At 37.3% G+C, this 91,548-nt stretch carries 78 protein-coding genes and 1 pseudogene (1 of these 79 running past the window's edge); 32 read left to right on the plus strand and 47 right to left on the minus strand.

The window, feature by feature from the left end; translation table 11 throughout:
* On the plus strand, window positions 1-124 hold the final stretch of the coding sequence (locus tag ND811_RS13800; RefSeq protein WP_265352526.1) for an HpcH/HpaI aldolase/citrate lyase family protein. It extends 869 nt beyond the left edge of the window; the window shows 124 of its 993 coding nt (coding positions 870-993); the start codon falls outside the window, past its left edge; the stop codon is at window positions 122-124.
* A 205-nt stretch (window positions 125-329) separates the two neighbouring features.
* Entirely contained in the window at window positions 330-2,150 is a 1,821-nt protein-coding gene (locus ND811_RS13805) for an alginate export family protein (protein WP_265352525.1), read from the plus strand.
* A gap of 70 nt (window positions 2,151-2,220) precedes the next feature.
* On the opposite strand, the gene ND811_RS13810 is transcribed toward ND811_RS13805, so the two are convergent.
* From ND811_RS13810 to ND811_RS13820, 3 genes are all read right to left on the minus strand, one after another.
* Window positions 2,221-4,293 (minus strand): methyl-accepting chemotaxis protein, encoded by a 2,073-nt coding sequence (locus tag ND811_RS13810; RefSeq protein WP_265352524.1) that lies wholly within the window; start codon window positions 4,291-4,293, stop codon window positions 2,221-2,223.
* Between the two features lie 349 nt (window positions 4,294-4,642).
* Window positions 4,643-5,785 carry a FecR family protein gene (locus ND811_RS13815; RefSeq protein WP_265352523.1) on the minus strand — a complete coding sequence of 381 codons (1,143 nt, stop codon included), beginning with the start codon at window positions 5,783-5,785 and terminating at the stop codon, window positions 4,643-4,645.
* 248 nt (window positions 5,786-6,033) lie between these two features.
* Complete coding sequence (locus ND811_RS13820; RefSeq protein ID WP_265352522.1) at window positions 6,034-7,320, minus strand: chloride channel protein; 1,287 nt, start codon at window positions 7,318-7,320, stop codon at window positions 6,034-6,036.
* Window positions 7,321-7,433: 113 nt separating this feature from the next.
* On the opposite strand from ND811_RS13820, the gene ND811_RS13825 reads away from it, so the two are divergent.
* Together ND811_RS13825 and ND811_RS13830 are read left to right on the plus strand one after the other, a co-directional pair.
* Window positions 7,434-7,775, plus strand: a complete 342-nt coding sequence (locus tag ND811_RS13825) for an ArsR/SmtB family transcription factor (RefSeq protein WP_265352521.1) — start codon at window positions 7,434-7,436, stop codon at window positions 7,773-7,775.
* The gene (locus ND811_RS13830) at window positions 7,768-8,256 is read left to right on the plus strand and encodes an SRPBCC family protein (protein ID WP_265352520.1); all 489 of its coding nucleotides are present in this window, start codon (window positions 7,768-7,770) and stop codon (window positions 8,254-8,256) included. The genes ND811_RS13825 and ND811_RS13830 overlap by 8 nt, the downstream gene beginning before the upstream one ends.
* On the opposite strand, the gene ND811_RS13835 is transcribed toward ND811_RS13830, so the two are convergent.
* The 5 genes from ND811_RS13835 to xerA form a co-directional block, all read right to left on the minus strand.
* Window positions 8,234-9,064 (minus strand): lysophospholipid acyltransferase family protein, encoded by an 831-nt coding sequence (locus tag ND811_RS13835; protein WP_265352519.1) that lies wholly within the window; start codon window positions 9,062-9,064, stop codon window positions 8,234-8,236. The two genes, ND811_RS13830 and ND811_RS13835, sit on opposite strands and share 23 nt — an antisense overlap.
* A gap of 95 nt (window positions 9,065-9,159) precedes the next feature.
* Window positions 9,160-11,316, minus strand: a complete 2,157-nt coding sequence (locus tag ND811_RS13840; RefSeq protein ID WP_265352518.1) for a PAS domain S-box protein — start codon at window positions 11,314-11,316, stop codon at window positions 9,160-9,162.
* 143 nt (window positions 11,317-11,459) lie between these two features.
* On the minus strand, window positions 11,460-12,902 hold the full coding sequence (locus tag ND811_RS13845) for a nitrilase-related carbon-nitrogen hydrolase (RefSeq protein ID WP_265352517.1): 1,443 nt from the start codon (window positions 12,900-12,902) through the stop codon (window positions 11,460-11,462).
* Between the two features lie 63 nt (window positions 12,903-12,965).
* Window positions 12,966-13,625 carry a TetR/AcrR family transcriptional regulator gene (locus ND811_RS13850; protein ID WP_265352516.1) on the minus strand — a complete coding sequence of 220 codons (660 nt, stop codon included), beginning with the start codon at window positions 13,623-13,625 and terminating at the stop codon, window positions 12,966-12,968.
* 248 nt (window positions 13,626-13,873) lie between these two features.
* Window positions 13,874-14,809, minus strand: coding sequence for a site-specific tyrosine recombinase/integron integrase (gene xerA, locus ND811_RS13855; RefSeq protein WP_265352515.1), 936 nt, complete (start codon window positions 14,807-14,809; stop codon window positions 13,874-13,876).
* A gap of 302 nt (window positions 14,810-15,111) precedes the next feature.
* Here xerA and recA point away from each other — a divergent pair, with 302 nt between their 5' ends.
* Window positions 15,112-16,275, plus strand: a complete 1,164-nt coding sequence (recA, locus tag ND811_RS13860) for a recombinase RecA (RefSeq protein ID WP_265352514.1) — start codon at window positions 15,112-15,114, stop codon at window positions 16,273-16,275.
* Window positions 16,276-16,696: 421 nt separating this feature from the next.
* Here the strand turns inward: recA and ND811_RS13865 are convergent, their stop codons facing one another.
* Both ND811_RS13865 and ND811_RS19635 read right to left on the minus strand, forming a co-directional pair.
* Window positions 16,697-17,068 (minus strand): sensor histidine kinase, encoded by a 372-nt coding sequence (locus tag ND811_RS13865; protein WP_265352513.1) that lies wholly within the window; start codon window positions 17,066-17,068, stop codon window positions 16,697-16,699.
* A gap of 30 nt (window positions 17,069-17,098) precedes the next feature.
* The gene (locus tag ND811_RS19635; RefSeq protein WP_409035818.1) at window positions 17,099-17,206 is read right to left on the minus strand and encodes a hypothetical protein; all 108 of its coding nucleotides are present in this window, start codon (window positions 17,204-17,206) and stop codon (window positions 17,099-17,101) included.
* 109 nt (window positions 17,207-17,315) lie between these two features.
* Here ND811_RS19635 and ND811_RS13870 point away from each other — a divergent pair, with 109 nt between their 5' ends.
* Window positions 17,316-18,359 (plus strand): hypothetical protein, encoded by a 1,044-nt coding sequence (locus ND811_RS13870; protein ID WP_265352664.1) that lies wholly within the window; start codon window positions 17,316-17,318, stop codon window positions 18,357-18,359.
* A 35-nt stretch (window positions 18,360-18,394) separates the two neighbouring features.
* Here ND811_RS13870 and ND811_RS13875 read toward each other — a convergent pair whose 3' ends face one another.
* Both ND811_RS13875 and ND811_RS13880 read right to left on the minus strand, forming a co-directional pair.
* Window positions 18,395-19,222 (minus strand): aldo/keto reductase, encoded by an 828-nt coding sequence (locus ND811_RS13875; protein WP_265352512.1) that lies wholly within the window; start codon window positions 19,220-19,222, stop codon window positions 18,395-18,397.
* A gap of 75 nt (window positions 19,223-19,297) precedes the next feature.
* Window positions 19,298-21,685, minus strand: a complete 2,388-nt coding sequence (locus ND811_RS13880; RefSeq protein ID WP_265352511.1) for an ATP-dependent Clp protease ATP-binding subunit — start codon at window positions 21,683-21,685, stop codon at window positions 19,298-19,300.
* A gap of 211 nt (window positions 21,686-21,896) precedes the next feature.
* On the opposite strand from ND811_RS13880, the gene ND811_RS13885 reads away from it, so the two are divergent.
* Window positions 21,897-23,837: a SpoIIE family protein phosphatase gene (locus tag ND811_RS13885; RefSeq protein ID WP_265352510.1), complete on the plus strand. Its 1,941-nt coding sequence runs from the start codon at window positions 21,897-21,899 to the stop codon at window positions 23,835-23,837.
* Here ND811_RS13885 and ND811_RS13890 read toward each other — a convergent pair.
* Genes ND811_RS13890 through ND811_RS13905 form a run of 4 tightly spaced genes read right to left on the minus strand, consistent with a single transcriptional unit; the run spans window position 23,830 to window position 31,394 of the window.
* The gene (locus ND811_RS13890) at window positions 23,830-26,004 is read right to left on the minus strand and encodes a response regulator (RefSeq protein WP_265352509.1); all 2,175 of its coding nucleotides are present in this window, start codon (window positions 26,002-26,004) and stop codon (window positions 23,830-23,832) included. The genes ND811_RS13885 and ND811_RS13890 overlap by 8 nt on opposite strands.
* A 43-nt stretch (window positions 26,005-26,047) precedes the next feature.
* Entirely contained in the window at window positions 26,048-27,973 is a 1,926-nt protein-coding gene (locus tag ND811_RS13895; RefSeq protein WP_265352508.1) for a hybrid sensor histidine kinase/response regulator, read from the minus strand.
* Between the two features lie 6 nt (window positions 27,974-27,979).
* Window positions 27,980-28,846: a patatin-like phospholipase family protein gene (locus ND811_RS13900; RefSeq protein WP_265352507.1), complete on the minus strand. Its 867-nt coding sequence runs from the start codon at window positions 28,844-28,846 to the stop codon at window positions 27,980-27,982.
* A 37-nt stretch (window positions 28,847-28,883) separates the two neighbouring features.
* The gene (locus ND811_RS13905) at window positions 28,884-31,394 is read right to left on the minus strand and encodes a cation-translocating P-type ATPase (RefSeq protein ID WP_265352506.1); all 2,511 of its coding nucleotides are present in this window, start codon (window positions 31,392-31,394) and stop codon (window positions 28,884-28,886) included.
* Between the two features lie 53 nt (window positions 31,395-31,447).
* On the opposite strand from ND811_RS13905, the gene ND811_RS13910 reads away from it, so the two are divergent.
* Window positions 31,448-32,797, plus strand: a complete 1,350-nt coding sequence (locus ND811_RS13910; protein WP_265352505.1) for a C69 family dipeptidase — start codon at window positions 31,448-31,450, stop codon at window positions 32,795-32,797.
* On the opposite strand, the gene ND811_RS13915 is transcribed toward ND811_RS13910, so the two are convergent.
* The 4 genes from ND811_RS13915 to ND811_RS13930 are packed head-to-tail and all read right to left on the minus strand — an operon-like array spanning window position 32,774 to window position 39,456.
* The gene (locus ND811_RS13915; protein WP_265352504.1) at window positions 32,774-33,961 is read right to left on the minus strand and encodes a glycerate kinase type-2 family protein; all 1,188 of its coding nucleotides are present in this window, start codon (window positions 33,959-33,961) and stop codon (window positions 32,774-32,776) included. The two genes, ND811_RS13910 and ND811_RS13915, sit on opposite strands and share 24 nt — an antisense overlap.
* A 4-nt stretch (window positions 33,962-33,965) precedes the next feature.
* Window positions 33,966-36,227: an NAD(P)-binding domain-containing protein gene (locus ND811_RS13920; protein WP_265352503.1), complete on the minus strand. Its 2,262-nt coding sequence runs from the start codon at window positions 36,225-36,227 to the stop codon at window positions 33,966-33,968.
* A 41-nt stretch (window positions 36,228-36,268) separates the two neighbouring features.
* Entirely contained in the window at window positions 36,269-37,573 is a 1,305-nt protein-coding gene (locus tag ND811_RS13925) for a sensor histidine kinase (protein ID WP_265352502.1), read from the minus strand.
* The gene (locus tag ND811_RS13930) at window positions 37,570-39,456 is read right to left on the minus strand and encodes a PP2C family protein-serine/threonine phosphatase (RefSeq protein ID WP_265352501.1); all 1,887 of its coding nucleotides are present in this window, start codon (window positions 39,454-39,456) and stop codon (window positions 37,570-37,572) included. The genes ND811_RS13925 and ND811_RS13930 overlap by 4 nt, the downstream gene beginning before the upstream one ends.
* Window positions 39,457-39,788: 332 nt before the next feature.
* Between ND811_RS13930 and perRA the strand changes: the two genes are divergently transcribed.
* Complete coding sequence (gene perRA / locus ND811_RS13935) at window positions 39,789-40,217, plus strand: peroxide-responsive transcriptional repressor PerRA (RefSeq protein ID WP_265352500.1); 429 nt, start codon at window positions 39,789-39,791, stop codon at window positions 40,215-40,217.
* 14 nt (window positions 40,218-40,231) lie between these two features.
* Window positions 40,232-41,209, plus strand: a complete 978-nt coding sequence (locus ND811_RS13940) for a ketopantoate reductase family protein (protein WP_265352499.1) — start codon at window positions 40,232-40,234, stop codon at window positions 41,207-41,209.
* A 23-nt stretch (window positions 41,210-41,232) separates the two neighbouring features.
* Here the strand turns inward: ND811_RS13940 and ND811_RS13945 are convergent, their stop codons facing one another.
* From ND811_RS13945 to ND811_RS13985, 9 genes are all read right to left on the minus strand, one after another.
* A complete protein-coding gene (locus ND811_RS13945; protein ID WP_265352498.1) occupies window positions 41,233-41,547 on the minus strand; it encodes an ArsR family transcriptional regulator in 315 nt (104 codons plus the stop codon).
* A 137-nt stretch (window positions 41,548-41,684) separates the two neighbouring features.
* Window positions 41,685-42,068, minus strand: a complete 384-nt coding sequence (locus tag ND811_RS13950; protein WP_265352497.1) for a DoxX family protein — start codon at window positions 42,066-42,068, stop codon at window positions 41,685-41,687.
* A 133-nt stretch (window positions 42,069-42,201) separates the two neighbouring features.
* Window positions 42,202-43,410 carry a Crp/Fnr family transcriptional regulator gene (locus ND811_RS13955; RefSeq protein WP_265352496.1) on the minus strand — a complete coding sequence of 403 codons (1,209 nt, stop codon included), beginning with the start codon at window positions 43,408-43,410 and terminating at the stop codon, window positions 42,202-42,204.
* A gap of 41 nt (window positions 43,411-43,451) precedes the next feature.
* Window positions 43,452-44,849 carry an alkaline phosphatase family protein gene (locus tag ND811_RS13960; protein WP_265352495.1) on the minus strand — a complete coding sequence of 466 codons (1,398 nt, stop codon included), beginning with the start codon at window positions 44,847-44,849 and terminating at the stop codon, window positions 43,452-43,454.
* The gene (gene eboE, locus ND811_RS13965) at window positions 44,846-46,069 is read right to left on the minus strand and encodes a metabolite traffic protein EboE (RefSeq protein WP_265352494.1); all 1,224 of its coding nucleotides are present in this window, start codon (window positions 46,067-46,069) and stop codon (window positions 44,846-44,848) included. The genes ND811_RS13960 and eboE overlap by 4 nt, the downstream gene beginning before the upstream one ends.
* A complete protein-coding gene (locus ND811_RS13970) occupies window positions 46,066-47,229 on the minus strand; it encodes a 3-dehydroquinate synthase (protein ID WP_265352493.1) in 1,164 nt (387 codons plus the stop codon). Before ND811_RS13970 ends, eboE begins: the two co-directional genes overlap by 4 nt.
* Before the next feature lie 8 nt (window positions 47,230-47,237).
* Window positions 47,238-48,104, minus strand: a complete 867-nt coding sequence (gene eboC, locus ND811_RS13975) for a UbiA-like protein EboC (RefSeq protein ID WP_265352492.1) — start codon at window positions 48,102-48,104, stop codon at window positions 47,238-47,240.
* Window positions 48,105-49,133: a TatD family hydrolase gene (locus tag ND811_RS13980; protein ID WP_265352491.1), complete on the minus strand. Its 1,029-nt coding sequence runs from the start codon at window positions 49,131-49,133 to the stop codon at window positions 48,105-48,107.
* Window positions 49,117-49,995 carry an EboA domain-containing protein gene (locus tag ND811_RS13985; RefSeq protein WP_265352490.1) on the minus strand — a complete coding sequence of 293 codons (879 nt, stop codon included), beginning with the start codon at window positions 49,993-49,995 and terminating at the stop codon, window positions 49,117-49,119. Before ND811_RS13985 ends, ND811_RS13980 begins: the two co-directional genes overlap by 17 nt.
* Window positions 49,996-50,204: 209 nt before the next feature.
* Here ND811_RS13985 and ND811_RS13990 point away from each other — a divergent pair, with 209 nt between their 5' ends.
* The 3 genes from ND811_RS13990 (at window position 50,205) to ND811_RS14000 (ending at window position 53,480) form a co-directional block, all read left to right on the plus strand.
* A complete protein-coding gene (locus ND811_RS13990; RefSeq protein WP_265352489.1) occupies window positions 50,205-50,762 on the plus strand; it encodes a DUF1415 domain-containing protein in 558 nt (185 codons plus the stop codon).
* A gap of 131 nt (window positions 50,763-50,893) precedes the next feature.
* Complete coding sequence (locus tag ND811_RS13995) at window positions 50,894-52,717, plus strand: alginate export family protein (RefSeq protein ID WP_265352488.1); 1,824 nt, start codon at window positions 50,894-50,896, stop codon at window positions 52,715-52,717.
* Between the two features lie 79 nt (window positions 52,718-52,796).
* Window positions 52,797-53,480, plus strand: a complete 684-nt coding sequence (locus ND811_RS14000) for a hypothetical protein (protein WP_265352487.1) — start codon at window positions 52,797-52,799, stop codon at window positions 53,478-53,480.
* Between the two features lie 18 nt (window positions 53,481-53,498).
* On the opposite strand, the gene ND811_RS14005 is transcribed toward ND811_RS14000, so the two are convergent.
* Window positions 53,499-54,197 carry a TetR/AcrR family transcriptional regulator C-terminal domain-containing protein gene (locus ND811_RS14005; RefSeq protein WP_265352486.1) on the minus strand — a complete coding sequence of 233 codons (699 nt, stop codon included), beginning with the start codon at window positions 54,195-54,197 and terminating at the stop codon, window positions 53,499-53,501.
* Between the two features lie 133 nt (window positions 54,198-54,330).
* Here ND811_RS14005 and ND811_RS14010 point away from each other — a divergent pair, with 133 nt between their 5' ends.
* Window positions 54,331-55,290 (plus strand): NAD(P)-dependent alcohol dehydrogenase, encoded by a 960-nt coding sequence (locus ND811_RS14010; protein WP_265352485.1) that lies wholly within the window; start codon window positions 54,331-54,333, stop codon window positions 55,288-55,290.
* Window positions 55,291-55,391: 101 nt separating this feature from the next.
* On the opposite strand, the gene trhA is transcribed toward ND811_RS14010, so the two are convergent.
* Complete coding sequence (gene trhA, locus ND811_RS14015; protein WP_265352484.1) at window positions 55,392-56,219, minus strand: PAQR family membrane homeostasis protein TrhA; 828 nt, start codon at window positions 56,217-56,219, stop codon at window positions 55,392-55,394.
* A gap of 278 nt (window positions 56,220-56,497) precedes the next feature.
* Here trhA and ND811_RS19640 point away from each other — a divergent pair.
* The 3 genes and pseudogenes from ND811_RS19640 to ND811_RS14025 all read left to right on the plus strand — a co-directional run.
* Window positions 56,498-56,575 (plus strand): annotated as a pseudogene (locus ND811_RS19640) (cation-transporting P-type ATPase); the annotation flags it as partial.
* 18 nt (window positions 56,576-56,593) lie between these two features.
* Window positions 56,594-57,130, plus strand: a complete 537-nt coding sequence (locus tag ND811_RS14020; protein WP_265352483.1) for a P-type ATPase actuator domain-containing protein — start codon at window positions 56,594-56,596, stop codon at window positions 57,128-57,130.
* A 13-nt stretch (window positions 57,131-57,143) separates the two neighbouring features.
* Entirely contained in the window at window positions 57,144-57,689 is a 546-nt protein-coding gene (locus tag ND811_RS14025) for an HAD family hydrolase (protein ID WP_265352482.1), read from the plus strand.
* Window positions 57,690-58,047: 358 nt separating this feature from the next.
* Here ND811_RS14025 and ND811_RS14030 read toward each other — a convergent pair whose 3' ends face one another.
* The 3 genes from ND811_RS14030 to ND811_RS14040 form a co-directional block, all read right to left on the minus strand.
* Complete coding sequence (locus ND811_RS14030) at window positions 58,048-58,386, minus strand: lipoprotein (protein ID WP_265352481.1); 339 nt, start codon at window positions 58,384-58,386, stop codon at window positions 58,048-58,050.
* A 152-nt stretch (window positions 58,387-58,538) separates the two neighbouring features.
* A complete protein-coding gene (locus tag ND811_RS14035) occupies window positions 58,539-60,287 on the minus strand; it encodes an acyl-CoA dehydrogenase family protein (RefSeq protein WP_265352480.1) in 1,749 nt (582 codons plus the stop codon).
* 9 nt (window positions 60,288-60,296) lie between these two features.
* A complete protein-coding gene (locus ND811_RS14040; protein WP_265352479.1) occupies window positions 60,297-62,294 on the minus strand; it encodes an oxidoreductase in 1,998 nt (665 codons plus the stop codon).
* A 129-nt stretch (window positions 62,295-62,423) separates the two neighbouring features.
* On the opposite strand from ND811_RS14040, the gene ND811_RS14045 reads away from it, so the two are divergent.
* On the plus strand, window positions 62,424-63,074 hold the full coding sequence (locus ND811_RS14045) for a TetR/AcrR family transcriptional regulator (RefSeq protein WP_265352478.1): 651 nt from the start codon (window positions 62,424-62,426) through the stop codon (window positions 63,072-63,074).
* A 26-nt stretch (window positions 63,075-63,100) separates the two neighbouring features.
* Here ND811_RS14045 and ND811_RS14050 read toward each other — a convergent pair whose 3' ends face one another.
* On the minus strand, window positions 63,101-63,760 hold the full coding sequence (locus ND811_RS14050; protein ID WP_265352477.1) for a TetR/AcrR family transcriptional regulator: 660 nt from the start codon (window positions 63,758-63,760) through the stop codon (window positions 63,101-63,103).
* Between the two features lie 94 nt (window positions 63,761-63,854).
* Window positions 63,855-66,008: a neutral/alkaline ceramidase gene (locus ND811_RS14055; RefSeq protein WP_265352476.1), complete on the minus strand. Its 2,154-nt coding sequence runs from the start codon at window positions 66,006-66,008 to the stop codon at window positions 63,855-63,857.
* 414 nt (window positions 66,009-66,422) lie between these two features.
* Between ND811_RS14055 and ND811_RS14060 the strand changes: the two genes are divergently transcribed.
* Window positions 66,423-68,534, plus strand: coding sequence for a cellulase family glycosylhydrolase (locus ND811_RS14060; protein WP_407658904.1), 2,112 nt, complete (start codon window positions 66,423-66,425; stop codon window positions 68,532-68,534).
* 2 nt (window positions 68,535-68,536) lie between these two features.
* On the opposite strand, the gene ND811_RS14065 is transcribed toward ND811_RS14060, so the two are convergent.
* Both ND811_RS14065 and ND811_RS14070 read right to left on the minus strand, forming a co-directional pair.
* Window positions 68,537-69,373 (minus strand): SDR family oxidoreductase, encoded by an 837-nt coding sequence (locus ND811_RS14065; RefSeq protein WP_265352475.1) that lies wholly within the window; start codon window positions 69,371-69,373, stop codon window positions 68,537-68,539.
* Between the two features lie 54 nt (window positions 69,374-69,427).
* Window positions 69,428-70,201 carry a helix-turn-helix domain-containing protein gene (locus ND811_RS14070; protein WP_265352474.1) on the minus strand — a complete coding sequence of 258 codons (774 nt, stop codon included), beginning with the start codon at window positions 70,199-70,201 and terminating at the stop codon, window positions 69,428-69,430.
* Window positions 70,202-70,454: 253 nt separating this feature from the next.
* On the opposite strand from ND811_RS14070, the gene ND811_RS14075 reads away from it, so the two are divergent.
* Both ND811_RS14075 and ND811_RS14080 read left to right on the plus strand, forming a co-directional pair.
* The gene (locus ND811_RS14075; RefSeq protein ID WP_265352473.1) at window positions 70,455-71,438 is read left to right on the plus strand and encodes an LLM class flavin-dependent oxidoreductase; all 984 of its coding nucleotides are present in this window, start codon (window positions 70,455-70,457) and stop codon (window positions 71,436-71,438) included.
* 7 nt (window positions 71,439-71,445) lie between these two features.
* Window positions 71,446-72,474 carry an extracellular catalytic domain type 1 short-chain-length polyhydroxyalkanoate depolymerase gene (locus tag ND811_RS14080; protein ID WP_265352472.1) on the plus strand — a complete coding sequence of 343 codons (1,029 nt, stop codon included), beginning with the start codon at window positions 71,446-71,448 and terminating at the stop codon, window positions 72,472-72,474.
* 45 nt (window positions 72,475-72,519) lie between these two features.
* Here ND811_RS14080 and ND811_RS14085 read toward each other — a convergent pair whose 3' ends face one another.
* Window positions 72,520-73,806 carry an alanine racemase gene (locus tag ND811_RS14085; protein ID WP_265352471.1) on the minus strand — a complete coding sequence of 429 codons (1,287 nt, stop codon included), beginning with the start codon at window positions 73,804-73,806 and terminating at the stop codon, window positions 72,520-72,522.
* 293 nt (window positions 73,807-74,099) lie between these two features.
* Between ND811_RS14085 and ND811_RS14090 the strand changes: the two genes are divergently transcribed.
* Together ND811_RS14090 and ND811_RS14095 are read left to right on the plus strand one after the other, a co-directional pair.
* A complete protein-coding gene (locus ND811_RS14090; RefSeq protein ID WP_265352470.1) occupies window positions 74,100-77,327 on the plus strand; it encodes a SpoIIE family protein phosphatase in 3,228 nt (1,075 codons plus the stop codon).
* Between the two features lie 237 nt (window positions 77,328-77,564).
* A complete protein-coding gene (locus ND811_RS14095; RefSeq protein WP_265365531.1) occupies window positions 77,565-78,116 on the plus strand; it encodes a nucleoside 2-deoxyribosyltransferase in 552 nt (183 codons plus the stop codon).
* Window positions 78,117-78,128: 12 nt separating this feature from the next.
* Here ND811_RS14095 and ND811_RS14100 read toward each other — a convergent pair whose 3' ends face one another.
* The gene (locus ND811_RS14100) at window positions 78,129-79,919 is read right to left on the minus strand and encodes a methyl-accepting chemotaxis protein (protein ID WP_265352468.1); all 1,791 of its coding nucleotides are present in this window, start codon (window positions 79,917-79,919) and stop codon (window positions 78,129-78,131) included.
* Between the two features lie 320 nt (window positions 79,920-80,239).
* On the opposite strand from ND811_RS14100, the gene ND811_RS14105 reads away from it, so the two are divergent.
* Window positions 80,240-80,611 (plus strand): hypothetical protein, encoded by a 372-nt coding sequence (locus ND811_RS14105; RefSeq protein WP_265352467.1) that lies wholly within the window; start codon window positions 80,240-80,242, stop codon window positions 80,609-80,611.
* 55 nt (window positions 80,612-80,666) lie between these two features.
* Here ND811_RS14105 and ND811_RS14110 read toward each other — a convergent pair whose 3' ends face one another.
* The 5 genes from ND811_RS14110 to ND811_RS14130 form a co-directional block, all read right to left on the minus strand.
* Complete coding sequence (locus ND811_RS14110; RefSeq protein WP_265352466.1) at window positions 80,667-81,149, minus strand: SRPBCC family protein; 483 nt, start codon at window positions 81,147-81,149, stop codon at window positions 80,667-80,669.
* A 2-nt stretch (window positions 81,150-81,151) separates the two neighbouring features.
* Window positions 81,152-81,499: an ArsR/SmtB family transcription factor gene (locus tag ND811_RS14115; RefSeq protein ID WP_265352465.1), complete on the minus strand. Its 348-nt coding sequence runs from the start codon at window positions 81,497-81,499 to the stop codon at window positions 81,152-81,154.
* Window positions 81,500-81,535: 36 nt separating this feature from the next.
* Window positions 81,536-82,240: a glutathione S-transferase family protein gene (locus tag ND811_RS14120; protein ID WP_265352464.1), complete on the minus strand. Its 705-nt coding sequence runs from the start codon at window positions 82,238-82,240 to the stop codon at window positions 81,536-81,538.
* Between the two features lie 141 nt (window positions 82,241-82,381).
* Window positions 82,382-83,194 (minus strand): ethanolamine ammonia-lyase subunit EutC, encoded by an 813-nt coding sequence (gene eutC / locus ND811_RS14125; protein WP_265352463.1) that lies wholly within the window; start codon window positions 83,192-83,194, stop codon window positions 82,382-82,384.
* Between the two features lie 5 nt (window positions 83,195-83,199).
* Window positions 83,200-84,585, minus strand: a complete 1,386-nt coding sequence (locus ND811_RS14130; RefSeq protein ID WP_265352662.1) for an ethanolamine ammonia-lyase subunit EutB — start codon at window positions 84,583-84,585, stop codon at window positions 83,200-83,202.
* Between the two features lie 297 nt (window positions 84,586-84,882).
* Here ND811_RS14130 and ND811_RS14135 point away from each other — a divergent pair, with 297 nt between their 5' ends.
* The 6 genes from ND811_RS14135 to ND811_RS14160 all read left to right on the plus strand — a co-directional run bounded on the left by ND811_RS14135 (window position 84,883) and on the right by ND811_RS14160 (window position 89,002).
* Entirely contained in the window at window positions 84,883-85,104 is a 222-nt protein-coding gene (locus ND811_RS14135; protein ID WP_265352462.1) for a hypothetical protein, read from the plus strand.
* Window positions 85,105-85,117: 13 nt separating this feature from the next.
* Window positions 85,118-85,348, plus strand: a complete 231-nt coding sequence (locus ND811_RS14140; protein WP_265352461.1) for a hypothetical protein — start codon at window positions 85,118-85,120, stop codon at window positions 85,346-85,348.
* Between the two features lie 22 nt (window positions 85,349-85,370).
* The gene (locus ND811_RS14145) at window positions 85,371-85,577 is read left to right on the plus strand and encodes a hypothetical protein (protein WP_265352460.1); all 207 of its coding nucleotides are present in this window, start codon (window positions 85,371-85,373) and stop codon (window positions 85,575-85,577) included.
* Between the two features lie 18 nt (window positions 85,578-85,595).
* Window positions 85,596-86,039, plus strand: coding sequence for a hypothetical protein (locus ND811_RS14150; protein ID WP_265352459.1), 444 nt, complete (start codon window positions 85,596-85,598; stop codon window positions 86,037-86,039).
* 354 nt (window positions 86,040-86,393) lie between these two features.
* The gene (gene katG / locus ND811_RS14155) at window positions 86,394-88,625 is read left to right on the plus strand and encodes a catalase/peroxidase HPI (protein ID WP_265352458.1); all 2,232 of its coding nucleotides are present in this window, start codon (window positions 86,394-86,396) and stop codon (window positions 88,623-88,625) included.
* Window positions 88,626-88,627: 2 nt separating this feature from the next.
* Window positions 88,628-89,002 (plus strand): high-potential iron-sulfur protein, encoded by a 375-nt coding sequence (locus tag ND811_RS14160; RefSeq protein ID WP_265352457.1) that lies wholly within the window; start codon window positions 88,628-88,630, stop codon window positions 89,000-89,002.
* A 9-nt stretch (window positions 89,003-89,011) separates the two neighbouring features.
* On the opposite strand, the gene ND811_RS14165 is transcribed toward ND811_RS14160, so the two are convergent.
* Entirely contained in the window at window positions 89,012-89,506 is a 495-nt protein-coding gene (locus ND811_RS14165; protein ID WP_265352456.1) for a hypothetical protein, read from the minus strand.
* Window positions 89,507-89,708: 202 nt separating this feature from the next.
* Here ND811_RS14165 and ND811_RS14170 point away from each other — a divergent pair, with 202 nt between their 5' ends.
* Entirely contained in the window at window positions 89,709-90,005 is a 297-nt protein-coding gene (locus tag ND811_RS14170; protein WP_265352455.1) for a hypothetical protein, read from the plus strand.
* Between the two features lie 254 nt (window positions 90,006-90,259).
* On the opposite strand, the gene ND811_RS14175 is transcribed toward ND811_RS14170, so the two are convergent.
* On the minus strand, window positions 90,260-90,835 hold the full coding sequence (locus tag ND811_RS14175) for a TetR/AcrR family transcriptional regulator (RefSeq protein ID WP_265352454.1): 576 nt from the start codon (window positions 90,833-90,835) through the stop codon (window positions 90,260-90,262).
* Window positions 90,836-90,965: 130 nt separating this feature from the next.
* Between ND811_RS14175 and ND811_RS14180 the strand changes: the two genes are divergently transcribed.
* A complete protein-coding gene (locus tag ND811_RS14180) occupies window positions 90,966-91,469 on the plus strand; it encodes a DUF4442 domain-containing protein (protein WP_265352453.1) in 504 nt (167 codons plus the stop codon).
* The last annotated feature ends 79 nt before the right edge of the window (window positions 91,470-91,548 follow it).

The following is a 91,548-nucleotide window of genomic DNA, read 5'->3' on the forward strand; positions in this document are numbered from 1 at the left end:
CCAACATGATGGTGACTTACATGACCGCGCTACATATCGCTATTTCTGGGAACTAGTCCAAAGAGCTAAACTCACAGGACAAAAACTTCCAGACGAAGTAGAAAAACGATTTTTTTCCAAATAGTCGTTTCCTAGTCCCAAACTAGACCGGTAAAAAAGGCTCCTTCTTTAGGAGCCTTTTTTATGCCTCAAGAGGCCAAATAAGTCCAAAAATCAGAAAAAGACACTTTCGGATCTATGTCCACAGTTCTGTTTTTACGGATTTTTTATCCAATATATTAATTTTTTGTTTGTAATACTGGATCGAAGATTAGTTACTGTCCTAACTTATGGACAAGCGAATCTTAAAATTTACATCCTCACTTTTTCTTTTTTTACCTTTGGTTCTGGCCTTACTAGGTGTATGCGAACTCTCCGCGCAAGCGGAACCGAGTGCCACAACCCCGAAACAAGAACCCGCTGTTTCTGAACAGGCAAACCTTCCCCCCAAAGAAGAAAAAAAAGAAGGGTATGTGAGTCCACAAATCGGAAATCTTTCTGGCGAATATTTACGAAGTTTGCAAGTGACAACCAGACAAAGAAAGGCTCTCCAGGAAAACAAATCACTCTGGTTTGCCGATAAGTTTCGTGTCGGTTTTGGGATTCGTCCTAAAGTGGATTCTCTTTATAATACAGATTTTGATAAATCCACAGCAGATAACAGAAACAATGCGCTTAATCAAACACAGTTTTACGTGATCGGGGACCTAAGTGAGAATGTTCTATTCAAAATTACCTTACAAGATGTACGCCTTTGGGGAGGTGAAGTCGTCGCTTCGGGAAATGCAGATCAAAAATATGGAGCCATCCCAAACGCAGGAACAACGGTCGATACAACCAAACAAAAAGACGTTGTTCTAAATAATTTTACAGGCTTTCGTGAAGCATTTTTAGATTTAAAGACAACAAACCAAAATTTCAGGCTTCGGACGGGCAGACAAATTTTAGAATTTGGTGACGGAAGGATACTTGGTTCCAGAAACGATAGTTTGAACGGAAATTCCTTTGATGCCTTAAGGTTTACTGGAAAAATCAGTAATCATACTTTGGATGTATTTGGTTCTGTCATTGGAGCTGAAAATAATTCAAATAGTATCGTTTCCAATAATTCTACTAAGTTAGGTGGTATCGGAGATTCTTATTATGGTGGTGTACATTATAATTGGAAAGTGGCAGACTGGTTTGGACTAGATTTATACAATTACAGTTTATTCAAACAACAAAGAAAAGCAAGTGCCCCACCGATTCTTTCCGATACACGCAATTACCGCGGTGATGACCAATTAAATACCTCGGGATTTCGACTCACCAACAGAACCAAAAACAATTTCCTACCGGAAGCAACAGGAATTGATTGGATGGTAGAGGCCGCTTGGCAAACAGGATTTAACGGAGAGAGAGTGACTCCTGATTGGTTAAACCAAAAGGGAAATTATGTGACCAACCAGAAAACAGGAGAACCTCCTCCTTTCTCAGAAGCCGTCAGATACAAAGCAAATATCGTAGCAGTGCAACTCGGATACACTCCTGTCAAAGAATTTCGAATTGGGGTTCAATATGTGCAAGCATCAGGTGATCCAAATCGTAACGATTCGAGTGTCGCCACCTATAACCCGCTGTTTGCCACAAGAAGAATGGCAGGCGGTGCACTACCTTTTGCTGGAAACGGAAATTCAGGACTTGTTTTTTGGCAAAATATCAAAGACTACTCAATCCATCTGAGGTATGAAACTTCCCACTACGGAACTTTTATTTTTAATCCTCATTGGTATTATAAGGTGAAACTGCAAGACGGTTATTATGATAACAATAACTATGTAGCAGGAAGTAAAGCCACCGGGGAAACCGCCTCCACTGAAGATTTTTTTAATAACCAAGCTTATAATCCAACAAAACCGTCGTTAGGTAAACTAGTCGCAACAGAACTAAACTTTATTTATATGATCACACCTTTTGAGAATGTTTCTTTCTGGTTTGGGGCCACAGTGATCCGTGCGGGTGATGCGATTAGAAATCAAAAAAACAATCCCAACGAACCAGACCCACTCCATAGATACGACTTAAGTCCGACAGCCACTATGGTAACATTTCAAACCGTATTTGCGATCTAAAGTTTTTAATTGAGAGGGAAAAAAACCAAAAGAATGGGAACTAAAAAGAACCCATTCAAAATGAGGACCTCTACTTTAACTTAAATCTCTCTACTTGGGTGGAAAGATAAGATGCCTGAGAGGCAATTTCTCCTGCAACGATCGTTAGTTGGTCAGAGCCGCTGGCCACATCTTGGGTCCCATTTGAGATGCTAATGATCGTTTTAGATATTTCCTCGGTGGCCCTTTTTTGTTCGAATACAGCCTCTTCGATTTGTAGGTTAAGGTTAGTCAGTAGATTCGAATTCAGAGCAATGTCCTTAGCATTGTTTTCTTGCAAAAGCACCGAACTAAGAACCCTAGTTGCCGATGTCTCAAATTCCTTGACCCGGCTATTGAGTAAATTTAAAACTTCCGCCGCTTCCGTTACTTTTTTGTTTCCATTTTCTACAGCAGAGTTTGTTGAAATGACCAATTCCCCAATTTCTTTCACAGAGGCTCCCGTCTGTAGAGCAAGTTTTCCAATCTCTTCTGCAACCACAGCAAATCCGCGACCTGCATCTCCTGCTCTAGCAGCTTCGATGGCAGCATTTAACGCCAATAGATTGGTTTTCTCAGAAATTTCAGTAATGATGTCTAATACTTCGCTGATTCTTTCTGCTTTTTCACCAATGTCTTCCATCGCACGAGTGGATTCATTCATGGCCGTTTCTCCAACAACAGCATGTTCTCTCGATTCCGAAGCAAACTTGGCAAGATATTCCATTTCTTTGTTTATGTTCTGAACTTCTTCCCTTAAAGTTAAAACGGATCTATCAATTTCTTTCATTTTCACAACAGCCTCTTCCATCGACTTACCGACATTATCTGCCGATGCCGACAATTCTTCGACAGCGGCCGAAGATTCTTCAGCAGCAGATGCCTGTGTTTGTGAAGTATCAGATAAGGTTTGAGAGGTGGATGCCATTTTATTCGATTGGCTTCCCAATGATTCCACTGTTTGTTTTATATCACCGATTATGGAAACTAAACTATTTTTCATTTGGTTCATTGAGTGTAACAAACTGCCAATCTCATCTTGGTTGATTTCCGTTGCATTAATGGCTAAGTTTCCATTGGCAATTTCCGAAGAAAATTTCATTGCATCTTGCAATCGAACACTGATTTGTTTTTTAAATACAAAATTAAGAAAGAATAGGACCACCACTAAAATAATGACCGAAATGAATGTAGAACTTAGGATTACTTTTGTAATTTGGTTACTAAAGATCGAATCAGGAATGCTTACTTGGAGTGCCCAAAATTGTGGATCTTTTCCAATATGAAAAGGAGAAAAATAATGAGTATATCCATCACTTTGGATGGTAAACATTTTTCCAAGTTTTAGATTATCTAAGTATATTTTTAAATGATCTGGGTTTTCCATTTTTTTCCCGAGTTTAGTTTTATCCTGACCATACATCACATAAATTCCTTTGTCAGATAAAAACGCAATATGCCCCTGGCCACGAAAGGGACGGCTATCTCCGATTTTTTCCTGCAAAGTACTCACATCTAGGTCGATACCAGCGGCACCCTTAAATTTCCCTTTAGGATAAATGGGAACAACAAGGGAAATCATTTGAATTTTTTTTCCTCCCGCCAAATATTCGTAAGGTCCAAAAACTTTTGCTTTATTGGTTTTTTTTACCTGAAGGTAATAGTCCCCTGCTCCATTCGGATTGTCATAATCCACAAGATGTTCTAAATTTATTTTTCCTTCAGGTGTATGATATAAGTAGGGGATGAATCGACCTGTTTTATCATGACCTGGTTTTCCTATAAAAGAGGAATCTCTTCCTTCATAAGCATTCGGCTCATAACAAAGCCAAATAGCAAAGATATCATCATTACGTTCCAAGATTTCTCGCATACTGCTAATCATTGAATCACGCGGTGGAGAAGTATAAAACAAAGCAAAACGAAAACCTCGAATGACACCCATCATAGCATTCAAGTGTTCCTGGATTTCAAAAGACCATTTTTCTGAAGTGATTTCCGCATTTTCTTTAATTTCTGTTTTTAGGTCTATGACAGTTCTGTATATTTGAAAAGAGGTAAGGATCACAAATCCAATAAATAAAATTCCTGCAATGGATAAAGAGACTCTTTGCCGTATACTCATAAGAATCGATCTTAGGTGGTTTAAATTTTTTGTAAATATATTACCGTTATTTGAGAACTAAATCTGGTCGAAAGCAAAGTATGGATTCTATCTCATCCCTAATTGGCCTCAGTATATCCCCTAATTAATTTTTAAAAAAAGGGAATTATCTCTTAGGATCTTTTGGAAATAGATCCACAAATCAGATAAAAAATGGCAAACCTTGGCGGGCTAAGGAAACAAAACAAAAGCTTTGTTTTACGATCACTGTACGTTTTAATCATAGAAGGCTCAGGTAGTGGAGCCCCACCACCTGAAATCATTAACTTAGAAGGTATTAAAAAATACCAAAGGATCCAATCTTAGTAGGTTATTTTTTAGCCTTTGTTTTTACTTTAAAATTTCTATATTCGACATATTCAATATCATCTACAGACAATTGGAAGACACCTTTTGTAGAATGTATGATAAATATATCACCTAACTGAGCCACGACTGCACCAGAAAGGATATCCCCATTTGTCTTATGAATGGTTTCAAGAATGCTATAGTGGCTATGGATTTCTTCTTCGTTATCTAAACCTGCTTTTTCTGCTTCCTTTGCAATTTGATTTAGAGCCTCCGTACGTTTGGCTTCATGTTCTTTTTCTATAGTTCCGACTCCTGTTGTTTCGGATGGGTTGGAACTTTGTGATTCAATTTGTTTTTGGATGGTTTCAGAAGTGATGGAGACAAGAGTTTCCGCTTCCGCCTTTTCTTGTGGGGTGATCGCACTTGGTGATTTAGATAGTCCGCTATCTATACCAATCAATCCGGAAATTTGTTCATTAGTAAGTGCATTGGCGGGAACCTTTGCATTGATCAAATAGACCAACTCATTTAGATTAGGGTTTACTTCCAACCTTTCTCCCGGTTCCAAAACTACTTCGTTTTCTTCTAAGGTCTTCACCAAACGATTGTAATTTTCCGCAGAAAGTCCCTCATTGATCTCAACTAACTTGGGAGAGGTTTTGAAAGCTACAGAAACGGCACCTTCGTAAACTTTTACTTCAGGAATAGAACCTTTGTCTAATTCAAAAGAAAAAACAGTCCCCCGAACTCCCGCCACCATAGTAGGCGAAGTCACAGAGAGATTTTGTCCTGATTTTAGTTTCACGGATTTAACGAGTAAATTTCCCGCTAACATATGAATGTCTGTATTTGGACGGCTTTCCCCCGCAATGTCACGAAACAAAATATCGGAGTTGTCTTTTATCCGAATGACTTCCCCTCGATAAGTTTGTAAATCTACCCTACCTAATTTGGTTACGATTCGGTCTCCCGGACGAACAACATCTCCAATCTTTACTTTGGACTCCTTACCTTGTGAACTAATTGTGATATTTCCTTGGTAGAAAGTGACAACGGCTCCAGCAGTTTGGTCATTTGTTTGATTCGATCCAAACTGGAATTTATGACATTGTAATGCGAATATTAATATAAAGATGGTAAGAAGTTTTGTTGTTGTTTTCATTTTTTTCCACTTAGTTTCCGTAACAAAAGAAACAATTCAATGTGCCTCTATTTTCAAATTTGTAAAAACAAATTTATTTTTTTACGAAATTATCGAGTATTTTGCTTTTTTAGTGTTAGTGAGTTTTGACTCATCGAACGAATGAGCCAAATACTAGCCCAATTCCTCAGAACAATAAACAAGAGTTTAGTGCCACGGTAAATGAAGAGTCTCCAGAACCGAGACTCAAAACACATCTAAAGTCATTCTCATAATTCTGAAATTTTTTTGCCAGAATCAGAAGATCGACTCAAAGGTTTGGTTTTTGTTATGATTTGTGATTGGTAAATGCTTGTATGCCCGGAAAAAATATAAGCAATTCCCGCACTGATAAGGAAAAAGATTCCGCATCCCCATCCAAACAATTCCATTCCCATAACAGCACATGCCAAAGGCGTGTTTGTAGCACCTGCAAATACAGAAATAAATCCAATACCCACAAACAAAGTGAGATGAGAAGGATCAAAATAACCAAATAGGTTTCCCAAACTGGCACCAATAAAAAACAGAGGAGTGACTTCGCCTCCTTTAAAACCAGAACCAATGGTGATCGCAGTCAAAAGTAACTTAAATAAAAAAGACTCTAATGGTAAGGATACTTCAAAAGCTCTTTGAATCGAAGGAAGACCTAACCCAAAATATTCTGGGCTAAGACCCAATACAAAAAAATTAACGAGTATTATACCGCCAAACAGAGGTCTTAGTGGAGGATAATGTATCCACTGAGAAAACAAACGAGAAATTGAATGCATAAGCCAACTAAAAAGTTTTGCTACCCATCCGGACGACACTCCTAAAGCCACCAAACAAATCAAAATGGTTCCATTATAATCAAAAGAGATTTTCGGATAATGAGAATGGGTAACACCCCAAAACAAACAAACTAAGTGAGATAAGTAAGCAGAAAGAAAAGCAGGAAGGATCAACTTAAAACGATAACTTCCAATGCGAACAACTTCTAAGGAAAAAATAGTCGCAGCAAATGGAGTTCCAAAGACAGAAGCAAACCCGGCGCTCATACCTAGTATAATCAATGTTTGTTTTTCATTGGTCTTCATAGAAAATAAACGAACCAATTGGTGAGCAATAGATCCACCCATTTGGACCGCCGTCCCTTCTCTACCAGCAGACCCACCAAAAAGATGAGTTCCGAGAGTTCCGAGTAAAACCAAAGGTGCCATCCGAAATGGAAGGATAGATGAAGGAGAATGGATTTCCTCCAAAAGCAGGTTATTTCCTTTATTCGCATTTTTTCCGTAATGAAAGTAAAACCAACCTATCCCGAAACCAGCGAAAGGAAGAAAATATATGAGCCATAAATGTGATTCCCTGACCTCTGTCACCGTATCTAATGCCACTAAAAAAAAAGCAGATGTCGAACCTACAGACAGTGCAATGAGGAGGATAAAAAATAGCCATTTGGCGAGATACCGTAGGTTAAATAACTCCAAAAACAAGGATACTAAGTTCTGAATTTGCGAAATTCCTCTCTCCATTTACCTCTCCCATAAAATGGCAAGGGTTTCTTTAGAAAACTAACTTTTCAAAAACATCGAATCCCGATACTTAGGTGTTGACCTAAGTATTAAATTCTATTATATATGTTAATATGGTCAAAAGGTCTTATAACATTGATGTGGTATTACATGCACTTTCTGATCCCACAAGGCGCCAAGTTGTAGAACGACTGAGCCAAGGTCCCGCCAGCGTAAGTGATTTAGCTGCACCCTTTTCAATGGCCATGCCCTCCTTTATGCAACATTTAGATATTTTAGAATCAAGCCAGTTGATCTATACAGAAAAACTTGGAAGGGTGCGAATTTGTTATCTTAATCAAAATCCATTTTCAGTGATGGAGTCTTGGTTGCAGGCTCAAAAATCTTTATGGAATACAAGGTTAAACCAATTGGATACATTCTTATTAAAATCAAAGGGGAAAAAATATGAGTAACGAATCAAAGGAAACATTCAATCCCGAATTGGATTTAGTGTTAGAGAGAATCGTCGAAGTGCCAGTAGAATTAGTTTGGGATGCTTGGACGAAACCTGAGCAATTAATACATTGGTTTACACCAGCACCTTGGAAAACGATTGATTGTAGAATTGATCTGAAACCGGGCGGAGAGTTTTATACAGTGATGGAATCACCAGAAGGGAATCATTTTCCCAATAATGGGTGTTTTTTGGAAGTTGTCCCATTACAAAGGTTAGTATTTACGGATAGTTTACTTCCAGGTTATCGACCTTCAGGAAATAGTTTTATGACCGCTTTCGTTACAATGGAACGAATTGGTAACGCAACCAAATATAAAGCAGTCGCCAAACACAAAGATCCTGAAACAAAAAAACAACACGAAGACATGGGATTTATGGATGGATGGGGTGCCGCCTTAGATCAATTGGTAGCGTTTACCAAAAATTTACCCAAATAACCAAAATCAAAACTAAAAAGAATTCGCCGTTAAACGGTAACGGCGGACATTTCGATAACTTCAATTTCTCTTTTTTATCTTTCATCATCGTTTCGGCAGCCGCTAAATAGGCTTCAAATGTGGAATAATCCTTTGCTCTGATGGATCCACAAAAATGGAAATACACCATTTTAGATTTTTTTAAATGAGCGTATTCGTTAAGATTTGAATAACCCATCATTCCACTGACTACAAAAACATCCAAATCCACGTTGAATTTATAAGCAATTTTCATAACCCCGGTTTGGAATGGTTTTATTTCTTCGGTAAAAGTTCTTTCCCCTTCTGGATATAAAAAAATAGATCTTGTTTTTAAGACTCGTAGTACATCGGTTTTAAAGTTTCTAAAATTTGGTTTCTTTTCCGAATAAATAACAGCTTCGACAATCGTTTTATGCATCATAAGAGGGATGATTTTATATCTTTGAATGATATCCCCTCCTAAATAAGATAATTTTACGTCCTTGGAATTAGCCAAATAAGGTAGAGCAACGATCAAAGGTACTTCCAAGGCATTGGTATGGTTGCAGATCAAAAAACGATTATTTCCATTTGGGTCCCAATTCCCTTGTACAAAATGTAACTTTCTTCCAGTAATTACAAAAAAAGAACGATACCAGAAATAACCTAAGTAGTTATTGATACGATTCGACCATCGATCTAAGCCAGTAATTTTAAATATATAAGAGAAAGATAATCCAATCGGAAAAAGAATCACAAAAAATGGAATTGCATAACATAATACAACAAAGAGTTGGAGTTGGCTCATGAGAAAATAGAAACGAATTCCTAAACGAGGTAAACAAGAATTCGATCGAAAGAACTTAAAAATCTAAATATTTTTAAATGATCACATAGAATCAATCAAAGACTCAGCTCTAATAGGAACTTTGGAATTGGGTTTCTAACAATGCTAATTTTACCTTCAATCTGATCAACAAGCATACCTATCAATTGTAGACCGAATCCGGGTGAATGTTCCATTGAAATGGATTCGGGAATCCCAGCTCCATTGTCAGAATACTCTAAATACAGTTTTTTATCTTCCCTAAAGATTTTTAAACAAATCTGTGCATTCGTAATATCATTAAAGGCATGTTTCATTGAATTAGTGATCATTTCGTTCAGAATGATTCCTAAAGAAGAAAGGAGTTTAGCATTTAGCTCAATCGGTTCTTGGAGAATATCCATCTTCAATTGAACATTTTTTGGAAAAATGCTAACAATTTCTTCAAAGATAGCAGGGAAATAATCTTGTAACGATACGGTATTATCCGTTGCCGAATGGTATAGTTTGTCATATAAAACAATCATACTTTTTACGCGCCCTGCAGCCTCATAAAGAATGGTTTGCGTTGCTGTTTCAGTTTGCGACCGCGCCTGAAGAGTTAACAAAGTAAAGATGGAACTCATATTATTTTTTACACGATGGAGGATCTCTTTGAGTATGTTTTCTTTTTCGTGTAATAATTTTTGGATTTTGGATTCAGCAAGATTACGAACGCTCACATCTCTTAAGATTACGGTAAATAGTTTTTCACCTTTAACAGAAATTTGAGATATAGATGCTTCAATCGGAAACTCTTCACCATTGGAACGTAGACCTCTAATTTGTCCTAGTGCACCCATTGCCCTACGACTGACTCCAGTTTTGGAAAAGGAATCAATATGGCTATCATGTTGGTTACGGAAATCCAAAGGGATGAGACGATCTAAAGATTGACCTATCATATCAAGCGATTCATATCCAAACATCTTTTCGGCAGCGCCATTGAAGAGAATGATTTTTTTGGATTGGTCTATGCTTATGATTGCATCCATCGCCGACTCGATGATTTGGGTGAGTTTTGCTTCGGATTCTCGAATCTGTTTCATTGCATTCAATCTTTCCGATATATCTCGCCCAACAGTAATATAACCAATAGGTAAATCGCTTTCATCATTTAACAAAACTTGGTTTATTTCGATATTACGAATGTTTCCATCTTTGGCAAACTGGATCACTTCACCAATAAAACTACCTTCCATGTTTACCTTTCCAATCACTTGATCGCTTGTTAATTGGAGATAATCTGTTTTTAAAATCTCAAGAACAGATTTACCCATCACCTCTTCCGCTTTCCAAAGATAGATTTTTTCTGCGGCTTTATTCCAATAGTTAATACGATGATTAAAGTCTGTTCCAATAACAGCATCTAAAACATTATTCAACATATTTGCTTGTTTAGCAATATGACTTTGAACGTTGTATTCCGCTGTAATATCTCTAAAAACTAGTACGACACCTCTTGTATCCCCATTTAAATCTTTAATAGGAGATCCTGAATCGGAAATTTGGTATTCCGATCCATCCTTAGAAAGAAGAACTGTGTGGTTGGCTAGACCAACAATAGAATTAGTACGTAGAACGATATCAACTGGATTTTCAACTAAACTACGAGTTTTTACATTCACAATTTGGAAAACTTCACTCACATTATGCCCAACTGCTTCATCATGAGTCCAACCGGTTAGTTTTTCTGCAATGGGATTCATACGAATGACTTTACCATCGCTATCAGTTGCGATAACACCATCACCTATAGAATGTAATACGGTCTCAAGATGTTCTTTTTTACTTTTAGTTAATTCATTTGCTTCAAAAAGTTTGAATGCCATTTTGATCGAAGCATCAAGCACAGTAAAACCGGAATTTTTGACCACATAACCATAAGATGTGATTGTCTCTGTTTTTTTAACAATTTCTCTTTCTGTATGCGATGAAAGAAATACTACAGGTATTTCTTTATAATTTAAAATCTCGGTAGCAGTTTGAGTACCATCAAGTCCTCGTCCCAAATCAATGTCCATAAGGATTAAATCAAAGGGTTTTTCCTCTCGGATGATTAGGTGGATTGCATTTTCACCATTGCTAACATGGGTGACAAGATATCCACCCTGCTCCAATTGGTTTTTTTCAAACATAGCAAGAATTGCTTCGTCTTCAACTAACAATATGGATTTATCAGCGACTACTGTCATCAATCGTCCTTTGAAAATTCCAAACAGGGCTGGAGGAATTCTCGACTACAAATGATGCCAAAAAGAAAATTTAATTCAACCAAATAATTAGAATTTTTCTAATATTAAACTTTTGCATACTTGTGAATTGACGCAAATCCCTGTTAGTTTCTTTTTTTTAGTACATTCACAAGTATGAATGCGCCGCAGAGAAGGAAATAAACTCCTCCCAAAGCTATCATCCAATTCCCTAAAATTTGATATAAGGTAGGAACTGGATTCACAGGAACTGAAGCGACTAAAACTCCGTCATTGTCTTCAAAATAGTCGAGAGTTCCCTTGGGACGACCATAGGCATCGTAAATCCCAGATAAAGCACCTCTTGTAGAACGAACGATAGAGCTTCCGTTTTCGATTCCCCTGAGTGTAGCCATTTCCGTATGAAAAGGATTGATTCCCCTCCAGTCAGACGCAGGAATAAAAGTGACTCCTGTTCCTAATTCAGAATGTTTTTTTGTTAGTTGGAGGCTATCAAAATCATAACAGATGGCAACCGACATTTTGCCCCAATCCGTTTCAATCACCCGAATTTCTGACGGAGTATGAGAAACAGGTTCGCCAGGGGGGATAAATTGTTTGAAATAAATTTGCCTGGTCGATCCGTCTTTTCCGATCCAATGTAATTTGTTATCCATAAAGAATTCTTTTTCCTTAAGGGGGACAATATAGGCGGCAACGATTTCGATATTTTTTTCTTTCGCAAGATCACTTACTCTTTTAAGAAAGAGATCCTCTTCGTTTCGGTGGATAAGAACGGCGCCCTCATTCCATACTATGACTTTAGCTCCCTCATTCGCTGCCTGTTCTGTTCTCTGAAATACAATTTCTGTATTCTTTTGATTTACTATTGGATCTAACCACATCGTTTGGATTTCTATTTTAGAGGTGACAGTCCCTACTTTAATACTCTTTCCATCTATGGGAATCGTTAGGCGAATTGTTCCATAAAACAACAACACAACAATTAACAAAAAGCAGGCGATTAATGAATTTCGAGTATATTTTGAAATCTTAAATTGATTGATAAGTTCGGAATAAGTTTGTTCGATACTTCCATTCACTAAAAAAATAAGAAAACTAATGCCCGTTGCCCCAAATAATGAGGCAGATTGCATTAGCATCAAATGATTCATTTGACTATTAGCAAACATTCCCCAAACACCCAACTCAGAGCCATAACCACCTAACCACTCAAAAATGGTAAATAAAAAGGCAAAACTAAGTATAGGCGAAATTTGATTCGAAAACTTTAGCCTAATTTGATTCCAAATCCAAAGTAAGAGAGTGAAGACAAATCCCCCTTGGATTCCAGAAATAACGGCAATCCCAATATGAAAAGGTTCGGAAACAATCCGCATTGTAGAAGCAGTTTGAATTAGAATCAGAGCGAAAAGAAGAATCCACCATGAATGACCTAGCCGAACATAACGTAAAAATGGAACCAGGGCAAACCAGGCAAAAAATGGAATATTCCAATTCAATCCTGTAAACCCAAGTAAAATCCCACCCACCAATAACAAAACCCACTTTTGATCGAAATAATTCATCAATATTTCCTTATATTCTTATAGTCAACAATCCACATTCATCATCTACTAAACGAATTGATTTCATTCTGTTACTTTTCCACCGGCTCCACACCACAAATAATAAAGCGATTCGAGCCAAAGTTTTTCTATGTTTTGGTTCATTTGAAAAGAAATTACCGGAACACCGAAAAAACAAGATGCTATCGCCATAGATAAAGATTTCCAATCAGTAGTTGTCGGCAGTTCGCCATTATGAGCTGCGAACGTTAAAGCGCTACGTATGATTCCTTCCACTCCATTTGCCTCCAAATCTTCAATTCCATCAATCTTAGGAAATAGTAAAACTCGTTCGGCTTTTGTGAGTTTGGGTTGCTGTAGCTTTTTCCTTACCCTTGCTTGGAAAGAGATAATTTCCAAAAGGACTCTTGGATTTTTTTTGGATTCTTTTGCCGTATAACGAAATAATGCGGAAAGAATCCCAAAACCTGATTCTGCTAATTTTTTTTCTTTCGCAAAAACCGAAACCTGCAAACTCCAAACTTGAATATAATGGAGAAGTAAGTCGCCTTTTTCTGGGAAATAGTTATAGAAAGTTGGTTCAGATACTTCTGCGATTTGACATAGATCCTTGATTTTGATCTCATCAAAGGATTTAAATTCTAATTCAGAAAGGAAGGCAAAAGTTAACCTGGTTCTCGTTTTTGCAAATTTTCTATCTTTCAGTGAAAACTGCTGGAGCACCTTAGGATCGTTTCCAAAATTTCGAAACACTACATAAATATAGCTAACAATATTTTTATAGTCAACTATATTTATCTCAATAACTGAGTCAAAAGATGAACTTATAAATTAAATTTTGAAGGAGTTTAAGATTTTAGTTTCGAAAATGGGGTGGCTGTGATAGAAGGAAACCATTGGGAGGCGGGTTCAGTTCCCCACCCTTAAGTCAGGGCGGGGAGATTATATCCGCGCAGAACTAAATCCAATCCCTATTTTTTGGCATGAGGGTGGGCATTCCGGTAGACCTCTTTCAATCGGTCTCTCGAAACACTTAAATAAACTTGCGTAGAAGATAAAGAAGCATGACCAAGTAACTCCTGTACGGCGCGAATGTCTGCGCCTGCATTCAAAAGATCGGTAGCAAATGTATGTCGGAATTTATGAGGAGTAATGGCTTTTTCCATTCCCATAACAGACCTTCTTTCTGATAAAATATAACGTATCCCGCGCGTGGTAAGTTTACCCCCACGTTGGTTTAAAAAGATTTCCTCCGGGCCGGAAGTTCCTCTTTCCTCTAAATACTCTCGGAGTGCACTTTGTGCTTCTTCCCCAATAAATACAAAACGTTCCTTACGACGTTTTCCCATTACTTTGAGAGAGGTAAATTCATGGTTTAGATCACTTAACTTTGCATTGACTAACTCAAATACACGAAGGCCTGTGCTATAAAGTACTTCGACAATGGCTTTATCACGTTTGCCTAGAACTTCTGCTTTTTCTCCATCTTCATATTCTAAGATGTCTTCTGTTTCAATTGGCGTGAAGTTTTTCGGTAACTTCTTTTTCGTTTTTGGGAAACTTACTTGTAAGATAGGGTTAGCACCGATTTTTTCTTCACGGAACAAAAATTTATAAAAAGTTCGCAAGGAAGAAAGTTTACGGCTTTGAGTCCTTTTGTCTTGTTTTTTCGCAGATTTTAAATCGGCAAAGTAAGCCCTCACATCCAAAACATCGACAGTCAAAATATCAATTTCTTCTTTCAAACAAAACTCAAAGAAAAATTTCAAATCGCGCAAATAAGCAAATAATGTATGTTCCGAATAATTTTTTTCTATCTTCAAATAAGTTCGATAACTACGAAATAGTTCAGCCATTGCTTGGGGAAAATGTTCGGGGATTTGGACTTCAAGAGTTGGCAGGGTCATACAGAAACACTATCGGCAAAGTTTTCTTTCTACAGCGCCAAAAAAATACTATACAAGTACTTACATTTTGTTTAGTGTTGAAAACGACAAAAAAAGACATAATCCAGAAAAAATTTCGCCATCTTCCTAATTTGTCCCAGGTCTCATGCATAATGGAACCAATCGGGAAGAGAAAAAGAGTGGAATTCGGAGGGGATGGGTTCATCCTTGAGAGAGTCGGTCAGATCTGTTTTTTTGAAACCAACTGACCTAGTCCCCTACCTAGTCTTTCGGAACACCGATTTTAGGAGAACGTTTGATTCATGAAAAAAGAGAAAGCTGACAAGGCTCAAGAAAAAGAAACCGACCAAAGAAAGCAGGCGATTGACGCAGCGCTCGGCCAAATCGAAAAACAATTCGGTAAAGGTTCCATCATGCGCCTTGGTGCCGATACACGTATGGCAGAAATGAACGTTGTATCCACTGGTTCTTTAGATTTAGACATCGCCTTGGGGATTGGCGGGTTTCCTTCCGGTCGGATCGTAGAAATCTACGGACCAGAATCTTCCGGTAAAACCACACTCACTCTTTCTGCCATTGCAGAGACCCAAAAGAAAGGTGGAATCGCTGCCTTCATCGATGCAGAACACGCACTTGATCCATCTTATGCTAAAAAATTAGGGGTCAATGTGGACGACCTACTTGTGGCCCAACCGGACAACGGAGAAGAGGCTTTAGAAATTTGTGAGTCACTTGTTCGCTCCAATGCGATCGACCTCATCGTCATTGACTCCGTGGCTGCCCTTGTTCCTAAGGCCGAGATCGAAGGAGATATGGGTGATTCTCATATGGGTCTTCAAGCAAGGCTCATGTCCCAAGCCCTTCGTAAACTCACAGGAACGATTGCAAAATCGAATACTACGGTTATCTTTATCAACCAAATCCGTATGAAGATTGGGGTTATGTTCGGAAGTCCTGAAACCACTACAGGTGGAAACGCATTGAAGTTCTATGCTTCCATTCGACTGGACATTCGTCGTATCGAAACTTTAAAAGAAAAAGAAGAACCTGTAGGTAACCGCGTTCGAGTGAAAGTGGTTAAAAACAAATGCGCTCCTCCTTTCCGACAAGCGGAGTTTGACATTATGTATGCAAACGGAATCAACAGAGAAAGTTCTCTCATTGATCTAGCCGTTCGCCATGACCTCGTTGCGAAAGCAGGTTCTTGGTATTCTTACGGTGGAGAAAAAATCGGACAAGGAAAAGAACAAGTCAGAAACTTCTTTCTCGAAAATCCAGACATCGCATTTAAAATTGAAAACCAAGTTCGGGATCTTAATGGACTTCCTCTTATGGACCAAGCAAAAATTCAAACCAGAGAAGTGAAATCCATAGAAAGGGATCCAAAAGAAACTAAAGAAACAAAATCAAAACAACCAGTTAGTTTCTCTACCGAAGCAGAAGGAGATGTTGCTGTCGGAGAATAAAACCATTCGGCTTTCTTTTTAGGAACCATTGACCGGTTCGGGTTTCCCGGGCCGGTTTTTTTTTGTTCAAACTAAAAACTGTCAATCATTCCACTGAAAATTCGCTCCTAACATTTGGTTCACGGCACCAACGAGGCGCTCAGGCTCCCAAGGTTTCGATAAAATGATACTATTTTTATCGGATTATTAAACTGATAGAATGTTTTCCTTAGTGGCAAAGCCAGTTACAACAATTACAGGATCTTAAATATCAACGAGAGACAATTTTACCTGATCCAACTTGCGAGAAACAAACGTTAATTCTCGTTTCATGGAAGATGAAATTGATTTTATATCGTCGACTAAAACAATTTTATAAACTTTTTCGTCCTTTTTAACATCCGTTACTTGAGATTCTACCTCTTATATTAATTGGTCTATACTATTCGGAACCATACGAATCCTCCAGATTTATTGGTAATAAAATTGAAAACGTTGTGCCTTCACAACGAACACTTTCCAAATCTATTTTTCCTTTATGTTTTCGAATGATATCCATACTAATGGATAAACCAAGGCCAGTCCCTTCACCTGTTTCCTTTGTCGTAAAAAATGGATCAAAGATTCTTGAGAGGATATCCTCTGGAATTCCAATTCCGTTATCTTTAATTTTGATCTCCGCAAACTGTTGGTTGTTTTCAGAACTGATATATCTTGTTTTAATTTCAATTTTTCCGGGTTTTTCGCCTTGTGTGTCAGAATATAAACCGTGATTTTTCTTTTGTGAAAGAAGAATTTCGGATCTGCGAACCATAGAGGTTCGGATCTCTTCTTGAATCTCTTCCTACCAGAATAGAGCAACAAAATCCTTACCCAAAAGATGAAAAAAGGATGTATGGAAAAGTTCAGTCGCAGAAGCATTGCATCTGAGGATCTTTAAATCATTGTCTATTACAAAAGAAGGTAACGGATTTCCATCTCAGGCAGCTTCCCATTCCTTCTTTGCATTTAGTACTTTATCGATAACCTCGCCGATTTCCATACAAACCTACCGACAAAATATGACTAAGAAATTAATTATTTGCTTATTTTTTTTAACTTTCCAATGCCAAGTCCAAGAAAAGAAAACAGAGATCGCATTTGCAGAAACTCACGTTTACGATGAGTGGGCAGGTTTTACTGATGCAGATCCACTACATAAAAATGAAATGGCGCTCAGCTGGAAAAAACTAACGAACACTAGAGAGACAATTTCTCAGTATTTAAAGGGAAAAAACTACCAACCGAATGTAAAAACTGTCATTTATCCTTTCAGTGGTATTGATGTTTTAAATCTATTTTCATTTTACCCAAATGCAGATCGATACATCCTTTTTGGTTTAGAGGATCCTGGTTATCCAAATCTATACAACTCACTTTCAGAAAAAGAAAAACAAATCGTAAAACAGGGAATTCGAAACTTATCTGATCACTTAGCAGGTAGGAATTATTTTACCTATCGCAAAATGAAAGAAGAAACAAAGAAAAAAGAGCTAAACGGCGCCTATCCCGTGTTTGTTGCCTTCCTACGCCGAATGGGGAAAGAAATTCTTGATTCTAAGGAGGAAAGAATTGAAGGTAAAGGAATCACTTACAAAGGATTTACCGTTTCCCTCTATGATACAAAACTAAAAAAACAAGAATCACTTACATATTTCAAAATATTCTTAATTGGAAATGAAGGAACTCCTGGTGATGGATTATACGAATATTTTTCTGACTTAAAGCATGTAGGGATATTTACAAAGTCAGCTGAATATTTATTTCATGGAGAAAAAAGAAAATTAATTCGAGATCTACTTTTAAAGAATGCGGAATTTGTCGTTCAAGATGAGTCTGGATTTCCTCTTCGCTTATTTCCAGAAGAAAATTGGAACCGTCAGGTTTTTGGCAGGTATGAGAAGTCTTGGAATTTATCTGGAGCCATTACCCCAGAAGCCCAACCAGAACTAAAAATTCTAAGCGAAGTCACAAACGATGAACCTCTTCCTTTTCCATTTGGATATGGATACTTAGGAACAAAAGACAACCGTCAATCAGCAGTTCTAGTTTTTGCAAAAAAATAAAACAGAAACTACAGATGCGCTAGGTCTACACTGTATCATTCCACAGTATTAGGATCCCAACAAGTTCTGAAGTTTTCATTCCAGCTGGAAATTTCCTTCATATCCGCTTCGGATAAAGAAAAATCAAATACATCTGCATTTTCTTTGATCCGAACAGGATTTTTAGATTTTGGTATGACTACATGTCCTGCTTGCAAAGACCACCGGATTAATATTTGTGCATTTGATTTTTGGTATCGATTGGCAAGTGTTGTGATCCTCGGATCTTCCAACTTTTGGCCGTGAGCAAGAGGGCTATATGCTTCTAGGATAATTCCCTTTTTCAAACAATAGTCTTTTAATTCTGTATCCTGTAAAAAAGGATGGTATTCTACTTGGTTCATTGCAGGCACAGTACCCGTCTCATTTAAAAGTTCTTCCAAATGAGAGACCATAAAATTGCTGACTCCAATAGATTTTGCTTTTCCATCATTTTTTATTTTCTCCAAAGCCTTCCACGATTCCATTCGTTTTCCAGAAACCGGAAAATGAATTAAATACATATCTACATAGTCTGTTCCCAACTTATTCAAAGAGACATCTATTGCTCGTAAGGCGGAATCATAACCTTGGTCAGCATTCCAAAGTTTTGTGACGAGGAAAATATCATTACGTTTCAATCCACTTTCTTTAATGGCGGCTCCTACATCAGTTTCATTTCCATAAATCGCAGCTGTATCGATATGCCGATATCCAAAAGATAAAGCTGATGTAACAGCTTCAAAACATTCTTTTGGTCGAGACTTCCAAACTCCTAGACCAAGTCTTGGTACAGAAACTGATTGGTTCGAAGGTAAAGTGGATGTGATTTCTAGGTTTAACATAAAGTAGAATTTAGACGAAAAAACCCAACTATAGTTCTCATATAGTTGGGTTTCAAATTTAGAAAACGGTAAAATTTACCGTTTCGATCCTATCGATTCTGGAATGGCCGCAAATAATAATTGTTCTCCATTCCAATCGGCACGGTATTTACCTTCACCGATAGTTCCCGATAAAATCTCTTTTGCCAATGGTCGATTGACTATTCGGTTGAAAACACTTCCGAGAGGCCTTGCTCCAAATTTTGGATCAAAGCCTTGTTCACGTAAAATATGTTCCGTACTTTCCGAAAGTTCAATAAAGATTCCTTTTACCTTCAATCTGTCATTCAGTTGTCTAACCTGTTTTTCGATCAGTTTTTCCATGATGGAAGAATCTAATGAATGATAGGTTAGAATCGCATCCAATCGACCCAAAACTTCCGGTTTAAAGTCCGCTTCAATATTTTTTGAATTGGTCGTCAAAATCACAATGGTATTCTTAAAGTTAATAGTTCTACCTTTGTTATCTGTTAATCGACCTTCATCCAAAATCTGAAGAAGAATATCAGAGAAATCAGGATGTGCTTTCTCCACTTCATCAAAAAGAACCACTGAATATGGTTTTCTTCGGATGGCTTCCGTAAGAATTCCACCTTCATCGTATCCTACATACCCTGCCGGTGCTCCAATCAGTTTTGCAACAGAATGTTTTTCCGAATATTCACTTAAGTCCAGCCGAACCAAATTCGTTTCCTGATCAAATAGGAATTTAGCAATGGCTTTAGCAGTTTCCGTTTTTCCGACACCTGTTGGCCCTTTCAGTAAAAAGGATCCAAGCGGTCTTGTTTCCGAAGAAATACCTGCATAGGAAGTAAGAAGAGTATCGGCAATTTCACGAATAGATTCTTTCTGACCATAAACCACAGTATTCAGATCTTCTTCCAAATGAAGCAGATTGTCTTGTTTGGTTTTTAGAATTTTTTCGACAGGGATTCCGGTTTGCCTAGAAATAACAGCCGCAATATGGTTTCTTTCCAAAATCCAACTGTTCTGAAAAGTGCTTAGTTCTTTTTCCAATTCAGGAAGAACAGCATATTTTAATCGGGAGGCTTCCGTATAATCCGCTCTTTGCTGAGCTGCATCCAAATCAAACTTAACTCGATCAATTTTATTTTTAATCGAAGCAATTTGTTTCAAAGAATTGACTTCTTTTTCCCAAACAAGTTTTCCATCTTGGAATTTTTTTTCTAAGACCTCAATCTCCTTTAGAATCTCTTCATTTTTCTTTTCCATTTGGGCAAAGATTTTTTTAGAACGAATTTCACTTTCTAATTCTACTAGTTCTGTAGGCATTGCTTCCGCAGAAAGTTTTAAAGCAGATGCAGCTTCATCAACCAAATCAATCGCTTTATCTGGTAAAAATTTATCAGTGATGTATTGGTCAGACAAAAGCACTGATGCATAAATCGCTTCATCAGAGATTTTGATTCCATGATGGATTTCATGTTTATCACGAATCCCCATAAGGATTTCAATAGCATCTTCTTTACTTGGTTCATTGACTGGAACTGCACGGAATCTTCTTTCTAATGCTTGGTCACCCAAAATGTATTTTTGAAACTCATCTTGCGTTGTTGCTCCGATACAATGTAATTCACCACGTGCCAATGCCGGTTTCAATAAATTGGCTGCATCCATTGCCCCATCCGTTTTACCTGCACCCACTAATTGGTGAATTTCATCAATGAAAAGGATAGCCTCTCCTGCTTGGCCTTTGATATAACGAAGTAATGCTGTTAGTTTTTCTTCGAATTCGCCACGATACTTTGTTCCCGCCATGAGTTGCCCCATATCCAAAGAATAAATCGTTTTTCCTTTTAATACGTCTGGAACTCTTCCTTTTACAATTTGTTCAGCTAAACCTTCTACAATAGCAGTTTTACCAACTCCAGCACTACCAACTAACACTGGATTGTTTTTTGACCTTCGGCCTAAGATTTCCATTACGGACCGAATTTCCTTACTCCTCCCTATCACAGGATCCAGTTTTCCTTCTCGTGCCAAATCATTCAAATTTACAAGAAAGTTAGGCACTTCTTCGTCCGTTTCCTTTACTTGTAAATCTTCATAATTGATTTTTAATTCAGGAAGAATCTGCGGCAAAAATTTTAAGAAGTCTGCCTCCTTCAATTCTTCCCGTCCATTTTCTGCGGCACGTGATGAAGCCATAGTGAACCACTGAGCCAACTTGGGAGAAGTTCGAAGAGACTCAAAAGGAATCTCACTCGAAGCTCTCGCTTGTTTTTTTAGAAATTCATCTACTGCCGATTTATACTTAATTAATGTTTTCCCCGAAACAGAAGTAGGAAGAGTCATAAACCCCCAAACCAAATGGTAAGGAGTGATTTCTGTATTTTGTCTCCTCATCGCTTCCGTTTGCGCGATGTCCAAGGCTCCTTGGACGTTGGAATCATACTGTTTCATAGCGTTTCCTCTCTATTAGCACTCTGATAGTTAGACTGCTAATATTGCGTTCTTCTAACAAGTTTTTTAAGGAAATTCACTTTATCTGTCTCAATCTCGTCCTATTATAGTACAAATGTTTCGAAATCGACTCTCTTTTTTTGATTTCCTTTTGAGTTTACGCGAAAAGGATTCTTTTGGTTTAGAAACAACCAGAACAAAAAAGAAAACAATGTTCTCACGGAAAAAGCCTTTAGGGCTCCTTCTCCTAGGAGTAAGCTTTCTTCTCCCTCCCCCTCTCCCAGCCTTTCCTCTATCCATCGAAGAATCTAAAAACTATAGAGATATAGGGAAATACTTTGAATATGTTATCGTTCCCGAAAGAGAGTCCAGTTTGGACCGGGTATTGAGAGAGGATACCTTCTGGAGGCCCAATCCAAAGGCAACAATCTCTTTTCCTAGGGTTAAAAACCCCTTATGGCTTCGAATCACACTCATCCATTACGGAAACTTACCCCATACATTTTTTTTACACTTCTCAAGTCCGGTGGTGGATGTTTTTGAACTCCACAGCCAAGTCAAAGGGAAATGGGTCACACAAGTATCGGGAGAACAAGTCCTTCAAAGAAATAAACCAATATATTCTCATATACCTGCATTTCCAATCACACTGTCTCCGGATGAAACAAGAACAATCTACGTAAAAATAAATTCTGCAAATCCTATCTTTAACTTCGTTTCAGTCTATAACTCTCGCAGTTTCATCGCCTTTTCCAAAAAACAGGATATATTTTTTGCTGCCTATTTCGGCGCAGGATTTATGATGTTTTTGTTTAGTTTATTTTTAGCGAATACCTTACGTTACAGGAAATTTTTTTATTACTTCTTTTACTTAGCAACAGTACTTTTAATCAATTCCTTTTCTACCGGCTTCATGCAATATGTTGAAATTGGAAATTCACACACATGGAAAAACTATCTTTTTCCAATCACGATTTATCTAACATCAGTGTTTGGGTTGTTATTCACTATTGAATTTTTAGAAACAGAAAAAAATTTTCCCAAGGCAACTAAATTAACAAGAGGATTTATACTTCTATTTATTTCCCTAATATTCTCAATTTTCTTTTTAGAATTAAGAAACTTCATTCAGTTAGGTGTAACACTAGTAATCATTCCAATTTTATTAGCTTTATCAATTTCTTTGATGGCACTTTTCAAAAGTAAGAAAAAACTAGAAGTAATTCTCTTTTTATTCGCCTTTGGATCTATCCTTATTGGTGCTGCATTAAATTCACTAACAGTTCAGGGTTTAATTCGACCGATACATATATCGTCTTATTCTCTGCCCTTAGGTTCAGCTATAGAAGTTTTTTTCCTATCTATGGCATTAGTTCTAAAAGTTTCTGATTACAGAAAGGCGACAGAAGAAAAACAAGAAATTGATTTACAAATGAAGATCGCTCAAAAACTACAAAACGGCCTTCTACCCCAAAAACGAACTCATGCGAATGGGCATGCTTTAGGATTTAGATTTTCACCTGCTTCGGATATAGGTGGTGACTTTGTACAAATCATTGTTAAAGATAATGAGATTGGTTTATTTTTAAGTGATGTTTCAGGTCACGGAATTCCTGCAGCAATGATTGCCTCAATGGCAAAAGTTTCCCTACAAATCTGGAATGATTCTTTGGATAAACCTGCTTATGCGGCAGAAAGAATTAGGTTGTCTCTACTTAGTTCCCTCTCAGGTCACTTCCTAAGTGCCTTCTTTGTTTATTTAAACCCGAAAGAAAAAATCCTTAAAATTGCAAATGCCGGACACCTTCCGATGATTTATTTAGATCGCATGGGAAACTTAGAACATATCACTAGTTATGGAAGGGCGATCAATGAATACATTGAATCACAAATCATTGAAAAAACACTACCCCTTCCCGACTCAGGAACATTGGTACTATTTACGGATGGTGTCATCGAAGCAAGGAATGCCACCACAGGAGAGTTATTTGGAGAAGAAAGATTTTTTAATCTCCTCCAAAAGTTAAAAGAAAAGGACCCACAAACTATTTGCGATCAAGTAATTAACGAAGTAGAAAAATTTCAAAAATCGAAAAGATCTGATGACGACATTACCATATTGGCAATTTCTTTAGAAAAAAATCCTATTTAGAAATCCAATGAGTTAATTTTTTGTGTAATTCATTTGGATAAAACGGTTTGGATATAAAATCATTCATTCCAACTGCATGGATTTTATCCTGAGTTTCCAATTGTGCCGAAGCTGTTAATGCAATGATCGGAATTTTCGACCAAAGAGAATTGGCTCTAATACGTTTTGTTGTCATATACCCGTCCATATTGGGCATATGTAGATCCATTAAGATCAAATCAAATTTTTCATTTACCAACTTACTTAATACTTCTTCTCCATCTGAGGCTTCCTCACATTCAATTCCCCAGCGCTTCAAAAATCGAATCACGATGGACCTGTTGATTTCAATATCATCTGCAATCAAAACTCTTTTCCCTGACAAGTCAGAAGATACTTTTAAGGAATGATTTTTTCTTAATGAATTTGTTTTTCCAATTTTACATGGAAAAGTAAAAGAAAATTTGGATCCTTTACCTAACTCCGACTCCAATTCGAGATTTCCTTGCATTAGTTCCGCAAGGCCTTTAGAAATGGCTAACCCAAGCCCTGAGCCACCATATTTTCTAGTTGTATCTCCGCTGGCCTGAGTGAATTTTTCAAAAACAAACTTAAGTTTGTCGGGTCCAATCCCAATCCCAGTATCTTCCACTTCAAATCGAATGACCACATGGTTTTCCGTCTGGGAAACTAAAATAACACGAAGAATGATTTTACCTTCCTTCGTAAACTTGATTGCATTCGATAAAAGATTATTGAGGACTTGTAACAAACGAGTAGGATCGAAACAAATATATTCTGGTAGATTCGAATCAACTTCGGTTTGAAATTCCAAGAGCTGTTCTTTGGCTTTTATCTCAAAAGAAGAAGAAACTGAACCGATTAAATCTTTGAGATTAAAATCAATTTCTTCAATAACAATCATCCTTTCTTCGATTTTATTAAAATCCAGTATATCATTGATCAAAGTAAGAAGTGTTTCACTCGAAAATCTTAAGTTCTTTAAGTAATCAACTTGCTCCGGTTTGGGATTATCTTCCATTAACCACAAAGAAAGACCGATCACCGCATTCAAAGGAGTCCGAAGTTCATGACTCATGTTAGAAAGAAACTCCGACTTAGCACGGTTTGCTTCTTCTGCACGAACTCGAGATTCAATCAACTCTCGTTCATATAAAACCATTTGTGAAATATCAAGAGATACTGAACGAGATTGTAACATTTCATTATTTTTTCCATAAATGGCGGTTGCTGATACGTTCAGAAACAATGACCTGCCATCTTTACGAATCACTTCAAATCTTAAATTATCAACTTGCCCAGTTTTTTTAAATATAACAAAATTTTGAAAGAACACCTCCCGACTTTCCTCTGTTAATAGGTCTGGCCATTTAACTTTTCCAAGCAATTCTTCTTCTGAATAACCGAGCCATTCCCTTTGAGTTTTATTGATTTTTACCAAATATCCTTTAGAATCTAAACTGTGAAAACCCACTGGTGAATTCTGATACAAATCGTCGATTTCAAATAAACGATCCTCTATCAATTCCTTTTCAAGAATGATTTGTGCATTTCTTTTTAATACAAAAATCATCCATATGATAAATATAGATAAGATAAAAAACAAACCGCCAGATAAAGAGATTAAACGAATTGTATACTCACGACTCTGTTCCCTTTCAAAATTTTCTTTTTCTGATTTTTTTTTCAAAAGAGATTGAACTTCACTCCGAAATACATCCATCCTTCTTTTGCTTTCCAGAAATTCTTTTATTTGAGGTCGCTTCGTAGGAAAGTTTTCGATAAAATTTTGAATCCATACCAATTTTGATTGTTTAGAGTGTATGATAGATTCTAGGTCTTTTTGATAAGAAGGTTCGCAGTTTTTGCTGAGAAATTTTTCCGCAATCATCATTTGATTTAAGGATTTTCTGTATGGCTCTAAAAAATCAGGATTCCCTTCCGTAAGAAGATAACCGCGTACACCGGTTTCGGCATCTTTCAAATATGACGCATAGTCGCTTAAGATAGAATTCCAAAGAGTTTTCTCTTCAAAGTTGATTCGATCGATTCGACTTTCATATATTTGATAGAAGAAAAAAAAGCTAGAACAGAAAAGTAAACCAAGAAGTCCCCATAGGAATCCTAAATAAAAAGATTCGAAGTGCTTTCTTAGAAAGTATTTCATGCAACCAATTTAATTAATGAAACAAAGTCAATTTGTCAATTGATTAAACCATTGCCTTCCATGCTGGAAAATATAAGTCAAATTCAGTTCCAATTCCTACTTCGGAATTAGCAAGAATGGTTCCTCCCATTTTTACCATGATTCCATAAATAATTGGTAGTCCTAAACCGGTCCCCTTTCCACCTTTTGTGGTAAAAAACGGATCGAAAATTTTTTCAATGATTTCACGAGGGATTCCCGAGCCATTATCAGCAAAACCTAATTTCCAGTATTCGGTATTTTTCATAAATCCAACATGAAGTAATTCTGACTTTTCATACAAAACTTTTAAAAGCGAAATGGTAATCTTTGGATTTGATACATCTTGCAAAGCAAATACTGCATTTTCATATAAATTAGAAAGGATCTGAAAAATTTGAATCGGATCTGCATTAACAAATGCAGGTTCATTTCCCAAATCTGTAAACAAAGTGATTCGATTTGAAGATACACTTCTCACTTCCTGTAAAACCTGTAGTAAATGTTCCCGCAAATCTAATTGTTTCGAAATAGAATTATCAATTTTTGAATACGTTAAAATCTGTTGGATTAAATTTTTTGCTCGATCTAGAGACTTGGATATTCCTTCAATGGCTGGCAAAGATTTTTGAATTGCCTCGTTTGTTTCACCTTTCGACCATTCTGAATTTAAGTAAGATACATAGGCCATCATTGGTGTTAGAAGATTGTTGAAATCATGTGCAATCCCACCAGCAAAAGTACCAAGAGCTTCTAATTTTTGCGATTGGGCATATGCTCGTTCCAAAACAATTTTTTCAGTAATATCTTTTGCTTCGAGTACAATGTATAAAATTTTTCCTGAAGGATCTGTCAGAGAATAAAAATCGCAATCGAAGTATTTTTCTCGACCATCTAACAATATATAACTAACAAATACTTCAAAATTCTGATTTTTTAATGCCAGCTTCATTCCATAGGTTAATTTCTTTTTTGATTCTTCATCTGAATTTGAAAAAATGGAACGAATTAATTCTAAACCCTGCACATCGGTTTCATCTCTTTCAAAGGACAAAACAGCCATACGGTTCATACGAATCACATGACCTTGCAAATCCAATAGGAAAATCGCTTGTGAAGAATTATTAAAAATACCTTTAAATAATTGTTCGTTGAGTTGGATGGAATGTTCTAATTCAGAAAGATCGGATATATCATGTATGGTACCAAAAATACGAAAACGTGAATCCTCAAATCTTTCTGCTTCCAACCAAAGATTAACTTTTTTTTTGCCCGTATTTGTATTCAGTGTAACAATCATTTCTTTCGAGTGATTGTCTCTTAAAAGTTCTTCCCATACTACCGTAATGTGATCTTGTTCTGATTGGTCTAATAAGGACCAAACCTTTTCCATGAGTGGAATTTCACTGAAATCAAATCCCAAAATTCGATATAACTCTAACGACCATAAGGTGTTTTTCTCGGGAAAAATCACTTCAAAATGACCAAGATGGGAAATCTTCTGTGAACGAGTTAACAACTCCTCGCCATGTACCAACATGTCCCAAGCTTTTTTTTGCGATACTTTAAGTCGATAGGCTTCCAGCTCACGATTGACAACAAACGGAAGTTTGATGATGGAAGATTTTGGTAAAAATTCTGCGGCACCCAAATTCAGAAATTCAGAAGCTGCATCCTCTGGAAGAAATTCTGTGACTAAAATTACTGGTAAATCAGGATTAATTTCTTTTACTCTAGTGATGACATAACGCCCATCAAAGTCAGGAAGATAAAAATCGGAAATCACTATGTCCCAAGTTTCGTCCGCAAGTCTTTGTTCAAATTCCGCCTTCCATTCAGCTCTTTCGGGAAAAATGGAAAACCCAAAATTTTGAAGAACCGATACAATCGCTTTGTAAGAAGCAAGAGAATCTTCAACAATCAAAACATTGAGTTTCTTTTGAATATCCATAGAATATTATTGATTGAAAAAACCAAATATTGGTAATTCCAAATCACCTAAAATTTCAGCTTTATGTCTGTAGGCAGTTCCACGACCTTCTGCAAGGGCAAACTTACCTTTAGAAAAATCATTGGGAGATAAATAAGGAGTATTGGTTTCTAATCGAATGAGTTTTTTCCCCTTTTCTTTTGCTAATAAAGATTTTAAATCTTCTGATTCCGATTCTATGATCTGAACAGATGCATCTAACGCGCGCTTCATTGTATTTTTACTCATAGGTCTATGATTGTTAATTTGGTGTATCACAATTCTATCAATACTTGGATCTAAAATTAATTCTTTAATTGGTTCGCCGTCCCCAATGCCACCATCCAAAAACTCTTGCCCCTGAAATTCCTGCACTTCATATAGAAAAGGAAAAGCAATTGAAGCCATCACTGCATCTAGAACATTCCCTTCCGTAATTAATTCTCTTTTGTTTTTAGAAAGGTTCGATACTGCAATTCCCAATTTAATCGATAAATCAGAGAACTTTTTATTTCCTAGATAGGGATATAAAATTTCGCGCGTGGCCTTACCAGTCAGAACTCCGCTATATCCATTGAGTCCCTTTTTGAATAAACGTCCGAGCATAGTCAAAGAATTCCCTTCCCAAAAATCCTTTTTCTTTAATCCCAAAACGAGGGATTCAAAATCTACCATCTCTCGCCCAGTGGCATACAAAGCGCCGATCATTGCTCCAGAGCTAGATCCTGTAACAATGGCAGGTTTAAATCCAATTTCTTGTAACCCGCGCACAAAACCCGTGTGTGCAAAAAAACCAAAAAAGGCAGATTTCAAACAAAGGGCAGAATACTTTTTAGGAAAAAAAAGTTCAATCATATGGTTTTACTAAGTTTAGATTCCTATGATTACTATGTCAGCTACGAAGTGATTTGGAAACCAAAACTTTTGTCATATCGTAAAACAAAACTCCGACAAAAGCAACCAGTATCGCTGTTGAAAACTGCAGGAAATTAAGTGGCACAAATCGAAACATTGAGTTCATTCCCGGCAAATACATAGACAACATAAGCACTCCGATCGTTCCTGAAAAAACATAACGAATGGTTTGATTGGGAATTCTCATTCTACTCCACATGGATTCATGTAAAGATCGATTCGCAAGGATTAAGAACAAATTCGAAAATACTAATGTAACAAAAGTGGCAGTGCTGACTACTTTCGGAGAAGAATTCCCTTTTAGAAATAATTCGGTGATCCAATAGGAAGAAACAACTGAAAATAAAGAAAAGGCACCTTGGATCAAAGAATTAATGAATAATTCTCGATCTAACAATGGCTCCGATGTTTCTCGTGGTTTCCTCTTCATAAGATCAGACTCAGCAGACTCTCTTTCAAAAACGATCGTACATGTAGGATCGATTACCATTTCCATAAATACTATATGGATGGCCGATAAAACAACGATCGGCCAATCGAAGATGATTGGGAAAAATGTTATACCTACAATAGGTATATGAACACCGATGAGGTAACCCAAAGCTTTTTTTAAATTATCAAAAATCTGTCTTCCTATGCGAACAGACTCTAATATGGATGAAAAAGAATCATCTAACAAAACGATATCGGCAGCTTCACGAGCTACATCTGTTCCGCGTTCTCCCATTGCAACACCAATGTTTGCTGTGCGTAATGCCGGAGCATCATTCACTCCGTCTCCAGTCATGGCCACTATCTCGCCATCAGCTTTTAACATTCGAACAATTTTCCATTTATCTTCAGGACTTACACGAGAAAAAATATTACACTTACGAATTACTTTTTGCATTTCTACTTCGCTAAGATTGGAAAATTCTTTTCCTGTATAAACTAGATGGGATTCCTTTAATCCAATTTGGTCTGCTATGTTTTTTGCTGTCTCAGGATAGTCTCCCGTAATCATGATCACTCGAATTCCTGATTCGTATGCAGTTTTTACCGCAAGCGGTACAATCTCTCGAATCGGATCCAAAAATGCGAGAAGACCATAAAAGCGAAACTTAGCTTGTTTTCTTTCTTCGGGAATTTCTAGCGACGGGGATTCTGATTTAGCGACACCAAGCACTCGAAATCCTTGTTTTGCTAGTTCATTTGTTTTCTGTGTCCATAATTCCAAATCTGATCCAGTAAAACTGCATAAATCAAAAACTGCCTCAGGTGACCCTTTTGCATAACTCACATAAAACTCACCGTCTTTTAGAACACGAACCATTGTTAAATGGTCTGGAGACAATGGAAAATCTCTAACTGATAATAACGCTGAGTCCTCTTTTTTTTCTAACAGGTCCCAACAATCCGAGATGGCAATATCCATCGGATCAAAACTGGGATGTTTGGAAGCACAATAAGCTATATGAAGTAATTCTTTTGTTTCATCCGACTGTTTCGTTTTTGGATTTAATTCGCATGTCTCCGATTTTGTTACAACAAACCCGACTTTCATTTTATTCTGAGTGATTGTGCCAGTTTTATCAGAACAAAGAACTGTAGCAGCACCTAAAGTTTCAATAATAGAAGACCGTCTAACTAAAACCTTTTTAGTGCTTAACCTAAAAGCACCTAACGCAAAAAATATGGTCATAACCAAAGGTAATTCTTCTGGCATCAAGCCAATGGCTAAAGTAAGTCCCGAAAGTAAACCCTGTAACCACTGGCTTCTGGCAATCCCAAAATAAAGAGCTAGAATCACACATAAAGATGCGGCAACAATAAATAAATTACGAACTAATCGAGCAACTTCTACTTCGAGTAAAGTTCTACCGACTGTTTCATCAGCAATTTTACGACCTATTTTACCAATCTCAGTTTGGTTACCAACGGCCGTTACTCGACATACTCCTTCCCCACTAACAACTAAAGATCCACAAAATACTGGACTAGATTGAGATTTGGTAACAGGCACAGACTCTCCTGTAAGTAAAGACTCATCACAGGAAAACAATCTGTCTGATATAAGTTCCGCATCTGCAGGAACTCTATCTCCCTCATTGAGAATTAATAAATCATCAAAAACAACATCCTTTCCTTCAATACGAAGAATTTGCCTGTCGCGAATCACATTTGTTCTTGGACTAGCAAGGGAACGTAAAGCAGAGATCGCCGTCTCCGTTTTCTTTTCTTGGATAAAAGTGATGGTTATAATTCCGATTACGGAGCATAATAATAGGAGTGCCTCTCCCCGATCTCCTAGGAGTAAATAAACGATACTTATGGAAATGAGAAGCAGAATCATTGGTTCCATGACCACTCCAAGTAACATCTGGAAGATTCCCTTTTTTTTGGAAGAGCTGATCTCATTGGCACCATACTTTGTACGGTTTTTTCTAACCTGTTCTTGGGTTAATCCCATAAGGATGTATTCAGAGATTTGTTTTGGTATTGAAGGCATATTCTTTTTGATTTGGTCTTGTATTTTAATAGAATTCTGTTTAACATTCTAGAATGTGCGATACATCTCTTGCCACTGAAAAATTTACTAAGACTCAAAAAAGAATCTTTGCCAAAAACTCGGATCGCGAACCAAACGAAGCACAATCCATACTCCACGTCCCTCGTTTTGAACATGAAAAAGGTTCCTTATTACGCACAACTTTTATAGAAATTCCTCAAACTCCTGTTACATACGAAGTATTTTTAAGTAAACCCTTCCATATGTGGGGGGCCGAAATGGGTGTGAATGAGTTTGGAGTATGCATCGGAAATGAAGCAGTTTTTACCAATGTAAAAATTCCCAAAAAGAATAACGGTTTAACGGGGATGGACTTAATTCGATTGGCATTGGAGCGATGTAAGTCTGCTAGAGACGCATTGTTTTTGATTACGGAATTATTAGAAACTTATGGTCAAGATGCTTGTGGTGGATATGAAAATAAGGCCTTCTTTTACCATAACAGCTTCATCATTGCCGATCGAACGGAAGGTTACGTTTTAGAAACCGCAGATAAATTCTGGGTAGCAAAAAAAATAGATTCTTTTTATGCCATTTCAAATGGACTTACCATTGGCTCCGACTTTGAATATTCCTCTCCAAACCTCATTGACAAGTTAAGAAAAAAATCCAATAAAGAATTTTCTTTCAAAGATCATTTCAGTGATCATTTTTACACTTACATGAGCCATTGCCAAGACAGAAGAAATTTACATGAGAAAACGGCAGAGAGTTTAGAAAAAGAAACAGAACGTTATACAATCAAACAAGCAATGGAAACTTTAAGAACACATTCGATTGAGATTGATGAATTCGAACCTTCTTCTTCATCAATGAAATCACTTTGTTTGCATGCAACAGGACCAACCACACCCAATCAAACCAATGGCAGCCTAATCGTAGAATGGGATACATCAGAAACAAACCAAGATCCCCTTCGCGTATTATATACAGGGACTTCCACTCCATGCCTTAGTTTGTTTAAACCATTCTATTTTGGTACAAAAAATTTCATAGGATCTTCAAGTTTAACTTCCCATGCAACATATTCAGAAACCTTATGGTGGTTACACGAATCAATTGCAAGAAAATCAAATTTTGATTACCAAGCGGTGCGGTCAATTTTATTACCATCTTTGATTGGATTACAAGATTCCATAATCAATATCTCAAAAGAATTTCTTTCACAACAGAAAAAAGAAGAGGTTCAATGGCGTTTTTTAAAGGATCATGTCAACATTCTAAAGAAAATTGATGAAGAATTAATTCAGTCTAAAATCGGAAGGAGTCGTTGGCAAAATCCTCTCTTTCAAATTTACTGGTCAGGACAGAATCGGAAACTAAAGATCCCTTTCTCCAAGTAAAAGGATCAATAAATCGTTGACATTGGTTCCTGTGGCTCCTGTGAATAAAAGGGAATTTGTATCTTTTAATACAGGATAGGAATTGGACTCAGCCAGTTCTTTTCTCACATCCCAACCTTTATTTTTCATTTGTGACAAAGTTTTGGGCCCAACGATCCCGCCTGCAGCATCGGTTGGTCCATCCGTTCCGTCCGTTCCACATGATAAGAATAACCAATCTCGATTGATGCAAATAGATTCGGATAAGATTGCCATCCGCAGAGTTGTTTCTTGATTTCTCCCCCCTTTTCCATTCCCACGCACAGGACAAACCAATTCACCACCCAAGAGGATGGCTTGTTTTTGATTATTTTCATTAGCCAAAATTAACTCACCTAACATACGCTTTGCTGTTTCTTCGCTAGAAAGATCCCAAGAATCAGAGATGACTTTTACATTATAACCTAAATTTTTAGCAGTATTTTCCATAGTGGAAAGAGAAGTAAATAAATTTCCCGTAACATAATATATGCTACCTGGATAAGTAGGTCCAGAAGCAATCACTGCTGGGTCGTCACCTAATACATCTGATATGGCAAGTGAATACACTTTTAAATTTGGATTGAGATGTTTAAGAAGTTTACCTGCTTTTACTGCAGAATATTTTTTTCTCTCCGCATTGATTTCATAGATAGACAGTCCCGTCTTTAGTAATTTTTCATTTAATTGAATTAGGTCATCCAAAACAAATCCCTCTTCCGGAATCTCAAAAAGACTTGAGCCACCTCCCGATAACAAAACTACCAATTGATAACTTCCATCCAAACTTAAAAGTTCCTGCAAAACTTCCCTTGAATACAGTTCCGTATTTTTATCGGGGATAGGATGCGATGCTTCTCTGCATTTCCAAACTCCCATTTGACCCTTAGTTTTAAATTCATTAGGGAGGTGTTCGTATTTTGTAAGGATAAATCCACTATCAACAGAAAAGGACTCCTGAAAAGATAAAGCCATAGTAAAGGCAGCTTTTCCCAATGCAAAAACATATGTCTTTTTATTTGAATGATTTAACTCATCCTTTAAATCTGGGTGTAAATTCCAAAATCTCTGAGAAAGATACTTGGGTGTTGCCGCTCTGACTCCCTCCCAAAAAAGAAATTCAATATCCTCCCTTAATGAGTTCACTTGTTTATTTCCGCAATTTTGCCTGAATAGAATCATAACGGATGCCGGACACAGTCAATTGACCAAATTCCAATACATCTGTCGGGCAAAGTGAAACACAAGCGGAACATCGAACACATTGCACGCTATCCATCGGGATTCCTCTACTAGCGTATCCCATAACATCAATCCCTTGATGACAATTTTTTGTACAAATATTACAAGATATACATTTCTTTTTATCAGAGAATATACGAAATTTGCTAAATTTTGCATATATATGCATAAGAGATGCCAATGGACAAAACATCCGGCACCAGATCCTTCCAGAAAAGAGGAAATAGAATCCCACTCCCACAATACCTGCCAAACCTATATCGACTACAATGTCATAAATCCATTTCACAGAATCTGCAACGGACTCACTCAAAGCTAAATTAGTATTGATTCCCTTACCATAGACGCCAACTAACTTTAGCAATGTTAGCAAAAAAGCAATTAAGAGAATGTATTGGCCAGAATGTTCCAATCGGTAGGCCCATTTTCCATGTGGCATTTTTTGCCTATGTTCATCACCTAATGTTTCCGCAAGGCCTCCGCAAGAACAAATCCAACCGCAGTAAGCACCCTTTCCATATCGATAAACTAAAAAAGGAATAAAACCAAAACTAAACAATATACCATAACCTAACCAAAAACCAGTGATGCCCCCATCATACAAAACACCCATACTTAATGGCCAAGCTAATATAAATCCGTAAGCTTTCCAGTAAGCATCATTTGGAAAGACCTCAGTTCGAATATAACCTTCTGGACTTCCTAAATAACCTGAATCCCCGAGAGCTGGCAAAATTAATTCAGGTAATAAAAACAGAAAAAAAATTTGTATAAAAATCAAACTAATCGTTTGATAAAAAACATAATCAGTTTTTCGAATCAAAATTCTTCGAATACCAAAAACCAAAATAGTCAACGAATATAACATGGTATAGTGGAAAGATGGAAATTTTCCCAAAAATATTTGATTCCAATAAGTTGCAGAAAAATAAACAAAAAGAAAATATAAAAAAGCAAAAAGAAGATAACTATTCCTAATAAAAACCCAAGGTTGAAATATACCGGTTCCATGTTTTAATTTTGAAAACAGAAATAAAGTGAACGAAAGAATGGATATAAAACCAAAACTTGTGGCTAATGGAGAGAACCAACCCGGCCCATAAAAAGAAGCCTTTCCAAAATAAGCAAGTGCAGCAAAAGAAAATAAAGAAACAAATCCTAACCAATCAGAAAGCGATTTTTCATTTTGAATTTTGATTCCTAGCCTTTTTAGAAAAGGAATTGGTGGAGTTGTTCCGATTAAAATATAAACTAAATCAGATTTGAATTTTACAGCAGATGATTGCGTTTTTACAAAAATGTTTTTTTCTGAAATTTCTGTAACCTCAGATTCCAACAAAAGTTTAACTTTTCCTTCTTCGATTAAATTCTTTAAACGATTTAAATTTTCCGCTTTAGGTCTTTGAAGATTTTTCCCTCGGTGTATCAGACAAACTTCATTCGCATAACTAGAACAAGCAATGGCAGCTTCAACAGCACTATCACCACCTCCTATGATTGCTACAGACTTTTCCTTGGCATCATAAGGATCAAAGAGGCGATAAAACACAGAGGGAGAGGACTCTCCCGCTACTCCTAAACGTTTTGGGTCTCCCGATTTTCCAATCGCAATCACAACGGAGTTCGTTAGATAAGAATCTCCTGATTCGGTTTTAACAATATAAAGAGAACCGTTCGCTTCAATCGATGTGACTCGTTTCCCGAGCTGCAATTCGATTGGTTCTTTTTTTAATAACAGGTTTAAATATTCCAGTAACTCTTCTTTTGTAGAGTTTTGAATTTTGATTTTAGATAAAGATTCGATTTCCTTGGGTTCTGCAAAAATCGGCTTATTTTTAGGATAACTTTGGATGGTTTGAAAAGGTAAGTTTGCTTCCAAAACAACATATTTTTTTCCTAATTTGTTTGCTTCATAAGCACAAGACAAACCAGCAGGACCTGAGCCGATAATGACAGCATCAAAACAGTCTGCTTTGTTTTCTCGTATGTGTTCCCAAACTTTGACACCGCTTTCCGCAGCTAATTTCAAAAGCGGAACTCCCGTTAGATCTCCTATAATAAATACGTTAGGGAGATTTGTTTCATAAGTATCAGAAATTTCGGGGTAAATTTCTACTGAGCCTGTAGGCACTGATTTGGTTAACCAATGAAAATAAGAAGAAGGCCACATACTATACAATTGGACTTCCATTCATAAAAAAAGAAATGAATTTAATTGATAAGAGGAAGTTTGATCGTAATTTTTGTTCCTTCTTTCGGTTTGCTTGTGACTTGCAGAGAACCTCCTTGTTCTTTTAGTAATTCCATACAGACAAGAAGCCCAAGACCAGTACCTTTCTCACCAACGGTTCCAAATCGCGACGTAAATCTTTTACCTTCCAGTATTTTTCCTAACAAATCTTCGGTCATACCAACGCCATTGTCTTCAAAAGAAATTTCGATAAAGGGAAAAATCGGTTCAACATCTATCACTACCGTTCCATTGGGATGAGAATATTTTATCGCATTAGATAAAATATTACGCAATACAGTAGCGGTCATTCGTTCATCGCAAAATACTAAATACTCATCAGCAATTTTTGTTTCAATGTGAATTCCTTTTTCTGCTGCTTGCATATTTAAAATTTCAACTGCATTTTGGATCATCACAGATAAACTCAATTTGTTTGGATTACATTGTGTTTTTTTAGTTTCATTCCGAACCCAATCAAGTAGGTTTTCTAATACCAAATATGTTTGGTTCGTACTTTTTTTCAGTTCTTTCAAAGCAAAGATCAACTCCTCCCTTTCCGGCAATGAAGTTGTTAAATATCCTAAAAAAGTGCTCATCGTTCCGATTGGTCCTTTTAAGTCATGCGCCAAAATAGAAAAAATCCTATCCTTGTGATCATTTATCCGAATCATTTCCTTTTGAATTCGATTGATATTTCTTAAAAAATAAAACATAAATAAGGCGACAAAAGACAAACAAGAAACAACAGAATTGATACGAAACAAATCCCTTACTTCTTTATGATACAGAAGTGTTCCTTCTGCAAATATACCAGGAGATCCGAAAAACTCGAACCAAAGATAAAATACCGTATTCATAAGGAAAACAAAAAGGATCAACCACTTCTCTTCGTAAGGAAAAATCACAAAAGGTACAATAGCAAACATCAGAAAGTAATAATAAAACCCTCCAGAAGTTCCAAAACTAACTGTGGAAACAAAAAACAACGGAACAGAAATGGTGAATACCAAAATGATTCGTGCAAGAAAATACTTCTCCTTCGTATTCAAATATAAAACAAAGACCAACAAAGAAATGACCATCACATGAATGACATTCATGAATTGGTAATGAGGAGCACCGGCAATCACAAAGAAAATTGAATATTGAATGTTAGAGAATATTCCCAAAACAGAAACCAAGTTGGAGAGTTGAACTCGAACAGAAGAATCTAAACTTAGCTCTTCTGTAACTCCTAAATTGAGTAATCGACGAATTCCTAATTTATCAATTAAGTTACTCATTTGATATCAATCGTAAAATATGTTACATCATCTGACAAACGAAATGCAAATTTCCGTATATCCTTTTTAATTTTTTCATTCAGATCATATATAGAAAGGTTTAAACCACCAATTAATTGTTCTTTTAAACGAGATTCTCCGTATAATTCACGAAGTTTATTCTGGCTTTCCGTAATCCCATCTGTATAAAAAAAGAAACGATCCCCCGACTCAAGTTTCCGAGAAAACGTCTCCACCGAAACATCCTTTTTCCATCCCATAATGGGTCCCCTACCCGTAAGTGGTGCCAAGGAATGGGAAACAACATTCATTATAAAAGGACTTGGATGACCCATTACCGAATATCTCATCATGGATCTCTCTAAATCGAAATGACAGGCAACTGCCGTGATATAGTTTTTCTCAACCACAGGTAACATCTTTAAATTTAGCTCTAACAAAAAAGAACCAGGATCCTTTTCTTTCGGAGCTATCTCCAAAAAATTTACTTTTAACATGCTGGCAATGAGGGCTGCCGCAATGCCATGCCCCAATACATCACATAACAAAAAACTAATGGATGAATCATCGTGAATATAGTAATCAAAATAATCACCGCCAATTTTTTCCATTGGCATAAAAACAGAAGCGACCCGAAGAGTTTTATGATCAAATTCCATAGGAGGAATCAATTTTGATTGTAAACCTGCGGCAATTACCAAATCATCATGTAATAGTTTAAATTGTTTATGTAGCTCTTGGGTACGAAGGGTTACAAGCATCTCCAACGACTCATTTAAATTGCGAAGTTCTTTTCTTGTCCTTGCACTTTGCAAAGCAATGGCAAGAACCCCCGAAAATAAAAAAGTCAAAATTCCATATTGTGTTAAATAATCATTTTTCCCAGTAAGAACATCGGTAATGACATCGGCAATTCCAAAGAAAGTTGCAACAAGAGCTCCAAGAGAAACAACAACCGCTTCTGATGTTTTTTTATAATTTTTTGCTAGCAACTGTATAAGGATAGGAATCTTTACGGCAAGTAAGACATACCAAAGGTAAACTAAATAAAATCGACTATCGGGATCCATCGGAAATAACTGAATGATACCAAGAACCACATCTAAAAAAAAAGTTATCACCGCAAGTTTTGTAAGTCGCCTATCGAAAAGTGTATAAACAAATAACAGGATAAAGACGGGAAATACAAATTGGCAAAAAAACAATAAACGCACCAAAATTTCAGGTGGGACCATCAGAAAATGAATTTTATTTAAAACAGGCAATCGCCAACCTACGAAAAGAACAGCAGTTCCGGCTAAATACAAACCAGATTTTGAAGACCTATTTAAAGCATAACCAATTCCTTGTTGTAAAAAAATTCCGAAGAATAAAGCTGCAATTAAAATTTGGTATACATCTTCGAATACCATTTTGTCTTTAATCTGGTCTTGATTTCCAAAAATGGGAACAGAACGAAACAATCCACACCTAAACTGTGTTTCACGACATTCTACTTCAACTACTAATTCATTTTCTTCTTGTTTTAGAAATGAAATAGGTATTTCGTAATAACGAACCTTATGCCAATATGGATAATAGTCGGGTGTAAAACTACCTGTAGAACCGATAGACTTTCCATTCCAAAATGTTTGGTCAGCAGATTGAATACGATCCATATAAATTGCCTGTGAATGCTCAGGGAGGTTAGAAATAAAAATTTTTAATCGATACTTTCCGCGTATTGGAACCTTATATCCTTGTTCCGTTAATGGAACTCCGACAAATATTGGCTTAACGCTTGTTTCACCTTCCTTTTGGAAAGTCCAACCTGATTCTAAAGATGCTACTTCGGAATATATTGCGTGAGAGGAAAGGAAGATGAAGAACCAAAGGAATTTCATTGTTTTGTCCTGGGAAAACTAAAACTCCACTCTTGAAGAAAAAAGAAATGTAGAGGTTTCATAGATTCTCCCGGGGAACACCGGAAGGATTGAATTAAAATTTAGAAGAACTGCAAGAATTTTTTAAACTGAGACAAACACGATGACTCAGTTTCCTTAAGAAGATTTTCCATTGAGCCTCTATCCAACTACCTCTTTTGGATTTCGGGAACCCATAGAGAGGTTTTGAGAATTTAGACTAAATCAAATTTGAGATCAATTCCAAGCAAATGATATTTTAGATTGAGTCTAATTATTGACAAAAAAGAGCAAACGCAGAAGGTGAAACTGAAATGGATCTAAGTTACCAAAAAACCAAGGAACTCCTCGAATCCCACGGGATTCGACCGACTTCACAAAGATTGGAAATGGCCCACTTACTTTTGGAGCGCCACCAACACCTCTTTGCTGAAGAAGTGTTTCATTTGGTCAATTCCCACTTCCCACACGCATCTAGAGCCACTATTTTTAATAACCTCAAACTCTTTGCAGAAAAGGGAATGCTCGGTACTTTGGAATTAAAAAGTGGGGTCACCCATTTTGACTCAAATATCGGTCCACACCACCATGCTCTGAATGAAGAAACCGGTGAGATTACTGATGTGGAAATGAATGAAGAACTGGAATCTAAAGTGTTAGAAGAACTGACAGAAAGTTATTTCCATAAAACGGGAAAAAAACTAGAATCTGCTAAGCTTGTCATCACCCTCCGAGGGAAATAAAATCCTTCGTTAAAATGCGAACCACTTATCCTTCCATAGCTATTTGTGGGATCGGTTCTGTTACAGTCACTATCATTTATGCTCTTTACCAAAATCAGATTCCTTTTAAGATCCTTTGTCGTAACCAAACTAGATTTCAATCTCTAACGGAAAATCCCATTAGTTTCCAAGGCCCCAATGGAAAAGTCGTTAGGATTGAACTAAACAATCACCTAACAATGACCAAATGTGACCAGGATAAGTTTGATTATATTCTCATTGGTTGTAAAAATCAAAATCTTTCGGAATATTTGGATGAAACAAAATCATTACTGAAATCAAACGGGAAATGGATTTTGATTCAAAACGGAATTCCTGAACTACAATTCCAATCCTACGAAAGTAAAATCATCGGTGGAGTTGTGGGTTGGAATACCCAAACCTTATCCAAACATACTTATTTCCAGTCCAATATAGGTAGTTTGATTCTTGGCGAGGCGCAAGGATCCGAACCTGATTCTTTTTGGAAAAAAATTCTTACTCCTTTCATTCCCGTAATATTGACCGATGAACTTAGCGGATACCGTTGGCATAAACTAGCAATTAATTCCATCATCAATGGACTTGCAGCTGCAAAACAATTAAGTTTAGGTGGACTATTTCTCAATCGACAATCAAGGATAGAAGCCTTAGAAACTCTCACAGAAATTAAACTTGTCATGAACCGGTTGGAAATCAAGGAACGAGTAGTCCCAGGATCTGTTTCCATACAAAAATTAGGTGGTGGTCCAGGTTCCCTACCTCGATGGATTTGTCATTTGATCCTTATCTTGCTTGGCCTAAAATACTTTAAGATTCGAACTTCAATGGTTCAAGATTTGGATGCACATCGGAAAACAGAAATTGATTTTATCAATGGCGAAGTTGTCGATAAAGCGAAAGAGTTGGGAATTTCTGTATCTAGAAACGAATGGATTGTTCGAAAAATTAAAGAATTGGAATTAGCCCAGTAATACTACTGGGTAAGAATTTTAGTTTATTTACCCAAACGTAATAGTTCTGAAATGGAATGATTTGCTTCCAATGGATGGCGCAACTTTTCTTCTGTTTGAATGATGTATTGGTTTCGTCGACCATCTTTACTTTTCTCTAAGATGCAAGCATCAACCAAATCTTTGACAATAGCTTGAACGGCTCTCTCTGTAATACCAACTAACAAAGCCACATCTTTTAATCTCATATCAGGATCTTTGCTTAGACAAATCAAAACATGAGCATGGTTTGATAGAAAGGTCCATTGGCCTCCTTTTTTAATCATTTCTTGTGATGTTCTTTTAGGATCTTTGGTCATTCTTTATAAAAACGAATATGTTATTTTATTCATAATCTAAATTCTTCGATGATGAACTTACATAAGTCTCAAAGTTCACACTACCTAAAGCAAAAAAATTGTAAATGAAGAAACGTTTACTTCCTAACTCACAGGGGTTAGGTTATTTCGTCTGTCCATTTGAAGTTTCTAACCAACCAAGCCCAATAAATGAATAAAAATTGGAAGGGTAACCTGGCATATAAAGCCCAAATGGGAACTCCATAATCTTTACCGTCTAAGGCTGTTAACAACATGTTTATATTCGCAGGATAGATGGCGAGTAAAAGGAGGATGATTCCATAACTTGCCATCTTCCGCATTCTTTCGTAGAGAACCAAGGAACCTAAGGTAATTTCAGCGAGCCCACTCGTCACATTCAAAAGTTCGTGAAATGGCAGATAGTCTGGCATCATTTCTAGATAAAATTCTGGAGAAAAAAAATGGTTGGCTCCAGCGATTATGTAGAAAGCCCCGAGAGAATACACGAGAAATTTTTTCATCACCGAACTTAAGCACAATGTTAAAAAAAATCATTACAAATTTTGATCGGACCGAAAAATGACCTCCTTTTCTTTTGGGCTCCCCCGGGTTTGAGATCCCAGTCAAATTTAGGAAGGTATTTTTACCAGTTGGTCAGGCAACGATTCGCCCTTCTTTTGATTTATAATGTCCGAGCTTCTCTTCCAATCGCTTCCTACTTTTGATCGTAATTCGATTCGGTTCAATGACCAGGTTTGTGTCACTTAGGAATTCCTGGATGGTCTCCTGTTTTACTTTAATGATTCCACACATATTACAAAGTTCTTCCATTTGGATATAAATCGTATGTGGGTTGGCTAAACTTTCATCCAGGTTTCGACCCAAACGAATGTCTTGGTCCCGGATCGAATTATATAAATAAGCATAAAGCCGGATGACCGGAGTCTTCAATCGAAGGATTACCAAACGTTGGTGGGAAAACCAAATCCGTCGTGCAATACTTTCAAATATTTTTTGTAACAAGGAAGGACCCACCGACTCAAATAAACTTTCAGAGGTGACACGAAGGATTTTACTTTTGGTTTCGGTGATGGCCGAGGCCATACGCGGAGCATTGTCAATAAGAGACATCTCTCCGAAAATTTCTCCCGGACCTAAAACATCGATTACATATTCAAAGCCGCGAACGATCCCGAATAGTTTGACATTCCCCTCTAACACAACGTAGATTTCGTTGTTCTTTTCACTTTCTACAAAAAGAATTTCTCCAGCGTCCAAGGAGGCCTGCATACTATCCCAGACAAAAGGTTTGTAATTGGATCCAATGGACCTAAGTAAATCCGTAGCCTCTGCCACATTAGCCGTAGAATTGTTTTCCCTGGACCATTTTAGAAACGCTTGTAAAGAGTAAGCGGCTAAGTTTGGTTTTTGCCAAGTTAGATAAGTTCTTGCGTTTAAGACCAAACGTTCTGGGTGGTATTCGCGGTCTGCGGGTTTGTTGGCCTTAGATAGGTGTTTTTGTAAGGTTCGAAGCTCCCTAGAATAAAGACCTAATATCTTCATTGCAAGTTCCTTTCTCTCTTTTAAATAAGAACCCAAAAGTCGGATGGGAATTTGAACTAACTCCACATCAGTATCGGCAAACAAAGTCACCAAAAATCGATGTTCGGTGAGGGCAGAAACTAGACCGAAACTATCCCCTGCTTCGTAAAAAGAAAGCTCATGGTCAACGACAATATGCTCCGAATCGACCGAAACCCGGCCTGATCTTACAATAAAAAAATTTCCTGTATTGACGGAATTCTGCACAACGATGGCAGCACCTTTCGAATAATTAACAACTTTGATTTCTTCTGCAGACACTGAATCAAAAATATTTGTTTAGAAGGTAACCAGTCAAACACTTAAATCTTTGATGTGATCTGCTCCCAAATCAAATCGTACACTTTATTAGCAGAAATTTCTTTTCCGGGATAAGGTTTGTCCGAGGAAAATAATGCGTAAAATTCCTTTTTCTCATGATTTGCCCCGTGGGAACCTTTTACCAAATTTGCATCCAAAGGAATTACATCCATAAGGTAGCGAAAACCTAGTTTTTTTTGTAATATTTTTAGCCCTACTCGCATTTTAACTGCTGGCTTTTCGGGATCTAAAAACAGCTCACATGGATCATATCCAGGTTTTTTATGAATATCCACCAAACGAGCATAATCTGGCGCATTTTTATCATCTAACCAGTGATAGTAAGTAAACCATGAATCAGAATCTGCTACCAAAACAAGATCCCCAGAACGAACGTGATTTATATTGTATTTCTTTTGCGATTTTTTATCTAAAACGAAGGAAATACCTGGAATGGTTTTTAAAATCCTTTCAACTTGCAATTGGATTTCGGGGTCTTTACAGTAGATATGACAGATTTGGTGATCCGCTACTGCAAAAGCCTTAGATGCACCAGGATCTAAAAGTTCATACCACCGCTCCTTCCGAACCGAAAGAAAACCATTTTCCCTTAGAATTCGATTGATGTGAATGGGGCGATGCACAGGAGTAATTCCATATTCAGAAAGCAAAATGATTTTTGTATTTCGTCTTTCGTAATATTCGATTAATTGTTTAAGGACAGTATCAATTTCCAAAAGTTCTTTTCGAATCTTTGGAAGATCGGGTCCCGATTTTTGCAAACAATAATCCAAATGCGGAAGGTAAACCAATGTGAGTGTAGGATTATATTTTTTATCAACCAATATTGTTGCATCTGCAATCCATTGTGTAGATTTTATATTGGCATTTGGTCCCCAGAAATGAAAAAGAGGAAACTGGCCAAGTTCTTTTTGTAATTCATCTCGTAGTTCAGGAGGATTAGAATAACAATCAGGTGCTTTTACCCCGTCTGCATGATACTGTGGCCTTGGTGTCACCGAATAATCAGCACTTGCGTACATATTGTACCACCAAAACATTTTGGAACAAGTAAAGTTTGGATCTACCTTCTTAGCCCTTTCCCAAATTTTTTCACTCTCTACAAGATGATTGGATTGTTTCCAAAATTTAATTTCAGAGTCTTTATGATCATACCAACCATTACCGACAATTCCATGTTGGTTCGGCCATTTTCCAGTAAGATAAGTGGATTGCACACTGGTAGTCACAGAAGGAATCATAGGTTTAATCAATAAGGTATTTCTTTTTTCCAAAAACTGTTTTAAAAAAGGTGTGAACTCACAAACCAAATAAGAACTAAGTCCTACAACATCTATCACTACTGTTTTTTGAAATGAAATTGTTTTTGTTTTTTTCATTCGACAACCTTCAGATTTGTTTCACTTTCTAAAATTGATTTCACCCATTGTAATTCACGGATAATAGATGTTACTATCGGAGTCTGTAATTCTTTTGGCAGTACTCCCCATGTATATGTTTCCACTTCCAAAGAATTGGTTAAAAAAAAATCTTTTTGTAAATTCAATATTTCAATCAATTCACTTTGGGTTGAAGATAACATTCCAAATGAATCTAAAAATACAGGAACATGAAAATGGATTCTCCATTCTTCAAATGGCCTAGCACCTCTCAGTAATGCATAAGGCAAATCAGAAAAAGAAACTAATTGCCCATCTTCTGATTGAATAATTACTTGGTGCAAATATGTCGGTTCGTCAAAACTAGAAAGCAAATCCAAGGTAGGTTTAGGATCTTTGGAAAACTTTGCTTTTAAAGCAGAACTGATTTGAATTCTGCCAATTTGAATCAAATTTTCTTTCAAAAGCCAAACAATAGTTTTGTTTTTTTCAAAACTTACTGCGGAATGACAAACATCGAGACAAATTCGGATATGATTCTTAACTTTTCCTTCGGTAGCTTCCTTTGTGAATCCCCATTTAGATTGGATTTCAGGAAGAGCCGTTGGGAGAAGTACATCCAAATACCACTGAATCCAAAGTTCTACATTCCCTAAAATACCATCTGGCTCAGGTTCCATATCTAAATGCAAAACTTGCCCGGTATCCATTTGGACCTGAATCAAATGATGAAGAATTTTAATTATATTTTGAGTGGAAGCTCTTACTCTTTGTTTTCTTTCGAAATCTGTTATGTCAAAAAACTGATACGAAATTGGTGGAGTAGAAACGCCTCCCTCTAATTCTTTCGGTAATAATTGCGATAAAATGGAAAACAAACGAAGAGTATAATCCAATCTTTCGTTTGTGGTCCAATCGGGTTTATATACATTCTCCTTAACGGTTGTTTTATGGAAATTTCCATAAGGAAAACCGTTAATTAAAAAAACATAAAATCCTTCGTTTTTTAACCAAGTTTGAAATTCATAAATGTTACTCGGTTTTATAAGTTCCAAGGATGCCTCATTACCCAATCTGAGGCCAATACCCATTGGTGCATTAGGAGATAAATTTTTACGAACGAGTGGAAGATTCTCTTTAAGTTGCAAAAAATGTTCAGACCAAGATTCCCCTGGATGAATATTAGAACAATATGTTAGATGTCCGTATTTAGTTCTCATATATAGTTTTCTAAAAAATTTACTGAGGCATCTAATGTTTTCAAATCCATTTCATGCACCTCAAGGGTTTTTCCAATTTCAGCTAACAATACAATTGTGAGTTTCCCCCCCAGATGTTCTCTAAATTCTTCTAAACCCGAATATAAATTCCCTTTATCACCTTCCGATAATTGCGGATGATAGATCAAAAATCCAAGTGTTTTCAATAAAGAAAGAATACGTATACAATCGTCTAACGACAAAAATTGTTTTTGATAAGAGTAAACTGTATCCAGAGCCATACCAATCGCCACGGCCTCACCATGCCTTAATGAAAACTGACTAAGGTATTCTAATTTATGCGCAGACCAATGTCCAAAATCCAAAGGACGAGAAGATCCAAACTCAAATGGGTCTCCACTTGCAATATGATCCATATGAAGTTTAGCACAACGATGGATCAGATAAGCCATTTTATCTAAATTACGATTTTGTAATTCAATAGCATTCACCTCAATCCAATGAAAAAAATCCTTATCCTTAATGAGTGCCACTTTGATGGCCTCAGCCATGCCAGAACGCCAATCTCGATCATCCAAAGTTTCTAAAAATTGAAGATCATTAAAAACAGCAACCGGAGGTGCAAAGGTTCCGAGGAAATTTTTTTTACCTTGGTGGTTGATACTATTTTTCACCCCTACACCAGAATCGTTTTGTGAAAGCACAGTCGTCGGGATACGAATCAAACGAATTCCACGGTGGGACACTGCCGCAACGTATCCAACCAAATCGAGAAGTGCTCCTCCTCCAATGGCAAGGATATATGAATGTCTATCAACTCCACAAGCATCAACAGCATTCACTAATGATTCCCAAAGTTGTTGGTTATTTTTACAATCTTCCCCACCAGAGATAGGAAGTATATCTCCTGTTAGTCGGACAATGGTTTTAAAATTTTGAAAATAACTTTTAATTTCTGAAACCAAATTCGGAAAATAATGGATCAGTCTTTCATCAAGCACCACCAGGGCTTTTTTGACAAGATCCGATTTGTAATCAGAAATAAAAAAATCTTTTAAAACTGGATTGTCTTTTTTAAAGATCCCTTTGGTAAATTGAACCGTATATCTATAAGTAATTTGAAATTCTGAAGAAAGAGGTGAAAGCGAATTTTCTATCATAATTTTTTTTAGGTAACAGAAAATGTTTTTGCTAAAACGAGTGAAAGTGGTAATAAACAAAATATCACAATGGCTACCGATATAAACCCGAAACTCGCTGCAAAAGAAGCATTCAAAAGAATGAGGGTAATCACACCCATTTTGACTGCCTTACCAATCATGGGCCCAATGGGATTTCGGTAAGCGCGAAGTAGTGGCGGAAATACCATCGTTATGTGTAAAACAACAAAAGGTGAACTCTTCATCAAATGTCCAAGTTGGAAGGACAAAATGGAAATACAAAGAAATACGATAAGGTATAAAACTCCAGCAAATAACAAAGGAAGCTTTTTTCCACCGTGGACTTCCCCTCGACTCACCATTGTGATGGCTATGATATAAAAAATAGGAAGTAAGGAAAGGGCAATTTCGAATGTTTTGATTTCTGACACCAAACTCATTCCTAAAATCAAATTTCCACCGCGACACATTCCCATCACAACTGGGCCAAATACAGAATGGTGCTTCGCAAAACGATTGTAAGTTAGAACAAGAACAATAATACCTAAAGCAATCCATCCACTTTGCATTTGGTAAAAAAAAGCAAAACCTAGGCCCACCACTAAAAGCAAACTACCGAAAACCAAAGCAGATATTTTTTTAACCTTTCCGCTTGGAATCGGACGTTCTGGTCTTTCTTTTGTATCAATCTCTATATCGAAATAATCATTTAAAACTACACCTCCACCATATAAACCTATGGTGGAAAGTAATAAGAAAATGGGAGAATGGTCTCTCCAGACAAATCCAACGATAGCCATACCAGCAAGTATATCAGCTACTGCTGTTACTACATTTGCTGGTCGAAATAGTGTAAGGTAAGCTTTTAAATTCATTTATTGGATGAAGAGAGAATTTTTATCTAATACTGGTTGTTGGCCACCACGAAGGATGGAGTTACCATGAAACTTAGCATTCGGATCAAGTTGGAAGTCCGATTCAAAATCAGTTACATCAATCTGACCACTTTTTGCAAATGCATCAATAGCATTTTGGTAAGTAACCATACGAATCACCTCAAGTGGGATACCTTTTTGTTTCATTAGCGCAGCAGTCTTCGGAATGGCAAGAGGATCCGAAATGCCCCAGTCCGCACTTGAATTGATCATAATTCTTTCTTGTCCGTATTTTTCAACGACAGCAACCATCCTCTCATTCCCCATTTTGGTAAAAGGATAAATGGTAAAGGCTGCCCAAAATCCTTGGTCTAACACTGATTTAACGGTTTCTTCGTTGTTATGATCAACGACAACCCAAGATGGATCCAGTCCATGTTCTATAGCAATCGACATACTCCTTTCTGTTCCTCTTTTTTTATCTCGATGAGGAGTATGTATCTGGACAGGCAATTTTGCTTTTTTAGCTAGTTCTAACTGTAAACGATAGTATTTTTCTTCCAATGGAGTTTGGTCATCAAATCCAATTTCGCCAATCCCAACAACACCTTCCTTATAAGCAAATAAAGGTAAAATTTCCATTACTTCTTCCGCAAGACGCTCGTTATTTGCTTCTCTTGAGTTTAGACCCATCGTACAATAATGTTTAATACCAAATTGAGAAGATCGAAATCTTTCCCAACCAACAAGACTACTATAATAATCTTTAAAACTGGAAAGTCCGGTCCTTGGCTGCCCTACCCAAAATGCCGGTTCAATGATGGCAACAATTCCTGCTTTTGCCATCATTTGGTAATCGTCAGTGGTTCTCGATACCATATGAATATGGGGATCGAAAAATCGCATTCCTTGGATTAGATTTTTGTAATCATTCCATAACATTTCTGTATGTGTTGGATGCTCAATAGAAGAGGATATAGATTCAAAGTGAGAAGGATTCTTGGATGTTTCTTTATGATTTTGGCACATAAAAATTTGATTCAGGGATGGGTTCTATATTAGACCAATCCAACTCTCCATTTTTTATAGATAATTCTAGATCTGGATATTTAGATAATAAGTTATGGACATAGGGATTTTTGGACTCAAAACATACAAGAGCTGCTGTTTCTCTCTCTTCTTTCCTTTCAGAATCCAAAAGGTCCAGTAACTTAGGACCAGTGGTTTCATCAGCAAAAGGAGCAACAAGTCGCCAAATTTTTAAAGGGACTTTTCTCCCAGCCGCAGAACGTTCGCTAATAAAATCAAAAATTGCAAGTGCCAAGTCTTTGTTTTTTCGCCGATCAATTCCGTAAATCCAATCGATAGGTTTTCCATTAAAGATCGTTTTTAGTACCAATTGGTTCCAGGCAAGTTCGGAAAAATAGAGCTCTGGATAAGGATTCGATAAGGCAATGGAATCGAAGACAAATCCCATGTTAGAACGCACTGCATCTGTAGCTCTAGGTAACCATTCCCAGGGATACGGAAGTAGAGGTAATGCTGAATATAAAGCAACTAACTCATTTAATTCGGCGGTATCAAACAATGTTTCAATATTTTTAACAAACTTCTCCTTTGGCTCCGAAGATAAATGCAAAAGAAACCAAACCCTTGCTAAGCGAACCAAATTCCATCCGTTCACCTGGAATCCACTACAATCAGGAACCAAACTCCCTTTAGATTTAGAATCGTATGAGATTATTTTTTTTGATAAATACCTAGGAGCAGCCACGAATGCTGTCATCAAATCCAAAACATCGGATTGGGACTGTTTTTCTAACCATTCACGTTCTTTCTCTGTGGTTTGTTCAAAAAGGAATTGAGTCAAATTTGCTGGAATATCTGCCATAAAGAACTAATATTTGAAAACTTCTGATCAATCCATCACTCCGTAAATCAATTATTCCTTTCCAAACTCACATTCTATCAATATGGACATTTTTTAAGATATTTTTTTAAAAAATAAAAATATCATTCCACAACTTAGATTACTTTTGTTTCTATTTTATAAATATTGGTAATTCCAGAAAATAAAAAACCAAAACGGAAATTCTAGTGATGAATCAAAAAAGTCCCATACAGAACCAAAATGAAATTTTGGACAAAACCAAAAATTGGATTTTGAAATCAGTGATTGGACTTAACCTTTGCCCCTTCGCAAAACTTCCATTCCAATCGAATAGAATTCGTTATGTGATTTGTGATTCTCCCACAAAAAAGGAATTACTATTGCATCTCCGATCAGAACTAAAATTCTTAAGCGAAGTCGATCCACTCTTAACCGAAACGACACTTATCATCCATCCTAATGTTTTGGCAGATTTTTTAGATCAAAATGATTTTTTGGACGAGGCCGATCTTCTTTTAAATCAATTAGATTTAGATGGGGTCATTCAGATTGCCAACTTTCACCCGCAATTTCAGTTTGCAGACAAAACAGTAAACGACATAACTAATTACGTAGGAAGATCACCTTACCCAACTTTACATCTGTTACGTGAAGAAAATATTAGCCAAATTGTCGACTCTCATCCAAATATTGAAAGTATCTACAAAAACAACAGAACAACATTCACTAAATTAGGTCATGATGGATGGATAAAGTTATGGCTATAAATTATTTACAAAATTAGTGTTGATTCATAGTCTCCCTTGATTAAAATGCTAGGACAGTTACGAACCATCAAATATAAAGTTTGAAAGTTAGAACAATCTGTATTCACTGACGAAAAAACAGGTGGTGGACCATGTACCTACGCAATCATCGAATCATAATCGGATTTGTTTCATTAGGAATTCTTTTATCTCCTCTAACAAAAGACTTAGATGCACAATTCATTACGCCGGTAAAAAAGGAAGTTCCGCAAGAAACAACCCCTCCGCCGCCAACTCCACCACCTCCTCCTCCCCCTCCGGAAGAGCCAGCAGAATATGTAAGTCCTATGAAGGGGAACCTCACTGGCGAATACCTTAAAAGTTTACAAATCACTGGAAAACAAAGAAAGGCCTTACAAGAAAATACAAACCTTTGGTTTGCAGATCGATTCCGAGTGGGATTTGGAATTCGCCCTAAAGCAGACTCGCTTTATAATACAGATTTCGATCGTTCTACTCCAGATAACAGAAATACGGTGAGCAATCAAACCCAGTTTTTTCTCATTGGAGATATATCTCCCAATGTTACTTTTAAACTGACCTTACAAGATGTCAGACTTTGGGGTGGAGAGGTTTTGAATGGGTCCACAGACCAAAGGTTAGGTGTAATTTCCAATGGTGGCACAACAATCGATACTTCCAAACAGAAAGAAGTACCTCTCAATAACTACACGGGGTTTCGAGAAGCATTCGTTGATTTAAAAACAACCAATCAAGTATTTCGTGTTAGAACAGGTCGACAGATTTTAGACTTTGGAGACGGAAGGATTATCGGTGCAAGAAATGACAGTTTGAATGGAAATGCTTTTGATGCCATTCGAACCACCATCTCCATACAAAAACATAGCATCGATTTTTTTGGTGCTGTACTCAGTTCCGAAAATAATGCCAATAGTATTGTTTCCAACAATTCCACAAGAGTCGGGGGTCCAGGAAATGCTTCTTATTACGGAGCCCACTTTGGATTCAAACCCTGGGACTGGCTCGGAATCGATTTATATAATTTTACACTATATAAACAAAAACAAAAAGCCACAAACACAACTGCTAATTATGGATCCGATATTTATTATAGAGGCCCTGACCAACTAAATACAACGGGCTTTCGGCTCACCAATCGTACCAAAGGTAATATGATTACAACGGAAACAGGAATTGACTGGATGGTCGAAGCTGCTTGGCAAACAGGGTTTACTGGTGAAAGAGTTTCACCAGATTGGCTTAACCAAAAAGGAACCTACACAACGAATAAAAAAACCGGAGAGGCACCTCCCCTTTCTTCTCCAGTCCAATACAAGGCAAATTTTGTGGCTGTTCAATTGGGATTTAGTCCAGTGAAAGAATTTAGAATTGGCGTACAATATGTCCAGGCTTCTGGAGATCCTAACCGTAACGATGGAAGTGTAGCCACTTATAATCCTCTATTTGCAACAAGAAGGATGGCTGGTGCGGGTCTTGCTTTCTCTGGGAACGGAAACTCGGGAATGGTATTTTGGCAAAACATTAAGGATTATTCCATTAATATAAAATATGACTCAGGAAAATGGGGGACATTTATATTAAACCCACACTGGTATTATAAAGTAAAACTACAAGACGGATATTACGATAACAATAATTATGTGGCAGGTAGCAAAGCTACTGGTGAGACGGCCTCAACCGAAGATTACTTCAACACGGAAGCTTACAACCAAAATCGACCGAAATTAGGAAAACATGTCGCTACGGAAATTAACTTTATCTACATTGTTACACCATTTGAAAATGTTTCTTTTTGGTTTGGTGCAAGTTCGTTATATGCCGGAGACGCCATTAGAAACCAAAAAAACAACCCGTATGAAACCGATCCTTATCATAGATACGATTTCAAACCTAATTCGAGTTATTTCACTCTCCAAAGTGTGTTTGCAATTTAGTTTTTTCTTATGTTTATCCTTGACGAGCTAAAACAATTCGTATTTTTCTAATACGAACCAAAAACAATTTAGGATAAATATGAGAATCATTATTACAATCATCCTTGCTTTGACTTTACTCCATTGCAGGATAAAACCAGAGGTTATACCAAATTCCCCAAAACAATCTTCTGCAATTGTTTTCGAATTGGTTATCCCAAAAACATTAATGGGACATTTTTATCCAGAAAAAGTTTTTTTACTAAAACTCGATAAATCAAAAAAGAATTTAAGTGAATTGCCATTGATCGAAACAAATTTCTTTTCACAAAGACGTTATTACGTTTTGAACATTGAACCTGGTGAGTATGCGATTGTAGCAGCCCATGTTCATGAAAAAGATGCTCGGACACAAAAAGATGCAAATGTATATTATGTATTGGATCGACAAAATCTAGAAAAATCGAAATTCTCTGTGAAACCCAATCAAATCATGATCTTAGGTAAGTATATTGTTGATTTCAACAAAACGGAATTAGGAACGGATCTTGACATGGACAATGTGGGAGAATCGATTGTCGGAAGTTTTAAAACGAGCCTAACAGCTAAAATTGGTGCTGCCATAATCTCCACAGTACTAACTGGCGGTGCAGACCAAACAGATAGTTCTGGTTATGCCGGCTTTATTGAAACCAATCAAACAAAGGAAATGGTTGAGGAAATAAAAAAACAAACGAAATTAGACTTAGAAGAAACTGCTTGGTCTTCCATTCCTTTAGAGTGAAGGGAACAAATACTAACTTTAGTTTGAATCCAGACGGAGTCTCTCTAGGCCATCCAAAATCAAATTTAATCCAAACTCAAAGTCGTGCATTCCATTATATGCACCGGATACCACTTCTTTACCTAAATTGGCTATATGAGAAAAAGGACTCAATTCCAATTGAGGCAAAAAACCTTCGGCTGTTTTTGCATAATCATTTGGATCAATCGGAAAATTCAATTCTTGTAATATAAAACCATAAATATGACTGTCGATTGTATTAACTATATGATCGGCAGTCTGCAAAGAAAATCCAGCAGAGTGTAAACAACCGAGTGTTGTATCAAAGTAGGTCAACATACCTTCTCCCACATTCATACGCGAGACAATAAGTGAAGTTGCCCAAGGATGTAAAATTAGAATTTCACGAGCTGACTTTGCTCTAATTTTCATTTCTTCTTTCCAATCTTCGCCTATCTTCGGTAATGTGATCTTTGAAATTACTAGATCGACCATTCCATCGAGAACCTCATCTTTATTTTTTACATGATTGTATAAAGACATAGCCTCAACACCCAAACTAGATGCCAGATGACGCATAGACAATTCTTCCAACCCAAATTCATCGGCGATTCGAATAGCAAATTCTAAAACTAATTTCTTAGATAAGGTGTGTTTTTTTTTAGCCTTTTTAGAGAGTTTTAGAGAAGATAATTTGGGTTTCTTTTTTTTATTCACTTCCTCTCCTTTTTGAAATTTATATCACAAATTTACTGGTTTTTCTATTGTTTTTAGGAAAATACAGGGAGAAATAAATTTCCTTGACAAACTTACACTGTAAGTATCGATAGTGATTTCAGGAGATTAACCATTGAAAGTCATTACCGCAAGAAAGTATGGAACCCCAGATGTTTTCCGTTTAGAAAATTGGGAAATCCCTTCTCCGAATAAAGATGAAATCCGAATCAAAAATCATAATAGTGCAGTTAATTCAGGTGATTGGCGTATCCGTAAACCCGATCCAAAAGTAGTTCGTTTGTATTTTGGAATTTTGAAACCGAGAAAACCAGTTCTTGGAATTTCCTTTGCAGGAGTGGTGGATGCTATTGGAGAAAACGTCACAAAATTTCAAATAGGAGATAAAGTTTTTGGTTCCACTGGAATGCAAATGGGAGCCTATGCAGAATACATTTGTATTAAAGAATCATCTGTTATGACTACCCTTCCCAAAGAAATTTCCTTTTCACAAGGAGCTGCATTATCATTTGGCGGTTTAACAGCGCTTGATTTCATTCAAAAATGTAAGATTCAAAAAAAACAATCGATTATCATTTATGGTGCATCAAGCTCCGTGGGAACAGCAGCTATTCAATTGGCAAAATATTTCGGAGCCGTTGTTACGGCAGTTTGTAGTCCTGGAAATTTTCCATTGGTTCAGTCGCTTGGGGCAGATTCTGTTATGGACTATAAAGGTTTTCACGCAGATTCGCATAAAAAAACTTATGATATAGTATTTGAATGTGTAGGCAAATCATCCATCTCATCCAATTTAAACCATCTCACCAAAGGAGGAGTTTTAGTTTTAGTCGGTGCTTCTTTTAAAGATATGTTGCAAGCAGCTTGGATATCAATTTCCAAAGGCATTAATATAAAATTTGGACCCATCTCAGAGACATTGGAAAATCTAAATACTTTAGCTGAACTCACGAAAAATGGAGACTTCACAGTGGTAATCGACAAGTCCTTTCCTTTAGAAGCATTGTCGGCCGCACACCAATACGTAGAAGCCGGGCACAAAAAAGGAAATGTAGTCATTGATGTAATCAATTAACAAAATCACATGTGATATAAATCCATTCTTCTTTTTATTGTTTAAAAAAACAAAAAGACGAATGGATACTAACTAATTGCTTTTCACCTCCAATCCAAACTTTAGTTTCGAATTGGTGGTAAAACATAAAACAAAATTGCAAAAAAATGACAAAGACTTCCAGAAAGAACAAATAAATGCCAAATAGCATGATTGAATGGGAGACGATCCCAAAGATAAAAAATTACACCTATCGTATAACTAAGCCCACCTGCCACAAGCCAAGAAATCCCACCTACACCGATTGCTTGGCGAATGTCTTTCACCACAAAAATAGCAAGCCAACCCATAAGGATATATACGACAACCCTTGCACCACTATATTTTCCAGGGAACAATAATAACAAAAGAACTCCCGCAAAAGCCAAAATCCAAACCACTAAAAACAAAGTCCATCCCCACTGGGAATGTTCACGCAAGCTAACAAGAGTAAACGGAGTGTAGGTTCCAGCGATTAACAAATAAATGGATGCATGGTCGATTACTTTAAAAATACGTTTGGTAGCTGAGTGATAAATTCCATGATAAAGAGTGGAGGCAAGATACAAAAGGATAAGAGTTGCCCCGTAAATCGCTGAACTGACAATATGCCATACATCCCCGTATAAAACAGCGACTGTCAATAAAAGAGAAAGCCCAGCAATACTGAGACCTCCACCGATTCCGTGTGTAACAGCATTTGCAATTTCATGTCCTATGGAATATTCATGAATGGTATCAATCAGTTCCGTAGTCGATTGATACATTTGTTTTAACGGTTCGGACTCTGTAACGGAAGATGTTTTTTTTGAGGTTGTTTTGGATTTGGATGGAATAGTTTGTTTGTTCGTTGATCGTTTAGAAAGAATCGGTTTCTTTTTGGTTTTGGTATTACTTTTTTTCGCTTTCATAGGGTTTCGGTAAGATCAACTTAGCTCCCTTCTTTTTGAATCGTCAATCGAAAGAAATCATATGATTAACTCTGTGGACAAAATGAACCATTTTTAAAAAATCCACTGATCCATCTCTGTTCTTAATTGAGGTCTACTGATGCAACGCAACTTCCAAACCTCCACTTGGTGGCTAAATTCGTTAAATGAAACATTATTATACCTAAATGTAACCGGTAGGACTAAGTGCGGAATCGGCAGCATAAAGATTCCAAAAATTCGGAGCCAATTAGTTTGCCATTCGAAAAACAAAGCCGATATGGAGACAGGTCCTTGTTAAGTTTAGAAATCCTCTAATTCTACTCCTACTCTTTGCGAGTGGAGTGTCTGCTTTCATGGGAGAAATTTCCAATTTCATAATCATTACCGTTTTGATCTTTTTAAGCGTTCTCTTAGATTTTTTCCAAGAACATAAAGCAGAAAAAGCAGCAGACAGTTTACGTCATTCCGTTTCGAAACAAACAACGGTAATCCGAGATTCAAATAATATCAGTTTACCTGTTTCACAAATCGTACCAGGCGACGTTGTTTTACTTTCGGCAGGTGATATGGTTCCTGCCGATGTTCGATTGTTAGATGCAAGTGATCTCATAGAAGCATCTAATGCTGTATTTATGGGCACCAATGTGATTAGTGGAAACGCCAAAGTACTTATTGTAAACACAGGGCTAAACACAGCTATGGGTGCCATCGCAGACAATCTAACTAAGGCCCCACCTCAAACCTCTTTTGAAATCGGTACAGAAAAATTCGGAACTCTTACTGAAGCAAAAATCAAGTCAGAAAAACATGTAAACCCAAATGGAGAAAAGAGTCTACGTGTTTTAGAATTGGCTTACCTGAAGAGTTTCCGTATTAATCAATCATTCTGAAAATAAAAAGCGTATGCTTGTAGTAAAAGGTGCACCAGAAGAAATCATTCAACATTGCACTTATTTTGAGACGGACGAAAAAAATATTCAAAAAATAGATGCTAAGGCATTGGAAAAAATTCGTTCTGTTTATTCCTCTTTAGAAATGAAAGGATTTCGCGTACTTGGAATTGCGTGGCGAGAAGAAAATATCGAACACACTCATGCCGTAGTAAGCGATGAAACAGAACTAACACTTTCAGGATTTGCCGCATTTTTAGATCCGCCAAAGGAAAGTGCGAAATCCGCCTTATCTGCATTAAATGATATTGGATTATCGGTAGATTCAGCTGTGGATTTCGCAAAGGAAGCGGCAGATATGATTTTACTTAATCATGATTTACGCGTGTTATATGATGGAGTTATAGAAGGAAGGCGAACTTTTGGAAATATTATGAAATACATTATGAAGGGAACAAGTTCGAATTTTGGAAATATATTTAGTATAGCCGGAGCAGCTTTATTTTTACCTTTTTTGCCAATGTTACCCACACAAATCCTTCTTAATAATTTTTTATAAGATCTTTCGGAAGTACCAATCCCTTTAGATGAAGTAGATCAAGATGAATTGAAAACACCTCGCGTAATGGATATTGGTTTTATTCGAAACTTTATGTTAACCATAGGACCCATAAGTTCCTCCACCTATTGAGTTTTATGCAGTACTTGCTTTGATGGTTGCTGTTTATTAAGTTGTAGTAGAATCAGTGAAACGAATTTTCTATTATGTTCACAATAAAAAAAAGGATACCTTGCGCCAGGGATCGTAGCAGAAATCCTTTCGCAATAAGCGAAAGATTGGAGCGGAGAGCCCGGTCGAGCCCTCATTGGATTTGGTTTAATTAATCCAATGCGAGGCGCCCCAATCCAAACGGTCGTTATTCGGATGTTTTTTTCTTTTTATCGTTTTTCTTTGTTTTGGCCTCTTTGGCTTTTTCATTCATTTCTTCTTTTTTCTCTTCTCTTTTTTCCATTCGCGAAGATCTCATCTCATCTAGTGTCACGGATCCGTCAGCGTCTTTGTCAAGTTCGGTGAAAAAACCATCATGGAACTTTTGCCATTCTTCCTTAGAAACTTTGTTATCGCTGTTGGTATCCATTTTTTTGAAATGATCCCCTGCCATCGCCTTCTTTCCATGTCCATCATGATCATGGGCAAAAACAGAAGACGATGCAACCAAGGCAACACTCGTTAAAATAGTTAGAATTTTTTTCATAGAAAAACCTCTAGCATATCTTTAAACATTTTTTTCCCTTAGTCAACACCTTCACAAACTTTTAAGATTCGAATTTTTTTACATTCATTCTATTTTTACAGTCCAAAATGATTCACGTTCGTTTATCATTTAGTTTCAGTTTTCGTTTTAGTTTAGCCAAAATTTTGAATTCGATACAAACAGGACTGAGCGATAGCCGCACTATCAACTACGTATGCTAGGCAATCTTTTGACCAAGTTTCTCTCGTTTTTTGGTCCTTAATTTTTGATATTGATTTTTCGTATAACAAACTACAAATGTAACGTGTCATTTGGATCATTAAATTTTCAGCCACTGTCTCTTTTCTAGTTTCTTCCTGAATGTTTCTCATTACGAGAATGGATTCTTCTAAAACTCTTTCTTGTTCCAAAAGAAAAGTGGATGGTGTTTGGATCTCCGCTTTCAAAGAATTGAGATACTTTCTAAAATTTCCATCACCTGCCATACCGGCAAGAATGGCACCTGTAGCAATGCGGACGTGAATTTGGCTTGTTCCTTCATAAATGGTATTGATTCTTGAATCCCTAAACATTCGAGAGATATCGTAATCTTCCGTGTAACCAGCTCCGCCAAACACTTGCACTGCGAGATTTGTACATTTATGCCCTTCTTCTGAACTATAATACTTAGCCATTGGAGTGAGAGTGGATGCGAGTGTGGACCAATATTTCACCTTTTCATCTTTTCTGATTTCTCTGTCGTCCTTACCCGCTTTTTCCATTCGAATTTGATGATGTTGGTACATATCAATCACACGTGCAGTTTCTAGAGTGAGAAGTCGCATTGCATTTGTTTCCCGTTTGATTTTATGAATCATCTCGGCAACTGCAGGAATTTCGCCAATGGGTTTTCCGAATTGTTTTCTTTCATTAGCATACTTCACACATTCAAAATAGGCAGCGGCTCCTCCACCACAACCACCAGAGGCACTGACAAGACGCATAAAGTTAGTCATACCGGCTGTATAACGAGTGAGGCCAAGTCCTTCTTCTCCTAAAATTTCGCCATATGTATTGTCATAAACTATTTCGCAAGTAGGAGAAGCATGTATCCCCATTTTCTTTTCAATTCCTGCAACGAATACATCTTCACTCTTTACAATGAAAACCGATAAACCTCTTGCTCCACCTTCCGATTTACCAGTTCGGGCCAATGTAAGAAGAAGAGCCGGATGATCTCCTAAACCACAACCTTGTGAGATAAATCGTTTTGTTCCTGTTAAACGGTAACTACCATCTTCCTGTTTAACAGCAACAGTTCTTACATTATTAAGATCTGATCCGTAATCAGGTTCTGTAAGCGACATAGCAAACAAACATTCACCTGTTGCTGCCTTCGTAGCATAAGTTTCGACCTGTTCTGGCGTTCCAAACCGATCCACAATTTGTGCTAAATTGAGTAAGGTGGTTGTCATACAAAAAGCGACATCCGCTCGTGCCATAAGCATTGCATACAGTGCACCAACAGTGGCAGGAAAAGCAAGTCCACCAGCTTCTCTGGAAAGGGAATAAGCCATGAGTCCTGTGTTACGAAACTTTTCATAAATCTCGATGGTTTCTTTGGGAAAAATCACTTTTCCATTCAAGTATTTTAATTCATTACGATCCATGATTTGAGATTTTTGCGAGACATCATTTCCAAAAAAATCTCCCATTGCTTCCAAACTGGATGTATATAATTCAAATGCTTCCTCTTTAGTAGAAGGTGCCATTTCATAACGAGGGTTATTTGTTTTTACAAATGTCTGGTGATCAAAAAAACCTTCTCCTTCGGTTTCTTTGATGATAGAATCCCAATCAAGAATTTGGTTATAGATTATTTGTAAATCTTCGTCTTCTAAAAAATAGTTATTTGCGATCATGTTTTTCTCCTAATGAATGCTATGTGCTGCTTGTAAACCTTCTAAAAAGGCACGTTTGGCATCAATATTTCGTGGATCTTTGGCTCCACCAATTATGATAACTTGTTTATTTGGATGTTTATTTTTAAATTCCTCAAATAGTGATGTTTCTTTTTCTTGTCCCACACAGAAAATCAGTGAATCACAAGGATATAAAAATTCTTCCCCATTTTTTAATTCTACTTTTAATCCCTCTTTTGTGACTTCTTTGTAAGTAAGTCCATGAAAGAATTCAACTCCGACAGATTCTAACTCTTGTTTGAGAGCCCAAAATGTAGTCGGTCCAAGACCTGCCCCATGTTTTCCATTCCTACGAAACACAGCTACATCCCGATGCGCCTTTTCTTTTTGTACAGCCGCATTGGTAAACGAACTAATGTTATATTTTTTATCGTAAGAACTTAAAGTTAGATCTCCTTCTTCAGTCAATCTATGTGCCACATCCACACCAATTCCACCACCACCAATCACCGCTACTCGTTTACCTGGTTTGAATTTTCCGGTGAGATACTCAGTATAATTTCCCGAAGGTAGATTTTCTAGCCCTTTTAAGGAAAACTCACGAGGTTTCACTCCACTCGCAAAAATAATGACATCGGGATTTTCTTTTTCTAACAATGTTAAAGTTGCTATCGTATTTAATTTGATCTCGACACCAAGAGCCGGAAGTTCATTGGAAAAAAAACGAATGGTTTCTTTAAACTCTGACTTACCAGGAATATGAGAAGCCAATTGAAATTGTCCACCGAGTAAGTTTGCTTTTTCATATAAGGTGACTTTGTGGCCAAGATTTGCACTGGCGCGTGCTGCTTCAAGTCCAGCAGGTCCCGATCCAATAATAAAAACTCTTTTAGGATCCTTTGTTTTTGGTTTCGAATATTCTAATTCATGGACTGCTTCTGGATTAACGATACAAGACACAAATTTTTCTTGGAAGGCATGGTCAAGACAGGCTTGATTGCAAGCTACGCAAGTATTGATTCGGTTGGAATTCCCTGTTTGGAATTTTTTTACGATGAATGGATCGGCAAGAAAAGGTCTTGCCATCGAAATGATATCGGCACTTTTTTCATCAAAAACCTTTTGCATGGTGATGGGATCATTTACTCGGTTCGATGCAATGATGGGAACCCCTGGTGTCTTTTCTTTGATACGACTGGCAATAGAAACCCAAGCCCCCCTGGGAACTAACTGGCTTATGGTTGGAATTCTCGACTCATGCCAACCGATTCCTATGTTCAAAGCTGAGACCTTTTCATCCCGCAAAACATTTGCTAACTGAACAACTTCCTCAAAGGTTGGGTTACCTGGTATAAGATCAATTCCAGACATACGAAAGATCACAGGGAATCCATCTGGTAATTGTTTTTTCACAGCACGAAGAACCTCTATAGATAGGTTCATCCTTCTCAGAGAATCGCCGCCAAAATAATCATCTCTTTTGTTAGTCACTTGCGAAAAGAATTGGTTTAGTAAATAACCTTCACTCCCCATAATTTCAACAGCTCCAAACCCTGACTCCTTAGCAAGTTTGGCAGCCACCCCAAAATCCTCGATAGTTTTCCAACATTCGTCTTCTGTCAGAGCCTTTGGCACATAACGATTGATTGGCGCACGAATGGCAGAAGGGGCTACACAATTTCTATCCGCAGCATACCTACCTGCATGAAAAAGTTGGGCACACATGGTTCCCTTACCAAGAAGTAGCTCATTCATACGTTTTAGCTCTTTGGCATGTTCTGGATTTTGGATGTTAAAAAAAGTTCGAGACCCTTTGCCTTCTTCATTCACACTAATCCCGCCTGTGACAATCAGGCCCACTCCCCCTTCGAATCGTTTGCCGTAAAAAGCTGCCATTCTTTCTGCAGTGCCAGTTTCTCCTTCCACACCAAGATGCATGGAACCCATAATAAAACGGTTTGGGAGAGTAAAATTACCAATGTGGATCGGTGTAAATGCTGGATTCATTTGTTTTTCTAGTCCATAGATTTGAATTAATTTACCATTGGTAATATTTAAAGTTTCAAAGGCAAGCCGGAAAATTACCACCGGTAATTAACACTAGTCATTAAGAGTGTCTACCTGAAAATTGGGGAAATGGCGATTTCGAAAAAAAAGTCCTCACCCAAAAAAACAAAGGCAGTGGGTCGCCCTACCAAAGACAACGGAGTGAATGTAAAAGAGGCCCTCATCCAAGCTGGGGTTGAACTTTTAGAAAATACATCTTTGGAAGATATCTCTCTGCGAAAAGTAGCCGCACACGCTGGTGTAAGCCACGTAGCAAGTTACCATCATTTCGAAAACAAACATGCTTTATTCTCTGCCATCGCCGAAATCGGATTCCAAAAGTACTTTGAGACATACCAGAAGGAATTAGAAAAAACAGACCAGGACTTTAAAGGCAGATATCGTGCCCTTGGATGGACCTACTTTCAATTCATTATGACTAACAGACAGTTCGCAAGAATTATGTTTGGTGGTACTGGTGTAGATGCAAAAACACATCCCACACTACTCGCAGTTTCCAGAAGAACCTATCGGCAGTTACACGAGATTATTAGATTAGGACAAAGATTAGGACATTTAGAGAAAGGAAATACCAGGGAAAAAACTTTGGCTTCTTGGGCCATGATTCATGGAATTGCAATGTTATTTTTAGAAGGCAGGTTACAGATGAAAAATGATATCCAGGAAATGGAAAAATTCATCCAAACGGTAACTGAATATGCAATTAACGGCATGAAATAAAGCAAATAATTAAAACGATAAATTCTCTATTTAGGTTTGCAGACTTCAGGTAGATAATTTTTTAAATACGAGATCGTTGCCTTTTTTGTTTCTCCCACCATCCAAGGAGTAAAGTCTCCATAAGTCCTGTAAGAAAGTTTCAATAGAGAATCGGCAATGGAAAAGGCAACCGCGAAGATAGGATCTGCATTTTCAAAGGTTGGTAGTTCGAACCGGTCCATAAGTCCTAGTTTGGCAAGGTTTGCCAGTTTTGCATCTAACTCTTGTCCCACTTGACGCATTTCAGGGTTACTCATTCTGTATCCATAAATCAAACGAGGAAAAGCAATTTCTTTATTAGTGACTTCCACTGCCACGTCGATCGAACGTTCGATGTATTGTTCCCAAGAATGAAAAGTTTCTCTTTTTAATAAAAGAGATTTTTCAATTAAACTTTCTGAATGTAACAATCTAATTCCGTGAAAGATTGCTTCTACATTAGGGAAAAAATGATATGCAGATGGCCTTGGAATATTGGCTTCTTTGCAAATATCCGCAAAACTAATCTCTTCTGGAGATTTCTCTCTAAGAAATTCCAAAGCAATCGTTAAAAGTCGTGTGCGCCTATTTCTGCCTTGTTTGCTTGTGAATTTAAAGGGCCTGGATGCAAGATCAGGGGATAAGGATGCGTCTACCAATTTATCCATACTACGAGCCTTCTAGGGAATCTTACCCAGTCAATCCCGTTGTAAAGAAAATACCTGACCTTTTTTAAGGGCCAGGTGAGTGATTGTTCAGATATTACTGCACAGTGAATTGATTTGTGACCCCTTGGTAAGCGCTGATCGCTCCAGTCCAACCAGATTTCCAATGGCCCCGGTGTCTAAGTCGATAGGTCCCTGCTGGAAAAGATGTGGTATTCCAAGAAACATTGATTTTGGAATAAGCGATTCCATCCCTTTGCCATCGGTATGTTGTGGAAGGATCGTAATCCCTTGCCACCACTGTCCACGTTGATCCATTTTGTTTTTCCACATCCACAAAACTACTTCCGATAAGCATGTTATTTTTTGGATGAGCACCCCAGAAGACGGCATTCACAGTGGCACCACTATTATAGGAAGCAGATGGTTGAGTCACTACATTACCAAAACTCTTAAAGAGAGGCACATCATCAAAGACCACACCTGTTTGGAAAGTGGCTTGGTAATTGGTAAGATCTGGTGGGATAGGACCTGCAGGGGAAGATGCTCCATTTCGCATAGCACTTGCTAGTTTTCCAAATTCTTGCTCATATCCAAGTAAAGTGTTCGGTCCAAATTGAGTCGAAGCTCCTTCATATTGTTGTGAGGAATATTCTTCTCTTGTTGTCAGATACGAAGTATAAGAATTGGATAACCCTGCAATCACAGTGTATTCGTTTTCCAAAACATTTTTTACTAGAGAACGAAGCCTTCGACCCGCCATAGTGGATACTTCGGCAGGAATGGCAAGGATTGCTAAGTTTCCTATTTTAATGATCTGCATAGGAATCACAGGTGGAGTCCAAGGATTCCCATCGAAACTTGCCACACCCGTTGGGATCAGAACAGGTTTTTCCGCATGACAAAGTTTATATGCCTCGCTCACAGAAGACGGCCAAAGAACGCCAAGGAATCCACCGAGGAAACTAGCTTTAAATGCATCCGCAGTATTTGTATTCCAATCAAGGGAATCGACAGTGGTTCCTTCATCAAAAAAATCGACAGAGACAGCATTATCTTCCACACTTCCGGCCGAAAAAGAAGCACCCATCCCCGCAGGGCAAGTAGTGGTTCCTAAACTACTGATATAAAGGTTCGAAAAGTTAACATAGGTATGTCGAAAGTCCACAGAACCTGTCAATTGAGTATTGGCAGAAGAATACAATGATTGCGCTTTGTTTAATTGTTTTTCGGCAATGATCTTTTGGCGCGCATAATCATTCACTCCATCGGCAGGACCCCAAAGGTTCGGTGTCACATCACCTGCATTCGATTGAGCAAAAGCAGCCACGAAGGTTTGGTTTGCGGAATAGTTTGCACTTTTAGACTTTTCAAATAAATAAGAAGCAAGCCCTTTATTATCACCACCAATGAGTTTATTTGTTGGACCAACGTTTGTTGGATGTACTGCAAACCAGTTCACCATCCCAAGTTCCCGACCATCGGCCGCAACTAGTTTCAACAACGTCATCGTTTGGTCTACGTTCGATCCATAAAAGTTTCTTTCACTCAATGGGTTTTTATCGTAAGCAACTGCAGAACGATTTTTACTAGCATCAGTTAGGTTCCCTTGATTGATGTAAACATTTCCGGGAACTAAATTTTGGTGAGCTAATTTGATAGAACGATAAATCCCATCCACAATTACTTCATAGTTTTCTTTAATAAAACCTGCTGTAGTCGCATTGTATAAAAAATAATGTGAATAACCACCTGGACCACTATGAGTATGTGTTGCAGAAAGCAAAAAATTGGCCTCATTGTAATAAGGAGAAAGTTCTGAATCCAAAGCGATTTTTTTACTCACCGCTTGTTTAATGGATTGGAAAATCATACCCAAATCAGCGCTGACAAATACCACTCGTTTGGAAGCATCTCCAATGATATAGGCCCTTGACCATAGGCGCATATAAATCCCTTCCGTTTTTTGCGCTGTTTCCGCAAACCCCATCATCCCTACTTCTGCAGCAGGTCCTGTGATGTCGTAAATACCTGCACCGACTAAATAGGGCGACGAACCAAGGGAAGGTGACACGGCCCGGCTCACACCAGACGCACTGGCCAAATCCAACTGAGAACTCTCACTCGCACCGGCGCTGACGAGTCCGAGTAGGGGCGATGGGGATGGCTTCTGGTCGGAACAATGCAAAACCAGAAAACTGCAAATCATGGTAACACCCAAGCGCACTCGGGATTCTTTTTTGGAATTCATATACTTTCTCCGAATCTAAATTTCTAAATAAAACAGTTTTTCGCTTGGGTTTCCTCTCGTGGCCAAGGTCGATCCAAAACCAAATTCGGTTTATAAGTCTAAACAGTGTTAAAAATATGGCAAGAAATTTAATCGACATGTGTCGATTTTTATAGAGCAGTGTTCAGGTTTCCGCTACAATGAGAAGGTAATTTCCGTTAGAATCGGACAGAATGGAGGGGTGATGCGATAAAAACCGTTCCCAATTACAAATGGTAAGTCAATTTCCAATTTCACTCAGGTGCTTTTTCCGGATGAGGATTTCTCAATTACATATTTACGGAAATTTGATGTCATTTTTTTAATCGACAAACGTCGGTCAATATGATGCAACTGGCCAAAACCCATTCCCCAAGGAATGCCAAACGAGGAATTATGAAACCAAACCGAAAACAGGGAAACCTAGGCAGAGGCCTGATTCACATTTTTTTACTCAGCACTCTTGCCTGTACTCCGGCAAAAGATAGTGGGTCAAACATGGTTACCTTACTATTATTAGGCGGAAATAACCAACCGGGAACTACTGAAGTTCGTTCCTTTGGATCTTCAAGGGTAACCGCAATGGCAACGTCCCCGCATAATCTAGATTACAGCCTCACATCCCAAGAAAGAGAAATTTTGATTTCAGAAAAAACAAACAACTCGTTCACAGACCAGATTTTTGTGGATGGACTTGGTCGAGAGGTCAGTTTCCGAGGATTTAATATTTCAGGGAATATGAAACTGGCACAACATGGGTTTAAACCATTTGCCAATGAATCCGATGCAGAGATTGCTTTTACTAGGCTCGGAAAAACCACAGGATCAAATATTATTCGTTATACGATAGCTTGGGAAGGTATCCATCCTGCAGTAGATACAATTGATTATAATTACCTAGATGCGGTCATAAATCAAATCAAAAAAGCCACGGCCAAACGAATGTACATTCTTCTTGACTATCACCAAGATTTGTTTTCACGTCATCTCTTTCATAAAAACTCTTGGCATACAGGAAATGGCGCTCCGGCTTGGATAACCAAGGGAGGAAGTTATCCAAACGAATACTGTGGCATAATTTGTGCTAGTTGGAGTCAAAACAATTTAACAAACGAAGCAGTTCGTCGTGCCTTTCGCAACTTTTGGAACAATGCCCCACTATCTACAAATTCCGGAACAAGGAATATGCAAACAGAGTTTCTATGGCAAATCGGAAAAACATCTGCCTATCTAAAAGATAAACTTAGTGCAGAAGAATTTTCTTATATACTCGGACTTGATCCATTTAATGAACCAGTGGACGGAGGAATGGAAGGATTAACGCCTGCTCAGTGGGACAATCAAAAGTTATGGCCAATGTACAAAAAAATCCGTACCATTTTAAATCAAAATGGATGGGAAAATAAATGGGTATTTGCTGAACCTTTAGTATTTTGGAATACAAATATTGGTTCGGCGATTGCACCAGCAACAGGAGGTGGTCATTTGCTCTCACCACCTGGTCCAGGATTTGTATTTAACTCTCACTTCTATGACGCAGGGCGTATGGGGACTGATCTTACTGGAATTGATAATGCAACTTATTTCAAATATTTAGATGAAATCAGAAATGAATCCAGGTTTTTAAAAATCCCCGTTTTCCTGAGTGAATTCGGGATGTGGCTGAAAGGAACTGGTGCAAAAGATACTCCTCGAATGATCAGTGCCGTTTACCAAGCGATGGAGATTTCCGATGGGAACCAAAGTAACAAATCAAGATTTGCCGATTTTTACAATCCCATTGTATCGGGAACGCAATGGCACTGGGATTATTATTACAATAACCATGCAGAATATATGAATGGAAATCTAAATAAACTTGTTACTACAAAAGATGCCTGGAATGAAGAAGACTTTTCAGTGGTAGGAAATTATGGAACCAGTTTCAACTTAAATAACCATTCCATCGAGCGAGGTTATTTGCGTAAGTCACAAGGCCGGATCATCAGTAGTTATTATAATACGGTTGGATACGATACTTGGAACAATGTATTTTCTTGGGCCGCAATCAAACCTGGAGACTCGGAATCAAAATACTTTGTGGGGAAAAGATTTCAATTGGTCATTTGGAAAGGAAGGTACTCGGATGCTCCCACAGAGGTCTACCTTCCCAATCATTTTGATCCTACGAAGGTTATTTTAGTTTCTGAAAAAAAAATCTATAACCAGTCCATACCAACCACTCCTAACCAGGAAACCAATGAGGTCATCATCACTCCAGATCGGAATCGAGAGGTTGGTTCTGGAAACATTTTACATATATGGGATGATTTGGATCTAGACGAAAATCCGAACTCATCTTATCATTATGTTTTGGTTGTGGATGGAGGAAGTACTTCCTATTCCTTACAAACACTTCAAGAGATCCAATCCAAACTCAACACCCGGATTCTGTTAGAACAAAAAAGTCCGATCTATTTAACGGGGAAAATGACATACGGCGGATACCCCGCCGAATCATCAAATTAAAGTTAACTTACTTTCTCTTGGATTTTCCAAATTCCTGATTTAGCTGTTTCTTTGGCATAGGTCTGAAAGTCTTTTGGCTTTCTACCTAGTGCCAGCTCCAAATCGTTCGTGACTGATTCATTCCTTCCATCTAGGACTGTGCGAAACAAATAATCGATTAACCATAAAACATCATCTGGAAGCCCAAATTCTTTTAGAGTAACCAAATAATCATCTAACGGAAGTTCCTCGAACAATATCGATTGATTTGTGGTTTTTGCTATCGTTTGAAAAACATCTTTAAAACTAACAAGTTCTGGACCTGTCAGTTCATAGAGTTTATTTTTATGTTTGTCAGTCACAAGAGAATCAAAGGCAAGTTCACAAAGATCATCCAAATCCACAAAGGGCTCCTTGGCTGCTACCCTTGGAAATAAAACCTTACCTTCTAAAATTGAGTCGAGGAACATTCCCTCGCTAAAATTTTGTAAGAACCAACTTGATCGAAGTATGGTCCACTCTAATCCTGAGTTTTGTACAATTTGTTCGCAAGCTCTTGCTTCTGGTTCACCTCTTCCAGATAACAAAACAAGACGTTTTACCTCGTTTTTTTGACAAACTTGAACCAAGGACTGGATGGCCTTCAAAGATGAAGGTACTGCCAAATCTGGTTGGTAACTAATATAAACCTGGTCGATTCCTTGAAGGCAGTCATTCCAACGTTCTGATTTTTCCCAATCAAAGGATGGTTCCGCCTTTCTTGATCCCAACCGAACAGGAAAATTGGCTTGTTTGAGTTTTGATAGAATTCGTGATCCAGTTTTTCCACTGGATCCAATGATGAGTGTTTTTGGTTTCATATATTAAAGAATACAAGAAATCAAAAAAGAAAAATTGGACAAACCCGACAGAATTTAGTTTTTTTCTCTGAATTGAAATGGTTTTTTTTTGGTGAACCACTTAAATTGGCGGATAAAATGAGATTGGTCCGAATACCCACTAACATACGCTACATCCGTGAGCCTAGAATTGTTTTCTGTATTTATTTCATTTAAACTAAATTGGAACCGAATGATGGTTGAAAACTGTTTTGGAGTCAAACCAACATAGTTTTGGAATCGCCTTTGCAGTGTTCTCTCAGAAAGTCCATGTTTTTTAGATAATTTCCCAATTTCACAGCTCCCTTTTTTCTCTAATATTTCTTCGATACAAACATGCAAAACCGGGTCTGGGTGAAACTTCTTTCCTTTTTCGATAATGAAATTCATTAATGCCCGGGTAGCCAAAGAAGAAGAAAACTCATCTATCGCCAAACTAAAACTAGGTTCAAAGTTCCAATCGAATCTGGGGATTGTCCAACATGAATTGGTTAGTTCAAGAACAGGAATGTCCAAAGAAAATTCTACGACTGCAGGGAAAAGTTGCAACATCACAAAGAAAAAAGGGCCATTAATTTCAATTTGTATGGGTTCAATGGTTTGCCCATAAACAAACACAGGATCCATTACTTTGGATTCCGATCCAACAAAAACCGTCACAGGTTTTTTAGAATGAAAAAACACAATTCCCGGAAATCCATCCGCATAAAAAGGAAGTGTTTGTTTCTCTTCGCAATTGGATTCAAATACATATACAGATTGGATTAATGTTTTTTCCTTAGGACTTAAATCGGGTTTCCATACTTTCATTCGGTCTTAATGAATCCAATCTTACTACAAACCTTAAACTAGCGGCTTCTCATGTTATGAAACTAAAGAAGGGATAATCCTTGGCCTGCAAGTTACTTAGACTTATATTTTATTACATTGGATTTTTTTTTTAAAAATCTATACTACAAAACAAAATTTCACATAACAAACGTATTTATTTTTTTTCGACAAAACATGATTTTCTTTTTTTACCCATTTACACAGAAGAGAGCAAAAAGGGAATGTGTTCTTAATGGCAAAATTTTCAATTTTAGATTTAGTATTTATCAACGAAGGAAATACAGCAAAAGAGGCACTGGCGAATTCCGTTCGAGTGGCAAAAGCAGCAGAGAGTTTTGGTTATCATCGCATTTGGGTTGCAGAACACCATAACTTTCCTTCAATCGCTAGTGCAGCCACCTCCGTGGTCATTGGGCATTTGGCTGGACATACAAAAACAATACGAATTGGTGCAGGTGGGATCATGTTACCTAACCACTCCCCACTTGTCATAGCAGAACAATTTGGAACCTTAGAAAGTTTATATCCTGGAAGGATTGATTTAGGACTTGGACGTGCTCCCGGAACCGACCAACTCACCTTACGCGCATTAAGGCGAGATGCCATGAGTGCACAATCGTTCCCAGATGATGTCAAAGAACTGCTGACTTATTTTGCAGATGATGGAAATCAATTACAAGTTCGTGCTATTCCAGGAATGGGGACTCATGTTCCCGTTTGGATTTTAGGTTCTAGTTTATTTGGTGCACAGCTAGCTGCCATCCTTGGGCTTCCTTATGCCTTTGCTTCGCATTTTGCTCCAGGAGCACTTATGGAAGCAATCAGTATTTATAGAAAACAATTTAGACCTTCTGTGTATTTAGAAAAACCTTATGTGATGGTAGGAGTAAATGTAATTGCAGCCAATACAGACAAAGAAGCTAACTATCTTTTCACTAGTTCCCAACAATCCTTTACACGTATCCTTAGAAATGCAAGGAGCACTTTCCCTCCCCCTATCGATGATATCGATTCTTACTGGTCCCCACAAGAAAAACAAATGGCTTCCCAAATGTTATCTTATTCAGTTGTAGGCGCACCTGAAACAGTTAAGGCAGGAATAACAAAGATACTCGAGGAAACGAAGGCCGATGAGTTAATGACTGTTACCTCAGTTTTCAATACAGATAAAAAAATTCGCTCTCTAGAAATTTTAGCAAATTTAGGAATTGGATGAAAAGTCAATGAAACAACTATCTAAGTCTTTACTTTTTTTCTCATTCCTAGTATCCCTTTTTTTAACTGCTTCTTGTTCTCGCGGCTGGTTACGCAGTAAAATCCAAGAGCGTTTCCAAAAAAAAATGGAAGAAAAACCAGCACCCATTGCGTCCAGCGACATAAACCAAAAAATCGAAAGTCCTGGTGATTACACATTCACTTTTTCTTTTGAGGGAATCCCTCGTTATTACAAAATTCATGTACCAAAATCATATTCACCTAACAAAGAAACGCCTCTTCTCTTTGTTTTACACGGAGGTGGTGGTGATATGGAAATCCAATCCAACGAAGAATATTACCATCAAATCTCCAAATCTGAAGAAATTGGACATATCGTCGTATTCCCTAATGGTTACAGCAAATACAAATCTGGAAAAATTGCGACATGGAATGCGGGAAATTGTTGTGCCGAAGCACGTGATAAAAAAATCGACGATGTTGGTTTTATCAAAGAAGTATTAAACCATACCACCAAACAAATGCGTATTGATAAATCCAAAGTGTATTCTACTGGGATGTCAAATGGAGCTATGATGACTTATCGTCTCGCTTGCGAGATGACTGATAAACTTGCTGCTATCACTGCCGTTGCTGGAACCGACAATACAATTTCCTGTAATCCTTCTAAACCAATTTCTGTTTTGCATATACATGCAAAAGATGATGATAAAGTTTTATTTTATGGTGGTGCCGGAGATAGTTTTAGAGATAGATCACTTGTCACTGATTTTGTATCGGTTCCCAAATCCATCACAAAATGGGTTCACTTTAATCAGTGTAACCCGATACCCAAAAGAGTCTTAGACGGAACAGGTGTGACTTGTGACGAATACAATGAATGCAAAGATGGTGTAAAAGTAAAACTTTGTATTACTGAAAAAGGCGGCCACTCTTGGCCCGGTGGCAAAAAACCATCATTTTTCTTTGGGTCGGCCGCACCTTCAACGACAATCAAAGCAAATGATGTTATGTGGGATTTTTTTACAGCTAAATAAAGTTATCTATATGACTACTTACTGGTATTCCAAAATTTTGGGATACTAGTTGATAAAACATTTCCACGTTCCGATCATTTTACCCTTACGGAATAAAACCACTTCCCCCATCTCGGCCATTACCTTTTCACTTTGTGTTGGCCGAAAAAAAACGTAATCATCTGGATTTAGTCCTGTCGCCAAACTTCCGTTTAATATACCTTGGTTTGTACTAACACCATAAAGACTATTATCAAAAAGACCCTGCGGAGATTCTTTTATTGCAAGATAAGCCCCACCATAAATAAAATAAGTAACCTGTAGGTTGGGATCCCATAGTGGAAACAAAAACGATATAGATTCTAAAAAAGGGATGGTTGTTCCTTCCAATCGTTTTAAAACTGGAGCCGCAATATAAAATGCTGGTTTGTGTTCCACAAGCGTACTCACATCAAAATCTGTTGGCATCACGAGTGCTGAACCAACAGAGACATCATTTACTACATTCTGATTTTTTTGATAAAATCGATAGGTTTTACTACCACCACCATTCAGAATTAATTCTTTTTCAAACAAGGAAGGGAATTTTGTTTTAAGAGCACCAACAAATCCTTCATATTTTTCCAAAGAGGATTGAATCTCTTTTTCAATAGCCTCGTTTTTATCACCTAACAAATTCGGAACAGAGGCGACATGTGGCTCATAGCCCATAAATCCACCAAACTCTAAATGATTAGGATGATCTTGGATATTCGAAATTATTTGGTTAGTCTCATGGGGATTTGTCAATCCACCACGGTGAAGTCCTATATCAATTTCTAAAACAATGTTTAGTTTTATATTCTTCAGTTTTGCAAATTCTAAGTATTGATTTAACCTTGTTTCAGAATCTACTAACCAATGAATTTTTTGAAACCGATCAATTTTTGTTTTTTGATAAACATCTTCCAAAGCACGGACGGGCATCGGTTTTCCAAGAAGGATATCGAAGGAAGAAAACTCAGGATCACCAAGTAACATTACAAGGTCTCCTGAGTGGAAAACCATAAGGCGCTTTGTATTTGTAGCTTTTGTAATATAACGAAGTAGATCCAAAGAAGGAAGTGATTTTACAACAATACGATAGCGTAATGGAGGTGGAATGTTTTTCGAAAGCGTTGTTAAGTTTTCATCCAAACGGTCCAAATCCAAAAGCACTACAGGTTTCCCAAAACCATTTTTTTTTAGTTCTTTGTTCATTGTTGAAAAATATTCAGAATAGGATGATCCTTTGTCTTTTGGTTTGATGACAAAAACAAAAGCGACAATAAAAAGGAGAAAAAACCAGAGATGAGACTTCCGAACTTTTAACATAAATAACAGACCGACATACTTTGATTACAAAAAGTTAACGAAATATGTAAATAGAAAAACTTTTTTCTTGTTATACGAACACAATCAAACTTAATTTTGTGTATTTTAAATTTACATTTTGTAACTATTCGAGGATTTTCAATTCAATGAAACCCATTTACGATACCTCTGTTCTTTTATATTCAAAACCCACTTTTCTTATTTTATTGAAATCGATGATCTTTTATACTTGGATAAAATCTGCCGCCTCCGCTAATTATCTAAAGGACTGACTCTTCTTTGTGGAATCTGGAATGAAAATGCGTTATCTTATTGCGATATACTTTTCTTTTCTAACTCTATTACCTGTCTACGCGGATCCCAATCTTACGCCCTTTTCGTTAAACGATCCAGACGAATTAGTTAAGTTAGCAGGTCCCTGGAAGTTTAATCCGCAAGATAACATCGCCCAATCCAAAAGAATTTTCCCTGATGCCCAATGGAGCCAATTGTCTGTGCCTGCTCAATGGAATAACGCGGGTTTGTCAGGCTTTCAAATTGGGTGGTACAGACGGTCATTCCAAGTATCAAAGGACTTCAAAAACCTAAGACTGAGTCTTCTCACTCCGATCATTGCCGACGCAAATGAAATTTATATTAACGGAATTCTTGTTGGAAAAACTGGTTTGATATCCGAATCAGGAGAACTAATCAAAAAAAGCAGCCAGATTAGCGTGTATCATATCCCACCAGATATCATCGATTATGGTGGAGAAAATACTATTGCAGTGAGAGTCGCAGACGATGTCGGATGGGGTGGGTTTGTAAATTCCGAATTTTACATTGGTAAGTCGGACCTCATCCAAAAAAAATTTTACAAATACATTATGTGGAATTCAGCTATCTGCTTTGCATTTCTATATTCCGCCATTTATTGTTTGATTCTTTGGATAAGAAGCCGTCAAGAAAGAGCGTATTTAATTTATTTCTTTTTTGCAACCGTTGCAGGATTTGCTACTTTTGGAAATTTATCTCTCCCTTATTTTATTTGGGATAACTTTTGGTTTAACCATTACTTTTTTCATCCCGCATTAAACCTAATAGGTATTTTTGGAACTCTTTTCTTTTTTGAATTTTCAGGAACGAAACCCTCCAAGTTTTTTAAAGGTATCCTATTTTTTCACCTTTGCCTTGCTATCGTATCATTTTTCTCATTTCATCCGTTTGTTTTAAAGATTTATTCAAAGTATACATTGAATATTAATGATATACTTTCTTTATTCGAACTTCTTTATGCCTTTGTTTTCACAGTCAAATCAGTTAAGGAAAATCTACCAGGAGCCTTCATTATCCTAATTGGACAAATTGGATTAGGTATCACAGTAATTTTTTCCATATTAAGTTATCTTCAAATTTATGTTTCTATTTTTGATCGGTCTCTTTCTGAAGGATTTTTATTTTACACATTAAGTTTGTCTTTTGCTTTATCCATTCGTTTTGCAAAGCTCTACGAAGTAACAAACCAATTAAAAAGCGAACTAGAAAAGAAAAACGAAGAATTAATTTCCTTGGACAAAATGAAAAATGAGTTTTTATCCAATACGTCACATGAACTAAGAACTCCACTGAATGGAATCATTGGGATTACCGAGTCGCTCATCGAAGGAACAATGGGTACAGTGAGTACTGGTGTGGCCAAAAATTTAACTTATATTATATCTTCTGCCAAACGTCTTAGCAATTTAGTAAATGACCTTCTCGATTTTTCAATGATGAAAAATCGAAGATTTAAGCTTTTCCCAATAACATTGGCAATCCAACCATCCGTAGAAATTGTATTGAGTTTATTGGAACGAACTGCAAATGAAAAAGGGATCACGCTAATAAACGAAATTCCGGATAACACTCCCTTGGTGTTTGGTGACGAAAGTAGAATCCAACAAATTCTAATGAATTTAATGGGGAACGCTCTAAAGTTTACCGAATCAGGTACGATTCGAATTACCGCAAAACCAATCAACAACGGATTCTTAGAATATTTAGAGATTTCCATTTCTGATACAGGAATTGGTCTTTCCAAAGAAGACCAATTCAGGATTTTTTCACCATTTGCTCAAGCAGATGCTAGTATATCCAGAAACTTTGGCGGTGTGGGGCTTGGTCTCTCTATTACCAAAAATTTAGTAGAGTTACATACTGGAACTATATCAGTTGAATCAGAATTAGGCAAAGGATCAGTCTTTAGATTCACATTACCACTTGCCAATGGTCAAACTGAATTCCAATCTCTACAAAATATAAGTTCTGATAGTAATCATATCTGGATGTCTTCGGAAGACTTACGTGGGAATTTTATCGTCGATCAAGCATATACAGAAAGAATGGAACTTAGCATAAATCTTTCTAAAGATTTAAACCGAAACCTTACCATTCTTGCTGTAGATGATGACCCAATCAATTTAGAGGTCATAAAAATTCAACTTGGTAATTCAGGTTTCAACGTAGTATCTGTATTAGATGGACAGACTGCCATTACTGTAGCCAATGAAATTAAACCAGACTTAGTTTTATTAGATATTATGATGCCGAGAATGAGTGGTTATCAAGTCTGCAAAATCCTAAGAGAATCTTACTCAATGTTTGAAATGCCAATTTTAATGTTAACGGCAAAAAACCGAATTGAGGATGTATTATCAGGATTAGAAGCAGGTGCCAATGACTATTTAGGTAAACCCTTTGATAAACGGGAACTTCTCGCAAGAGTTAACACACTAATTCTACTAAAATCCGCTGTTGAAGAAAAAGAAGATTATTTAAGCATAAAAGCCGAGTTGAAACTCGCAAAAAAAATTCAAGATTCCTCTCTTCCTTTAAATCCTCCGACAGGTGGAAAAGCAAATATCGTATCCAGATACAAACCAATGACATCTATCGGTGGAGATTATTATGACTTTCACACACCAGATGAAAATAGTCTTGGTGTTATAATTGCAGATGTATCTGGTCATGGAATACCGGCTGCCATTGTTGCTGCGATGTTTAAAATGGCATTTAACTTACAAAAACATGTTTCTAAAAAGCCAAATGAAGTATTAACACGAATCAACAAACTTTTATTAGATTCTATCCATAAACAATTTGTCACTGCATGTTATTTGCTCTTTGATTTAGAAAATCAAAGAATTCTTTATGCAAGTGCTGGTCATCCGCCTGTGGCTTTTTATCGAAGAAAAAATAACAAAGTAGAGATGGTTCGCCCTAAAGGAAGGATCCTTGGTTGTTTCCCTGAAATCCCCAATGAAATATTGGATATACCTTTCGCGACTGGTGATCGTGTCATTTTATATACGGACGGAATTTCAGAAGCAAGAAATCTAACTGGAGAAATGTTTGGAGAGGAACGGCTTAGCGATTATATTCTTGAAAATTCAGAGAATCACTCTACAGATCTCTTTGCCGACGGACTATTGGAACATATAAAGGATTTTTGCGGAAAATCCATACCAGATGATGACATAACACTTGTAGTCGTTGACCTCTAGTGCAACCAATCTACGAACTTTTTTTAATTCAAATCAAAATTGAGATGCTATAATTTACGTTAGTTTCAATATCCTTCCTGACAGAATTCCAATGAATGAGAGGATATTATGAGCGAATATATTTACTGTTCTGGACCCATGTTTAGCCCAGAAGAACTCAATACGATGGCGAGTATAGCTTCTACATAAGAAAGTGCCGGATACAAAACCTATCTACCACAAAGAGACGGTATCGAAGTGGCAAAAGTTATGGCGCTAGTCAACACTCCCATCATTTCAGGAGAGATCTTTCGAGACGTTATGATCTTTGTGCAAAAAGCAGTTTTTGCACTGGACATTTATCAAGTTGTAGAACGTTGTGATGGCACGGTGTTCAACATGAACGGCCGACCAGCTGACGACGGTTCAATATCTGAGACAGGCATATCCTTTGCAGTTGGAAAGCCAATTGTAATATATAAAAATGATCCAAGAACTGAATTTAACGGATTAGACAATCCTCTCCTAACAGGGCTAAGCTACAATTGGAAATACGTAACGGATATATCTAAAATTCCGACTAATCTAGCTGAAATGATTGAAAAAGTTAATGGTGCAGGAGAAAATCTTTATCTCAAAAATCCCCCTCCCATAGTGAAAAAAACTATGGAAATTGGAAAAGAAGTTTGGGAGATTTTACAATTCATTCGGTTCTTCGAACAAAAAGAAAAGGACTTGGTCGCAACCCTAAAAGTTTTCATTGAAAAACTGAAAGCTTCCACAATCTTTATGAAATACTTAGAGGGCTGAATTAGGAATTTCTTATATTTTAAACTTCTCTATCTCTGACTTAAGTTCATCAGCAAGCACACCTAAATTGTTTGCTGCCGCAGTTACTTCTTCGGATGAGGCAAGTTGTTCTTCAGAGGAAGCGGCAATTGCCTGCGTACTGTCCGAAATTCCATTCGAAATCTGCGCTAGTTGTTCGGTTGATGCATTTAATTCTTCCGTACTCGCAGAAATTTCCTCTGTAGTCGCAGAAACTCCTTGCATTTCATCAGTTACTTTTTCAATAGATCCCGCGATCCTTTCAAAAGTTTGACCTACTTCGTTTACCATAGAAACACCTTGGTCCACTTCCTTGCTACCGTTTTCCATCATCGCCACAGCAGATGTTGTGTTCTTTTGGATTTCCCCTATTAATACACTAATTTGTTTCGTTGCATCTTCCGAACGTTCAGCCAACTTTCGAACTTCGTCTGCAACCACCGCAAATCCTCTTCCTTGTTCTCCAGCCCTTGCCGCTTCAATGGCCGCATTGAGTGCCAGTAAATTGGTTTGGCTTGCGATTTGATTGATCGTTTCGACAATTTGTCCAATTGCTTTGGAATTTTCACCTAACACGTGAATACTACTAGAAATTCCACTCACCGAAGAATTGACCACTGCCATCTGTTTAATGGTAGTTCCAATCACATCCCGTCCTTCTTGTATTTTTTCCAAAACTCCATTTGCTAAATCAGAAACAGTAGCAGTAGACTCAGCAATTTTTGCGACAGCTTGAGAATTCTCAAGCATCGCGCGTTTATTTTCGGTGAAAGCAACTAACTGAGATTCAGTGTTTACCGCCACTTGTTGGATGGATTTGGCAATACTGCCTGCAACAGCCGAGGAATGTTCCGCACTTGTGTACATTTCTTTTGCGGATTCAGCCACTTTTACAGAAGATTTAGAAACATGTTTCATCATCTCACGTAAATTAGTCGCCATTTTATTAAAGTCATCACCAAGGATTCCAAATTCATCTTTGAAGGCCAAATCGAGTTTTTCCCGGAGGTCTCCTTCACTTGCCTTTTCCACAACAAATTTAATTTTCTGAATTCTTTTTGCAATAAAGGAAGCAAGAAAGTAGGAGAATAACATTGATAAGGTTAAACTAATGGTAGCACTAATCAAAAAAACAATCTGCATACCGCGTAATCTTCTTTCGTAAATGATCTCCTCCCTTCCACCGGCTCCAATGACCCAATTCCAGGGTTTGTAATAAGCTTGGTAAGCCATAAAGGTATAAATAGGTTCGCCAGGGTTTTGCCAGATTTCACGTAAAGGATATCCAGTGGCCTTTGGGTTTCCCCAAGTGTCTCGCACTGTATACTTTCCTTGGATTTGATAATCCCAAATATTAGCACCTTCGATATTGAATGGATGCATTGTAGCAATCCCTTCCGGTGTGATTCCCCAAAGATACATATAATCATTCGTGGACATTTTAGTTTTAGAAATATCGCGATTTCCATCTGGCATTTTAGGTCCAACAATATAGTCTTTGGCCATTTCTTGAGCTTCTTCTAATGTCATGTCACCAGCCTTAACCCTTTCGTTTAAGGCATCTACAAGTCCAACAGCATCCTTAAGTACGTTGGTAAACATTTCTTCACCGACATTCAATACCTGCTCTTTTGCAGTGGTATAGGAAATATAAAAAATACAAGAAAGGACAATAGATAGAATCAAAAAAATAAATAACATAAGTTGGCCCTTAATTCCAACCGCCTTACTTTTGTTAATTTTTTCTTTCAAGGATCTTTGAGAAAGAGAAGTAGTATTTGTCATATAAGGTTTCTATTTATTTGTATTATAATTATCCAAACCAATCACTAAAAATTTTAGCAAATCTGAATATTTTCTTTAGTTTTCTCAAATGAGCACGATTGGGAAAGGACAATTCGCACAAACAACTTCTTTAACCATTTAAAATAGAACCAAGATTCTTTTACAAAGGATTCCGGCGATATTATTAGGAATTATACGAAGAAATCAAACCTATTTTGCTATTAATTTGAGTTTTAGAATCAGACTTTTATTTTTTTCTTAGAACAACGGTATTTTGTCCTACCTAGCTTGTATTCTGTTCTTATTGAGGTTAACAACAAATGGAATACATTGAATCCCTTTTGGAAGAATACTATGAACTTTCGGAATCGTTATTGGCACTTGGTGGACCAAACAAAGATTCTGAACTTTATGAAGAAATATTATCAATCGAAGAAGAAATCTGTTGGGAATGTTCTTTGCCTGCTTCCATAAAAAACCGACAACTCTTTCAATTTTATAAGCAAAGTGAGTCAAGGGAAACGAACATTCAAAATGCACTGCAATCTTTGGAACGCGCGAGATCTAAATATTTTTACAAACCAGAAAAAACCTTTTCTCAATATCTAGAAATGGAAGCAAATAGAGATCTAAAGAACATAAGAGTCCCAACGGTGAACGGAACTTTTTATGAATTTTTATATCCAGTTTGATTTTTGTGAAAAGTGAATACAAAGAACTAACTTAAGATTCCCAAATAGCGGGACCTTAAGTTAGTTCTTTTTCCAATCGGTCAAAACCTGCATTCGTTCCATCCACACGACCGCGGATTTCGTCATCGGCAGAAAATCCAAATGCATTTGGTTCTTGCAAAAATACAATCTGTTCCGTAAATATCATCTTTGTTCTGCCGATGATTTCTGACTCAAAAAGCACCGTAACCAACGAAACTGAGATTCGAATATCATTTACATACATTCCAAATGCATATATAATTCTTTCATTGGGAATAATGTCATAGTAAGTTGCATCAAATACATGACGACTCCCGGCAGGAGTTAATACAAGGTTGGTTTCTTTACCGCCAACTTGGAAGTCCAAACTAAATTCGACAGTTTTCCAGTCATCATGACAAGCAAACCACCTTCTTTTTGACTCAGGATTAGACCAAGCACCAAAAGCTCTTTCCTTAGAAGCTGGTAAAATCCTTTCAATGGTAAATGTAGAATTTCTAACCTGTTTTTCTTTCATTTTTATACCCCGTCAGAATTTTCTTCCGATGACTCGATTAAAAAATTTCCTAAACGATCGAAACTACGATTCCAAGCAGCCTTTCTTTCTTCCATCCAAGAATCAATTCCTTTCAGTTGTTTGGGATCCAATCTATACGTGCGAACTCTTCCCGACTTTTCGGAAAGAACAATCCCTCCTTCTTCTAAAACTTTTAAATGTTTTAAAACAGAAGGTAGGGCCATTGCCAGAGGTTCGGCTAATTCTTTTACAGATGCAGGACCAAAACTCAATCGTTCGACCATCTGCAGTCGACTACGATCAGCGAGTGCATGAAAAATATGTTCCAATCCTTGCGAATTATATTTCATAAACAACTTATAGTTTTCTGTACTAAGGAGCCGTCCTTACTTTTTTTCTTTTAGGAATCGTTTTGGAATTTTATCAAATAACGGATACATATAAAAATACGGCTCTGCTTCAGCTATCGTTCGTTTGACGGACTGCCTTTCTAACAATCTTTCAAAATATGCAGTTAGTTTTGGATACGCATTACGAAAACTCAAAATGGTATCTGCATAAAACAAAGCAGGAACTGCAGAACAATCTGCCATACTAAAATGATCGCAAGCGATAAAGTTTAAAGAATTCAATTGTGCCTCAAGCATACCATAAGCAATGGGAAGTTTTTGGTATGCCTGTTCTACACCGAGCAGATCTCTTTGGTTTTCGGGTCGCAAACGATCGATCACAATTTTCTGCATTGGCTCACTGACATACAGATCAAAAAAACGATCCCAAAGCCTTGTCTCTAATGCCAAATGAAAATCAGAGGGAATCAGTTTATCCTTTCCTGGATAAAATTCATTTAGATATTCAATGATAATCGTAGTTTCAGGAATGGTCTTCTGCCGTAATCGATCCCGAAGGAGTGGGATTTTTCCCACAGGCCAATGGGCAAAAAGTTCAGAGCTAGACTCTTCTGATAATAAATCTACCAATCGCGGTTCAAACTCTGTATCGTTTTCGTACAAGGCAATGAGGACCTTATGGCAAAAGGAAGCGAGAGGATGGTAATAAAGCAAAAGATTAGGGGCTTGATAGTTATCCATTTAGAAAACTATTTACCAAAGGAGTATTTTTAGGCAAGCAAATTAGTTAGCCAAACGGAAAACTATTGGCTTTGAAAACCTTAGTAGAACCATTTCGTTTGTTCGTTGGAACCTCCCCGTCCTACTTTTGACAGTATTTTCTCATTTTTTACTACGCTGTGAAGGAACTTCGCCAGATCCCAAAACCATTCTTGTTCCTTCTTTCTTTTCTCGCAAAAATTCCGGTGCCATTTCATCTTTTAAGCCTACACCCGATAATTTTCTTTGAATAACTTCTGTGATCAGATAAACTGTTTTATTGGCTGCACTTTCTAAAACTAAACCATCAGGCCTAATATTGGAGATACAATTTCGACTTTCATCGGTTTTACCAACTTGCGGACGATAGGTGATATAAACACCCAGACTATCAGCCGAAGAGAGACCTGGACGTTCTCCAATCATCACTACAGATACTTTCGCATTCAAAACTTCTCCGACTTCGTCCCCAATGGCAACCCTTCCCCACTTCGTAAGAACAAGTGGGGCAATTCGTAAACCAGTTTTACTCAGCGAATTCATTAATAACTTTAAAAAAGGAATATAATTTTCATCGAGTGCCTTTGCAGAAAGGCCATCAATTCCCATCAAAACTAAATCATATTCGCCAGTAAATTTTTGAATCGTTTCAAGCGAATCAGTAGACAAGCGCCTTCCTAAATCAGGTCGCATTAAATATTCCTCTTTAGAACTGACTTGACTCTCTAACAATAAAGCAGGAAGAGAGAACGGTTTCCCTAAAACTTCCAAATCTTTTAACAACTTTGCGAAATCGGGACTTAATAAAACAGCATCCCTTGCCCTAGCATGATCCAATCGAAAGCGTAACATATCTTTTGTGGAAATAGAACCACCTGTTCGCGTTAAACCAATCCTTGCCTGACTAAATTGTTTCCATTCTTCTAAAAAAGTCATACGCTTTATTTTCCTAATAAATCTTCGAGTAAACGCAAACCTTGATTTTCCATAGGGAAAAAACCATTTAAGTCTGAAAAAATCCCTCTATCGATTAACCAACGTTCAAACTCTGGTGCTGGTTTTAATCCCAAAACTTGCCTTAAGTACAATGCGTCATGAAAGGATGTACTTTGGTAGGATAACATTACATCATCTGCACCGGGAACTCCCATGATATATGTACATCCAGCAACACCTAACAATGTCAAAAGTGTATCTATATCATCTTGGTCAGCTTCTGTATGGTTTGTATAACAAACATCGACTCCCATTGGAAGCCCAAGTAACTTTCCACAAAAATGATCTTCTAAACCGGCTCGAATGATTTGTTTTCCATTAAAAAGATATTCTGGTCCAATAAAACCCACGACAGTATTGACTAATAAAGGAGAAAATTTTCTGGCAACCGCATAAGCTCGTACTTCCAAAGTTTGTTGGTCAATTCCGTGGTGAGCACCTGCCGACAATGCACTACCTTGTCCCGTTTCAAAATACATGACATTATCGCCAACAGTTCCACGTCTAAGCGACAAAGCCATTTCTCTTGCTTCTTGCAAAATTGATAAACTAACACCAAAACTTTTATTTAAGTCTTCTGTGCCACCAATGGATTGAAAAACCAAATCCAAAGGAGCCCTTCGTTTCATGACTTCCATAGAAGTAGTTACATGAGATAAAATACAAGATTGGGTAGGGATGGAATATTTTTGAATGAGATTATCCAACATTTCTAAAAGGGCAATAGAAGTAGGAATATTATCAGTAGCGGGATTAATTCCGATCACGGCATCCCCACTTCCCAGTAGTAATCCATCGAGAAGACTGGCTGCAATTCCTTTCGGATCATCTGTCGGATGATTTGGTTGTAACCGAACAGAAAGTCTACCAGGTAAACCAATCGTATTTCTGAATTTCGTAATTACCGTAATTTTTTTACTAACCAAAATTAAATCCTGGTTCGACATAAGTTTTGAAACAGCCGCAACCATCTCTGGTGTAATTCCCCACCGAATAGAATGTATTACCTCGGCATCAGTTGTCTCAGCTAACAAAAAATCACGAAATCCACCGACAGTCAGATGAGAAATCGATGCAAATCCCTCTTTTTTATGAGATTCCAAAATAACTTTTGTCACCTCATCTTTATTTGCTGGTATTAATTCTAAACTTAAAAATTCCGAAAGATAAACATCAGCAAGTGCCATTTGTGCGGCGACTCTCTCTTCCTGACTCCTTGCCGAAAGCCCTGCTAATACATCACCTGATCGGTGGGGACTTGCTTTGGCCAAAAGGTCTTTTAAATCCGGAAATTGGTAGGTTTTGGTGCCGAGGATTGTTTTGTAACCCATACAAACAATAGTAAGGGATAAGAAATCTTCCGCACAGAACTTTTCTTTACTTTTATAAAGCGAACACAAAACAAACACCAAACAAATATTTAGTAAATTCAACTTTATTGCAAAACCCCAAAAAAAACAATCAGCGCCAAACGAATAAATAAATATTAAATAAATTTGTAATGAAAATCATGATAATGATAAAAATTCATGATTCGAACTACAATGGAGAAGATATCTTCGATTCAATTGACACAAAACTGAGGAAGCTAGATAATTGTCCAAAAATTCATATCAACTGAGGAAACTATGAAAAAACTAGCATTAGCTGGAATCTTATTTTCATTACTTTGTTTTGCAAATTGTACGCAATACACTGTTATGGATAGTGCAAGTGTTGACGGAAAACTTTACGTTTCTGTTTTAAAAAAGCCTTTTTTTGGTGGTGCTGAAGGTTATATCTCTAAATGTGATGCCGATGCAGCTGGAAACCTAAAATGCAAACGTGTACGTTTGGACGTAACTAACTAAGAGGAAGAAAATTATGAAAAAAATTATTTTAGTATTCGCAACCCTTTTTCTCCTAACTTCTGTAACAAACTGTGTTTCTATTTATCAAATCAAATCAGGAAACAAAGGAAAAATGACTGTTACAAAACATAGTTTTCTTAATACTGACGAATTGGTTTGTGATGTAACTGCACAAGACGATTTAAGCTGTGTTAACATTGAAGGCGCTTTTGTTAATAACCCAAGTCTTGGTGCGAACAATTAATCACTTGAAGGAAATATAAATTATGAAAAAAATATTACTTACTCTTACCCTTATTTCTTCTAGTTTTCTAATTTCTTGCCAAACTACTAGTTTGACACAAGTTGGAAATTCAACATACCGTTTCTATTCTGGTCGTCTTTTCCAATACAACACAGAAGTTGAAAAATGCGATGTTGCTGCAGACGGAAAAAAAGTAACTTGTAAAGACGTAACAATCTCTTACGAGTAAAAAAGGCAAAGGTAGGTTATGGCAAAAAAATTCATTTATTGTTTTGTTTTCGGAGTAACCTACCTTTTTTGCAAACCAACACCAGCGGTCGATTCCAAAGACTTTGTTGGAAATCCTGAAATTAGAACCATCTCCCTCTCCGAGTTTCAATCAAACACCAAATCGGCAGCGGATTTAGAGAATGTAGAAACACAAATTGCAAATCTTGGTAGTTTTACTTCCTCGGTCGCAGTGGCAAAGTCGAGAACCGTTTTCAAAGAAAAAACAAACAGGTCCTTAGTTCCTCGTGCAATTTATATCTTATCAGGTTCAGGCAAAATTCATTTTGATGATGCTGAACTACCGATCAAAGAAAATGATTGGTTACATTTCCCTCCTGCCAATGCCATTGATATAGAACCTACAAAAGGTAAGGTTTTAAAATTTCTAATTTTTCATGGTTACTGGACTAACAACCAGTAACAACGATTAATATCTAATTTTTAATCTGACTCCTCCGCTTTGTCACAAGAAAGGCAGTTTTGGCCTTGTTTAATTTTGCGTTCCCAATCTTTTTGCTATCCAAAAAAAAAGAAGCGGGGCCGAGCTCGTCCGGGGTCCGCGTTCGCTTCCGTCTGCCACAAGGCAGACCAAGCCCTTCCGATCTCTAACGCCGGCTTTAAAGAATCCAATTCAGAATTTTTTACCGTTTGCCTTGACAAAATTCTGAATTTCTGCCTCCAACTGCTTAAATTTAGACTAAATCTAAAAAATTGCTTGCCTCTTATAACTGGATTTAATCTAAATTTATACTAAATCTAGAAAGTGAAGGCCAAGATGAGAACTACAAAAATTTCTACAATGGCCCTCTTGGTGCTCGTATTGAGCCCCTTGGGAGCTGCAGACACAAAAGAACCTTCGAGTGTAATGGAACGCCAAAACATATCCAATCAGTTTTGGTGGCCAGAAAGGCTCGATTTAGCCCCACTCCGCCAACATGCAGCGGAATCCAACCCAATGGGAAGACAATATAACTACTCCAAAGAATTCAAAGAACTAGACATCCAACAAATAAAAGATGAGATCAAAACTCTGATGAAAACCTCACAGGACTGGTGGCCTGCTGACTATGGTCACTACGGACCCTTCTTCATTCGGATGGCTTGGCATAGCGCTGGAACCTACCGAATTAATGACGGACGAGGGGGGGCTGGCGGGGGACAACAAAGATTTGAGCCACTCAACAGTTGGCCCGATAATGCCAACCTAGACAAAGCACGCCGTCTCCTTTGGCCAATCAAAAAGAAATACGGAAAAAAAATCTCTTGGGCGGACCTGATGGTACTTACAGGAAATGTCGCCCTCGAATCGATGGGATTCAAAACTTATGGGTTTGCTGGGGGAAGAACCGATGATTGGGAAGCTGACCTTGTTTATTGGGGACCTGAGAAAAAATGGTTAGCCGACGAACGATACGAAGGTGATAGAAAATTAAAAAATCCACTTGGGGCAGTACAAATGGGACTGATTTATGTAAATCCAGAAGGCCCAAATGGAAACCCAGACCCACTAGCGGCCGCTAAAGACATTCGAGAAACTTTTGGTCGAATGGCAATGAACGATGAAGAGACTGTAGCATTAATCGCCGGGGGACATACCTTCGGAAAAGCACACGGTAAGGCAGATCCGTCTAAATATGTTGGAAAAGAACCTGCAGCTGCGGGAATCGAAGAACAAGGGTTTGGTTGGAAAAACAATTATAAAAAAGGAAATGCAGAAGACACCATTACAAGCGGACTTGAAGGAGCATGGACTGCCAATCCAACTAAATGGACCACTCAATATCTAAACAATTTATTTGGTTTTGAATGGGTGCAAACAAAAAGTCCAGCAGGTGCCATCCAGTGGATTCCGAAAGATGGAGCTGGTGCCAATATGGTTCCCGATGCACACGACAAAACACTTCGGCATGCTCCTATCATGTTTACTACCGACTTGGCTCTAAAATTTGACCCGAGTTATAAAGTAATTGCTAAAAAATTCCAAGAAAATCCTAAAGAGTTCGAACTTGCTTTTGCAAAAGCATGGTTTAAACTTACCCACAGAGATATGGGTCCCCTTGCTCGTTATATCTCTAAAGATTTACCAAAAGAGCCACTGATTTGGCAAGACCCGCTTCCTGCAGTAGATCATAAGTTAGTTGGAACAAAAGAAATCGAAGCCCTAAAAGCAAAAATTTTAAAATCAGGATTAACTATTCCTGAACTTGTAAAAACTGCCTGGGCCTCTGCCGCAAGTTTCCGAAGCACCGATATGAGAGGAGGAGCCAACGGAGCAAGGATCCGCCTAGAACCTCAAAAAAACTGGGCAGTAAATGATCCAGAAGAACTATCAAAAATATTGAAAAAATTGGAAAAAATCCAATCCGAATTCAATGATTCAGGAAACAAAATCTCACTTGCCGACTTGATCGTGCTAGCTGGAAATACTGCCATCGAAGAAGCCGCAAAAAAAGCGGGTATTAAAGTGGCTGTACCTTTTACACCTGGAAGGACTGATGCAAGTGCAGAACAAACCGACGTTTATTCCTTTTCCGTTTTAGAACCGAAAGCAGATGCATTCAGAAACTACTACGGCGCTGGGAACTCTTTATCTCCAACAGAAATGTTAGTAGATCGTTCCAATATGTTATCTTTAACCATTCCAGAAATGACAGTGCTCTTAGGTGGAATGAGATCTTTAGATGGCAATTCAGGAAAATCGAAACATGGAATTTTGACAAATCGCCCTGGAGTTTTGAGTAACGATTTCTTTGTCAATTTACTCGACATGTCTACTAAATGGCAAAAGTCTTCTCAAGCAGATGGTCTTTACGAAGGATTAGATCGCAAAACAGGTGCTAAAAAATGGACAGCCACTTCTGTGGATCTCATATTCGGATCTCATTCCGAGTTACGAGCAGTGGCCGAAGTTTATGCAGCAGATGATGCTAAAGATAAGTTTGTTAAAGATTTTGTTGCCGCTTGGAACAAGGTGATGATGCTCGATAGGTTTGACGTGAAAAAGTAAAAATGTCTAAGTCTTCAAGAAAACAATTTTTAACAACATCGTTGTCTTGGATGACCTCCCTCTTTCTAATTGAGGGAGGTCTTAGTTTAACCACAAAATTGGTGGCAGAAAAAAAAACTTCTCCCCCTTTGCCGGAAGGTCTGCAACCTGTTTCTGAATCGGATCCAACTGCCAAAGCACTTGGATATCATCAAGATGCAAAGCATACAGATTTTAATTTGTATCCAGAAAGAAAAGAAGTCTCCGCAAAAAATCAATTTTGTAAACACTGCGCACAATATACAAAATTAAACGAAGGTTGGGGAAAGTGTAACATCATTACCGCTGGTATTGTATCCTCCAACGGTTGGTGTTCTGCTTGGTCTCAGAGGTCCTAAACAGAATGTTTATTTCCAAACACATTGTGCTAAATCTACCCTTTCAAAAACCCAAGGTTTGTGCGCATGTTTTGCATTTTTATCTTCGATCAAATCGAATGATCCTGCTTGGGAGGATATACTTTGAAAATAGAGGGAAAAAGGAGTATTTTTCATCTGCGTTCGTTTAGGACAAAGCCCCACTCCCTCTGTTTTTAAAAAAGGATAGGAAGCTCCTAAATCGTCGCGGAAAACCATACCTTCTTTCAATACACAAACCTTTTTAGATTCCTTGGTATACAATTCTAATTTTGTTTCCGTATCAGATACACAAATCTTACTGAGCACAACGACTCCCAAAAATTCAGAATGAAGGTCACAACATTGGGGTGCGGGATTCCAATTGCGTTTCGTCTGTACTGTTGCTTTTGAATTTTCCGAAGTGAATTCCTTAACAGGTTCTGTTGAACAGGAGAATAGAGAAAACCATACATATAAAAACAAAAAAATATATTTTGGAATCATCTCAAATACCACGATTTTTTCCTTAAAGTTTTTTAGTCGCTTCTTTTAGCTTTTGCTAAAGGATCTTTAGATTTTCAGATTTCTTCCATCACTTTTTTAAAAATAATAAAATTCTCATCCAGATTCGCGTCCCAGGACGACAAAAATGACCATCCATTTTAAACTTGAAGGAGTGCATTTATTCTAAGGAGAAAAGAAGATTATGATTCAAAAATTGAGTTCGTTCGTTTTGGCACTATTACTTTTAATTCACTGCGGTTCCTTTCCTGTTGGCGAAAAACGTTTTAACGAATTGGTCACAAATAAGGTCAAAGCGAGAGCAGCATATGATTTAGATTGTCCAATGGGAGATATTAAAGTCAATGTAATCGATAATAAAAATTTCGGTGCAAATGGATGCAGACAACGGGCAACATATACCATTTATCCAGCAGATTGTTCTCCAACAACTACCCATGAAGCAGGTATTGAAAACTATTGCCAACTCATAAGAAACTAAAAAAATAAAGATTAATAAATTCCCAATTTGATTTTTATCTATTGGGAATTGCTATTGCAATTCCCAATAGCAATTCGATTTAAAATTTGACATTCTTATTCTAATTAGCTTTTTGATACAGTATTAAAAATATCTTTTTTCTACAGAAGAACTTGCGAATTATATGATCATCCAAAATCCGTTGGCAAAACAATAGTCCATACAACATTCCAAGATACACTCAAAATTTTTTGTGTTTTCCGCATTTTTTTTATTTAAAGTTTTGTTTTTAAGTTCTCCGAAACAATTTTATTTAGTTTTTTAATTCGATTGGTAAAATAACTTTTATTACTTAAAGAACATGAAAAAAGGTAACTGCCATATATGGACACAGTTACATTCTCTGCAATATTCCAAGCCTTACTAGGCGAATATCCTTCTTTCGCAATGGCTCTCGACAATTTAGACGTCATATCTTCATAAAATAAATTAATTTTTTGGAGATACACTAACCGTTGTTTTGATAAGACCAATATACTCAAAAAATGAATATAATTCAAAAAAACTTTGTCGCTAACAAAAAAGTTTAAAAATTCTTCTATCCCTCTTTTTCCTTTCATTCTATGATCAGTGAGTACAAACATTTTTTCAGATAAGTTGCGTTCTGCATTATTGAGAACAAATTCAACCATATCCGGCTTTCCGGAAGGAAAAAAATAATAGATACTCCCCTTCCCTAAACCGGTTTTTTTGGAAACCATAGCAACCGACACTCCATCAATTCCAAAGTCACAAAATAACTCCAATAATGGAGAACCCAAATCACCCTTTTCTGTTACTGATCTTGCCATCTATACCAAACAGTCAACTATTTACTAAATGGTAAATAGTTTTTCAATATTCTTTAGTTTTTTGATTGTGCACCAAACGAAAAGACAAATTGTTTTTTCATAAGTTAGTAGAATTCAAAAAGGTTCCGCCATGAAAAGAGAAAACGCCAACCAATTCCAGCTTGATCCCAAATGGAAGTGGTTAGAATTTTTATTGGGTTTTAAATATGCCATCAACTTATACAGTCCTTTTGTAGGGTCCGGAATTCAAGTGATCAAATATAATAAAGAAAAACACCAAATTGATGTAAGATTAAAAATGAATTTTTTTACCCGAGGGTATATGGGCACACACTTTGGCGGATCCATCTATTCCATGTGCGATCCATTCTATGTATACTTACTAATAAAGAGATTAGGAAATCTTTATATGGTTTGGGACAAACACGCAGAGATTGACTATATCAAACAAAATAAGGAATCTATTTTTGCAAAATTTGAAGTAACAGACAGTGATATAGAAAATATCAAATCCTTGTTAACTCACCAAAAGAAAATAAATTATACTTTTTTAACCAACATTGTAGATTCAGAGGGGAACGTAGTTGCGTTAGTTAAAAAAATTATATACATCAGAAAATTGGCTCAAAAGTGAAGAAACTTGAAATGAATGTTCTCCTTTTAGAAGACGAACCGATCCATGCAAATTACTTAAGTAAGCTATTAATTAAAAT

It is taken from the genome of Leptospira soteropolitanensis, assembly GCF_026151655.1.
Classification (GTDB): domain Bacteria; phylum Spirochaetota; class Leptospiria; order Leptospirales; family Leptospiraceae; genus Leptospira_A; species Leptospira_A soteropolitanensis.

Coding starts and splice junctions, on each gene's coding strand:
- ND811_RS13805 (WP_265352525.1), top strand. CDS start 330: ATGGACAAGCGAATCTTAAAATTTACATCCTCACTTTTTCTTTTTTTA.
- ND811_RS13810 (WP_265352524.1), bottom strand. CDS start 4,293: ATGAGTATACGGCAAAGAGTCTCTTTATCCATTGCAGGAATTTTATTT.
- ND811_RS13815 (WP_265352523.1), bottom strand. CDS start 5,785: ATGAAAACAACAACAAAACTTCTTACCATCTTTATATTAATATTCGCA.
- ND811_RS13820 (WP_265352522.1), bottom strand. CDS start 7,320: ATGGAGAGAGGAATTTCGCAAATTCAGAACTTAGTATCCTTGTTTTTG.
- ND811_RS13825 (WP_265352521.1), top strand. CDS start 7,434: ATGGTCAAAAGGTCTTATAACATTGATGTGGTATTACATGCACTTTCT.
- ND811_RS13830 (WP_265352520.1), top strand. CDS start 7,768: ATGAGTAACGAATCAAAGGAAACATTCAATCCCGAATTGGATTTAGTG.
- ND811_RS13835 (WP_265352519.1), bottom strand. CDS start 9,064: ATGAGCCAACTCCAACTCTTTGTTGTATTATGTTATGCAATTCCATTT.
- ND811_RS13840 (WP_265352518.1), bottom strand. CDS start 11,316: ATGACAGTAGTCGCTGATAAATCCATATTGTTAGTTGAAGACGAAGCA.
- ND811_RS13845 (WP_265352517.1), bottom strand. CDS start 12,902: ATGAATTATTTCGATCAAAAGTGGGTTTTGTTATTGGTGGGTGGGATT.
- xerA (WP_265352515.1), bottom strand. CDS start 14,809: ATGACCCTGCCAACTCTTGAAGTCCAAATCCCCGAACATTTTCCCCAA.
- recA (WP_265352514.1), top strand. CDS start 15,112: ATGAAAAAAGAGAAAGCTGACAAGGCTCAAGAAAAAGAAACCGACCAA.
- ND811_RS13865 (WP_265352513.1), bottom strand. CDS start 17,068: ATGGTTCGCAGATCCGAAATTCTTCTTTCACAAAAGAAAAATCACGGT.
- ND811_RS13870 (WP_265352664.1), top strand. CDS start 17,316: ATGACTAAGAAATTAATTATTTGCTTATTTTTTTTAACTTTCCAATGC.
- ND811_RS13875 (WP_265352512.1), bottom strand. CDS start 19,222: ATGTTAAACCTAGAAATCACATCCACTTTACCTTCGAACCAATCAGTT.
- ND811_RS13880 (WP_265352511.1), bottom strand. CDS start 21,685: ATGAAACAGTATGATTCCAACGTCCAAGGAGCCTTGGACATCGCGCAA.
- ND811_RS13885 (WP_265352510.1), top strand. CDS start 21,897: ATGTTCTCACGGAAAAAGCCTTTAGGGCTCCTTCTCCTAGGAGTAAGC.
- ND811_RS13890 (WP_265352509.1), bottom strand. CDS start 26,004: ATGAAATACTTTCTAAGAAAGCACTTCGAATCTTTTTATTTAGGATTC.
- ND811_RS13895 (WP_265352508.1), bottom strand. CDS start 27,973: ATGGATATTCAAAAGAAACTCAATGTTTTGATTGTTGAAGATTCTCTT.
- ND811_RS13900 (WP_265352507.1), bottom strand. CDS start 28,846: ATGATTGAACTTTTTTTTCCTAAAAAGTATTCTGCCCTTTGTTTGAAA.
- ND811_RS13905 (WP_265352506.1), bottom strand. CDS start 31,394: ATGCCTTCAATACCAAAACAAATCTCTGAATACATCCTTATGGGATTA.
- ND811_RS13910 (WP_265352505.1), top strand. CDS start 31,448: ATGTGCGATACATCTCTTGCCACTGAAAAATTTACTAAGACTCAAAAA.
- ND811_RS13920 (WP_265352503.1), bottom strand. CDS start 36,227: ATGTGGCCTTCTTCTTATTTTCATTGGTTAACCAAATCAGTGCCTACA.
- ND811_RS13925 (WP_265352502.1), bottom strand. CDS start 37,573: ATGAGTAACTTAATTGATAAATTAGGAATTCGTCGATTACTCAATTTA.
- ND811_RS13930 (WP_265352501.1), bottom strand. CDS start 39,456: ATGAAATTCCTTTGGTTCTTCATCTTCCTTTCCTCTCACGCAATATAT.
- perRA (WP_265352500.1), top strand. CDS start 39,789: ATGGATCTAAGTTACCAAAAAACCAAGGAACTCCTCGAATCCCACGGG.
- ND811_RS13940 (WP_265352499.1), top strand. CDS start 40,232: ATGCGAACCACTTATCCTTCCATAGCTATTTGTGGGATCGGTTCTGTT.
- ND811_RS13945 (WP_265352498.1), bottom strand. CDS start 41,547: ATGACCAAAGATCCTAAAAGAACATCACAAGAAATGATTAAAAAAGGA.
- ND811_RS13950 (WP_265352497.1), bottom strand. CDS start 42,068: ATGAAAAAATTTCTCGTGTATTCTCTCGGGGCTTTCTACATAATCGCT.
- ND811_RS13960 (WP_265352495.1), bottom strand. CDS start 44,849: ATGAAAAAAACAAAAACAATTTCATTTCAAAAAACAGTAGTGATAGAT.
- eboE (WP_265352494.1), bottom strand. CDS start 46,069: ATGAGAACTAAATACGGACATCTAACATATTGTTCTAATATTCATCCA.
- ND811_RS13970 (WP_265352493.1), bottom strand. CDS start 47,229: ATGATAGAAAATTCGCTTTCACCTCTTTCTTCAGAATTTCAAATTACT.
- eboC (WP_265352492.1), bottom strand. CDS start 48,104: ATGAATTTAAAAGCTTACCTTACACTATTTCGACCAGCAAATGTAGTA.
- ND811_RS13980 (WP_265352491.1), bottom strand. CDS start 49,133: ATGTGCCAAAATCATAAAGAAACATCCAAGAATCCTTCTCACTTTGAA.
- ND811_RS13985 (WP_265352490.1), bottom strand. CDS start 49,995: ATGGCAGATATTCCAGCAAATTTGACTCAATTCCTTTTTGAACAAACC.
- ND811_RS13990 (WP_265352489.1), top strand. CDS start 50,205: ATGAATCAAAAAAGTCCCATACAGAACCAAAATGAAATTTTGGACAAA.
- ND811_RS13995 (WP_265352488.1), top strand. CDS start 50,894: ATGTACCTACGCAATCATCGAATCATAATCGGATTTGTTTCATTAGGA.
- ND811_RS14000 (WP_265352487.1), top strand. CDS start 52,797: ATGAGAATCATTATTACAATCATCCTTGCTTTGACTTTACTCCATTGC.
- trhA (WP_265352484.1), bottom strand. CDS start 56,219: ATGAAAGCGAAAAAAAGTAATACCAAAACCAAAAAGAAACCGATTCTT.
- ND811_RS14020 (WP_265352483.1), top strand. CDS start 56,594: ATGGGAGAAATTTCCAATTTCATAATCATTACCGTTTTGATCTTTTTA.
- ND811_RS14025 (WP_265352482.1), top strand. CDS start 57,144: ATGCTTGTAGTAAAAGGTGCACCAGAAGAAATCATTCAACATTGCACT.
- ND811_RS14030 (WP_265352481.1), bottom strand. CDS start 58,386: ATGAAAAAAATTCTAACTATTTTAACGAGTGTTGCCTTGGTTGCATCG.
- ND811_RS14035 (WP_265352480.1), bottom strand. CDS start 60,287: ATGATCGCAAATAACTATTTTTTAGAAGACGAAGATTTACAAATAATC.
- ND811_RS14040 (WP_265352479.1), bottom strand. CDS start 62,294: ATGAATCCAGCATTTACACCGATCCACATTGGTAATTTTACTCTCCCA.
- ND811_RS14045 (WP_265352478.1), top strand. CDS start 62,424: ATGGCGATTTCGAAAAAAAAGTCCTCACCCAAAAAAACAAAGGCAGTG.
- ND811_RS14050 (WP_265352477.1), bottom strand. CDS start 63,760: ATGGATAAATTGGTAGACGCATCCTTATCCCCTGATCTTGCATCCAGG.
- ND811_RS14055 (WP_265352476.1), bottom strand. CDS start 66,008: ATGAATTCCAAAAAAGAATCCCGAGTGCGCTTGGGTGTTACCATGATT.
- ND811_RS14060 (WP_407658904.1), top strand. CDS start 66,423: ATGAAACCAAACCGAAAACAGGGAAACCTAGGCAGAGGCCTGATTCAC.
- ND811_RS14065 (WP_265352475.1), bottom strand. CDS start 69,373: ATGAAACCAAAAACACTCATCATTGGATCCAGTGGAAAAACTGGATCA.
- ND811_RS14070 (WP_265352474.1), bottom strand. CDS start 70,201: ATGAAAGTATGGAAACCCGATTTAAGTCCTAAGGAAAAAACATTAATC.
- ND811_RS14075 (WP_265352473.1), top strand. CDS start 70,455: ATGGCAAAATTTTCAATTTTAGATTTAGTATTTATCAACGAAGGAAAT.
- ND811_RS14080 (WP_265352472.1), top strand. CDS start 71,446: ATGAAACAACTATCTAAGTCTTTACTTTTTTTCTCATTCCTAGTATCC.
- ND811_RS14085 (WP_265352471.1), bottom strand. CDS start 73,806: ATGTTAAAAGTTCGGAAGTCTCATCTCTGGTTTTTTCTCCTTTTTATT.
- ND811_RS14090 (WP_265352470.1), top strand. CDS start 74,100: ATGAAAATGCGTTATCTTATTGCGATATACTTTTCTTTTCTAACTCTA.
- ND811_RS14100 (WP_265352468.1), bottom strand. CDS start 79,919: ATGACAAATACTACTTCTCTTTCTCAAAGATCCTTGAAAGAAAAAATT.
- ND811_RS14105 (WP_265352467.1), top strand. CDS start 80,240: ATGGAATACATTGAATCCCTTTTGGAAGAATACTATGAACTTTCGGAA.
- ND811_RS14110 (WP_265352466.1), bottom strand. CDS start 81,149: ATGAAAGAAAAACAGGTTAGAAATTCTACATTTACCATTGAAAGGATT.
- ND811_RS14115 (WP_265352465.1), bottom strand. CDS start 81,499: ATGAAATATAATTCGCAAGGATTGGAACATATTTTTCATGCACTCGCT.
- ND811_RS14120 (WP_265352464.1), bottom strand. CDS start 82,240: ATGGATAACTATCAAGCCCCTAATCTTTTGCTTTATTACCATCCTCTC.
- eutC (WP_265352463.1), bottom strand. CDS start 83,194: ATGACTTTTTTAGAAGAATGGAAACAATTTAGTCAGGCAAGGATTGGT.
- ND811_RS14130 (WP_265352662.1), bottom strand. CDS start 84,585: ATGGGTTACAAAACAATCCTCGGCACCAAAACCTACCAATTTCCGGAT.
- ND811_RS14135 (WP_265352462.1), top strand. CDS start 84,883: ATGAAAAAACTAGCATTAGCTGGAATCTTATTTTCATTACTTTGTTTT.
- ND811_RS14140 (WP_265352461.1), top strand. CDS start 85,118: ATGAAAAAAATTATTTTAGTATTCGCAACCCTTTTTCTCCTAACTTCT.
- ND811_RS14145 (WP_265352460.1), top strand. CDS start 85,371: ATGAAAAAAATATTACTTACTCTTACCCTTATTTCTTCTAGTTTTCTA.
- ND811_RS14150 (WP_265352459.1), top strand. CDS start 85,596: ATGGCAAAAAAATTCATTTATTGTTTTGTTTTCGGAGTAACCTACCTT.
- katG (WP_265352458.1), top strand. CDS start 86,394: ATGAGAACTACAAAAATTTCTACAATGGCCCTCTTGGTGCTCGTATTG.
- ND811_RS14160 (WP_265352457.1), top strand. CDS start 88,628: ATGTCTAAGTCTTCAAGAAAACAATTTTTAACAACATCGTTGTCTTGG.
- ND811_RS14165 (WP_265352456.1), bottom strand. CDS start 89,506: ATGATTCCAAAATATATTTTTTTGTTTTTATATGTATGGTTTTCTCTA.
- ND811_RS14170 (WP_265352455.1), top strand. CDS start 89,709: ATGATTCAAAAATTGAGTTCGTTCGTTTTGGCACTATTACTTTTAATT.
- ND811_RS14175 (WP_265352454.1), bottom strand. CDS start 90,835: ATGGCAAGATCAGTAACAGAAAAGGGTGATTTGGGTTCTCCATTATTG.
- ND811_RS14180 (WP_265352453.1), top strand. CDS start 90,966: ATGAAAAGAGAAAACGCCAACCAATTCCAGCTTGATCCCAAATGGAAG.